106 protein-coding genes and 1 pseudogene (2 of these 107 cut by a window edge) are annotated in these 115343 nt (G+C 58.3%); 63 read left to right on the top strand and 44 right to left on the bottom strand.

From position 1 onward, the window contains the following. From AC1DNI_RS21380 to AC1DNI_RS21320, 13 genes are all read left to right on the top strand, one after another. Positions 1–7 carry the final stretch of an alpha/beta fold hydrolase gene (locus tag AC1DNI_RS21380; protein ID WP_477693349.1) on the top strand. 1568 nt of this gene lie to the left of the window's left edge, so 7 of the gene's 1575 nt are visible here — the last part of the coding sequence; its start codon lies off the left edge, out of view; the stop codon is at positions 5–7. 83 nt (positions 8–90) lie between these two features. Then, positions 91–627, top strand: a complete 537-nt coding sequence (locus AC1DNI_RS21375) for a DedA family protein (protein WP_027233128.1) — start codon at positions 91–93, stop codon at positions 625–627. Between the two features lie 53 nt (positions 628–680). After that, positions 681–935 carry a type II toxin-antitoxin system Phd/YefM family antitoxin gene (locus AC1DNI_RS21370; protein ID WP_477693348.1) on the top strand — a complete coding sequence of 85 codons (255 nt, stop codon included), beginning with the start codon at positions 681–683 and terminating at the stop codon, positions 933–935. Continuing rightward, positions 935–1369, top strand: a complete 435-nt coding sequence (locus AC1DNI_RS21365; protein WP_477693347.1) for a PIN domain-containing protein — start codon at positions 935–937, stop codon at positions 1367–1369. The genes AC1DNI_RS21370 and AC1DNI_RS21365 overlap by 1 nt, the downstream gene beginning before the upstream one ends. Positions 1370–1463: 94 nt before the next feature. Next, on the top strand, positions 1464–1730 hold the full coding sequence (locus AC1DNI_RS21360) for a DUF2277 domain-containing protein (RefSeq protein ID WP_027233125.1): 267 nt from the start codon (positions 1464–1466) through the stop codon (positions 1728–1730). Between the two features lie 39 nt (positions 1731–1769). After that, positions 1770–2234 carry a hypothetical protein gene (locus tag AC1DNI_RS21355; protein WP_477693346.1) on the top strand — a complete coding sequence of 155 codons (465 nt, stop codon included), beginning with the start codon at positions 1770–1772 and terminating at the stop codon, positions 2232–2234. A gap of 38 nt (positions 2235–2272) precedes the next feature. Next, positions 2273–2941, top strand: a complete 669-nt coding sequence (locus tag AC1DNI_RS21350; RefSeq protein ID WP_477693345.1) for a class I SAM-dependent methyltransferase — start codon at positions 2273–2275, stop codon at positions 2939–2941. A gap of 39 nt (positions 2942–2980) precedes the next feature. After that, positions 2981–3874, top strand: coding sequence for an alpha/beta hydrolase (locus AC1DNI_RS21345; protein WP_477693344.1), 894 nt, complete (start codon positions 2981–2983; stop codon positions 3872–3874). A gap of 227 nt (positions 3875–4101) precedes the next feature. After that, positions 4102–6273 (top strand): TonB-dependent siderophore receptor, encoded by a 2172-nt coding sequence (locus AC1DNI_RS21340; RefSeq protein WP_477693343.1) that lies wholly within the window; start codon positions 4102–4104, stop codon positions 6271–6273. Continuing rightward, positions 6273–7061 (top strand): ATP-binding cassette domain-containing protein, encoded by a 789-nt coding sequence (locus tag AC1DNI_RS21335; RefSeq protein ID WP_477693342.1) that lies wholly within the window; start codon positions 6273–6275, stop codon positions 7059–7061. Before AC1DNI_RS21340 ends, AC1DNI_RS21335 begins: the two co-directional genes overlap by 1 nt. Before the next feature lie 2 nt (positions 7062–7063). After that, positions 7064–7924, top strand: a complete 861-nt coding sequence (locus AC1DNI_RS21330) for an iron-siderophore ABC transporter substrate-binding protein (protein WP_477693341.1) — start codon at positions 7064–7066, stop codon at positions 7922–7924. Further along, complete coding sequence (gene fhuB, locus AC1DNI_RS21325) at positions 7921–9915, top strand: Fe(3+)-hydroxamate ABC transporter permease FhuB (protein ID WP_477693340.1); 1995 nt, start codon at positions 7921–7923, stop codon at positions 9913–9915. The genes AC1DNI_RS21330 and fhuB overlap by 4 nt, the downstream gene beginning before the upstream one ends. A 132-nt stretch (positions 9916–10047) precedes the next feature. Continuing rightward, complete coding sequence (locus AC1DNI_RS21320) at positions 10048–10530, top strand: class I SAM-dependent methyltransferase (RefSeq protein WP_228020233.1); 483 nt, start codon at positions 10048–10050, stop codon at positions 10528–10530. On the opposite strand, the gene AC1DNI_RS21315 is transcribed toward AC1DNI_RS21320, so the two are convergent. Both AC1DNI_RS21315 and AC1DNI_RS21310 read right to left on the bottom strand, forming a co-directional pair. Next, the gene (locus tag AC1DNI_RS21315) at positions 10483–11319 is read right to left on the bottom strand and encodes an FkbM family methyltransferase (RefSeq protein ID WP_477693339.1); all 837 of its coding nucleotides are present in this window, start codon (positions 11317–11319) and stop codon (positions 10483–10485) included. The two genes, AC1DNI_RS21320 and AC1DNI_RS21315, sit on opposite strands and share 48 nt — an antisense overlap. A 77-nt stretch (positions 11320–11396) precedes the next feature. Further along, a complete protein-coding gene (locus AC1DNI_RS21310; RefSeq protein ID WP_477693338.1) occupies positions 11397–13097 on the bottom strand; it encodes an adenylate/guanylate cyclase domain-containing protein in 1701 nt (566 codons plus the stop codon). A gap of 237 nt (positions 13098–13334) precedes the next feature. On the opposite strand from AC1DNI_RS21310, the gene AC1DNI_RS21305 reads away from it, so the two are divergent. Both AC1DNI_RS21305 and AC1DNI_RS21300 read left to right on the top strand, forming a co-directional pair. Beyond that, entirely contained in the window at positions 13335–14429 is a 1095-nt protein-coding gene (locus AC1DNI_RS21305) for a glycosyltransferase family 4 protein (RefSeq protein WP_477693382.1), read from the top strand. Then, on the top strand, positions 14419–15180 hold the full coding sequence (locus tag AC1DNI_RS21300; RefSeq protein WP_477693337.1) for a polysaccharide deacetylase family protein: 762 nt from the start codon (positions 14419–14421) through the stop codon (positions 15178–15180). Before AC1DNI_RS21305 ends, AC1DNI_RS21300 begins: the two co-directional genes overlap by 11 nt. A gap of 1 nt (position 15181) precedes the next feature. On the opposite strand, the gene AC1DNI_RS21295 is transcribed toward AC1DNI_RS21300, so the two are convergent. Next, positions 15182–16012 (bottom strand): MBL fold metallo-hydrolase, encoded by an 831-nt coding sequence (locus tag AC1DNI_RS21295; protein WP_477693336.1) that lies wholly within the window; start codon positions 16010–16012, stop codon positions 15182–15184. Positions 16013–16226: 214 nt separating this feature from the next. Between AC1DNI_RS21295 and AC1DNI_RS21290 the strand changes: the two genes are divergently transcribed. Continuing rightward, the gene (locus AC1DNI_RS21290; protein WP_477693335.1) at positions 16227–17999 is read left to right on the top strand and encodes a metallophosphoesterase family protein; all 1773 of its coding nucleotides are present in this window, start codon (positions 16227–16229) and stop codon (positions 17997–17999) included. Between the two features lie 15 nt (positions 18000–18014). Here the strand turns inward: AC1DNI_RS21290 and AC1DNI_RS21285 are convergent, their stop codons facing one another. From AC1DNI_RS21285 to AC1DNI_RS21245, 9 genes are all read right to left on the bottom strand, one after another. Further along, on the bottom strand, positions 18015–18479 hold the full coding sequence (locus AC1DNI_RS21285; RefSeq protein ID WP_091925037.1) for a cyclic nucleotide-binding domain-containing protein: 465 nt from the start codon (positions 18477–18479) through the stop codon (positions 18015–18017). A gap of 56 nt (positions 18480–18535) precedes the next feature. Then, positions 18536–21250, bottom strand: coding sequence for an ABC transporter transmembrane domain-containing protein (locus AC1DNI_RS21280; protein WP_477693334.1), 2715 nt, complete (start codon positions 21248–21250; stop codon positions 18536–18538). Positions 21251–21395: 145 nt separating this feature from the next. Further along, complete coding sequence (locus tag AC1DNI_RS21275) at positions 21396–22541, bottom strand: glycosyltransferase family protein (RefSeq protein WP_477693333.1); 1146 nt, start codon at positions 22539–22541, stop codon at positions 21396–21398. Continuing rightward, entirely contained in the window at positions 22538–23791 is a 1254-nt protein-coding gene (locus tag AC1DNI_RS21270) for a glycosyltransferase family 4 protein (protein ID WP_477693332.1), read from the bottom strand. The genes AC1DNI_RS21275 and AC1DNI_RS21270 overlap by 4 nt, the downstream gene beginning before the upstream one ends. A 6-nt stretch (positions 23792–23797) precedes the next feature. After that, positions 23798–25003, bottom strand: a complete 1206-nt coding sequence (locus AC1DNI_RS21265) for a glycosyltransferase family protein (RefSeq protein WP_091925044.1) — start codon at positions 25001–25003, stop codon at positions 23798–23800. A 59-nt stretch (positions 25004–25062) separates the two neighbouring features. Continuing rightward, a complete protein-coding gene (locus AC1DNI_RS21260; RefSeq protein ID WP_027233109.1) occupies positions 25063–26238 on the bottom strand; it encodes an ABC transporter permease in 1176 nt (391 codons plus the stop codon). Then, positions 26235–27233 (bottom strand): ABC transporter permease, encoded by a 999-nt coding sequence (locus AC1DNI_RS21255; protein WP_027233108.1) that lies wholly within the window; start codon positions 27231–27233, stop codon positions 26235–26237. The genes AC1DNI_RS21260 and AC1DNI_RS21255 overlap by 4 nt, the downstream gene beginning before the upstream one ends. Positions 27234–27237: 4 nt before the next feature. Continuing rightward, on the bottom strand, positions 27238–29154 hold the full coding sequence (locus tag AC1DNI_RS21250) for an ABC transporter substrate-binding protein (RefSeq protein ID WP_477693331.1): 1917 nt from the start codon (positions 29152–29154) through the stop codon (positions 27238–27240). Next, positions 29148–31037, bottom strand: a complete 1890-nt coding sequence (locus tag AC1DNI_RS21245) for an ABC transporter ATP-binding protein (RefSeq protein ID WP_091925050.1) — start codon at positions 31035–31037, stop codon at positions 29148–29150. Before AC1DNI_RS21245 ends, AC1DNI_RS21250 begins: the two co-directional genes overlap by 7 nt. 181 nt (positions 31038–31218) lie before the next feature. Here AC1DNI_RS21245 and AC1DNI_RS21240 point away from each other — a divergent pair, with 181 nt between their 5' ends. Continuing rightward, positions 31219–31500 carry an AbrB/MazE/SpoVT family DNA-binding domain-containing protein gene (locus AC1DNI_RS21240; RefSeq protein WP_477693330.1) on the top strand — a complete coding sequence of 94 codons (282 nt, stop codon included), beginning with the start codon at positions 31219–31221 and terminating at the stop codon, positions 31498–31500. A 53-nt stretch (positions 31501–31553) separates the two neighbouring features. Then, positions 31554–31679, top strand: a complete 126-nt coding sequence (locus AC1DNI_RS21235) for a hypothetical protein (RefSeq protein ID WP_477693329.1) — start codon at positions 31554–31556, stop codon at positions 31677–31679. Here AC1DNI_RS21235 and AC1DNI_RS21230 read toward each other — a convergent pair whose 3' ends face one another. Beyond that, positions 31680–32636 carry a polysaccharide lyase family 20 protein gene (locus AC1DNI_RS21230; RefSeq protein WP_477693328.1) on the bottom strand — a complete coding sequence of 319 codons (957 nt, stop codon included), beginning with the start codon at positions 32634–32636 and terminating at the stop codon, positions 31680–31682. Beyond that, positions 32633–33970 (bottom strand): adenylate/guanylate cyclase domain-containing protein, encoded by a 1338-nt coding sequence (locus tag AC1DNI_RS21225; protein WP_027233103.1) that lies wholly within the window; start codon positions 33968–33970, stop codon positions 32633–32635. Before AC1DNI_RS21225 ends, AC1DNI_RS21230 begins: the two co-directional genes overlap by 4 nt. Before the next feature lie 357 nt (positions 33971–34327). On the opposite strand from AC1DNI_RS21225, the gene AC1DNI_RS21220 reads away from it, so the two are divergent. Continuing rightward, the gene (locus tag AC1DNI_RS21220; protein WP_477693327.1) at positions 34328–35665 is read left to right on the top strand and encodes a nucleotide sugar dehydrogenase; all 1338 of its coding nucleotides are present in this window, start codon (positions 34328–34330) and stop codon (positions 35663–35665) included. Positions 35666–35668: 3 nt separating this feature from the next. On the opposite strand, the gene AC1DNI_RS21215 is transcribed toward AC1DNI_RS21220, so the two are convergent. Next, the gene (locus AC1DNI_RS21215; protein WP_477693326.1) at positions 35669–36823 is read right to left on the bottom strand and encodes a DUF3095 domain-containing protein; all 1155 of its coding nucleotides are present in this window, start codon (positions 36821–36823) and stop codon (positions 35669–35671) included. Positions 36824–37232: 409 nt separating this feature from the next. Between AC1DNI_RS21215 and AC1DNI_RS21210 the strand changes: the two genes are divergently transcribed. Further along, positions 37233–37946 carry a helix-turn-helix transcriptional regulator gene (locus AC1DNI_RS21210; protein WP_477693325.1) on the top strand — a complete coding sequence of 238 codons (714 nt, stop codon included), beginning with the start codon at positions 37233–37235 and terminating at the stop codon, positions 37944–37946. Here the strand turns inward: AC1DNI_RS21210 and AC1DNI_RS21205 are convergent. Genes AC1DNI_RS21205 through motA form a run of 7 tightly spaced genes read right to left on the bottom strand, consistent with a single transcriptional unit; the run spans position 37943 to position 43148 of the window. Continuing rightward, positions 37943–38383 (bottom strand): hypothetical protein, encoded by a 441-nt coding sequence (locus AC1DNI_RS21205; RefSeq protein ID WP_091944700.1) that lies wholly within the window; start codon positions 38381–38383, stop codon positions 37943–37945. The two genes, AC1DNI_RS21210 and AC1DNI_RS21205, sit on opposite strands and share 4 nt — an antisense overlap. 27 nt (positions 38384–38410) lie before the next feature. Continuing rightward, positions 38411–39475 carry a flagellar biosynthesis protein FlhB gene (gene flhB, locus AC1DNI_RS21200; protein ID WP_027233098.1) on the bottom strand — a complete coding sequence of 355 codons (1065 nt, stop codon included), beginning with the start codon at positions 39473–39475 and terminating at the stop codon, positions 38411–38413. Positions 39476–39489: 14 nt separating this feature from the next. Further along, a complete protein-coding gene (locus AC1DNI_RS21195) occupies positions 39490–40518 on the bottom strand; it encodes a flagellar motor switch protein FliG (protein WP_477693324.1) in 1029 nt (342 codons plus the stop codon). 5 nt (positions 40519–40523) lie between these two features. Beyond that, a complete protein-coding gene (gene fliN, locus AC1DNI_RS21190) occupies positions 40524–40874 on the bottom strand; it encodes a flagellar motor switch protein FliN (protein WP_036815168.1) in 351 nt (116 codons plus the stop codon). Positions 40875–40896: 22 nt separating this feature from the next. Further along, positions 40897–41349 carry a BAB2_0123 family type IV secretion system effector gene (locus AC1DNI_RS21185; RefSeq protein ID WP_477693323.1) on the bottom strand — a complete coding sequence of 151 codons (453 nt, stop codon included), beginning with the start codon at positions 41347–41349 and terminating at the stop codon, positions 40897–40899. Beyond that, positions 41330–42268 carry a FliM/FliN family flagellar motor switch protein gene (locus AC1DNI_RS21180; RefSeq protein ID WP_162737300.1) on the bottom strand — a complete coding sequence of 313 codons (939 nt, stop codon included), beginning with the start codon at positions 42266–42268 and terminating at the stop codon, positions 41330–41332. The genes AC1DNI_RS21185 and AC1DNI_RS21180 overlap by 20 nt, the downstream gene beginning before the upstream one ends. A gap of 7 nt (positions 42269–42275) precedes the next feature. Next, the gene (gene motA / locus AC1DNI_RS21175) at positions 42276–43148 is read right to left on the bottom strand and encodes a flagellar motor stator protein MotA (RefSeq protein WP_027233093.1); all 873 of its coding nucleotides are present in this window, start codon (positions 43146–43148) and stop codon (positions 42276–42278) included. A gap of 141 nt (positions 43149–43289) precedes the next feature. Here motA and AC1DNI_RS21170 point away from each other — a divergent pair, with 141 nt between their 5' ends. The 15 genes from AC1DNI_RS21170 to AC1DNI_RS21100 all read left to right on the top strand — a co-directional run bounded on the left by AC1DNI_RS21170 (position 43290) and on the right by AC1DNI_RS21100 (position 54026). Then, positions 43290–44072: a DUF1217 domain-containing protein gene (locus AC1DNI_RS21170; RefSeq protein WP_477693381.1), complete on the top strand. Its 783-nt coding sequence runs from the start codon at positions 43290–43292 to the stop codon at positions 44070–44072. Then, positions 44069–44794: a flagellar basal-body rod protein FlgF gene (gene flgF, locus AC1DNI_RS21165; RefSeq protein WP_477693380.1), complete on the top strand. Its 726-nt coding sequence runs from the start codon at positions 44069–44071 to the stop codon at positions 44792–44794. The genes AC1DNI_RS21170 and flgF overlap by 4 nt, the downstream gene beginning before the upstream one ends. 30 nt (positions 44795–44824) lie before the next feature. Next, positions 44825–46198, top strand: coding sequence for a flagellar protein export ATPase FliI (gene fliI / locus AC1DNI_RS21160; RefSeq protein WP_477693322.1), 1374 nt, complete (start codon positions 44825–44827; stop codon positions 46196–46198). Beyond that, positions 46195–46770: a hypothetical protein gene (locus AC1DNI_RS21155; RefSeq protein WP_477693321.1), complete on the top strand. Its 576-nt coding sequence runs from the start codon at positions 46195–46197 to the stop codon at positions 46768–46770. The genes fliI and AC1DNI_RS21155 overlap by 4 nt, the downstream gene beginning before the upstream one ends. 108 nt (positions 46771–46878) lie before the next feature. After that, positions 46879–47259, top strand: coding sequence for a flagellar basal body rod protein FlgB (gene flgB / locus AC1DNI_RS21150; protein ID WP_027233088.1), 381 nt, complete (start codon positions 46879–46881; stop codon positions 47257–47259). Between the two features lie 4 nt (positions 47260–47263). Next, positions 47264–47683 carry a flagellar basal body rod protein FlgC gene (gene flgC, locus AC1DNI_RS21145; protein WP_027233087.1) on the top strand — a complete coding sequence of 140 codons (420 nt, stop codon included), beginning with the start codon at positions 47264–47266 and terminating at the stop codon, positions 47681–47683. Beyond that, entirely contained in the window at positions 47683–48015 is a 333-nt protein-coding gene (gene fliE / locus AC1DNI_RS21140) for a flagellar hook-basal body complex protein FliE (RefSeq protein ID WP_477693320.1), read from the top strand. The genes flgC and fliE overlap by 1 nt, the downstream gene beginning before the upstream one ends. 50 nt (positions 48016–48065) lie before the next feature. Next, the gene (gene flgG, locus AC1DNI_RS21135; protein WP_027233085.1) at positions 48066–48857 is read left to right on the top strand and encodes a flagellar basal-body rod protein FlgG; all 792 of its coding nucleotides are present in this window, start codon (positions 48066–48068) and stop codon (positions 48855–48857) included. Positions 48858–48865: 8 nt separating this feature from the next. After that, positions 48866–49348: a flagellar basal body P-ring formation chaperone FlgA gene (gene flgA, locus AC1DNI_RS21130; protein ID WP_477693319.1), complete on the top strand. Its 483-nt coding sequence runs from the start codon at positions 48866–48868 to the stop codon at positions 49346–49348. Next, positions 49348–50562, top strand: coding sequence for a flagellar basal body P-ring protein FlgI (locus tag AC1DNI_RS21125; protein WP_477693318.1), 1215 nt, complete (start codon positions 49348–49350; stop codon positions 50560–50562). The genes flgA and AC1DNI_RS21125 overlap by 1 nt, the downstream gene beginning before the upstream one ends. An 11-nt stretch (positions 50563–50573) precedes the next feature. Continuing rightward, on the top strand, positions 50574–51086 hold the full coding sequence (locus AC1DNI_RS21120; RefSeq protein WP_477693317.1) for a MotE family protein: 513 nt from the start codon (positions 50574–50576) through the stop codon (positions 51084–51086). Beyond that, on the top strand, positions 51083–51796 hold the full coding sequence (gene flgH, locus AC1DNI_RS21115) for a flagellar basal body L-ring protein FlgH (protein ID WP_477693316.1): 714 nt from the start codon (positions 51083–51085) through the stop codon (positions 51794–51796). Before AC1DNI_RS21120 ends, flgH begins: the two co-directional genes overlap by 4 nt. A 12-nt stretch (positions 51797–51808) precedes the next feature. Then, positions 51809–52297 carry a flagellar basal body-associated FliL family protein gene (locus AC1DNI_RS21110; RefSeq protein WP_477693315.1) on the top strand — a complete coding sequence of 163 codons (489 nt, stop codon included), beginning with the start codon at positions 51809–51811 and terminating at the stop codon, positions 52295–52297. Beyond that, positions 52294–53031: a flagellar type III secretion system pore protein FliP gene (gene fliP, locus AC1DNI_RS21105; RefSeq protein WP_477693314.1), complete on the top strand. Its 738-nt coding sequence runs from the start codon at positions 52294–52296 to the stop codon at positions 53029–53031. The genes AC1DNI_RS21110 and fliP overlap by 4 nt, the downstream gene beginning before the upstream one ends. 212 nt (positions 53032–53243) lie before the next feature. Continuing rightward, positions 53244–54026, top strand: coding sequence for a flagellin N-terminal helical domain-containing protein (locus AC1DNI_RS21100; protein WP_477693313.1), 783 nt, complete (start codon positions 53244–53246; stop codon positions 54024–54026). Between the two features lie 71 nt (positions 54027–54097). Here AC1DNI_RS21100 and AC1DNI_RS21095 read toward each other — a convergent pair whose 3' ends face one another. Beyond that, positions 54098–54448, bottom strand: a complete 351-nt coding sequence (locus AC1DNI_RS21095) for a ribbon-helix-helix domain-containing protein (RefSeq protein WP_027233078.1) — start codon at positions 54446–54448, stop codon at positions 54098–54100. A gap of 43 nt (positions 54449–54491) precedes the next feature. Continuing rightward, positions 54492–55061: a DJ-1/PfpI family protein gene (locus AC1DNI_RS21090; RefSeq protein WP_477693312.1), complete on the bottom strand. Its 570-nt coding sequence runs from the start codon at positions 55059–55061 to the stop codon at positions 54492–54494. Between the two features lie 169 nt (positions 55062–55230). Here AC1DNI_RS21090 and fliF point away from each other — a divergent pair, with 169 nt between their 5' ends. The 14 genes from fliF (at position 55231) to AC1DNI_RS21020 (ending at position 68094) form a co-directional block, all read left to right on the top strand. Continuing rightward, entirely contained in the window at positions 55231–56877 is a 1647-nt protein-coding gene (fliF, locus tag AC1DNI_RS21085; protein WP_477693311.1) for a flagellar basal-body MS-ring/collar protein FliF, read from the top strand. Between the two features lies 1 nt (position 56878). After that, positions 56879–57535: a hypothetical protein gene (locus tag AC1DNI_RS21080; protein WP_113282241.1), complete on the top strand. Its 657-nt coding sequence runs from the start codon at positions 56879–56881 to the stop codon at positions 57533–57535. Continuing rightward, a complete protein-coding gene (locus tag AC1DNI_RS21075) occupies positions 57532–58773 on the top strand; it encodes a MotB family protein (RefSeq protein ID WP_477693310.1) in 1242 nt (413 codons plus the stop codon). The genes AC1DNI_RS21080 and AC1DNI_RS21075 overlap by 4 nt, the downstream gene beginning before the upstream one ends. After that, positions 58770–59993, top strand: a complete 1224-nt coding sequence (locus AC1DNI_RS21070) for a chemotaxis protein (protein ID WP_477693309.1) — start codon at positions 58770–58772, stop codon at positions 59991–59993. Before AC1DNI_RS21075 ends, AC1DNI_RS21070 begins: the two co-directional genes overlap by 4 nt. Continuing rightward, positions 59990–61213: a flagellar hook-length control protein FliK gene (gene fliK / locus AC1DNI_RS21065; RefSeq protein ID WP_477693308.1), complete on the top strand. Its 1224-nt coding sequence runs from the start codon at positions 59990–59992 to the stop codon at positions 61211–61213. Before AC1DNI_RS21070 ends, fliK begins: the two co-directional genes overlap by 4 nt. Then, positions 61146–61745 carry a transglycosylase SLT domain-containing protein gene (locus AC1DNI_RS21060; protein WP_477693307.1) on the top strand — a complete coding sequence of 200 codons (600 nt, stop codon included), beginning with the start codon at positions 61146–61148 and terminating at the stop codon, positions 61743–61745. Before fliK ends, AC1DNI_RS21060 begins: the two co-directional genes overlap by 68 nt. 231 nt (positions 61746–61976) lie before the next feature. Beyond that, positions 61977–62648, top strand: a complete 672-nt coding sequence (ftcR, locus tag AC1DNI_RS21055) for a flagellar transcriptional regulator FtcR (RefSeq protein WP_027233072.1) — start codon at positions 61977–61979, stop codon at positions 62646–62648. A gap of 125 nt (positions 62649–62773) precedes the next feature. Then, positions 62774–64036, top strand: coding sequence for a flagellar hook protein FlgE (locus AC1DNI_RS21050; RefSeq protein ID WP_027233071.1), 1263 nt, complete (start codon positions 62774–62776; stop codon positions 64034–64036). A gap of 31 nt (positions 64037–64067) precedes the next feature. Beyond that, positions 64068–65540: a flagellar hook-associated protein FlgK gene (flgK, locus tag AC1DNI_RS21045; RefSeq protein ID WP_477693306.1), complete on the top strand. Its 1473-nt coding sequence runs from the start codon at positions 64068–64070 to the stop codon at positions 65538–65540. 2 nt (positions 65541–65542) lie between these two features. Then, complete coding sequence (locus tag AC1DNI_RS21040; RefSeq protein ID WP_477693305.1) at positions 65543–66592, top strand: flagellar hook-associated family protein; 1050 nt, start codon at positions 65543–65545, stop codon at positions 66590–66592. A gap of 44 nt (positions 66593–66636) precedes the next feature. Continuing rightward, complete coding sequence (gene flaF / locus AC1DNI_RS21035) at positions 66637–66981, top strand: flagellar biosynthesis regulator FlaF (RefSeq protein ID WP_027233068.1); 345 nt, start codon at positions 66637–66639, stop codon at positions 66979–66981. Positions 66982–66983: 2 nt separating this feature from the next. Next, positions 66984–67424, top strand: coding sequence for a flagellar biosynthesis repressor FlbT (gene flbT, locus AC1DNI_RS21030; RefSeq protein ID WP_477693304.1), 441 nt, complete (start codon positions 66984–66986; stop codon positions 67422–67424). Next, complete coding sequence (flgD, locus tag AC1DNI_RS21025) at positions 67421–67822, top strand: flagellar hook assembly protein FlgD (RefSeq protein ID WP_113282235.1); 402 nt, start codon at positions 67421–67423, stop codon at positions 67820–67822. The genes flbT and flgD overlap by 4 nt, the downstream gene beginning before the upstream one ends. Positions 67823–67824: 2 nt before the next feature. Beyond that, positions 67825–68094 carry a flagellar biosynthetic protein FliQ gene (locus AC1DNI_RS21020; protein ID WP_027233065.1) on the top strand — a complete coding sequence of 90 codons (270 nt, stop codon included), beginning with the start codon at positions 67825–67827 and terminating at the stop codon, positions 68092–68094. Positions 68095–68122: 28 nt separating this feature from the next. Here AC1DNI_RS21020 and AC1DNI_RS21015 read toward each other — a convergent pair whose 3' ends face one another. Together AC1DNI_RS21015 and AC1DNI_RS21010 are read right to left on the bottom strand one after the other, a co-directional pair. Further along, positions 68123–69628 (bottom strand): PepSY domain-containing protein, encoded by a 1506-nt coding sequence (locus AC1DNI_RS21015; RefSeq protein ID WP_477693303.1) that lies wholly within the window; start codon positions 69626–69628, stop codon positions 68123–68125. A gap of 112 nt (positions 69629–69740) precedes the next feature. Further along, positions 69741–70805, bottom strand: coding sequence for a PDR/VanB family oxidoreductase (locus tag AC1DNI_RS21010; protein ID WP_477693302.1), 1065 nt, complete (start codon positions 70803–70805; stop codon positions 69741–69743). Here AC1DNI_RS21010 and ftrA point away from each other — a divergent pair. The 4 genes from ftrA to AC1DNI_RS20990 all read left to right on the top strand — a co-directional run bounded on the left by ftrA (position 70779) and on the right by AC1DNI_RS20990 (position 75109). Then, a complete protein-coding gene (gene ftrA, locus AC1DNI_RS21005) occupies positions 70779–71792 on the top strand; it encodes a transcriptional regulator FtrA (protein WP_477693301.1) in 1014 nt (337 codons plus the stop codon). The genes AC1DNI_RS21010 and ftrA overlap by 27 nt on opposite strands. 356 nt (positions 71793–72148) lie before the next feature. Next, on the top strand, positions 72149–73285 hold the full coding sequence (locus AC1DNI_RS21000) for an ABC transporter substrate-binding protein (protein ID WP_477693300.1): 1137 nt from the start codon (positions 72149–72151) through the stop codon (positions 73283–73285). A gap of 7 nt (positions 73286–73292) precedes the next feature. After that, positions 73293–74363: a FecCD family ABC transporter permease gene (locus AC1DNI_RS20995; RefSeq protein WP_477693299.1), complete on the top strand. Its 1071-nt coding sequence runs from the start codon at positions 73293–73295 to the stop codon at positions 74361–74363. Continuing rightward, complete coding sequence (locus AC1DNI_RS20990; protein WP_477693298.1) at positions 74357–75109, top strand: ABC transporter ATP-binding protein; 753 nt, start codon at positions 74357–74359, stop codon at positions 75107–75109. The genes AC1DNI_RS20995 and AC1DNI_RS20990 overlap by 7 nt, the downstream gene beginning before the upstream one ends. A gap of 217 nt (positions 75110–75326) precedes the next feature. Here AC1DNI_RS20990 and AC1DNI_RS20985 read toward each other — a convergent pair whose 3' ends face one another. The 9 genes and pseudogenes from AC1DNI_RS20985 to AC1DNI_RS20945 form a co-directional block, all read right to left on the bottom strand. After that, positions 75327–75710 carry a hypothetical protein gene (locus AC1DNI_RS20985; protein ID WP_477693297.1) on the bottom strand — a complete coding sequence of 128 codons (384 nt, stop codon included), beginning with the start codon at positions 75708–75710 and terminating at the stop codon, positions 75327–75329. Positions 75711–75788: 78 nt separating this feature from the next. Further along, positions 75789–76199, bottom strand: a complete 411-nt coding sequence (locus tag AC1DNI_RS20980) for a MarR family winged helix-turn-helix transcriptional regulator (protein ID WP_477693296.1) — start codon at positions 76197–76199, stop codon at positions 75789–75791. A gap of 842 nt (positions 76200–77041) precedes the next feature. Then, the gene (locus AC1DNI_RS20975; RefSeq protein WP_477693295.1) at positions 77042–77275 is read right to left on the bottom strand and encodes a hypothetical protein; all 234 of its coding nucleotides are present in this window, start codon (positions 77273–77275) and stop codon (positions 77042–77044) included. Between the two features lie 75 nt (positions 77276–77350). After that, complete coding sequence (locus AC1DNI_RS20970) at positions 77351–77968, bottom strand: flavodoxin family protein (RefSeq protein ID WP_477693294.1); 618 nt, start codon at positions 77966–77968, stop codon at positions 77351–77353. A 119-nt stretch (positions 77969–78087) separates the two neighbouring features. After that, positions 78088–78207, bottom strand: a pseudogene (locus AC1DNI_RS20965) (cysteine hydrolase); the annotation flags it as partial. 73 nt (positions 78208–78280) lie between these two features. Further along, complete coding sequence (locus AC1DNI_RS20960) at positions 78281–79339, bottom strand: response regulator (RefSeq protein ID WP_477693293.1); 1059 nt, start codon at positions 79337–79339, stop codon at positions 78281–78283. 7 nt (positions 79340–79346) lie between these two features. Further along, positions 79347–79910: a chemotaxis protein CheB gene (locus AC1DNI_RS20955; RefSeq protein ID WP_477693292.1), complete on the bottom strand. Its 564-nt coding sequence runs from the start codon at positions 79908–79910 to the stop codon at positions 79347–79349. Next, entirely contained in the window at positions 79910–80749 is an 840-nt protein-coding gene (locus AC1DNI_RS20950; RefSeq protein WP_228020308.1) for a CheR family methyltransferase, read from the bottom strand. The genes AC1DNI_RS20955 and AC1DNI_RS20950 overlap by 1 nt, the downstream gene beginning before the upstream one ends. Further along, positions 80746–84174 (bottom strand): response regulator, encoded by a 3429-nt coding sequence (locus AC1DNI_RS20945; RefSeq protein ID WP_477693291.1) that lies wholly within the window; start codon positions 84172–84174, stop codon positions 80746–80748. Before AC1DNI_RS20945 ends, AC1DNI_RS20950 begins: the two co-directional genes overlap by 4 nt. 779 nt (positions 84175–84953) lie before the next feature. Between AC1DNI_RS20945 and AC1DNI_RS20940 the strand changes: the two genes are divergently transcribed. Then, positions 84954–86258, top strand: coding sequence for a PQQ-dependent sugar dehydrogenase (locus tag AC1DNI_RS20940; RefSeq protein ID WP_477693290.1), 1305 nt, complete (start codon positions 84954–84956; stop codon positions 86256–86258). Positions 86259–86346: 88 nt separating this feature from the next. Here AC1DNI_RS20940 and AC1DNI_RS20935 read toward each other — a convergent pair whose 3' ends face one another. Both AC1DNI_RS20935 and AC1DNI_RS20930 read right to left on the bottom strand, forming a co-directional pair. Beyond that, entirely contained in the window at positions 86347–87009 is a 663-nt protein-coding gene (locus AC1DNI_RS20935) for a hypothetical protein (RefSeq protein WP_477693289.1), read from the bottom strand. 100 nt (positions 87010–87109) lie between these two features. Next, positions 87110–87460: a hypothetical protein gene (locus AC1DNI_RS20930; protein WP_162737289.1), complete on the bottom strand. Its 351-nt coding sequence runs from the start codon at positions 87458–87460 to the stop codon at positions 87110–87112. A 219-nt stretch (positions 87461–87679) separates the two neighbouring features. On the opposite strand from AC1DNI_RS20930, the gene AC1DNI_RS20925 reads away from it, so the two are divergent. Beyond that, positions 87680–88603 (top strand): LysR family transcriptional regulator, encoded by a 924-nt coding sequence (locus tag AC1DNI_RS20925; RefSeq protein ID WP_477693288.1) that lies wholly within the window; start codon positions 87680–87682, stop codon positions 88601–88603. Here the strand turns inward: AC1DNI_RS20925 and AC1DNI_RS20920 are convergent. The 5 genes from AC1DNI_RS20920 to glf all read right to left on the bottom strand — a co-directional run bounded on the left by AC1DNI_RS20920 (position 88566) and on the right by glf (position 97179). Then, positions 88566–89303, bottom strand: coding sequence for an SDR family oxidoreductase (locus tag AC1DNI_RS20920; RefSeq protein WP_477693287.1), 738 nt, complete (start codon positions 89301–89303; stop codon positions 88566–88568). The two genes, AC1DNI_RS20925 and AC1DNI_RS20920, sit on opposite strands and share 38 nt — an antisense overlap. Positions 89304–89511: 208 nt before the next feature. Beyond that, positions 89512–91761 (bottom strand): glycosyltransferase family 4 protein, encoded by a 2250-nt coding sequence (locus tag AC1DNI_RS20915; protein WP_477693286.1) that lies wholly within the window; start codon positions 91759–91761, stop codon positions 89512–89514. Then, positions 91754–92302, bottom strand: a complete 549-nt coding sequence (locus tag AC1DNI_RS20910) for a zinc-dependent alcohol dehydrogenase (protein WP_477693379.1) — start codon at positions 92300–92302, stop codon at positions 91754–91756. Before AC1DNI_RS20910 ends, AC1DNI_RS20915 begins: the two co-directional genes overlap by 8 nt. Before the next feature lie 568 nt (positions 92303–92870). Beyond that, positions 92871–94934 (bottom strand): glycosyltransferase, encoded by a 2064-nt coding sequence (locus AC1DNI_RS20905; RefSeq protein ID WP_477693285.1) that lies wholly within the window; start codon positions 94932–94934, stop codon positions 92871–92873. Continuing rightward, the gene (gene glf / locus AC1DNI_RS20900) at positions 94927–97179 is read right to left on the bottom strand and encodes a UDP-galactopyranose mutase (RefSeq protein ID WP_477693378.1); all 2253 of its coding nucleotides are present in this window, start codon (positions 97177–97179) and stop codon (positions 94927–94929) included. The genes AC1DNI_RS20905 and glf overlap by 8 nt, the downstream gene beginning before the upstream one ends. 652 nt (positions 97180–97831) lie before the next feature. On the opposite strand from glf, the gene AC1DNI_RS20895 reads away from it, so the two are divergent. From AC1DNI_RS20895 to katE, 3 genes are all read left to right on the top strand, one after another. Next, positions 97832–98449 carry a Type 1 glutamine amidotransferase-like domain-containing protein gene (locus AC1DNI_RS20895; RefSeq protein ID WP_477693284.1) on the top strand — a complete coding sequence of 206 codons (618 nt, stop codon included), beginning with the start codon at positions 97832–97834 and terminating at the stop codon, positions 98447–98449. A gap of 225 nt (positions 98450–98674) precedes the next feature. Beyond that, positions 98675–99175 carry a YciE/YciF ferroxidase family protein gene (locus AC1DNI_RS20890; protein WP_477693283.1) on the top strand — a complete coding sequence of 167 codons (501 nt, stop codon included), beginning with the start codon at positions 98675–98677 and terminating at the stop codon, positions 99173–99175. 48 nt (positions 99176–99223) lie between these two features. Continuing rightward, a complete protein-coding gene (gene katE / locus AC1DNI_RS20885; RefSeq protein ID WP_477693282.1) occupies positions 99224–101344 on the top strand; it encodes a catalase in 2121 nt (706 codons plus the stop codon). Positions 101345–101427: 83 nt separating this feature from the next. On the opposite strand, the gene AC1DNI_RS20880 is transcribed toward katE, so the two are convergent. Next, positions 101428–102252 carry a phytanoyl-CoA dioxygenase family protein gene (locus AC1DNI_RS20880; RefSeq protein WP_477693281.1) on the bottom strand — a complete coding sequence of 275 codons (825 nt, stop codon included), beginning with the start codon at positions 102250–102252 and terminating at the stop codon, positions 101428–101430. Positions 102253–102412: 160 nt separating this feature from the next. On the opposite strand from AC1DNI_RS20880, the gene AC1DNI_RS20875 reads away from it, so the two are divergent. The 4 genes from AC1DNI_RS20875 (at position 102413) to AC1DNI_RS20860 (ending at position 114673) form a co-directional block, all read left to right on the top strand. Then, positions 102413–103342: an adenylate/guanylate cyclase domain-containing protein gene (locus AC1DNI_RS20875; protein WP_477693280.1), complete on the top strand. Its 930-nt coding sequence runs from the start codon at positions 102413–102415 to the stop codon at positions 103340–103342. 383 nt (positions 103343–103725) lie between these two features. Then, positions 103726–104943 carry an MFS transporter gene (locus tag AC1DNI_RS20870; protein WP_477693279.1) on the top strand — a complete coding sequence of 406 codons (1218 nt, stop codon included), beginning with the start codon at positions 103726–103728 and terminating at the stop codon, positions 104941–104943. A 752-nt stretch (positions 104944–105695) separates the two neighbouring features. After that, on the top strand, positions 105696–110000 hold the full coding sequence (locus AC1DNI_RS20865; protein ID WP_477693278.1) for a hypothetical protein: 4305 nt from the start codon (positions 105696–105698) through the stop codon (positions 109998–110000). An 11-nt stretch (positions 110001–110011) separates the two neighbouring features. Then, on the top strand, positions 110012–114673 hold the full coding sequence (locus tag AC1DNI_RS20860; RefSeq protein WP_477693277.1) for a hypothetical protein: 4662 nt from the start codon (positions 110012–110014) through the stop codon (positions 114671–114673). A gap of 55 nt (positions 114674–114728) precedes the next feature. Here AC1DNI_RS20860 and AC1DNI_RS20855 read toward each other — a convergent pair whose 3' ends face one another. After that, complete coding sequence (locus AC1DNI_RS20855; RefSeq protein WP_477693276.1) at positions 114729–115127, bottom strand: nuclear transport factor 2 family protein; 399 nt, start codon at positions 115125–115127, stop codon at positions 114729–114731. Between the two features lie 139 nt (positions 115128–115266). On the opposite strand from AC1DNI_RS20855, the gene AC1DNI_RS20850 reads away from it, so the two are divergent. Further along, positions 115267–115343: the start of a hypothetical protein gene (locus AC1DNI_RS20850; protein ID WP_477693275.1), read on the top strand. 229 nt of this gene lie beyond the right edge of the window; the window shows 77 of its 306 coding nt (coding positions 1–77); the start codon lies at positions 115267–115269; its stop codon lies beyond the right edge, outside the window.

Genomic DNA, 115343 nt, shown 5'->3' with positions numbered 1-115343 from the left:
CAGATAACGGCATTTGCCAGCCATCTTTCCATTCGCATCCCGAATGTCTAGGCTGTTTTTTACAAACACGCTGGACAGGGACGCGGCCGCTTGCAATTTCTCACCGATGGAACAGCCTTCCTCGAACCCTACATCCGGCAATATGGCCTCTACGCCATCTTCGTCATTATTTATCTGGAATCGTTCGGCGCGCCACTTCCAGGCGAAAGTGCGCTGGTGGCTGCTGCGCTTCTCGCAACGCGCGGCGACTTTGCCATAATTGAACTCTTCCTGGCCGTCTGGGTCGCTGCCGTTATCGGCGACAGTACCGGATATGCCATTGGTCATTTCGGCGGTCGTCCCTTGCTCCGTCGCTATGGCTGGATCGTGCGTCTCACGCCAGAGCGGCAACGATCCCTGGAAGAGCTTTTTGAAAAGCGCGGTCCGATCATTGTCTTCGGCGCCCGCTTCGTCGTTATCCTGCGCCAGTTGAACGGGCTTGTGGCCGGTTCGGTCGGCATGCATTTCGGACGCTTTCTAATCGCCAATGCGCTTGGCGGCCTGCTTTGGGCGAGCGTGTGGACCTTCGGACCTTATTTTCTCGGCGATGCCTTCATGCAATGGCGCCATTGGGTCGGTTGGGCTTGAAGCGCCGGCAAAAGTAGTATATTTATAGAAAAATATACTAGATGGAGAGTGCCGTGCGAGTTACCTATATGACAAGCGCTTCCTTCAATCAGAATCCAAGCAGGGCCAAGAAGGAAGCCAATGAGAGGCCCGTGGTCATAACAGACCATGGGGAGGCGAGCTATGTGCTCCTGCGCTACAGCGAATTCGAAGCAAACTGGAGCAAGCCCAGAACCCTCTACGAAGCGCTTCGCGATCCGGATGCTCCTAAGACCAAGGAATTCGATCCGGAACGAATAGATTTCGATCGCAGGACGCCCAACTTCTGATGGCATTGCTGCTCGATACCAATGTGATTTCGGCAGCAAGGCGGCCGGACAAGCAAGACCGCGCCTTCCAGCAATTCCTGCAGGAATTCGACGTTGCAACTGCGTACCTTTCTGCGATCACGATCATGGAGATCAAATTCGGTATTGAACGGGAAAAGCGGAACGACCCGGCCTTTGCCGCCGATCTCGAGCGCTGGCTGGATGGGATCGTATTGCCAAGCTTCGCAGGCCGTATCCTCCCGTTCGACCTCGATGTCGCCATGCGCGCAGGCACGCTTGCAACTGCGGGAAAACGCCCGTCAGCCGACGCAATGATTGCTGCGACGGCCCTCGAACATGGACTGCGGATTGCCACTCGCAATATTGCGGACTTCACGCCATTCGAGGTCGCATGCTTCGATCCATGGAAGCACGAAGCATCCAAGGCACCTTGAGCGCCAATAGCGCCCTTGCTTTCCCTCTGACAGCCATTCGTGCTATTTCATTTGGTCAGGCCGACTATTTTGTTGTCAGAACAGGAAGCAAGCCATGTGCCGCAACATCAAGACACTTTTCAATTTCGATCCTCCGGCAACACAGGACGAAATCGACGCATCCGCACTGCAATTCGTGCGCAAGCTCTCCGGCTTCAACAAGCCGTCGCAGGCGAATGCCGAAGCATTTGACCGTGCAGTGGCGGAGGTATCCGCTTCTGCGCGTCGCTTGCTGGCGTCACTCCACACACACGCGCCGGCACGTGACCGGGAGGTCGAGGCTGAAAAATTGCGCGAACGTTCGCGTGCTCGATTCGCCTAGGGAAAGCCGCCGACCGCACTCAAAATGGGAGGGACCGGTATGCACAAGTGGACTCTTGTTTCAGCGGTTCTCGCCCTTGGTGCGTTCAGTGCGGGGCCGGTGTTGGCGCAAACCTGCGAGCGGGCTACGGCTACCTATGAGGCTGCAGTCGACGACTATCTGGGCGCAAAGTTCGCCCTCGACAGGGCTACCCAGCTTCTTGCTTCTGCGCGCTATGCAAGCATTGTCGGAAAGATGAAGATCAACATCGCATTGCAGGAGACCGATGTTGCGCGCGCACTGCCTGGCTACATTGCATCGCTCGGCCCGACGTACGCGGCGATCGATTCTATCGATGCGGCATGTTCCACCGACGTGCTGGCAACACAGCATCGGCTGCCCGCGCAATTCAAGCAGAGGATCGATGACGACCTCGCTTCGTTGCTGCAAGGCGGCGTCGACAAGCTTGCAAACGATCAGATGGCGGATACCAAGAGCATGTTCGATAGTACGAACAAGAAATAGGCGCTCGCCGCCACCGCCCTCTTAAGGATTCGCCGCATTTGCGCAAGATAGCTTCAGACGTCCGGGTGGACGTCAAATCGTTCATCATCGCGAACATGGAGGTGCGTCGGGCGCCGCACGTTCCGGAACTAGACCTGTACAGGGCGCATTCTGGAAGCGGACTCGGACGGCTCGTCGATTCTGAGAACGACCCGCCACCCTATTGGGCCTATCACTGGGCGGGCGGGACTGTCATTGCCCGCCATATTCTAGATCATCCGGAGGTAGTCTCGGGGTTGCGTGTCCTCGACCTCGGATCAGGCTCAGGCATTGTCGGCATCGCCGCAGCAAAGGCTGGCGCAGGGAAGGTCATCGCCGCCGACACCGATCCAAACGCGCTTGTCGCGACGCAGCTTAATGCTCTCATCAATGGCGTAAACATTGAACCGATGAATGGCGACGTCACGATTGGTGACCCGCCCGGTGTCGACCTGATCCTTGTAGGCGATCTTTTCTATGATGAAGCAACGGCAGCGCGGGTTACCGGGTTTCTGCTTCGCTGCGCCGCTGCCGGAATGCAAATTCTCATTGGCGATCCCGGCCGCTTCTATTTGCCCCGCGCGCACCTGCGCCTTATCGCTGAGTACCTTGTCAGCGACTTCGCCGACGCCGAAGGTCGTGCCGTGAAGCCAAGCTCGGTCTATGCCTTCCTAGCGGGCACAATTTAATATTGACTGTTCAACTCATGTTTACTAATCCGTCGGGGCATGACAACCCAAAATAGCAACGCTGCCCTGATCGGCGGCACCACATTCCACGATGTCTTATCGGCAGAGAACGGGGCAACGTACCGCGTTTTCATCTATCGCCCGCATGGCGATGCGCCCACGGAAGGCTGGCCGGTTATCTACATGACCGACGGCAATGCCGTGATCGGGACCGCGGTCGATGTGATACGTGCCCAGGCCGATTATCCGGGCGGCACAAATGTTGCGCCAGGGGTGATCGTGACGATCGGTTACCCGGTCGATGCCGCATATGATCCCTTGCGCCGCTCATGGGACCTCGGCGTGCCGCCCGGCAAGACCTATCCACCCTTCTATGAAAATACGCCGCCTGTTAAGACCGGAGGCGCCGAGGAGTTCATCACGTTCATCGAAGGTCAGATCAAGCCGATGGTCGAAGCGACCGTTCCGATCGATCGGAAGCGTCAGGCGTTGTTCGGGCATTCTTTTGGCGGCCTCTTTGTGCTCTACAGCCTGTACACACGTCCCTCTGCGTTCACCACCTGGATTGCGGCCAGCCCTTCGATCTATTGGGAAGACCGCGCGATCGAACAATTCTATCCGGCATTCGCGGCGGCACCCGACACCAACGCTGGCGCCGCGCTGTATCTTTCCTGCGGCGCGTACGAGACCGAGAACCTGGCGCCGTTCCAGATCGGCGCCCCCGACGAGGCGGAGCGCCTTGCACAAAAGAAGGTTACGCTCAACGATGTGTTGGCGATCGAAATGCGGGATCGCCTGAACAATTTGCCGGGCCGTCCGATCAGCGCCTCGTTCGAGCTTTACTCGGGTGAAACCCACATGTCGGTGCTGCCCGTGGCGGTCAATCGCGCCATTCAGCACGCCTTTGCCATCCGCAAGGTCCAATCCGACTAGCGCGCTGGCCGCCTCGATGCGGGCGTCGTGAAATCGAGCGAGGTCGAGCCGCCTCGTCCCGCGTGTAACATCAAAGTCACACCCTTGATTGCAACCACGAGGTGCGCACGGGAAAACCACACGCACAGCTTGACTCATATAATATGACAAATGTAGTCATGTTTGAACATGAGTACGGCACTCATGAAACTTCCAGCAATGTCAATGGATTATACATGGGGTGGGTTATGCGCGTTCACGGAACCGATAGGCGGGCTTTCAATTCGGTAGCGCCAAAGCGATTGACGTTCCTGTTGATGTCGACAGCGGTTGCCAGTCTGATGATGGCCGGCGTCGCGCGCTCCCAGGACGCAGGCAACATCCAGCTGAATACGATCGTCATCGATGGCGACAGCAACCCAGTCGGTCCTGATAAGGGCTATATCGCAAAAAACACCCTGACTGGCTCGAAAACCGACGTGCCGATCCGCGAGATTCCGCAATCGATTTCCGTCGTTACGCGCGAGCAGATGGATGACCGCATCGTCGACCGCGTCGAAGACGCCATCGCCTATACGTCGGGCGTTACGGCATCGCCCTGGGGGGTCGACGAGCGCTTCGATCAGTTTCTGATCCGCGGCTTTGACGTTGGTACCTATGCCGTATTCCGCGATGGTCTGCCGCAAAAAGCCATCGACTTTTCCGGTTTCAAATCCGAACCCTATGGAATGGAGCGGGTCGAAGTCCTCAAGGGACCGTCATCGGTTCTCTACGGAGAAAATGATGTGGCCGGCCTCGTCAACCTGGTGACTAAGCGGCCGACAACCGACCCGTTCTACAGCGCCTATGCCGGCTATGGATCATTCAACACCTATGAACTCGGGATCGACGCCGGTGGACCGCTCGATAAGGAAGGCGTCTGGACCTATCGCTTGACAGGCCTGCTGCGCGACGGCGAACTGGAGACCGATTTCTCCCAGAACGATCGCGTGTACATCGCCCCAGCAATTACCTGGTCGCCCAGCGCCGACACGTCGCTGACAGCCCTTGCCAACTACCAGTGGGACAAGCTCACTCCCAATGCCTTCCTTCCGGTTGCCAACCCGGCATTTCCCGACCTGCCGAAATTCTCGCGCAGCTTCACCACTGCACAGCCGGGCTTCAACGACTTCGACGCCAATCACGGCTCGATCGGTTATCTTTTCGAACACAGCTTCAACGACGCCTGGAAGGTTCGGCAGAACCTTCGCTATTCATCGCAGGATACCGACTATCGGCATCTTTACTATTCAAGCATGGCTGACGATACGACAATGAATCGGACACTGTTCACGGTGGACGAGACAGCGACGATCTTCAGCGTCGACAACAACGTGCAGTACGATTACGAAAATGCCCGCATCAAGAACACATTGCTGATGGGTCTCGACTATACGCGCCAGACTGTCGACGGCCACAATGGCTATGGTGAGGGTCCGACGCTGGACATCACCAACCCCGACTACCATCTCGATATCGAAGCGCCCGCAATCTATGTCGACCGCAAGCAGACGGTCGATCAAATCGGACTTTATGGACAGACCCAGACCAAGTTCGACGATCATTGGCTTCTCACGCTGGGCGGGCGCCAGTCGTGGGTGACGAACAAGAATTTCGACCGGTTGAGCGACACCTCCGATACCCAGGACGACAACGCCTTCACCGGTAAGGCCGGCCTCGGCTATCTCTTCGATAACGGCTTCACGCCCTATATCAGCTATACGGAATCGTTCAGCCCGGTCATTGGCCAGGGATCCAGCGGCCAGACCTTTGCGCCTTCGGAAGGCAAGCAGTACGAAGCCGGCGTCAAATACGAGCCCGACTATTTCCCTGGCACGGTGACAGGCTCGGTATTCGAGATCACCAAGTCCAACGTGCTGACGCCCGATCCTGTGGACCCAACGTTCCAGGTGCAGACCGGCGAGGTCCGGCATCGCGGCTTTGAACTCGAATCCGTCGTCAACCTGTTCCATGGCGTCAGCCTGATCGCGAGCTACACCTATCTCGACGCCGAAATCACGTCGAGCAACATCGACGGTGAGGTTGGCAACCGTCCGGCGCTGGTGCCCGAACACCAGGCGGGTCTCTGGGCCAAGTATACATTCGAGACCGGCGCTCTCGAGGGTCTTAACGTCGGCTCGGGTGTTCGCTATGTCGGAAGTACGTATGGCGACAACGCCAATCTGATCAAGGTAGACAGCTACACGCTTGTCGACGCGCTGATCAGCTATGAAAAGAACGGCTGGAAGGGATCGCTGAAGGCGAGCAACATCTTCGACAAGGAGTATTACTCGACCTGTTCCAGCGACGACATCGGCAATCCCATGTGCATTTATGGCGAGGGCCGGGCCATCAAGGCCACGCTTTCGGCGAAGTTCTGATGGCTGCAATGACTGGAACCTCCTTCTCGCTCGATGGCATTGGCTTCGAGGTCGATGGCAAGGCACTGTTGCATCCATTGACGTTGAGCGTTCCAACCGGGGAGGTCGTCGGCATTCTCGGGCATAATGGTTCAGGAAAGTCCACGCTACTGAAGATATTGGCCCGGTTTCAGGCCCCGACAGCGGGGCGGGCCGAATATGCCGGACAGGATCTGGTATCGTTTCGCACCAAGGACTATGCACGGCGCGTGGCTTACCTGCCGCAGCAGACGCCTGATACGGATGGCATGACGGTGCGCGAGGTCGTTGCCCTCGGACGTTATCCCTGGCACGGCGCGCTTGGCCGCTTCTCTGCGGTCGACAAGCTGAAGGTGGCGGACGCATTGAAGCTTACTTCAATGACGGCTCTGGCCGACCGCGTCGTCGATACGCTTTCGGGCGGCGAACGTCAGCGGGCCTTTGTCGCCATGCTGATCGCGCAAGATACTGAATGCCTGTTGCTGGATGAGCCGATATCGGCGCTCGATATCAGCCACCAGATCGAGGTCATGGAGCTCATTCGCATGCTAGCGCATGAGCACAAGAAAACTGTGCTAATCGTGCTCCACGATATCAACATGGCAGCGCGCTACTGCGACCGGCTCATCGCGCTTGCCGGTGGCCGTCTGGTGGCGCACGACGAAACCGCCGCCTTGATCACGGCGGAGCGTCTCGATGCAATCTACGGCGTTCGCATGGGCATTTTTCCGCACCCGCAGACGCAATCGCCAATCAGCTACGTTCTCTAGCCATGGCTACCCTCTCACGACGCGCATTTCTTCTCGGCACCATGGCGCTCGCGCCCACGCTTTCCATCGTGAGAAGCGGCGCAGCGACACTGCGTGTCGTCAGTCTCGACTATGGCCTGGCGCAAACGCTGATCGAAATCGGCGTTACCCCCATCGGCCTGATCGATACCCCAAGCTGGCCCACCTGGGCTGTCGAGCCTCCCCTCCCGCAAGGGATTGCCAACATGGGCTCAGCCCATGAGATCAACATGGAACTCCTGCAGCTCCTGAAGCCTGACCTTATCCTGTCGACGCCCTATCTCGAATGGGTCAGGCCGCAGCTCGAACTGATTGCGCCTGTGAAATCCTTTCCTATCCATGCGACAGGTACTTCGCCCTATCCCAATATCGTAGCCGCAACGCGCGAGCTTGGGAGCCTCCTCGGCAGAACGTCGGAAGCGGAAGCCCTCATCGAGCGTACCGCAAGCGAACTCGAAGCCGCCAAGGCCAAAGCGCAACATCTTGGCAAGCTCGCCGTCATGACCTTCATGGATGCTCGCAACATCCGCTTCTATGGACCGGGTGGCAATTTTCAGGATGTTCTCGACCGCCTGGGTCTCGAAAATGCCTGGAAGCGCCCAACCAATGAATGGGGTTTCAGCGATGGCGGCATCGCCGACCTCATTGAAGTCGGCGATAACTGGCTCTTCTACATGGATCCGGTGCCACCGGATGTGCTCGCCACGCTTCCCGGAAGCCCGCTTTGGCAGAGCATGCCTTTCGTCCAGAAAGACCGTGCGCGACGCATGGACAGTGTGCTCATGTTCGGCACCTTGCCCTCGATGACCCGCTTTGCGCGCCTGCTGGTGGAAGCCACCACATGAAACGTAAAGACGCCCAGCGATGGATATGGATCGGCGCCCTCTGGGCCGCCGCGCTTGCCATTACCGCTTTGAACCTTTTGCCATCGCTGGAAGGGCTCAGCCTCGGCAGTCTGTTCTCGACCCCATCACCCGACGACAGCCGTGCGGTACTCGCGCACTATAGCTTGCTTCCCCGTCTCGCGATGGCAGCCATCTGCGGCTTCGCACTTGGACTTTCGGGCATGCTGTTCCAACATGTCCTGCGCAATCCTCTCGCATCGCCGTCAACGCTCGGCATCGAGGCCGGCGCGCAACTCAGCCTTGGCATTGCCATGCTCTGGTTTCCGGCAATCCTCGGCTGGAGCCGGGATATTTCCACTGCCTTTGGCGGGTTCGCCGCTGTCGGCATCGTATTTGCCGTCGGCTGGAAATATAGATTCAATCCCGTCGTCGTCATTCTGACAGGCATGGTCACGGGGCTCTACTGCACTGCAGTCGTCACTTTGCTGACCCTCATGAAAGACCACTACCTTGCCGGCCTTTTCATCTGGGGAGGCGGTTCGCTAAATCAGAACGACTGGCGGCAGGTGGCGACCCTCACACCGAAAATTATCGGATGCGCCGTTCTGGCACTCCTGCTGGTCAAACAGCTCAGTGTTCTGACGCTCGGGGATGCCGCACAGGCGCTCGGGGTCAAGATACAAAGCATTCGCGCCGGCGCGCTCTTCGTTGCCGTGGCGTTGACTGCATTTACGGTCAGCACGGTTGGGATCATTGGTTTCCTCGGTCTGGCAGCGCCGGCCATCGCGCGGGCCATCGGGGCAAGGCGCATCACAACCCGGTTGATCGCGGCTTCGCTTGCGGGAGCGGCACTTCTCATCATCGTCGATCAGCTTGTGCAGTTTTACGGGGCGGTATCCGGAGTTAGCCTTCCGACCGGCGCAGTCACTGCAGTCATCGGGGCACCTTTCTTGTTGATTCTGATGTTGAGGCGCAACGTGCCTAACGCGATCGCGGTTCAGGGGAAAGCGCTTATCGTAGCCACTCCACGGCCTCGCTTGCTGCTGGCATTGCTTTTGTTGCTTTTGGCGGCGGCTGCGGTGGTTGCGATCTTTGTTGGCCGCGACATCAATGCAGGATGGGCAAGCCAGGCGGGCGAGGCCCTGCAGTCTTTGTTGCCATGGCGCGTGCCGCGTCTTGTTGCCGCCATTTCGGCGGGTGTTCTGCTTGCCCTCTCGGGAAGCCTTCTGCAGAGGCTGACGGGCAACGCCCTCGCAAGTCCCGAGGTGCTTGGCGTGAGCGCCGGCACGGCCCTGGGATTGCTGTGCATGCTTTTTCTTGTCGCGCAGCCGACCTATGCACACAGGCTGATCGGCGGCTTTTCCGGTGCCGGCGTGGTGCTCGTGATCCTCTTTGCCGTCAACCGGCGATCGCATGCGGGAAACCAGTTTTTGATCTTTGGCGTATCGCTTGGCGCACTTTTGACGGCGCTCGTTTCTGTCATCCTTGCTTCCGGCGATCCGCGCGCACTCTTTCTCCTTAGCTGGATGGCCGGTTCTACCTATGGCGTAACGCCCCTGCTGGCATGGACGTCCGCGGCATTTGCGATCGCCGGCCTCTTCGCCGTGATATTGCTCGCGCGGCCCCTGCAGCATTTTGCGTTGGGGGACATCTCCGCCCATGCCCATGGCGTCGACATCAAGCGCTTCCGCGCCCTGATCCTGAGCCTTTCCGCACTATTGACAGCCATCGCGACCCTGGTCGTTGGACCGTTGAGTTTCGTCGGATTGATGGCGCCTCATCTCGCGCAACGCGTCGGCTTGCCGCGCGGGACGACGCACATCCTGGGGTCGGCGCTCTTCGGGGCATTGCTGATGGCGGCAGCCGACTTTATCGGCCGAACCATTTATTTCCCGTGGCAATTGCCCACGGGTCTCGTTGCAACATTGCTTGGCGGACCGATCTTTGCGGTGCTGATCATCCGCGGCAGCCGCCAGTCCCTGCAACATTAACCTCGTCTTTCGGTTGCGAATAACACCCCTGAGGGAGACATCGATCATATCCGAAAGGCGATCCGTACAGGTCGACCCAATGGGGCGAACATGTTAAGCGGGTCGACGATATGATTGAGAACGGAGGCATTCATGAGCCGGCTTGACAGCTTCATTCACCGCTTGACCGCGCAACGCGATATACTCAACGATATTCGCGAGACGGTGAACGAAATCGAAGGGCCGGTGCTTGAACTCGGACTCGGAAACGGCCGGACATTCGATCATCTCCGCGCATTGTTTCCAGACAAACGCATCATCGCGTTCGACCGGGCAGTCGGCTCGCACAAGACGTCGACGCCCGCACCCGAAAACATCGTCCTTGGCGAAATTCGCGAAACCGCCCAGACCTTCATCGGCGTCGGCGCCGCGCTGGTCCATGTTGATATAGGCACCGGCTATGACGACAAGGATGCGATCACACTCACCTGGTTGCCGCAACTCGCCGCTGGCCTGCTTCGTCCGCAAGGGCTGGTCGTGAGCGGTCTCGAACTGCTTCACCCGCAACTTGAAGCATTGCCCATTTGCTCAAGCGTCCCGGTCGGCCGTTACTTCCTTTATCGCCGCATCGAATAACAGCAGGTCGAATTGCCGTTCATTGACAGGGATCGCGGCGACCTTCGAGGCCTCAATGCTTTCCTCACGGAAAATCAGGCAATCCTCGTAGAATTTGGCCAGATATTTGACAAAGTCAGCAGCTTGTCCCTGGCCGTAGAAGGCCGGCGAAAATTCAAGGTAGACGGGGACACGCCGCGCGAGAAGCACTTCCATTGATCGGCATGCCTGCGGTTCGTAGCCCTCTATGTCCATCCAGACCAGGCCAATTTCCTCACACCTCACCTCTGATTCCTGCAGAATCGCTTCCACAGGCTTGACGGCGACAACGATGCAACGATCCTTGCTGCTCTGCCGGATCATGCTGCTTTTGCCGTGATTGTCGCGATGCTGGAAAAAATCGATCTGACCGTCTGTGTCGCCCGCAGCGCAATTGAGGACCGTCACGCTGTCCGTCAGCCTGTTCTGCTCGATGTTGAGCCGAAGGAGTTCGAAATTGCGCGGATCGGGCTCAACGCTGACGATATGGCCAAATGCCTTGCTCAAGGCGAAATAGACCGTTTGGGTGCCGATATTGCCGCCAAGTTCCAACAGCGTGGTTTGGGGCCCCAACAAGCGTCGGTCGCGCAGAATGCCAAGCAGGTGATCGACGTGGTCGCGGTCGAAATTACCTTTGCGGAAGACTTTCCTGCCGATGTAGTCGGATGGAGAAAAGCTCATGACGTGGTCGCCGCAATCCACTGTCATGGTAAGCACGCGCGGTCCAATTCCGTGAATCAGGACTTCGCGACCGAGCCGCGTATTGAACATTCGCCGGGCTACTCGATCACGAAGCCTGCGCCAGTGCCTGCCAAATGGCTTGTTAGCGAACATGTATGCTGTCCCAATTACACAAAGCGCACGGTCAATTCCTGCGGGATGATGTAGACACGAAGCGGTTCGACGCGGCCCCGAATGGCAATCTCACGGCTTTCAAGCGTTTCGGTATCGGACCCCGCGAGACGGATGGTCGGCTCGGAGACGACAATGGTGGCATCGAGCTCCTTCGCGATCGTCTCAAGCCTGCTCGCGACATTGACGGTATCGCCGATCGCCGTAAGGTTCTTCACCGTTCCGTAGCCCATGGCACCGATAATTGCGGGCCCGGCGTGAACGCCGATGGCGACACGTATCGGCATCGACAGTTCTCCAGCAAGTTCTTCGTTCAGCCGTTCCATCTCGTGCGTGATCGTCGCCGCCGCCTTCAGCGCATTGCGGCAACCCTCCTCCGCCGAGCCGTTCAAGCCGAACAGCGCCATGGCACCGTCGCCGATAAACTTGTCCAGACGGCCACCCGACCGCTCGACGGCCTGCCCGACAATGGCGAAATAGCGATTGAGGAGGAAGACAATGTCGTATGGAAGGCGCGCTTCCGTCAGCATGGTAAAACTGCGGATATCACAGAAGAGAATTGCAATCTCCTGTTCACGTCCCGGATTGGTTTGCTGGCTGCCGACCGGCACGATGCCCTCGTTTGACGGCTGCAGGAGAGGGACGACACTGATGTTGCCGGAGGGGCGCAATTGACAGGCCAGCCGCACGCCGGGCTCTGCACCGATACGCTTTAGCGTCGCAAGTTCAGTGGATTCTGGCGGCGGAAGCTTTGATACTCCCTCAATGACCTGAACCCGGCAGGTGGAACATCGCCCCTTGCCACCGCAGACCGCATAATGCGGTATTCCGCCAAGGCGGCTTGCTTCGAGAACGCTGAATCCACGCGGAACCCGCACCGTTTCACCGCCCGGATAGCGAACCTCGATCTGGTCGATGCGCTCCCGCCAGCTTCGGCGTGTGCGCAAGCCGATAACGCTGAGCAGCGTTGCAGCGAAAGCGCCGTAGAGCGTGTATTTGACGGTCTGAACGTCTTCAAGCCTCGCTTCACGAAGGTGCCTTGCAGGCGCCGGTTCGACGGCCCGGCCATAACTTGACTGAATCGGCTCGCTTTCGAGAACGCGGCCCGTATCGGCAAATCCAAGCAGTGCAAGAACAGGAAGCAGGATGGCAACGGTCAGAAGGTACGGCGCAGCCTTGTTGTACCAGGAGCGATAACGCAGCCAGAAGTGGACGCCGATACAGCCATGGGTCCAGACAATGAGGAGAGCAATGCTTTGCCGCAGGCCATTGGCTGGCGAGTCGATCCACAATCCACGAATGACGCTTTCGTAGGTCGGCTCAATTCCCGCTAGGTCGAAACGAATACGTGTCGCCGCCACGTGTTCGATGATGAAAAGAGGGATGAGCAATCCAAGCACGATCTGCAGAGCTTCGCGCGCAGGCATTACCAGGGTGCGGTGCTGATAGAGCGAACGCATGACCAGCGCCACGTGGACGACAACCGCTCCATAGAGCAGCATCGTGCCAGGCGGGCTGCGCCAGATGGCAATGAACCACAGGCGACCCGCTTCGGCGGCACTGAGCGAAATGAGGTTGAGTGCGTGGTTGGCGAGATGGAGTGATACGAAGACAAGCATGATCAAGCCGGAGGCCAGCCTTGTCCGGCGCAAGGATCGTTCTGAAATACCGGTCGGCTTGGTCGTGGCTGCTGTCATAAACACCTGATTTTCCTCGACCAGTCTATGCGAAGCCCGGCCCTTTGGCGATACGGGCTGTATAACTCAAACGCAAGCTTGGTGGTCTACAACAATGGCTTTTTGAACATTCCAGAACGCACGAACCATCAAAATATCGTTAGCAACATCCGAAGCAATTGGCGCCGCGCTGGAAATCGTGCCATGCAGATTCCATCAGGGTGGCAGTTGCTGCCGACAGAAAGTCAATCATTGCTCATGCGCATAGCCTTCTATGCACCATTGAAATCGCCCAACCATCCGGTCCCGTCGGGTGACCGTCAGATGGCACGGCTATTGATCGCTGCTTTGGAGCTTGCCGGCCACAGCGTCGATCTGGCCTCTGAGTTACGAAGTTTTACCGCCACTCCCGAGGATAGCAGGCGCGGGGAGATAGCCGCGGCAGCGGCGCAAGAGGTGGAGCGGCTTGGCCGCCGGTGGGAGCAGAGGCCGGATGTCTGGCTTTCCTACCACCCTTACTACAAGGCGCCGGATCTCATCGGCCCTCGAGTGGCTGCCGCGTTGAACATACCCTATGTCACCGCGGAGGCCTCCTTTTCGCAGCGCCGCGCCAGGAGCGGATGGGCGGCCCTGCAGTCGCTCGTGGCCGATGCCGTACGGCAGGCGGACGTCAATCTCTGCTTCACCGAGCGGGACCGGCAGGGTCTTGCGGCGGCGATCCCCGAGGCGCGGCTCGAACGTCTGTTTCCATTCATCGATGTCGCGCCCTTCAAGATGTCAAAAGCGCAAAGAGAGCCGCGAAAGCTGGTGACAGTCGCCATGATGCGCAGCGGCGACAAGCTAGAGAGCTATAGAATATTGGCGGACGCCCTGATGGCGATCGAGGACGAGCACTGGACATTGACGATCATCGGTGACGGACCGGCGGCCTCCGAGACAAGGGCGCTTTTCTCGAAGTTCAAGCCTGAACGCATCGAATGGCTGGGGGAACAGCCTCCAGGCGCCATCCGGAGCGTCCTGCAACAGGCGTCCGTCTACGTTTGGCCGGGTGTCGGCGAAGCCTATGGGATCGCCTACATGGAAGCGCAGGCAGCAGGGGTGCCAGTCGTGGCGCAAGCCGTAGCAGGTGTTCCCGAAGTCGTAAAAGATGGTGAGACCGGCATCCTCACTCCGGCCGGTGACACCCAGGCATATGCCCGGGCCATCGCCACATCGCTTGACGATGAGGCAAGGCGCACACGTATGGGCTCGGAGGCACACCGCTTCATTGCGCAAGAGCGTTCCCTTGAAGGTGCGTCGGTGCGGCTTGATCAAATTTTGCGACAATATCTGGGACAGCATAATGGGAATTGATGCGACCTGGCAGCCTCTGCAGGCCGAATTACAGCGCTGGTTCGACGCCGGGCGCCAGGCGCAATTCTGGCTGCGCGATGACGATGCGGTCAAACCAACATCCGCATTGGAGCGGCTGCTTGAGCTCAGCAACAAGAATGACGTGCCAATGACCTTGGCGGTGGTCCCTGCTCATGCCGAGGCGACGCTTGCCGAGCGATTGACCGATGAACAGCGCATTCTTGTCGCCGTCCATGGCTGGTCGCACCAGAATCACGCCCCGATCACCGAGAAGAAGCAGGAACTCGGCTCCCATCGGCCGCGCCAAATGGTCCTCGGCGAAATCGGAGAAGGTGTCGGGCGTATTCGCGCGCTGTTCCCGCAGCGCTTCGTGCCGGTGCTGGTGCCGCCCTGGAACCGCATCGACCAAGGATTAATCGCCGAGTTGCCTCGACTTGGATTTGACGCGCTTTCCGTTTTCGGCCCGGCCAAGGCGAAGCAGACGGCATTCATTCCCGTCGTCAACACCCATGTCGATCTCATGGACTGGCATGGAACGCGCGGTGGCCGCAATCATGACGAACTTGTTGCCGCTATCGTCAAGGAGCTTCAGAGCAGATTAGACGGCCTGGGCGAGTCCATCGGAATTCTGACCCACCACCTTGTCCATGACGAAGCGGCCTGGCAGTTCCTGCATAAGCTCTTTGCGATCATCGCGGCAGCGCCGAATGCCCGCTGGGTCGCGCTCGGCGAGCTCATTCAGGGTCGATGATCTACAGATCGATCTCCTGAAAATCGCGCGCGGAAAACGCACCCGGAAAGTGCTCCCTTGCCAGATGTTCGAACTCATCGAGTTCGTCATCTGTGCGCGACGGCGCATGGTGAAACAATGCAAACCTCTTCACGTTTGCTGCCTTCGCAAGAAGGACGCCATGCTGCCAGGTTGAATGTCCATAGCCAAACCGGCGCGGCATTTCATCTTCCGTATAGGTGCAATCATAGACGACAAGATCGGCGCCCTTGATAAGCCGCATCACCTCGGGGTCAAACTTCCCGGCCTCGTGCTCGGTATCGTAGATCAATGCCAGCACTTTGCCTGCCCATTCGATGCGATAGCCGATGCAGCCGCCCGGATGATTGAGACTACCCGTCTCGATCCTTACACCCTCAAATGGCACCAGCACGTCGCCGGAACGGAAATCGCGAAAGCCCAGACATGCCTTGCAGATTTCCGGCTCGACAGGAAACCAGGGCGGACGCATGAATTGCTTGACGATCTCGCGCGTCGACATGACGCCGGCAAGATGGCCCGACCAGATGCGCACATTCATCATTGGATTGTAGAGCGGCGCAAAATAGGGCAGGCCGATGATATGATCGTAGTGGCAGTGGGTGAAGATGATATCCAGCTCATCGGCGCCTTCCCGCGTCAGAGCTTCCCCGGCCTGCCGCACGCCCGATCCGGCGTCGAAAATCAGCCTGTGCTTGCCGCACTGAACTTCAATGCACGCGGTGTTTCCACCGTACCGCTCGAACTCGGGTCCCGAAACGGCGACGCTGCCACGCGTCCCCCAGAATTTTACCCGAAACACTTCGTCGTTCATTCCGATTTTTACACCCAATCCCCCGCGCCTGTCGGGTATCGTAGCCAAACCGCTTTCCTAATGCGAGCGTTGGCTTTCGAATTAGTTGCCATGGGCGCAATAAACACCCAAAACACAACGTATATAAGCGATAGTCATACGCTTTTTAAGCTTCATGACAATTGTCGATACAAATGTATAAGTTTGCGTATCTTTCCACCGGAATGCTTCGTTCATGTCGTCTTCGCAATTCCCGCCCATTGCTATCATCGCGGATGCACATTTTCACGATCTCTACGGCGATTATGATTTCAGTGGCATCGATGTTGCCGGGCGCAACATGACCGCGCGGCGGCTGACCGACACTGTAAGGTCGACCCGTGTCTTCAACGAAAGCTATCGCGCCTTGCGCGCGGCCCTGGACACGGTGATCGAGCGCGGCATGAAGCATGTTGTGCTGCTCGGCGACTATTCGGACGACGGGCAGGCGGCGACCATACGCGCCCTGCGCGAGGTTCTTGATGGATATACGCGCGATCACGGGCTTAATTTCATCGCAACTCCTGGAAATCACGATATTTTCGGCCCCACCGGACGCCACCATGCCAAGCGCCTTCTCAATCCGGACGGCACCTATACGATTGTTGCCAGCGACGGTGACTTCGTCGACGATGATGCGGACGGCATGGTGACGACGGACAAAATGTATTGCTCCGGCTATCCGGCCGGGCTGAGCGCGCTGCCCGATCTCGGCTTCTTTCGAAAGGCATCCGACCTGCACTGGGAAACACCGTTCGGGACCGACGACCGACCCGAGAGGCGGATTTACGCGGTGCGCTCGAATGATGGCCGCAACGAATACCGCTTGATGGATGCTTCCTATCTGGTTGAGCCAGAGCCGGGCGTTTGGCTGCTGATGATCGACGCAAACGTATTTGAGCCGCGCAATGGCGAGTTCGTCGAGGGCCATGCAGGCGCGTTTGTCGACAGCACCAATGCCGGCTGGAATGCCATGCTCAAGCACAAGGCGTTCATCCTCGATTGGGCGAAAGACGTCGCTGCAAGGGCGAGGCTCAACGGCAAGACGTTGCTTGCCTTCTCGCATTATCCGGCGCTCGACATGCTCGACGGTACGATGGATGACGAGCTTGCAGTGATCGGCAGAACGAGTTCGATTGAACGCATACCCTCCCGCGCCGTTGCGGATGCGCTCATCGATGCAGGCATCCACATCCACTTCAGCGGCCACCTGCATGTCAACGATACTGCACGCGCGGATCGGGATGACACATTTCTTATCAACATCGGCGTACCATCGCTTGTCGCATTTCCCCCGGTCTTCAAGATCATCACGTTTGGCGAGGACAGCCTCAAGGTCGAAACCGTGGCGCTCGATAAAGTGCCCATCGATCCGCTCCTGATCGAGCAATACCGTGTCGAGATCGGCGTAACGGGTAAAAAGGTCGGCCAAATACTCGATGCACCCGATTACGGTACCTTCATTGCGGAACATGTCGATCAACTCGTCGTCCACCGCTACCTGCGGAGGGAATGGCCGAAGGATCTAGCTAGGGTCCTTGCGCAGATTAATCTGGGGGACCTGGCCGTACTCGGCCATCACCATCAGGCGGTCGCACTTGCCGACGCCACCGTTCTGCTTCACGCCGAACGCGGCCGCGACGAGTCCATGGAGCGGATACGAAGCGCATTGCGAGCCGCGGGGCTTACTCTCGATGAACTCGACGCCATAACGTGCCTGAAACTACTCGGGGACTGGTACAAACTGCGGCTTGGCAGCGAATTGGGGCTGGATCGCATTCCAAGCGATAAGATGAGGATGTACCGCTACCTCATGGAGCTTTTTTCCGACCAAAGTTCGGTGAAATCGGGCGAGGCACAGGACACGTTTATGCGGTTGTTTCGCATGATGGGCCGATATCTATCTGGCCATCCATCACGCAATTTCACGATCGATCTCGCAACCGGAAAAATCTGCGAAATCGAATAAGCCTAAGGCCGTGGACTACTTTGCCGTTTGCTTTTGCCTGCTGCGTGCTTCGCTAAGCTCGGTCGTCGTATGGCTGAGACGGTCGGCAAGGACGCGCATGATTTCAATGGTCATTTCCGGATAGTCGCTCAGAAGCTTGAAAAAATGATCCTTGCTGATCCGCAGCGCTTCCAGCGCCGAGTTGGCGCGCACGGTCGCAGTTCGCGATACGTCGCACAGAATGGCGATTTCACCGACGATGGAATCATGTTCGATCTCGGCGACCTTGATCTCGCCGCTCGGGGTCTCCGACAGAATATCGGCGCCGCCGGTCAGGATGACATAGGCGGCGTCGGCTGGATCCCCTTGGCGAAAAAGGGTCTGCCCTGCCTTGTAACTCACGCGGTCGGAGGTGAAGGCCAGCAGCTTGAGTTTGGCAGGGGCAACACCCGAAAACAGCGGCACCCGCCGTAGCATTTCGACTTCGTCTTTCAGCAACATGAACGTACACTGCCCCCTTTTTTGTCTTCCACTTCGCCCCTTGGTTCCGTGGTATTCTACGATACCAGCTCCTTGAATATACCGTTTTTCTCAAGAAGAGTCGCGTGCGTTCCCTCTTCGACCAGCGTGCCCTTGTCGAACACGATGACACGGTCAAAGAGGTTTGCAAGCGCCGAATTCGACAGCACCCAGACGATGGCTGGCGGGCGTCCTTCCTTGTGAAGGTCCTCCATGATCTTGTGGGTTATCTGATCCTGAACGCGCTGGTCGAGTGCCGGAAGCGGGCGATTGAAGATCACATAGTCCGCGCGCTTCAACAGGGCACGGGCGACGTTGAGCTTCTGCCGCTGCACATTTGTGATGCGTTTGCCGCCCGAACCCACATCGAAATCCATGCCGATGGAGAGCACGCTTTCGAAAAGGCTGAGCTTGTCGAACAAATCGCGAAGGATGGCGCGGATGCGGTCCGTCCCATCTGCTTGCGTAACCCCAACCCTGCCAAACAAAACGTTGTCCATGAGTGTCGCCGAGGCGATGAATTTCTCCGGATCGTAGCGCTCGATGACGGCTTTGAGATCCTCCGGCATATCGCGATGGAACCGACCGCGCGCTTCGACGATCTTGGCCATCAATTCATCATTCAAGAGACCGAAACGGTGCCGCGGCTCGATATAGGAGAAGCTCAAGCGGATAATGCTGGTGCGTTCATCCGAGGAGGCGGCATCGATGTCGCGGCCCTTCAGTTTTTGCAGGAACTGCTGATAGCCTGGAATATCGTCGGCGGTCATGAAAGTGAGCTGCTGGAAGAACGGATGGTCGGGGGGCAGATCCTGGAAGAGTTCGACTGCGTTCTCGGCAATCTCGAGACCCATTGCGTAAAGGTCATCGAGCAGGCCGGTCTCGCGCATAACCGAACGGAAATAGGGATTCGCCGCAAGCTTTCGATTGGTCATCATCGGCCGCTTCATCGACCCGAACAGGAAGTTCTCGCCGACTGTCGCCTGTGGATTGTAGGCATCGAGCTTGAACGGCACGACCAGGTCGTCGAGATCCTCTTTTTTCAGGCGCTCGCGCAGCGCTTCGCGCAACTCGACGATACGGCTCGTCAAATCGCCATGGGCGGCGGTATTGACGCGCGAATTCAGCGCCATGTCGAGGATGTCCTGCGAAATCAGCACGGCATCGAGCACCGGCCGCAAGACGTCAAAGAGATCCTGGGGCCCTGTCACTCCGGCCGAAGCATAATCGACCCAGTCGCTGTTTACGTCGAGCTCGGGATTACCGGCCTTGCGGGCCTCGATGATGTTCCATTTGTACTGATCCGCAAGCTTGCCCTCATACTCCACCGGGACCATCGGCGCATGCTTCAGGCCATAGAGAAGATTGTCGCGCAAGCTTCCCTGGAAGAAATATGTGTCGGACGAAGCATAGGCGATGCGTCGCCCGGTAATCGCTTCGGGCAGTTCCAGAATATCGCGCCCGTCAATGGTGATGCGGCCCTGATCCGGCCAGACCTGACGGCTGAATGCCTCGGCAAGTGCCTCCGCGCCGCTGCTGCTGTTGCCGACGATGGCAACGGTCTCGCCAGGCATGATTTCCAGCGAGACATGCCGCAGGAGCGGCGCGCCTGCATCGTCTGACACGGTTAGATTCACTGCATGGAGCGAATGTTCGAGGGGACTGATGGGATCGGTCGACAGGGCCTGGATCTTGGGATCGACCAGGCGCTCGACGTTGAACTGTTCGACCACTTGCGCATACTTGACCTGAACGTCCTGCCGCGCCTGATCCCAGTCGATGAGCTCCTTGAGCGGCCCCGGCAGATCCTTGTAGGCGTTGATCACCGCGACGAGCTGACCGATGTCGAGCCGTCCCTGCAGCGCCAGAAAGCCGCCGATTGAATAAAACAGGAAGGGCGTTACCTGAGCGAGGAAGTTGTTGATGAACTTCACCAGGAACTTCCATTGATAAAGGTCGTAGCGGATTGAGAAGATAAGGCCGAGACGGGCCGCAATGTCGGCACGCTCGAAATTAGACGTATCGTTGCCGTGAATTGTGCCGATGCCATCGACGATTTCGCCGACGCGCCCCGAAAGCTCGCGCGCTGTCAGCTGGCGTTGGCGGCCAAGTTCGAGCAAACGCTTGCGCATGCGCGGAATGACGACGCCCTGCACGGCGACAATGCCCGCCGCAATCATTCCCAGCCAGAAATTCTGCATGATGATGAAGACCAGCGCCGTGATGGCCTGGCCACCCAGAAGCGCGGGCTGAACGAAGGCATCGCCGGTAAAGCCGCCCATCGGCTCGACCTCGTCCTTGATCATCGTCGCGATCTCGGCCGATTTCACCCGCTTGAAAGTTGCCGGCGGGAAACGCAGCACCCGGTCGACCAGTTCGAAGCGTATGCGCCGCAACATACGTTCGCCAAGCCGGCCCTTATAGGTATTGATGTAAAGCTTGAAGAGGCCGTTGATGACGACCAGGAAGAGAAATACCAGGCTGAGGGCCATCAGCATCTGGAAGCGCGTCAGTTGCAGTCCCTCGAAGAACAGGATGTTGCCTATATAGGGAAAGTCGTACTCAATGCGCATGAAGGTTTGCGTCGAACCTGGCGTGTCAAAGCCCGTTCCCTGAATCGGACCGTTGACGATCTGTTTCGGCAGGTCGAACGACAGGAAGTACGGAATCATCGAAACCGCGACCACGAACAGAATCCACATCTGCTGGAGCCGGGTATGCGACCAGATATAACGGGTTAGGCTTTTTTCCATTGGTAACCGTACGCTGTGAATCCAGCAGGCATTTCAAGAACTGAAACGTTTGAAGTGCACATGGATGAACTCCATGGTTGAATCGTCCTAGCCTACAGCATCCGTTCCGCGAAGGCTATATGACAGGTCGCAAGCGCGCTTGTGTTTAAATCCTGCGCGCCTCGACGAGTTCCCGCAAGATCTCGGCGGTGCGTTGCGCGCCTTTCAGATCGAGCCCGCCCGAAAGCGGACGCGGCTTTGCAAGAACCACGTCCAGCGCCTTGCCGAGCGTCTCGGCATTCAGCCCCACCTCCGGCACGACGACCGCGCGATCCATGGCCGCGAGCCGCGTTGCACGCAGGCGTTGCTCGGTTTCGCCCCCGGCAGTGAAGGGAACCAGTATCGAGCGGCACCCCGCTTGAAGAATGTCGCAGACGGTGTTGTACCCTGCTTGCGAGATGGAAAGCTCTGCGCGTTTGAGCAAGGCGGGAAAATCCTTGCGAAAGCGAAAAAGGCGGACATGATCAGGCAAGTCCGCTGCAAGTCCGGCGAACTCGATCTCTGACAAATTGGGACCCGTTATAAGACACCAGGATCTGTTTGGGTTCGACCGGCGCGCTACAGCAAGGGCGGCAAGAATAAGGTCAATTCCGACCGCGCCTCCACCGGCAGAAACAACGATGTCGAACACGTCATCCGATTCCTCGGGGGCCGGTGCGGCGACGAGCCCCGTATAAATGATTTTCTCCTCGATCTCGCCCGCCAGCGGAAAGGTTTCCGGCAGGCTGACGAAGGAGCGATCGCCATGAACGAGCACGTGATCGAAATGCGCTTTAACGAGTGCCACCGTCTCTTCATCCCGTCCAGGCTTCGCGCGTTCCTGCAGGATGTCGCGGATCGACGCCACAACAATCGGACGCGGGGCCATGGCTTCAATCGCGCCGAGTAAGGGCAGGAGTTCGAACCGCATCTGGCGGCGGCCGAACGGAAAAGCCTCTGTAATCACGATATCAGGCTGCATCTCGTGGAAAGCTTCCAGCAGAAGGGCGCGGCGGCGGGCGAGAAATTCCTCACCCACCGGGTCGCCATTGATGTCGGCAAGGCCCGAAAAGCCGGCGCTGGCGGCGACAACGGCGGGAAGGGCGATAGATTTGATTCCTTCTGCGGGAAATCCTGGAACCTTGGTGCCTCCTGTGACGACCATGACGTCAAAATTGGCGGCAGCGAGCGCCGAAGCTACTCGGCTCGCCCGCGCCAGATGACCGATACCCAACAAATGCTGAACGTAAAAGAATATGCGCGGTGCAGTCATGCCTTCTGCCATTCGCTTTCGAAGAGCCGCGTCAATTGCCGGATACTCGAATCGTGGTCGAAATGTTCGCGCACGCGGGCTTCTGCTGCTTCACCGAGCCGATGCCGCAGGTCCGGATCGCGGATGGCACGCTCGAGCGCGGCCGCTAGCGCTTGCGGATCTTCCGGCGCGACGACAAGACCATTCGCGTCATCGGTCAGCAATTCCGGAACGCCCGAAATATTCGTTGAAACACAGAGGAGATTCTGGCTGGACGCCTCTACCAGAACATTGGGCAGGCCGTCGCGATCGCCGTCTGCGGCTACCCGGCAGGCGAGAGCAAAAACATCAGCGCGGCGATAGTGGTCAAGCACGTCTTCCTGAGCGAGGGCGCCTTTCCAGTCGATCCGATCTGCGATGCCCAGCCTCGTGGCAAGCGGCTGCAGGCGCGATAGTTCATTGCCCCCACCGATATGCACGAACCGCCAATGAAGCTCGCGCGGCAGAAGCGCCAAGGCCTCCAAAAGCACATCATAACCCTTCTTGGGCACAGCACGGCCGACGCTCAAGATCTGTACCGGGTTGGACGCATCCGATCCGTCGCGTCTTGACCGCTCGGCATCGAAGCGTCCGAACCGCTCCAGATCGAGCCCATGGTAGCTCAAATGCACCCGGTCCTTGGCCGGAGCAAGGTCGCGCATATGCTCGAACCCCGAGCGCGTGCAAGTCACGCTCCACCGTGCGTCAGCGAGCTTTTCAGTCAGCTCCCAATCGGGCGACGTCCAGATATCTTTGGCATGTGCCGAGCAGGACCAGGGCACGCCGGTCATGATGCTGGTATATGCCGTGACGGAGGCCGGCGTATGGATGAAATGGGCATGGAGCCATTCGCCTGCGTCCGGCCATTCATGGGCAAGGACAAGCGCTTGACCGAGGCGGCGGAAGCGGTTGCGCGAGACATCGCGGCGCAAATCTTTCCAGAATCTCTTTAGGAGTGCGCTGAAGTTCGGCTTGCGCCATCCGGCAACCAGCGCACGCAAAACGCGCAAGGGCTCATCGTGCAAATACTCAGGTAGATAGATGACCCGCGCGCGTATTTCGTCATGAATGGGATGGCGCTTCGTGTCGGTCGGCCTTCGCATCGAGATGAGCGTGAGGTCGAAGCCGGCGCGCTCCAGTCCAAGCAGCTCCTGAGCGATAAATGTCTCCGACAGGCGCGGGTAGCCTTTGAGAACGACAAGCGTCTTTCGACGTATCAGAGGCGAATGCATGTAAAACTATTCCGCGACGGCCGGAAGCGGCTGCTCGCGCTCGTCGAGCCAGTCGCCGACGATCTCGGAAATATGGACGAGCCCTTCGAGGCGCATGCCCTTGCCGGTCTGCGACGGCGGCGCACGATGCGGCAGGCGCTTCAGCACTTCTGCCAGAAGCTGCGGATTGTCCGCCTGTTCGGGGAGCAGCATTTCGACAAGGCCAAGTTCGGAGGCCCGCCGCGCACGGATGAGCTGCTCGGCGCGCGGTGCTACGCGCGGAACGATAAGCGCCGGCTTGTCGAAGGAGAGGATCTCACAATAGGTGTTGTAGCCACCCATGGCAACCACGGCCTTCGCGCCCGCGATCAGTTCTTCCATGCGGTTATCGAACTCGATGACCTGAATCTGCGGTATTTTGCTGCCCTTCTGGACCAGCTTGGCCCTTTGCTTGGCCGGCATATAGGGTCCGAGCACGATGAACGCCTTGTGCTGCAGGGTCGGGTCCTGCTGGTAGGCATGGATGACATTGTGCACGAGATCGGCGCCGTCACCGCCGCCGCCGGTCGTCACCAATATATAGTCGCCCTCGGGGACATGCGTGGGCGCACTGTCGTTCGAGAGGCTACGCTGCAGAAATCCGACAAATTTCATTTTGTCGCGCACAGACGCCGGCACATCGAGTTCGACCAGCGGGTCATAAAAGTCGGGCGGACCATAGACCCACACCGTGTCGTAGAACTGGTCGATCTTGCGCATCACATTGTTGTTCTTCCACTCGGCCTCGAGCAGATGCGGCGCATCCATGACCTCGCGCAACCCGAGGACGAGGGTGGTCCCGCGCGATTTGAGGTAAGCGAGCGTTTCTTCGACTTCGCCCTTGAGCCCCATCGGCTCCTTGTCGACGATGAAGATATCCGGCTGGAACGTCTCCGCGGTGTGCCTGATGATCGATTGGCGCATCTTCAAGGTTTCATGCAGATCGATATGCCGCGCAAGCGAGGTATATTCACCGTTGCGCAACTTGATGACGCTCGGCACCTTCACAAAATCGACGCGGGCACGATAATCGAATGCCCCCGCAATGGTCGCGCCCGAGATGATGAGGATGTTAAGTCCGCGATAATCCTCGACCAGCGAATGCGCAATGGTCCTGCAACGGCGCAAGTGGCCGAGTCCGAACGTGTCGTGACTGTACATCAGGATCCGAGCATCTTCGAAACGCCGCATCATGGTCAAAACCCTTTGTTTTGCGGGTTGACCCGCACAGTGCACTCGAACCTGTTGGGCCCTTATCTGTATGGATCGGCGGCATCGCGCAACCCATCTCCCAAGAAATTGAATGCGAGAATGACAAGAATAACCGGAATCATCGGAAACAGCAGCCAGGGATAGAATGCGATCACATTGACACTGCGCGCCTCAGTCAGCAGGACGCCCCAGCTTGTTATGGGCGGCCGCAGGCCAAGTCCGAGAAAACTCAGCGCGGTCTCGCCGAGGATCATCCCGGGAATGGAAATCGTTGCCGTTGCAATTAGATGCGACATGAAACCGGGCACCAGGTGACGCCCGATTATGCGGGCGCTGCTGGCGCCCATCAACTGTGCCGCGAGAACATAATCCTCCTCGCGCAGCGAAAGCAGCTTGGAGCGTACGGATCGCGCCAGCCCCGTCCAGTCCAGCATGCCGAGAATGAGCGTGATACCGAAATAGATCAGGATCGGACTCCAGCTTACCGGCATGATAGCCGCCAATGCCATCCAGAGCGGCAAGCTAGGCAAAGATTGCAACACTTCGATGACGCGCTGCACCAGGAGATCGAAGACCCCGCCGTGATAGCCGGCAAGCCCGCCGATCACGATGCCGAGGACGAAGCTGATCGTTATGCCGATAAGGCCGATCGTGAGCGATATGCGGGCGCCGTAGATAATGCGCGACAGGACATCGCGGCCAAGACGGTCCGTGCCGAGAAGGAACATCTGCCCGCCCACCGCCGGGCAAACAAGATGGATGTTGCTCTCGATAGCGCCCCAGAACTTATAGCTGTCACCCCGACAAAAGAAGCGGATTGGTTGGACGTCATTGCGGTTATCGGAATAGTTGCGCTTCAGCGTATCCATGTCGAGCGACATCTGGCGCCCGTAAACGAATGGCCCGACGAAATTGCCGTCGTGGAACAGGCGAACCCGCTGCGGCGGCGAATAGATGAAGTCGACATTGCGCGTATGCAGGTTGTACGGCGCCAGAAACTCGGCAATGACGATCATGCCGTAGAGCAGGAGCAGGAATATACCCGAGGCAAGCGCGAGCCTGTGACGCTTGAACTTCCACCACATGAGCTTCCGCTGCGAAGCCAGATGAAGCTTCGCCTGCTCCTCCGTCATCACCTCGATCGACATGGGATCGAACGGCGCCGTCGAAACATAGTGCTGCAGCGGCGCACCGGGAGAGGGGAGCTGTGCCGTCATTTGGTGCTCCTGCCGGCAAGCCGAATTCGCGGATCGAGAAAGGCAAGAGCGATGTCCGATATCAGGACGCCGATGACCGTCAGGAAAGCGAGGAACATCAGGAAAGAACCGGCGAGATACATGTCCTGGCTTTGCAATGCCTTGATGAGCATGGGACCGGTGGTCTCGAGCGAAAGCACGATGGCCGTGATCTCCGCACCCGAGATGATCGCCGGCAGAATGGATCCGATATCGGAAACGAAGAAGTTGAGCGCCATCCGCAAGGGATATTTGACCAATGTCTTGAACGGGTGAAGCCCCTTGGCGCGCGCCGTCATGACATATTGCTTTTGCAACTCGTCGAGCAGGTTGGCGCGCAGCCGCCGGATCATGCCTGCGGTGCCGGCCGTTCCGACGATGATGACTGGGATCCAAAGATGCGAAAGTATGGACCGGGCCTTCTCCCAGCTCATCGGCTCGTTCAGGAATTTCTGGTCCATCAAATGCCCGATGGACGTGCCGAACCAGATATTGGCGAAATACATCAGGATCAACGCCAGCATGAAATTTGGAATGGCAATGCCAAGGAGGCCAAAAAGGGTCAGTCCGTAGTCGCCCCAGCTATACTGGTGCGTCGCGGAATACATGCCGATCGGAAATGCAATCAGCCACGTAAAAATGATCGTCACGAACGAAACGAGTATCGTCAGCCACATGCGCTCGCCGACAACTTCGCTGACCGGCAATTGATACTCGAAGGAGTAGCCGAAATCGCCATGGAGCATGCCGCCGAGCCAGTGGAAATAGCGCAGTACAGGCGGCTGGTCGAAACCGTATTGATGGCGCAGTTCCTCAATATCCTGGAGGTTTACCGTTTCGCCCTGTGCCTGCATCTCCGCGATTTGACTATCGAGGAAGTTGCCGGGCGGCAATTCGATGATGGTAAACACGAGAGCGGATATGATGAGCAGGGTCGGGATCATCGCGGCGATGCGCCACAAGATGTACTTCAACAACATTCTAAACCTGCTCCTCGTTCAGCCAGAACGTATCGGGCATGTAGATTCCGAGATAGCAGGTGGGATCGAAGCCGTAGAGCGCCTGCTTCGGAACATTCTGCAAGCGCGCTGTGCGCAAAATGGGCTGCAGCGTGCCGTTCACGATCCCGATCGAGAAAACCTGGCTCGTATAGATTGACAGCATCTTGTGCCAGATTTCCGTACGCTCGGCCATGCTGGAGGAGGCGCGCCAGCTGTTCTGCAGATTGACGAGTTCCACGGCTTCCGGCAGATCGGGGGCCTTGCCGTTTTGGCCAAGCGAGAGATAGTACATTCCCCAGAGCGGCCATTGCAGCTGGTCGTCGGCAGTCGGGGCGAGCTGCTGCGGGTTCATGTCGGCGGTTGCCACGCCATTTTCGATGCCATACCAGATCGACATCATGATGTGGCCGCCTTGCGCGCGGCTACGGAAGATGTCGCGTTGGGATGTTCGCGTGAACAAGGCCAGGCCCACCTTGCGCCAATGATCGGTGATGAGTTCGAGAACGTCGGTGTCGAGCGTGCTTTCGCCCGGAGTCTCGACCGTAATCTCCGCAGGCCGGCCATCCGGCAGAAGCCGAATGCCATCGTCATTGCGATTCTGAAGACCGGCTTCATCGAGCAATGCGTTGGCCTGCTCAGGATCATGGTCGATCCACGCCTTGGCATATTCCGGCTTGAACAGGGGGCTTTCCGGCAAAACAGTGTCGGCGCTGGGCTTCCCGAGGCCGTAGAAAGCCGCCATGTTGATCTCGTGCCTGTCGATGGCGAGCGACAGCGCGCGCCGCACCCTCACATCCCGGAACAGGTTCCGCCATACATCGTCACCGCAATTCAGATTCGGCAGGATGGCGAGGCGCGACCCGCGCGTCAGTTTCCACAGATCGACCTTCACGGGATAGCGATCTTCGGCGTCTTTCAGGAACGTGTAGTCGTTGAAATCGATACCTGTCGCCTGCAGGTCACTTTCACCCGCCCCCGTCTTGGCCGGGATGATGGACGATGAACTGACATTGAGGATGAACTTGTCGACATAGGGCAATTGCTTGCCGTTCTCGTCGACGCGGTGGAAATAGGGGTTCCGCTCGAAGATGAACTGCTCTGCTGGGGGCGCGGTGGTATTCCTCCAAGGGTAGAGCGTCGGCAGTTCAGGGTTCTCGGGGCGATACTCGCGCGCCATCTTGATGTGAAGATCAGCCCATTTCTTGACGCGGTTTTCCTTCATCAGTGCGGAAAGCCGAAATTCGTCCTGATACTTCTTGTGGAACTGCTTCATATAGGCCGACGGGCCAACAATGATGAGGGGCTGCGGTCCGGCGAGGGCAGGGAGGAAATTAGGATTGGGCCGCTCCCAGGAATAGCGGACCGTCAGATCATCCACGACCTCGAAACGCGGCAGATTGCCATCGACACGCAGCTCGAGCGCACCGCCCCCCGGTGTCAGGTCCTTGTTCAAAAGGACGTCTTCCCACCAATAGCGGAAATCAGCGGTCGTGAATGGCGATCCGTCCGACCACTTGTGTCCTTCCCGCAACTTGAAGGTAAAGATCGTATCCTTGTCAGACTGGAATGCTTCGAGAACGTCCGGCTGGAAGACGAGACGCTCGTCGTACCCGACAAGCCGCGCATAGCCGTAGATCGTCATCAGCCGGATATCCTTGGCACTGCCGATGATGGTACGGATCGTCCCGCCATATTTGCCGGGCATCCGTCCCATGCTCTTCAGTGGCACGATGCGCGGTTGCTTGGGCAGCCGCTCGGAAATCGGAGGAAGACTGCGGGCAAGCAGCCGATCGGCAAGAAAATCCGGCTCGTGCTCCATCTCGCGGTCTGCCGCACGCGCGACCCCGGGCAGGACGGCGCAGCCGAGTGCGCCGAGAACTGTACGACGCGTTACCAAGGGCGAAGCTCCCGAACGTCAACGTTCTTTCGTGCAAGGACAAAATGGCCGTCGCCGAGATCGGCGGGTATCAGCGGGTCTCCCGCTTCATCGGGCCTGAATTGCGGCGCCCACTCGCCCTGTTCGGAGGCGCCGCTCGCCTGCAGCGTCGTAAAATCGAGCGGACGATCAAGGTCGGGGAAGGGCACGGCGGCGAGAAGGCCGCGCGTATAGGGGTGGACCGGGTTGCGCAGGATGACCTCCCTCGGAGCGAGTTCGACGATCCGCCCGCCCCACATGACCGCGATACGGTCCGCCATGTAATCAACGACGGCGAGGTTGTGCGAAATGAAGAGATAGGTCAAGCCGAGCTGCTTCTGCAAGTCCTTGAGGAGGTTGAGGATTTGGGCCTGCACCGACACGTCGAGCGCTGATACTGGCTCGTCGCAAATCAGAAGTTGCGGGCCAAGGGCAAGCGCCCGGGCGATCCCGATACGCTGGCGCTGACCGCCGGAAAAGCTGTGCGGGTAGCGATTGAGAAAGCGCTGGTCGAGACCTATGGCCTGCATCAGGCCGCGCACCTTTTCGAGCCTGTAGGCCCGGTCGCCACGTCCATGGATCTCAAGCGGCTCGCTCAGAATGTTCTGGACGGTCATGCGCGGTGAAAGCGATGATACCGGATCCTGAAAGACCATCTGGATATGGGTGCGCAGATCCATGAGATCGTCGCCCTGGGCCGTGAGTACATTAATCTTGCCAGAGCCGTCATCGAACGTCACCGACCCGCTGTCGGGCGTGACGGCCCGCATAAGGATCTTGCTGACTGTGGTCTTGCCGGAGCCGCTTTCACCAACGAGGCCAAGGCATTCGCCGCGCCTGATATCGAAACTGACGCCATCGACAGCGCGCACTTCCGTCGTATGCTTGCGACCAAAAAGACCGGATTTTCGGGTTTTGTACGACTTCGTCAGATCGCGGACCGAAAGCAGGATCTCAGGGGCGTTCGCAACCTCCTTTTTCTTGGCCCACAGCGTGTCCGTCTTCACCGGGACTTCGCGCAGAGCCTTCAGACGCTCGCCCGGCTTCATGTCGAAATGCGGGACCGCGGCCATGAGCCCCTTGAGATAGGCGTGCTGCGGATTGCGGAAAATCGCTTCGACGGGTCCGGCTTCCATGATCTCGCCGTGATAGATCACCACGACTTCATCGGCCATGTTGGCGACAACGCCGAGATCATGGGTGATCAGAAGCATCGCCATGTTCAGCTTGTGCTGGAGTTCCCGAAGCAACTCCAGTATCTGCGCCTGGATCGTCACATCGAGCGCCGTCGTCGGCTCGTCGGCAATCAGGAGCGCCGGACGGCAGATCAGCGCCATGGCGATCATTGCACGCTGGCGCATACCGCCCGAAAGCTCGAAAGGGTACATGTCATAGGTGCGGCTTGGGTTGGAAAATCCGACGTTATCCAGCATCTCCTCGGTTCGCGCGCGGCGCTCTTCCTTGGAAGACTCGGTGTGGATCGCCAGGACCTCGCTGATCTGGTTGCCGACGGTATGCAACGGCGACAGGGACGTCATAGGCTCTTGAAAAATCTTGGCCATGCGGCTGCCGCGCAGCGCCCTGATCTGTTCGCCGTCTGTCGGCAATTGCAGAATGTCGGTGGTCCTGCCATCGAGGGGGTCGGTAAAGAGAATCTTGCCGGTCGCCTTTGCCGTATTCGGCAGGATACCCATGACCGACTGGCTTATGACGGATTTACCGGATCCGGACTCGCCGACGAGCGCCGTGACTTTCCCCGGGAGCACGCGCAGATTGGCGCCCTTGACGACGTGCAAGCGGCCACCGAGCATCGAAAAGGAAATACCCAGGTTTTCTATACGCAGAAGATCAGACCCGGATTTCATGAGAGCCAACTGTTCCCCGCAGCACATCATTTATCGTTTATTGTGCCGAGACTATCGTACGGTCTTGGGGGAGTCTAGCGTGATAGGCTCAGGCTTGATCGTGCGCCTGCCAATTAGAGTGAAGGCCATTGCGCTGCGAGCCACGAACTTGCTATCGTCTTGCTAACGGGGTGGTTTTTCAATGACCAAGCATGAGAGGCTGACAACAGTCGTATCCACAAAGGGTCAGGTCGTCCTTCCGACGGCAGTGCGCAAGGAGCGGCACTGGCATGCCGGCACGCGCCTTCTTATCGAAGAAACGCCTGACGGCATCTTATTGAAGAACGCTCCCCTGTTTGCACCGACCAAAATCGAAGACGTGGCCGGCATGTTGAAACACGACGGCCGACCGCGATCACTGCAGGACATGGACAACGCGGTAACAGAGGCCGTCAGGGAAAAGCATGATCGCGGTCGATTCTGATATTATTGTGTCTGCTTTCTGGCCGCGAGGCGCTGACATTGGCGAGAGAAGGCATGGACTTTGCAGATGCCTTTCACCTCGCCTCAAGCGCTAATTGCGAAGCGATGATGTCGTTCGATACGGACTTCATCAAGATCGCCAAACGTGAAGCTACGCTGGAGGTGAGGCGGCCGGTCTAGCTACGGTGCCGGACAGGCATCCGCGCCAAGCACGTCCTCGCAGCGCGACGAACGGCGAAAATTGTCATAATAGAGCGTCCAATTTGTATCGTCCGCGGCGCGGTAAGGACCGAACTTGAAGTACTGGTTCTTGCCGAGGCCTTCGTCACCATGGCCAATGCGGCCCTTGACCGTGACAATCCACTTCTTGTTGGCGAAAATCTCGACGTGGCCTGAGCCATCCGGGCCGGGCTTGCTGTAAATGGCAAAGTCGATCCAGCCTGAATCCGGTGTCGGCAGTTTATTGCCACGATCGGTCACAACGATCTCGTTGGTGCACGCGCTGAACTGGCTGCCGTTCTCAGGCGTCCAAGTCGGGTCAGTGGCAACCAGTGCACGCATTTGGTTGACGTCCGGCCGATACCAAATGGGCGTCTTGGCTTCGCCGCACGACTTGACGCTGTCGGTGGTCGGGGCGCCAGGTGCCACGTAATTCGTCTCGATCGTCGCAAAGAGCTTGCCCTGATTGAGGCGCAGCGCCAGGAAAGGACTGAAATCGCCCACGGCGTCCGGTCCGATTTCACGCTTCCATTGGGCAATCAGGTAGCGGTGGTCGCCCATTGGTATCGGATCGGCGAACTTGACCGCAAAGCCATACCAGACGCCCTTATCATAGGGCACGCGACGATCGGTCTTTTCCCAGATTTCAGCCCGCTCGCTGCAGTTCTTTCGCGACGCCGGGCAGAACGGCCGTACGCTCAATTTCAGGGCCCCGGAACCTGTGAGCTTCACATCCGACTGAAATTCGGCCGTTCCCGCACGCTGCTCAAAATTCTTGCGATAGTAGAGCCCGCCGCTTGGCGCGAAGTCGGCGCCGTCAAACCCGTCATGGAGAAAGTCGCTTGCCGGATCGGCTGCCGCGGGGCTGAGGCTCAGAGTTCCGGCGAAGAAAGCCATGGCAAGCGTCTTTCCGATCATTGCATGAATTTTTCCAATAGAGGGCGACGGGTTTTGGCATCACGGTGCAGAAGCATGACTTGTTCGGCTTCCGAGAGGCCATCATAAGCAACATCGTCGTAGGCGTCATCAATCTTAATCGGATCGCCTGAAGCGTTCGGCAGCAGCACTGTCACCTTATGGCCGACACCGCGCAATTGTTCTTCGCCGAGCGTGGTCCAGTCGCCGCCGCAATAGGAGGCAAAGGCCTGACTGGCGATGACTTCATGCGAATATTTCTTGGTCAGCACCTGCAACCGTTGCACTTCATTGACGGCCGAGCCGAATGCCGAAAACGTCAGGCGATCCTTGAGCCCGACATTGCCGAACATCACGTTGCCGACGTGGAGGCCGATGCCGTAGCGAACATCGCTGAGCCCGTTGCTGCGGCGATCCTTGTTGAGTTCGGCAACACGCGCCTGCGCCTTGAAAACGGCAGCAAGCGCTGCGTCGCAGGCAATCTTCGACGGATCCTTGTGGCGGCCGCACGGATAGACCGCAAGGAAGCCGTCACCCATGAAGCTCATGATTTCACCGCCGCTGCGGTTGAATGGGGCGGCAATCGCGTCGAAGAAATGATTGAGCGTGTCGATATAGGCCTGCCGGCCCTCCTTTTCGGCAAGCATGGTCGATTCCCGCATGTCGCCCATGACGAGGGCTGCGCGAATGGTCTCGCCGTCCCCGCGTCTAATCTGGCCGTCGAGGACACGCTTGCCGGCATTGCCGCCGAGATAAGTCGTCAGCATATTGTCCGCGAGCTTGCCGAGAACTGCCATCTTGGCCGCAACGGCGAGATGGTTCTGCAGCCGCAACAGCGCAGCAATCATCGCATCGCTGAACCCCCCGGTGCTGTCAGTCGACCACGAACCCATCATGCCTTGCGTGGATTGGCCGCCGAAAGGCTGCAGGAAGGCGAGGTAATCGGTCATTCCCTCCTGGCGCAGTTCTTCGAGGACCGGGAATTCCACCGGACCGTCCCTGTCGAGCCGGCGGCGCAAATGTTCAAGATTATTGTTGAGAAGATAAAAATACGGGCTTTGCAGGAAACGCTCTGGCTTGCCGGCCGGATCGTGGCGATATCCCTCGACGCTCATGCCCGTGGCGCGCATCCATGTAAAACCCAGTGCGTCGTAGAGCGGGTGCAGCATGGAAAAGGACAGGTTGACGCGCGCGATGGGGAGGCCAGCCGCAGCTATGCGTTCGCAAAAACCCCTGACGATGGTTTCAAGATTGTCACCGGCGAGAGAGGCGTGCGTAAGCCAGTCGGCTACTTTGTCGAGGAGAATGGTGGAGACATCAGATTGGGTCGCGCTCATCGCTTGTCCTTACAAAAATACGAGCCACGTCCGTTCCCCACAATTCGGATCGGCACAACCAATCCGTGTAGATCGAAAATGAGTGAATCGGGCTTTGGAGTCAACGTCGCCCGTAGGGCGCCAGCATTAGCAAGACCAGTCCGATGCAACCGGGGATACGTCGTCGGGCAGTCCTTTATCGATCATTGTTCTATTCCCACACATGGGTGTCACGACCGGCCGAAGCAATAGGTCGCAACCTCCGGTCTTCAAAAAGCTGACATGCGCCGGAGGAGCTGCACTTGCTTGACACTCTTGTTCATTGCCGCCATCTAAAGCACCCAGATTTGCGCACGCTTTGGCACGAAAGAGATTACCTTGTCCGCTTCACCCTATCTTGCTCTTTCCGGCAAAATCGAAACACGCCAGGCGCAAGCGGGAGTGATCGGTCTCGGCTACGTCGGCCTTCCGTTGGCGATAACGCTGGCGCGGAGCGGGTTTGCCGTAACCGGTTTCGATATCGACCCGGAGAAGATCATCGCGCTCGACGCCGGCCAGTCCTATATCGAAGCCGTTTCCAGCGAAGCGCTCTCCGACGAGATGAAGACAAAGCGCTTCAAATCCACGACTGACTTTAGCCTGCTCGCAACCTGCGACGTTATCGTCATTTGCGTGCCGACCCCACTAACCAAGCACCGCGATCCCGATCTATCCTATGTCGAGGCGACGAGCCGCTCGATCGCACGTACACTGCGTCGCGGGCAGTTGATTGTGCTGGAATCGACAACGTACCCCGGCACCACCGACGATATCGTCAAATCCATCCTCGAGGAGACCGGGCTTAAATCCGGAACCGACTTCTTTCTCGGCTTTTCGCCGGAACGTGAGGATCCGGGCAACCGCAATTTCGATACCGCCACCATTCCGAAGATCGTCGCCGGCGACGGGGACGAGGCACGCGCCCTGATGCTGGCTTTCTATGGCGCCGCCGTGAAGACCGTCGTTCCGGTTTCCTCGAATGCGACAGCCGAGGCGGTCAAGCTTACCGAGAACATTTTCAGGGCGGTGAACATTGCGCTCGTCAACGAGCTCAAGACACTCTATGCGGCAATGGGGATCGACATATGGGAAGTCATCGAGGCTGCGAAGACAAAACCCTTCGGCTACATGCCTTTTTACCCCGGCCCCGGGCTTGGCGGCCACTGCATCCCAATCGATCCATTCTACCTGACCTGGAAATCGCGCGAGTATGAACTGCCGACACGGTTCATCGAACTTGCCGGCGAGATCAACGCAGCGATGCCGCGCTATGTCGTTGCCAACCTCGCGGAAGCGCTCGACAGGCGGGCCGGCAAGGCGCTCAGCCGTTCGCGTATCCTCATCGTCGGTCTTGCCTACAAGAAGAATGTTCCGGACATCCGCGAAAGCCCCTCCCTGCGCCTGATCGAGATCATTGAGGAACGCGGCGGGACGACCGACTATCACGATCCTTTCGTGGCGACGGTTCCGACCACGCGTGAACATATGAGTCTGAAAGGGCGCAAATCCATCGTACTGACTGAGGAAATCGTTCGGTCCTATGACGCCGTGCTCATTGCGACAGACCACGATGATGTCAATTATGCTGACCTCGCACGTTGGTCGCCCTTGATCATCGATACGCGCAACGTCTTTACGAAGATCGGACTTTCGGCCGAACACATCGTGAAGTCCTGACGGTTAAGAAAGCTTGGCCTTCAGATTGCTCGCTGCCATCGCATAGCCGCCTGATGCGCCGTCGATGAAATGGATGTGATCGTGCGCCATCGGGGTCGGCACGAAACACGTGATCAGCGCGGAATCCTGCTTGTGCAGGCCATAGCGCGCGATACCGGCGGCCGAAGCTTGGTCGAGCAGCGTTTCGATACGGCGCAGGCGTTCAGGCTCGATATCGATGGTCAACTTCAGCCCGTCATCGAACTTGCGAAAGTCGGAATTCTGGGCCAGCTCGCGCTTGTATATTTTCGGGTCCCATCCCCCGGCCGTCAGTCCGAATTTGTCGAGCACGTATATCAGGATGATCTGTGCAATGATGGCGAGCTTGCGGGTAAATCGCTTGCCCGGCGGCGCTGCTGCGCGCGCTTCGGCGTCGACGCCCGCCGTCGTAAACTTGACGGTTGGACCTTCCGCGGGCAGCGGGTGCGCGCCGCGTCCCTGGCCAGCGGCAACAGCAAGGACATCCGAGACGAGTTTGCGAAACTGCACGTTGGCGCCGGTCGTGCCCGGAACCGCAATGATCGAGACGATTGCGCCATTGCGCGCTTCGATCGGGTTCCACCGGCAGGACAGGCCGGTGAGGTCGGGCCGTGTCCCTGTGGGTGCGCGATCCACCGCATATTTGCCGGCCTTCATTTGCGCTTCTGCCCAACTTGTGCCACCGCCCGCAAACATGGCATAGGAAACGTCGGGGCTCACTGCAAAACGGGCTACACGGACGTCGAGCCCGATCGCCCGTATGTCGGCGATGGGCACAAGGGCGGCGCGAAGATTGAGCCCGAGTTCCTCGGCGACCCAGGACTGAACGGCGGCGAGAGCTTCGCGCGCCTTTTCCGAGAGCGATACAGGAAGCGCTACCAGCGCACCGTCACCACCAAAAACAAAGGGATAGTCCTTCTTGCCGACTGCGTTAAGGAGTGCCGAGATCACGCTTGCCCCGGCCGTATTGACCGCTTTGTAGCGGCCCTCCGCAATGGCCTCGGTCGAACTGACAATATCTGCTGTCGCAAGCACCCAGTCATCGGGTAGCGGCTGGTAGTTTGCCGTATCGACAACCCCTTCGAATTCCACGAAGACGGGGATCCTATCAAAGAAATTTTCGCTCGATTGGGTGGACATTGTTTGCCATTAGCACAATCGCGGGTAGCAGGCGATCCGGTTTGGTCTTCAAGCTGCACGGCGGCAATACAACTGGGTCTTTATTTAATACACCATAAGAGACAGTGGCAGGATGTGAAATCTTCAACTACCAATTGCACAAAACATGAATTGTTCAATTGCTGCAAAAGTGTGTAGAACCGAAAATAGAGTTGTGCGCGTCTTGTGCACTGCGTCAAGCTAGTGCAACCATCCACACGTGATTGATTCTGAACGTCAAACTACCCTTGATTTTCTAGAGTTATTTGGTGATGCCAGCATATTATGCTGAAAATAATGGTTTGCGCTGTCCATGCATTTTGATCTGGCCCATTTCCCGGATTTCCAGGAAGGCTTTTCCAGTGGCAGCCTAAAATTAGATACACTGGAAATGCTGAGGGATATTCGCCAGCAATTGGGCTGTCGCTATATCACCCATATCGGCTATTCGGATCTGACGAAGCCGCAGCGCGGCAGCGATCCTGAAATCTCTGTGTTGACGACCTTGCCGGTTCATTGGGTCGTGCGCTATTCGGCAAAGAACTATTATCGTGTCGACCCACTGGTGCAGGGCATCATGCAGGCGCGCCGGCATTTCGATGCAATCGGCACGATTCGCAATCTCGCGGAAGACAAAAGCTTGCCGCTGGAATCAAGGAAGTTCCTGCGTGACTGCCAGTTGCGCGGCCTCGGCAACCTCTTTCTCGTTGTGCCTACATCGAACTCACACGGTTTTCGCGGCGTTACCGAATTCACCTTCGACGTGCAATCGACCGAACAGATGGCCTCGATCGGCGCCATAGGCAAGCGACTGGCCGGCGTGTCGGCGAAGCTTCACAACAGCCTCCACAGCAACCGCAATCCCGCGCTGGCGGCATCCGTCGCCAGTCTCCTGACCAAACGGGAAATCGACTGCCTCTACTGGGCAGCGAACGGCAAGACAGATGGGGAAATCGGCGAGATTCTCAATATTGCGCGCTGGACGGTCGTCACCTATCTGACCAACGCCAAGAACAAGCTCGGCTGCTCCAACCGAACCTCTACCGTCGCGACGGCGCTGGCTCTCGGCGTGATCGAGATGCCTGCGATCAGCAACAAATTCTAGCCGAGGTTCTCGGACGCGGTCAGTTGTGGCAGGCGCGCATTCTCGAAGGCCGCGGCGAGAAGGGCGGTATTGTCGGCCGGGCTCCGGCCCGTCTCCGCGAACCTGACGTGGTGGAGATCAATTTCGGTTGAATCGGCGCCAAGTGTCAGCCGGAAATAGGCGTTGACGCCCATGTTCTTGAACTCGAGATCGAGCATTACCTTCGGTGCCGTATTCCAGTCGAGCGTGTACTCGCCGCCTAGACCGAATGTGAGCGTTTCGGGATAGAAAGTCAGCTCCGTCGCTGAATTGACGATGTCGGCGATATTGCCAAAGAGCTCGCAGCGGATGAAGGCGATATAGTCCGCAACGTCCACGAGCCGAAGATCATCCACGACCTCCGTCAAATGTCCGGAGATAATGTCGACACGGGTTGCGGAATACTGCGTTTTCTTCATGCATTGATCCGATGACGGTCTGGGCAATTATTTTCGACGTGCATTAACAAACTGAATGAGCTCGGCAACTGCTTTGTAAAATTCCGGAGCAATTACACTGTTGACCTGGACCTGTTTATACAACGCCCGTGCCAACTGGACATTCTCAAAGATCGGTACCCCATTTGCTTCGGCGATCTCGCGGATCTTCAGCGCAATAATGTCCTGACCCTTGGCCACGACCACCGGCGCTGAATCCTTTGCCGGAACATAGCGCAATGCAACTGAGAAGTGTGTCGGATTTGCGACGATCAGCGTTGCACCCGGGACCGACGCGATCATGCGCTGGCGCGCCCGGTCACGACCCAGCGAGCGGAGCCGGGACTTGACGAGGGGGTCACCCTCCGCCTGCTTGTGCTCGTCCTTCACTTCCTGTCGCGTCATCCGCAGTTCGCTGCGCCAATGGATACGGGTCCATGCCAGGTCGAAGGCCGCCAGAACGGTTACGGCGATGGCGACAGACGACAGCAAGCGAACAATGTGAGTCCGGATAAGTTCCGGCAGGGCATTCGGCTCGGTAATGATGGCATCGACAAAAAAATGGCTGTCTTCAAAGAAGATCATGAAGACGATCACACTGGCCGCTACGAACTTCACCGTCGATTTCAGGAACTCGACTTGTCCGGCAGTGCCGAAGACCCGCGACCAGCCCTTGGCGAGCGATATTCGCGACAATTGCGGCTCGATTCGATCGAATACGATGCGCGGCGCGTTCTGCAGGACCGACGCAAGGATGCCGGCGCCGGGCACGATGATAAGGACCGGCAGTAGCGCCAACGCTACTGCAGCACCAACAATTCCGAAGAGCTGCCGCGCATCGTCGGCGCTGGTAAGCCGCCAGTCATCCGATTTGTCGAGCAGTTCGGATAGAACCGCGGTCAGTTTCATGCCACCTGGAACCGCGACAAAAACCGTGAGGATGAGAAAGGCAACGATCGATGCAAAGATCGGCACTTCGCGTGAAAAGGGAAGATTTCCCTTTTCGACGGCATCGCTGATCTTCTTTTCAGTCGCTTCCTCGGTTTTGCTGTCTTTATCGGCGCCGTCCGACATGGGCTATCCACGTCTCACGATGCCGGCTCTTCCACGTCGAGCTTGAGGTTGCCACGCTCCGCGAGACTGATCGCGGTGCGGGCGATAACCCGGCGCGCTTCGGTGACGGCACTTGTGTTGACGTTCGATTGGTTCGAAAGCTCCGTTTCGACCATGCGGCGGCCGCGGGTCGAGAGCGACTGCAGGATGAGTTCCTGCAGATGCGGGTCGCACCCGTGCAGCGCCGTGGTAACGACATCGGTCTGGATCTCGTCGAAGAGCACAAGCCGGGCCCGCTGCGACAGCCGCGCAATATCCTCGAAGGTGAAGAGCTTCGCTTTGATCTTTGCAAGGTCGTCCGCGCCAAGGTCCGAAAGGCCGGAGAGGATTTCCTCCACATCCGACTTGTCGAGCTGATTGATGATGTTGGCGATGGCGCCGTGATGACTCTTTTCCGAGCTCGTATTCTCCTTGCCGGTTACCTCCTGCTGCAGGACACCTTCGAGCATGGTCGAGATGGCAGGCGTGACCTTCCGAATGTGCAAGGTCCGCTGAATAATGGCGCTGCGTTCTGCCGCAGCAAACCGGATGAGCAACTTTGCCGCGACGTCCGAGGGCAGGCGTGAAATGACGTAGGCGGAGACCTGCGGATGCTGCGCCATAAGATAGCTTTGAAGCACATCCGCCGGAACGCGCGGAAGCTGGTCCCAGACCGATTCCTGCGTGATGAGTTCGGGCCGCCGATTTTCAATGACCGCGCTCGCATCCTCGGCGGATAGCGTATCGCGCAAGAGACCCTCGAAGCGCATGCCGGCTTCCGAAACCGGCGCGCCGTCGGCGAATGCGTTCTCGAATTCCTTGACGAGTTCCTCAAAGTCGCCGGGCGTAATCGGCTCCAGCTTGCGGGCATGGCCGGCGAGCGACCTGAGGTCATCGGCAGTAAAATGCTTCAAAAGCCGCGATGCGGACGGCCGTCCGATCGCCACCAGCAATGCAGCAACCTTCTCCGGACCGCTGAGGTCATGGATGGCGCTTGCCGCTTCGGATGATTCCTGATCGCTCATTCGGCTCAGGCACCGCTGCCGATGACTTCGGTAAGGCTGACGCCAAAGCGGGACGAATCGTCTTCAAGGACGATGACCTCACCGCGCGCGATGACGCGGCCGTTAACGACGATGTCGACTGGATCGCCGATCTGCTTGTCGAGCGTCACCACGGCGCCGCGGCCGAGCTTCATAAGGTTTGCGACTGGCATGGAGGTGCTGCCGAGCACGACCTGTACGTCAACAGGTATACCCATGATGAGATCGATATTGGGTTTTGCGCCCGCCTGTTTGCGAGGCTGCGAGTCATCACGCTTCAATTCCTCGATCGCTTCGTTGAGCTCGTCTTCGATCGAATTCCTGTCGTGGGGGGCCATGATCTATTTATCCCGATGAAGGTTAGAGGACGACGCTTGCGACATCTGCGCTGCGAACGATGCGGTTGACAAAGACCGGAAGGGTTTTTGCCGGAGTTTCGGGCTGGGCCGAGGCGGATGCGGCCTTTGCAGGAATAAAGGAAGGCTGTACCGAGACCGCCGGAGTGCGGACGCCATCCTTCAGATCCGATTTGGCGCGCTCGACGAGATCGATGGCCCGGGTGATTTCGGAACGGACGCGATCGGAATCGCGCAGGCGCGCTTCGAGGCGCACACTTTCGTCGCGGCAGGTCTCGCGTTCCGCCTGGAGGATCGCCAGGGCCTGTTGCAGGTTGGCGGCCGAACTGGCCACCTGGTGGGCCACGACCCGGCTCATCGCGTTGAGGCGATTCGCCTTGCGCAGCGCCGCCAGGAAAACCACAAGCGAGACGGCGGTCAGCACGATCGAGACGAGATTAACCAGCGGCAAGCTCATCAAGGAGATCCTCTTCTTCATTGATGGGGTCGGTGATCCGGACCGTGAATGCGCTGCCAGCCTTGCCGAGACGGCACTTGTAAAGTGCCTGGTGGCCGCTGCGCAGCCGGACCTGGTCGATCGCGTCCTTGGGCAGTTGCAGTATCTGGCCCGGCTTCAGGAGCGCAAGTTGCTCGAGCGTCATCGACCCTTGCTGGAGATAGGCTTCCACATCGATGTGGGCGCGGCTGACCTCGAGCCGCAGCTTCTTTGCCCATGCCGGGTCGGAATGATGGGCCGGTTGCCGCAGCATGCGGGCGATTGCGTCCTGCATGGGCTTGAAGCTCGACCGCGGCAGGAGGATCAATATTTGCCCGGAGCGGCCGGCTGACTTCAACGTGACAGCGCAGCAAATCATGCGGGTTTCAGAAATTGTGTTGGGCGCGAGATGAGCCGGCTCGACCAGATCGCCAACCTGGAACAGCCCCTCGGCACCTGCGGCAAACATATGGTCGAGCGATGCCGTTACATCCGCAAAGACCTGTCGGGCGATGATGAGGTCCACCGATGTGAGCGGACGAGCGGCGCTGCCCGTTCCGGCACTCGTTCCCGAGCCGAAAAGCGCTTCGATCCCACAATCGACAAAGCTGCGGTCCGCGGCGAGGACGACGCGCGAACCCCATTTCGATACCGGCACCATCCCGACAAGACCGGATTGCGCGAGGGTGTTCGTGATCGCGTCCTTCTCCAGCGTCCTTACGCCAGCGAGCTCAGCGGTAACAGGCACCTCGGTCTGTCCGGCAAACCGCGCACCGAATGACGCCGCGAGCTCCCGGAAGACGGTCTCCAGCGATTTGAGGTCATCAACCGACATTCCGGCGGCGCGAAGAATGCTCTCGGCGAGAACGTCAGGTCGTTTGGTTTCCGCTTCGGCTTCCATGATCAACCTATGCTGCCTGCTGCATCGGCGCCGGGGACAGTGTCTCCTGCTCGACCACATCGATCGACGGACGGTCATAGGCCGAGATTGTCTTGCGTCCGTATTCGAGCGCGATCTGGGGCAGGGCGCCGTTCATGTAGGCAAGCAGCGTCTGCTTCACGATCATGTAGAGGCGGTTCTGCTTCTCCCGCGTCGTCTTGATCTTCGTCGCGATCGGACCGACGACACCGTAGGAAAGGAAAATGCCGGCAAAGGTGCCGACCAACGCGGCGCCGATCAAATGGCCGAGAATTTCCGGCGATTCATTGAGCGCGCCCATCGCCTTGATGACCCCGAGCACGGCGGCGACGATGCCGAGCGCCGGCAGGCCTTCCGATACGGCGACCATGGCGTTGTATGGCTTCAGCTTGTCGCGGGCGATGGTATGGAGTTCTTCATCCATGAGCGCTTCGATCTCATGCGACCGGGCATTGCCTATGATGATGAGGCGGCAGTAGTCGCAGATGAAGTTCGTCAGGTCGTGATTCTTTAGCACGCTCGGGAAAGCCTGAAAGATCGGCGATTCCGTTGGATTGTCGATGTGAACTTCGACTTCGTTACGCGATTTCGCGCGCAGTTCCCGCATCAATGCGTAGAGCACACCGAGGACGTCCAGATAATCGCGTTGTTTGGGAATCTTGTTGGTGAACGCTTCCATGCAGGCGCGGCCCGTATCCTTGACCGCCGAAAATGGATTGGCAACGAGGAAGGTGCCAAAGGCGGAGCCGCCGATGATGACGAATTCCCATGGCTGCATAAGAACGGCGACATGTCCGCCCATGGCGATAAATCCGCCAAGCAGACACCCCATCGTCACGACCAGTCCAATAAGAATACCCAAGTCACTCTCCCGCAGGTTTGCCAGCGAAGCCAAGATCTAGCAGTTGCGGCTTGTGTGAACCTTGCAGGTTGGACGGACGGCGCGGACAGCTTCAGGCAAGCTTGGTCTGCGACACATGCGCAAACCCTTCGGGAAAGGCGCATCATGAACACTTTGACGAGCTACACCCTGATCGCTAAGGATTTGCCGCGGTCTCTTGCCCGTGTATCCGCAGAACCCGCGGTCAAGCGCGACAGCGAGTACTACCTGAAGAACATCCAGAACGTGAAATCCGTCGACGATTTCATGAAGGACACGCGGCTCTACAATTTTGCATTGAAGTCCTTCGGCCTTGGTGACATGGCCTATGCCAAGGCGTTCATCCGCAAGGTGCTGACCGAGGGCATCGACAGCAACGAGGCTTTCGCCAACAAGCTCAATGACGGGCGCTACAAGGAGCTGGCGACCGCGTTCAACTTCGTGAAGTACGGCGACAAGGCCACGAGCCAGCCCGGAACGCTGCAGCCGATCGTCGACAAATATGTCCGCCAGACACTCGAGGTGGAGACTGGCCAACAGAATGAGGGGGTCCGCCTGGCGCTCTATTTCGCCCGCAAGGCGCCCACGATTACCAACGCCTACGAGATCCTCGGCGACAAAGCCCTGCTTGAGGTCTTCCAAACCACTTTCTCGATCCCTGCGCAGACATCCGGCATGGATATCGACCGCCAGGCCAAGATGGTCGAGGATAAGCTCAACCTGGCGGACCTCAAGGACCCTGCCAAGCTCGCCAAGCTGATCACGCGCTTTACCGCGATGTATGAGATGAAAAACCCTTCGACCTCAACCAGCATACCGTCGCTGCTCGTCGGCGGTTCAACGCAGATCGGCATCGCCGACAGCATCCTGACAACGCTGCAATCGTTCAAGCTTGGTGGCCGCTGATGGAAAATTCGATCTATGTTGGCCTGTCTTCGCAAATCTCGCTTGAACGGCGCATGGACGCGCTGGCGCACAATGTCGCGAACATGTCGACGCCAGGCTTTCGCGCCACCGGCATGAAATTCGACGTCATGGTTTCGAAGGCCGCCGAGAATTCGAGCTTCGTCAGCGCCGGCGAGAGCTTCATCAAGACCGAGGCAGGGCCGATCACGCAGACCGGCAATCCGCTCGACGTCGCTGCCAAAGGCAATGTCTGGTTTTCCCTGCAATCCCCCGCCGGACAGGTTTTCACCCGCGACGGGCGCATGCAGATGTCGACGACCGGCGAACTCCTGTCGGTCAAGGGCTACCCAATTCTCGATGCCGGCGGCCAGCCGCTGACCATTGATCCCAATGGTGGCCCGCCGCAGATTTCGCCTTCCGGAACAGTTACCCAAAACGGCCGCCAGCTTGGCGTGATCGGACTGTTCACGATCGATCCGAATGCGAAGCTCACTTACTTCGACAATTCAGCTGTCATTCCAAGCATTGCGGCGCAGCCGGCGATCGACAATCCGGATGCTGGTGTCATCCAGGGCGCCATCGAGGGGTCGAACGTCGACGCCATCAGCGAAATGACGCGCCTGATGAATGTCTCCCGCGCCTTCGAACGCGTCGATGCGCTGCTGCGCGGTAGCGAGAACACGTTCAAGGATGCCGTCAGGACCCTCGGGTCCAGCACATGAGCCATCTCCCGGCCCCCCGATAGCTAGCTCATGCACGCACTCGAAGACGCACTTCAGACCATAGCTGAGCGAAAGGGCGATCTCGACGCGCTGGCGCGCCTGATTTCAAAGGCGACAGGCGAACGCGCCGTGGCGACCGGCGGCTATGTCGAGGATGTCTCCCGCTCGGCGATCGGCGTGCGCGGCATTTCCGACTGCACGCAGCTCGGCGACATGGTGATGATCCGGACCACCGAAGGTTTGCACCCGGCGGAAGTGGTGCGCCTCGAACAAAAGCGCGTGCTGATCAAGCCATTCGATGACCGCATCGTGCCTTCGCTCGGAACGCCGGTCTTTCCGGAGGGACAACTGCGCCTGTCGCCAGCGGCAAGCTGGAAGGGCAGGGTCATCAACGCGCTTGGGGAACCGCTTGACGGCAAGGGGCTACTCGCAGCGGGAAGCGAGGCCGTGCCTGTGGATCGCGCAGCGCCGATGGCCATGGAGCGCGGCCGCGTCGAAAAGGGTCTGCGCTGCGGCGTCAACGTCGTCGACGTCTTCGTCCCGATGTGCTTCGGGCAGCGCATGGGTATCTTCGCCGGCTCCGGCGTCGGCAAATCGACATTGCTCGCCATGATGACCCGGGCCGCCGACTTCGACACAGTCGTCCTTGCCCTTACCGGCGAACGTGGCCGCGAAGTGCGCGACATGCTCGAAGACACGATGGCGGGCAAGCTCGACAAGACGATTGCGGTTGTATCGACGGGCGACGAAAGCCCGATGATGCGGCGGCTTGCGCCAAACACCGCGACAGCCATCGCCGAGTATTTCCGCGATCGCGGTGACAACGTTCTGCTTATCGTCGATTCGATTACCCGCTTCGCCCATGCCGCACGCGAGATCGCGATTGCGGCCGGCGAACCCCCGGTTTCGCGCGGTTATCCGCCGAGCGTGTTCAGCCAGTTGCCGCGCTTGCTCGAGCGGGCCGGACCGGGGCTCGATGGCGAGGGCACGATCACAGGCATTTATGCGGTCCTGGTTGACGGCGACGATCATAATGATCCTGTTGCCGATGCAATCCGCGGCACGCTCGACGGGCATATCGTGCTTGACCGCGCCATTGCCGCGCAGGGCCGGTTTCCCGCTGTCGATATCCTGAGTTCGATTTCGCGCCTCGCGCAGCACAACTGGACACCCGAACAGGCAAAGCTTGCGACCAGCCTGCGCGGTCTGATCGCGCGGTTCGAGGAAACGCGCGATCTGCGCATGATCGGTGCCTACCAGGCAGGCAACGATCCGCATATCGATCAGGCCGTCACACTGGTTCCGCTCATTTACAATGCCATGCAGCAGACTCCGGCATCGCCCCTGTCGAACGATCCCTATAGCGATCTCGCCGCCGCGCTGAGACCAAAGGAGCCATCATGAAGCCCAGCGACACGAAGCGTCCGGCGTCACGTAAGGCCGACGCTAATGAACCGCCACCAGTGCGCGTCCGTGACAAGCGATTCGACGGCTACCTGAAGGGCGCCGGCATCGTGCTCGCCACGATCTGCGCCGTCCTCCCCTTCGTCATGTATTACGACATTCTCGATGCGCGCCCAAAGCCGCTTGCTTCTGGAATAACGGTGCGCGACCCCCTCAATCGGACCAATCAGAAGGTTGTAAGGGAAACGCACGGCAATCGCGGTTCGGCACAGGCGCAAACCGGCGAAGGCGTCGATGCGATGACCACGGCCACGACGGCGGAACTCACAGGTGACAGGCTCAAGCAGATCGAGGAGGCGAGCAAGCAGCCTTTCCCCGGCAAACCGGTATTCCTGCTGCGCGAGGTTGTAGGCGGCCTGGTGATGATCGAGGACGAAAGCGGCTACTGGTTCGTCGAAAAAGGCTCGCCTTTGCCGGATGGAAGCACGCTTGTCGCCATCGAGCGCGGCACCGATCCGGGCAGTTTCTCGATCAAGACCTCCGATGGCGACGTCATCACCCGAACCAACTGACTCGAGCCAACGACAGAAGTTCCGAAGCTGGCTCGGGCCGCAAGTCTCACGCAAGTTTGGCAGCGTAGGTTAAGCAAAGATTAAGCGCTTCTGACGTGCGAGGAAGACATGCAGGGTATCCATCTGTTCGAACTGGCATCGCGTCAGGCCGAGTGGTTGTCGGTGCGGCAAGCCGCCGTTGCCGGCAACGTCGCCAACGCCAATACGCCCGGCTTCAAGGCGCGGGACGTCGAACCGTTCAAGGACGTGCTGCAGCAGACGCAGTTGACGATGGCTGCGACCAATCCCAAACATCTCGAAATCGACGCATCCGGAATTGCAGCAACCACCATGCGCAAGGATGCGGTCGCCGAGCAGAACCACTCGAAAAACACCGTCAGCCTCGAAAGCGAGATGGTGAAATCGGGTGAGGTCAACCGACAGTTTGCACTCAACACCAGCATCGTGAAGGCGTTTCACCGAATGATGCTGTCTTCGGTAAAGAGCTGAGCCGATGTCCGACCCGCTACAGGCCGCCCTCAAAGTTGCCGCTTCCGGTCTCAACGCCCAATCGACGCGGCTGCGCATCGTTTCGGAAAACCTTGCCAATGCCCAGTCGACGGCCAAGACAGCCGGCGGCGACCCTTACCGCCGCAAGACCGTATCGTTCGCTACCGAACTCGATCGCAGCACCGGCGTCGAAACCGTGCGTATTGCCGAGGTCGGCAAGGACACCTCCGAGTTCGTCGAAGAGTACGATCCCAGCCACCCGGCCGCAGATTCGCGCGGCTACGTCAAATATCCGAACGTCAGCATGGTCGTCGAAATGGCGGACATGCGCGAGGCGAACCGTTCCTATGAAGCCAATCTCCAGGTGGTCAAGCAAGCACGCGAACTCATTGCCATGACCGTCGACCTCTTGAGGAATTCCTGATGATCGATCAACTTCTCAGTGTTTCCACCCGCAACGCTCTTTCGAAACTGACCGAGACGGTGAGCCAGGGAACCGGCGGGGCGTCTCAGGTTCAGCCCGCAGCCACCACCGGCGGGCCTTCCTTCGACAACGTTCTCTCGCAGCTCACCGGATCGGTCAGCGGCAAGCTCGAAAATGCCGAGGCGATGTCAATGAAGAGCATGACCGGCGACGTGCCGACGCGTGATGTCGTCAACGCCGTCATGGATGCCGAGCAGTCGCTCCAGACGGCGATCGCCATCCGCGACAAGATCGTCCAGGCCTATCTCGAAATCAGCCGCATGCCGATCTAGGCACATCAACGGAACTTGGCCGACATGGCCGGAAGGGCATTAGAAATTCCATGAAAGCGCTCACGATCGCTGCGACCGGCATGAATGCCCAACAGCTGAACCTGGAAGTGATTGCCAACAACATAGCCAATATCAACACGACCGGTTACAAGCGCGCCAAGGCAGAGTTCTCGGACCTGCTCTATCAGGCCGAACGCAGCGCCGGCGTGCCGAATGCCTCGAACCAGAGCGTCGTTCCGGAAGGCGCCATGGTCGGCCTCGGCGTCCAGACATCTGCCGTCCGCAACCTGCATATCCAGGGCGCGCTGAACCAGACCGGCAATCCCTTCGACGTCGCCATGGTCGGCCGCGGCTGGTTTCAAATCCAGAACGCCGCTGGCGAAACGCTCTACAGCCGCGCCGGCGCTTTCAACACGAATGATACGGGACAGCTCGTGACACTCGACGGGAACCTCGTCGAACCGAATATCGTCGTTCCGACCGATGCGGTCGAGGTGAAGATCACGGATACCGGGCAGGTCTTTGCCAAGATGGCTGACCAGACGCAGCTCGTGAACCTCGGCCAGCTGCAGATCGCCAATTTCGCCAACGAAGCCGGTCTCGAACCGCTCGGGGACAATCTCTTCCGCCAGACCGATGCTTCCGGCGACGCCGTGGTTGGCGTTCCGGGCGATCCCGGCTTCGGTACGCTCAAGCAGGGCTATCTCGAGAGCTCGAATGTCGATCCGGTCAAGGAGATCACGGATCTCATTACCGCACAGCGCGCCTACGAGATGAACTCCAAGGTCATCCAGGCCGCCGATGAGATGGCATCGGTCGTCTCGAAGAATCTTGGCGGCTGAGGATAATCATGACGGCAGCAGGACGCACACTCGCAAATATCGCAGGCGGTATCGCGCTCGCGCTATGCGCCATAGTCCATGCGACCGGCGCGATGGCCGAGCGTATCGCGTTCATCGTCCCGTCGCAGATCATCTATCCCGGCCAGACCATCGGCAATGAGGGTCTGTCCGAAAAGATCTTCACCATCAAGGCCAGCGCTGCCGGCAATTACGTGCTCCACGTCAATCAGCTCGTCGGCAAGGTTGCACGACGGACGCTCCTGCCGGGGCAGCCTATCCTGGTGACCGCCGTCAACGAGCCCGACCTTATCCAGCGCGGCGTTGCAGTCCCTCTGGTCTACAACACCGGCTCTCTCGTCATCAGCGCAAAGGGCGTTGCGATGGAGCCGGGCCACGCGGGCGATTTCGTCAAGGTACGCAACGTCGACAGTGGCATCATCGTGACCGGCACGGTACTAGCCGACGGCTCGATTCAGGTCGGGATGCAATAATGCGGCTTCTCGCCTTTCTCCTTGCCTTCATTCTTACCGGGACAATCGCGGCCATTGCCGGCGAGTCCAACGAAAAAGGCTATAAAACACCTGCCGAAGCCAACGCTGCCTGGCGCCGCGCCGAGAACGAAGCCGAGCGCTGGGGCAGTGCCGCGTCGCCACTGGGCGAGGGCGGTGCGATCGCGCGCCTCAAGGACATCGCCAACATCCAGGGCGTCCGCGAGAACCAGCTCGTCGGCTATGGTCTTGTCATCGGCCTCAATGGCACTGGCGACAGCTTGCGCAATGCGCCGTTCACCGAACAGTCGATGCGCGCCATGCTAGACAATCTTGGCATCAGTCCGCCGCCCGGAGCCTCCCGCGTCAAGAATATCGCGGCCGTCATCGTCACCGCAAACCTCCCGCCCTTCGCCGGGCGCGGTTCGCGTATTGACGTCACGGTTTCGTCGCTCGGCGATGCCACTTCGCTGGCCGGGGGCACGCTTGTCATGACGGCCCTTGCCGCGGCCGACGGGCAAAACTATGCCGTTGCGCAAGGCAATCTCGTCGTTTCCGGCTTTTCCGCATCGGGCGATGCGGCGAGCCTGACACAGGGTGTTCCGACCAGCAGCCGCATTCCAAACGGCGCCCTTGTCGAAAAGGAAGTCACCGGCAATTTCGGCCAGGACGAATTGGTGGTTGAGCTGCGCGAGGCAGACTTTACGACCGCCGTGCGCATCACCGACACGATTAATGCCTTCGCCAAGCGCCGCTACAAGCAGCCTGTCGCCAAGGAGCGGGATTCGAAATCGATCCGCCTGCGCAAGCCGAAAGACATCTCGGCCACCCGCTTCGTCGCCGAGATCGAAGGTCTCCCCGTCCCGACGGACGAGGTTGCACGCGTAGTCGTCGACGAGCGCACCGGCACCGTCGTGATCGGCGAAAAGGTGCGCATCTCGCGTGTCGCCATCAGCCATGGCAGCCTCTCGGTGCGCGTTACGGAAACGCCGATGGTCGTTCAGCCGGAACCCTTCAGCGATGGCGTGACCGCAGTCGAGCCCAATACCGATATCCAAGCAACGCAAACGTCCAATATCGGCGTTCTCGGTGGAACTGATCTCGAAAGTCTCGTCAAGGGATTGAACCAGATCGGCGTGAAGCCGCAGGGCATCATCGCCATTCTGCAGGGTATTAAGACGGCAGGCGCCCTGCATGCGGAACTGGTGGTGCAATGAGTTACGCCTGGATGAATTCGGATAGAGCCTATGGAGCCCTCTTCGGGATGGTTCTAGGCGCGGCATTGAGCATTGCCGGGGTGGCAGGCGCACAGGATGCAGCGCACGAGGATGCCACGCAGGAGATCGACCGCTATTGCACCAACATCAACGACAAGGCCGCCGACGCGCGCTACGCCATGCAGACGCGCGAACTTCAGCAACTGCGCGCCGATGTCGATAGCCGTATCCAGGAACTCGAAGCCAAGCGTCAGGAATATGAGGTTTGGCTAAAGCGCCGCGACGAATTCGTCGACAAGGCGGAGGATTCGCTCGTCGGCATCATTTCGAAGATGCGCCCCGACGCCGCCGCTGCGCAAATGGCGCTGCTGGGCGATGAAGCGGCAGCGGCGCTGTTGCTCAAGCTCAATCCGCGCGTGTCGAGTGTCATACTCAACGAGATGCCGCCGGACAAGGCCTCCAAGCTCGCGCGTGTCATTGTCGGATCGCGCGTCGTTTCACAAAAAGAAAGAACCGCCCAATGAAAAAAGCGGCCTCCTTCATCCTGGTCGCCAGCCTTGTGGGCGTTGCGGGCTGCGCAAATAATTTCCGTGATCTCAACCGGGCACCAGCCATGTCGCCGGTGGGCGCAGGCGTCGGCCAGACGTTCAGCGTCACCGATCCCGCCTATTATCCGACGCAGCCGAAGCCGCAGCAATATTCCCTCTGGCAAGACCGCCAGGCTGGATTCTTCCGCGATCCGCGCGCGGCAAATCCCGGCGACGTGCTCACCGTCATCATCAGACTCGACGAGGAAGCGAAGTTCGACAACAAGTCGAATCGTTCGCGCGCCTCCTCGCAAGTCTACGGCGCAACGGCCGATATCAGCGGCAGCGGGATTTCGGGGGGCGACATCAGTGGCACCCTCGACCTGAACTCGGATACGAAATCGAAGGGCGAGGGGAAGATCGAGCGTTCTGAAAAGATCGACCTGCGCGTTGCCGCGATCGTCACCAACATCCTGCCGAACGGCAATATGGTGATCCAGGGATCGCAGGAAGTCCGCGTGAATTACGAGTTGCGTATCCTCAACGTCGCCGGCGTCGTGCGGCCGCGGGACATCTCGGGTTCCAATACGATCTCCTACGACAAGATTGCGGAGGCGCGCATCTCCTACGGAGGCCGCGGACGGCAAAGCGAAGTGCAGCAGCCGCCATGGGGACAGCAGGTCCTTGACACCGTTGCACCATTCTAAAGGTTGAAACCGATGAGCGCCGTCGCCGAAGAAACCACACCACCACCAAGGGGTCCATCATTGGTGGCCCTGATCGGCGTTGTCGTCATCCTGACCCTCATAGCTGCCGGCGGCGGATGGTTCCTTGGCGGCAAGCTTGGCCTCGCGAAAGACGAGGCGGCCGAGACGGCTACCGAAACCAGTCGCAAGCCTGCCGCGGAGGATATGCCGCTTGGAACGGTCGTGCCGCTGAAGCCTATTCTCACCAATGTGAAAATTCCGCAGAATGTCTGGTTGCGGCTTGAAGCCGGCATCGTGGCGCGGCCGGGCGAGAAAATTCCGGACGAGCTTGCCGCGACGATCACCGGCGATTTCATGGCGTTTCTGCGCACGGTCAACCTCATGCAGCTTCGTGGGCCGGCCGGGCTCGAATATCTGCGCACGGACCTTGAAGAGCGAGCGAAGATGCGCTCCGAGGGCAAGATCGAAAAAGTCTATATCTGGGCGCTGGTGATGGAATGAAAATACGTCTGCTGACGCCACTGCTGGTCCTCGCACTCGGCGGGACTGCCATGGCCCAAACGCCATCGATCCTCGAAGGGCTCCTGCCGCCCGGCAGCGCCTCGACAAGTGGCCAGATCATCCAGATGCTGGCGGTGCTCACGGTCTTGTCGATTGCGCCTGGCCTCCTGATCATGGTGACCAGCTTCACCCGCTTTGCCATTGCATTTTCCCTGCTTCGTGCGGGGCTTGGTTTGCAGACCACACCGGCAAATCTGGTGATGATCAGCCTTGCGTTGTTCATGACCTTTTACGTCATGGCTCCCGTATTCGATCGCGCGTGGCAGAACGGCGTCCAGCCGCTCGTCAAAAACCAGATCACCCAGGATGTCGCGATGAATGAAATCACGACGCCGTTTCGTGAATTCATGCTGCGGCAGGTACGCGACAAGGATCTTCGCCTGTTCGAGGACCTCGCCGACGAATCCTTTCGCACCAAGGCGGACGGTGTCGTCGACTTGCGCATTCTCATCCCGGCATTCATGATTTCCGAATTGCGTCGCGGGTTCGAAATCGGCTTTCTCATCGTTTTGCCGTTCCTTGTCATCGACCTCATCGTCGCAACTTTGACCATGTCGATGGGTATGATGATGCTGCCGCCGACAGTGCTCTCCCTGCCGTTCAAGATCCTGTTTTTCGTGCTGATAGACGGATGGAACATCCTCGTCGGGAGCCTGATCCGCTCCTATACGTGAGGCGTCAGTTAGCCGGCGAAATTTGCCTCAGTCGCCGGAATTTTCATATTAGATAAAATCCATAGGACCTTGTTATTAAAACGGTAATACATTAGACGTACTGATCACAATATGACGGGTTGCCTTCAGGGCAATAGGCATCAGGCCGCTCCGTCACACCGGTGAAAACCCGGTATGTCCCCTTCTTTGTATCTCATCAGGGACCTACTTCCATGACCAGCATTCTTACCAATGCGTCGGCAATGACCGCGCTGCAGACGCTTAACACAACGAACAAGAACCTTGCTACGACGCAGGACCGTATCGCTACGGGCCAGCGCGTTGCCCAGGCTTCCGACAATGCCGCCTATTGGTCGATCGCAACCGGCATGCGCACTCAGAACACGGCTTTGTCCGCAGTCAAGGACGGCCTCGGTCTCGGTGCTTCGATCGTCGACACGGCCTACACGTCCCTCAACAGCGCCATCGAACTCGCTCAGAAGATCCAGGCAAAGTATGTTGCCAAGGAAACCCCGGGCACCGACGGCACCGTTATTGACGCCGACATTGCCCAGTTCAAGGCTCAGATCGTCGAAATGGCCAAGGGCGCAACCTTCCAGGGCGTCAATCTGCTTGCTACCGGTGGCACCGCACAGAGCATCGTGACGGGCTATACGTCCGGTACCGGCGTCACCACGATGTCAGTTGCCGCTTTCGACCTCGAAGCTGCCCTGACTTCTGCAACGACCTCGTCGGCCGTTGAAACTGCAATCGGCACGATGAAGGACGCGGCTGCCGCTTTGGGTTCCGCCAAGACCCGCATCGACACGCAGCAGGCTTTCACTGACAACCTGATGGACGCCATCGATCGCGGCGTCGGCCAGCTCGTCGATGCCGACATGAACAAGGAATCGGCTCGTCTGTCGGCTCTGCAGGTTCAGCAGCAGCTCGGCGTACAGGCTCTCTCGATTGCAAACTCGAGCAACCAGAGCATCCTGTCGCTCTTCCGCGGCTAATCGGATAAATAATATCGTTACAAGAAATTTGCCCCGGACTTCAAATCCGGGGCTTTTTCGTTTTGCTAACCTCAGTGATATTTTTCGCGTTCACGGCCAAGAATCGCTCGGGCATTGAGACCCGCAATCGGCTGGGCCAGATCTCTCGGTATATCCCCCGAGAGCTGCAGATCGAGATAGCGCGCGCAGCAGACGCGAAGGAACGACGTGAAGTTGCCGAGATCATGACCGGCGTCGATCGACTCATGATGCAGCCGCGTAATGAGTTGCACGACGTTCATTCCGTCACGCCGTGCAATTTCCTCCAGTTTAGACCAGAAGAAATTCTCGAGCCGCACGCTGGTGACCATGCCGTCGATGCGCAGCGAGCGCGTGGTGCTTTCCCATAGACGCGCATCCGCCTTGATGAATAATTCACACATGCTGCCTCCCAAACCCGCAAACGCCCATTGAGCTTAGCAGCGCTTACGCGTTGAGCACAGCCATGAACTGCTGCAGCCAGGCGGGGTGGGCCGGCCAAGCAGGCGCCGTGACGAGCTTGCCATCGGTAACGGCATCGTTGATGGCGATCTCCACAAACTTTCCGCCCGCAAGTTCGACTTCGGGACGGCATGCGGGATAGGCCGAGCATTTGCGCCCCTCGATTACCCCGGCTGCGGCAAGAAGCTGGGCGCCATGGCAGATCGCGGCAACCGGCTTGTCGGCGTCGAAGAAGTGGCGGACGGCCTTGATCACGTTCGGATCGAGCCGAAGATATTCCGGCGCCCGTCCGCCGGGAATGACAAGCGCATCGTAATCCTCGGCGCGGATATCGGCGAAGGTCGCATTGAGCGCAAAGTTATGCCCGCGTTTTTCGGAGTAGGTCTGGTCGCCTTCGAAATCGTGAATGGCCGTTGCGACCGTATCGCCGGCCTTTTTCCCCGGACAGACCGCGTGGACCGTGTGGCCGCAGGCAAGCAGTGTCTGGAACGGCACCATAGTCTCGTAGTCTTCGGTATAGTCGCCGGTAATCATAAGGATCTTAGCGCTTGGCATGTTTTTCCTCCCAAGGTTTCAACGAAGGAAAGCCTAGCAAATGCCGATCGCCTATCGGTACTAGCCGGATACTACGGGAGAATTTTCATCGGTACATGGTCTCGCGCGGCTCTAACTTCGCGCAAGCTTCGGCCTCTATGGTTCCGTTACGGGATCGTGGTGAGAATCGATGGAAAAGAATATCAGGCACACATTTGAGCAGCTGTTTGCAGCGCTGAAGAAGCTCGGGGCGCGGCGGCTCATTGCCCTTAGCATCGTTGGCGTGACGCTGTTCAGCGTAATTCTGGTGTCGAGTTTCTACCTTAATCGTCCCCAATACGAGACGCTGTATGTCGGCCTCAGCCGCGATGATGTGAACCGAATGGGCATGGCGCTCGGCGAGGCCGGCATCCCCTTCGACGTGAAATCCGACGGCACCTCGATTCTCGTTCCCTTCGGCAAGGCCGACCAGGCCCGCATGTACCTGGCGGAAAAAGGTCTGCCCACCAGCAACAATGCCGGCTATGAGCTCTTCGACAATATGGGCTCGCTGGGTCTTACGTCGTTCATGCAGGAAATCACGCGCGTACGGGCGCTTGAAGGTGAGATCTCCCGCACGATCCAGGCTATCCGCGGCATCAAGGCGGCGCGCGTTCATATCGTTCTTCCCGAGAAAGGAAGTTTCCGCCGCGGTGACCAGGCGCCATCCGCCTCGGTCGTCATCCGTACCGAGGGCGACTTTGCGATCGAATCCGCCCAATCGATCCGCCAGCTTGTGGCCGCCGCGGTGCCGCAGCTGACCGCCGCCGAAGTGACCATTCTCGATACCAATGGCCGCCTCCTTGCTTCCAAGGACGATGGAACGAGCGCCGGTGCGGTCATGTCGGCGACCCTTGAACAGAATGTTTCCACCTCCGTCGATGAAAACATTCGCAAGGCGCTCGCACCTTATCTCGGCGTCGGACACTTCCAGACGAGCGTCCAGGTGGCGCTCGATACAGACAAGCGACAGACCAATGAGACGGTATTTGATCCGGAGTCCCGGGTTGAACGCTCGGTTCGGGTCGTCCGTGAGAGCGGCGATTCGCAGAACTCGACCAGCGATAATGCCACGGGTGTCGAACAGAACATCCCGCAAGAACAGATCGCCAGCAAGAACGGAGACAGTTCGTCTGAAAAGACCGACAAGCGCGAGGAATTGACGAATTACGAGCTGAACTCGAAAACCGTATCGACCACCAGCGACAGCTACCAGATCAAGCGGCTGTCGATCGCCGTCGTCATCGATCAGGCGCGCCTTCTGCAAACGGCTGGCGCGACGCCGCCGCCGGCCAATTTCGTCGACCAGCAGATCGCCAAGATCACCGAGCTTGTAGCGACAGCGGCGGGCCTCGATCAGAAGCGCGGCGACGTCATCAACGTCACCGCCGTCAACTTCATGGAAACGACCGATGAGCAATTGCAGCCGACCTCGACGCCTATATCGGAAATGGTCTTCCGCCAGGCTGGCAGCTTCGTCAACGCGGCTGCGCTGATCGCCGCCGTTGCCCTCATTCTATGGCTTGGCGTCCGGCCCTTGATGCGCGAAATGGGCAAGGCGGCGGAGGTCCCGCAAATTGCCGGCGTGTCAGAGCTTGCTGTCCCGAATGTTGCAATGGCAGCAAATCTTCCTGCCGTCGCGCCCGCTCGCTCCGAGCAAAGCATGCCCTACGACGATCTCAGCGAACTCAGGCGCCGGATGCGCGTTCCTGCCCAGAATCGTCTCGAACAGATGATCGACATGGACGAAGAGCGGGTCGCGGCGATCCTGAAGCAATGGGTCCACGAGGCCGCCTGAGATGAGCGCACGATCCCTCGCCAGCGTTCTTACCGATTTTACCCCGAAACGGGTGCCGCCAGATCGCGTGACGGTTTTCACCAGCGTTCGCGAGCGAGCAGCTACGCTTGACGAGGTCATCGAGCCGGCCGAGGAAATCGTCGACATCATCGACTACGAACTCAAGGTGAAAGAAGCCTTCGCAGCCGGGCGGGAGTCAGGTCAGGCGGAAGCGGCGGTACTTTTCGAAGCCGAGAAAGTCCGGCTGGAGCGCGAGTTCCAGGAACAACTTGCTGCTGCGGATGCCGCCTTTCTTGCCGATACGGGCGCGCGCCTTGCCGCGCAACTTGCCGATGGCTTGTCAGGTATTGCTGCAGATCTTTCCGGTTCCCTTGCAGCTGCGCTCACTCCTCTCGTCGAGGCGAGCCTGCGTGAACGGGCGATAAGTGGTTTTGTCGGTGAACTCGAGCGCCTTACAAAAGGGCTCGAAGGCATTCTTATCGACGTAACCGGGCCTCGCTACCTGCTTGACGCGCTGCGAACGCGACCGGAGATCGATGCGATCCGATTTACGTTCCGCGAGGCAAACCAATCCGAGCTTACGATGAAACTCGATGATGTCGTTATCGAAACACGCCTCGGCCACCTGATCGACGCGTTGAAGGACCAAACCCGATGAACATCGACCCTGAAACGCATCGCGAAATCGTCATCGTCCGGCGCGGTCGCGGCGATGGTGAGGAAGGCCACCATGGCGGCGTCTGGAAGATCGCCTATGCCGACTTCATGACGGCGATGATGGCGTTCTTCCTCGTCATGTGGCTGATCAATGCCGCCAATGAGGAGACGAAGGCCGCCGTTGCCAGTTACTTCAATCCTGTAAAGCTGATGGACCGGCAGGCGCAGCCGAAGGGCATCGAGGAGATCGACAACGAAGAGGGCAAGGTTCGCTACGAGCGGCCCGAATCCGTCGATCCCATTACCAAGAGCGCCCGCAACGAAAAACAGGTCGAGCCCGTCCCAGAACGGGAGGAGCGGCAGATCTTCAAGGACCCCTATGCGGTTCTCGCCGAGATCGCCACCGACTCCGGTGTTCTCCAGAACCGCTCGGCCAAGGGCGAAGGCGGCTCCAGCCAGGCCGGCCCTTCGACGGGTGCCAAGGGTGGCGATGCCTACCGCGATCCGTTCAATCCGAATTACTGGTCGACCCATGTCGAGGACGACATTTTTCCGCTGACCGATAGCCCCGCCGTCCCGCCGCCTTCACAGGAGCAAGCGATATCGGTGTCGAATGCCAAGGCTGAAGCCGATGCCCAGCAGGCGGCGCTCGAGAAACGCATCACCGCGGGCGAGGTCAAATCGGCGTCCGATCAGCCAGAGGCCAAGCCTCCCGTCACCGCCGAAACACCGGCTGCTCCTTCAAAGGATGAAAAAGCACCGGATGCCGCACAGGTTGAATCGGCGCGGGAGCTTGCCACCGAAATCGCCAAGAAAACCGGTGCAGCCAGCGATGCCAAGGCGCCAGACATCACCGTCGTCGCCAGAAATGACGGCTTGCTGATCCAACTGACCGACAAGGTCGATTACGGCATGTTCGCCATCGGATCGGCCAAGCCCGACAAACGCGTCATCCAGGTAATCGACGAAATCGCCAAGATCATCGGGAAACGCGACGGCGAGGTCGTCATCAGCGGACATACGGACAGCTGGCCATTCAAGAGCGATACCTACGACAACTGGCGGCTCTCATCCGCCCGGGCGCAGATGGCCTATTACATGCTGACCCGCAAGGGCCTCGACGCCAAGCGCGTTCTACGCGTCGAGGGTTACGCTGACCGCGATCCGAAGATCGCGTCCGACCCATATGCGGCTCAGAACCGGCGTATCGACATCTTCCTGAAGACGGGGTCCAGATGAGGGCAGGGCGCGCGATCCATTGGCTGGTGTTCGGCTTTTTCAGCCTGCCGCTTGCCGGCGCGGCCGCGCAGGTCAATCTGCCGACGCCCGAACCCTATCTCCTCGTGCGCTCCATGCGGATGCTGCAGGATCAGGTCGCGTCCGGCAAACCGGAAGCCTTGCCGATGCTCAATCGGGTGCTCGGCCATATCGCCGAACAGCTGCGGGCGGCAAAGCCCGAAGTCTGGCAGAAGCCGGCAAATGCCTATGCGATCTTCGTTTACCTCTTGAACGGCGGTAACCCGGAGGTGGTGCGCGCGATCCTGGCATCGGCGAAGCTTGACCAGGTTGATCCCAAGCTGGTCGCGGCCTCACTGGCCTATGCTGACGGCGACACGCTGCACTTCGTTGAGAACTTCCAGGAAATTCCGCCAAATGTTCCAAGCGAACTCGTCGCCTCGATCTATCTCGTGACCGCCACCCAGCTCGCCGCCATCGATGCTGGAACAGCGCTGAACCGTCTTGATTATATCCGGCTCAATGCCCCGGGCACACTCCTTGAGGAAGCGGCGCTACGGCGCGGACTGACAATCGCCGCTCGCCTCGGCGACAAGGACAAGGTCAGGCTTCTCGCCCGCAACTACCTGCAGCGCTTTTCCTATTCGCCCTATTCGGAAGATTTCTTCCGCCAGCTCGTCGACGCGTTGATGGAGTTGAAAGATCGCGTCAGCAACGACGAAATCGAAGAGATCGCAGCGCTCGCTTGGCCGCGTGCGCGGCTGTCCCTCTACCTGCGGATAGCGCGCGGGGCACTGGTCGCAGGCGATCTTGCACGCGCGCGTTTTGTTTCGGAGCGAGCCGATAAATTGGCGGCCGAACTCAAGACCGACGATACACAGGCCAAGCTCTATCTTGCAGTCAGCAATGTCGGCTCCGACAAGACCGGCGATGCGAAGTTCATGCTGTCGAAGCTGCCGCGCGACCGCCTGCACGAACGCGATGCCAAGCTTCTGGACGCAGCGCTTGCCATGTCGAGCCGGATCCTGGCGCAACCGATTCCTGAATTGGCAGCACCCCCAAAGCCGGCAGCGCGCAACGCCCCCGTACAAGCCAGTGCGCAGTCCAGCGCGCCTGCGGCGGCCAGCGCAGCGCCGACCACGGATGAGCCAGACCCACTCGTCCTCGAGACACGAAAGAAGCTAGACGCTATCGACGCGCTCCTCGGGAGGACAGGCAAATGACGATTGGAGCCGACATGCCGTTGAAATCGCTGATCGGAGCCCGCATCAAAGACAGCGGCAAAGGCGAATCCCCCATCGATCTAATGTTGCCGGTGGACGGCAAGGCGGCTCTCGACTTCGAGGCCATGGTGAAGGCGACGGCGCCGAAACTTCATCGCGGGAAGAGCAGCGAGGTGAAGGACGGCGTGCGCGATACGCCGGACAAAGACGCCGAAGCCAAAAACGGCGAAGCGACTGGCCCCGCCGCCGGGCAAGGGATGTTCGGCCAGACCATGCTGGCACTCGAGCAATTGCTCCAAACAGAGCAGCAGGCGCAAGAACAGTCCCTCGCTGCAGCCGACCCGCGTTTTGCGGCCAGCATCGTCGATGACGCAGCAGCGCTGATTGACGACACGACTTCGGTGAAACCCGTCGGCAAGCCCGCTTCCGAAGCTGCATTGCCTGACAAAGCGTCTGAGACAAGCGCGGTAGCATCGCCGATGAAGACCGAGGCCGCGCAGCCTCGCAACGGAGAGGCTACGCCTGCGGACACACCGCCTTCCGCGCGTCCGCAAGCGAGCGAATCGAACGCGCAGCCGCCTTCGACGGAACGAAGCGTTCCCCGCCTGGCGGAGCCTTCTCCTGCGCCATCGACAAACGCTGCAATGGCGAACGCGAGCGCTGGAGGCCAGTCTGATCTCCGGATCGCAACGCCGTTAACGCCAGCCGCTGCCGCGCCCGTCGCCGGGCGTCCAGGTATCAGCGATGTCCAGGTCATTTCCGATCGCAGCACCAGCGCCACCCGGACTCTCGTGATCCAGCTGCAACCCATAGAACTTGGCACAGTGACAGCACGGCTGCGGCTGACGTCCGAAGGCATGCACATTCAGCTGAACGCCGAGAACAATGTGGCGGCCGAGCATCTCGCCCGCGATCATGAGGCCCTCGGCAAGGCACTTAAACTGGCTGGTGTTGGTGACGACAGCTCGTCGATTACGATCGCCGTGATCGACCGGTCGAGCCCGTCTTCGAATGCGCAGGGTGGCCAGCTCAATTCCGGCGGGCAGGACGCACAAGCGGATGCGCGGGCCTATGGGCAGGGACAGGCTGCATCCGGAGGCGCCAAGCAGGGCGGATCGGCGGGCCAGCAATATCCGGGAGACACGAGAGCAGATGAGCGCGAGGAAAAAGCCGGTAAGCCTGGTATTGAAAACCACGTTTCACGCGGTCTGGTTGTCTAGCCTTCTTGCGATCGCAAATCCTGCATCGTCCGAAAACCTCTGCGAGCGCGAAATGCACCGGGCGTCGGGGAAGTATGGCATTCCGCTCGGCATTCTCTATGCCGTCGGCCTCACTGAAACCGGGCATAAGGAGTCGCTGCAGCCTTACGCCATGAATATCGACGGCACGCCATACTTCATGCCGTCTGCCGCCGCTGCAGCGGCCAAATTCGCCCAAGCACAGATGCAGGGCGCCAAGCTCATCGACCTCGGCTGCATGCAGATCAACCAGCATTATCATGCGGACGCATTTCCCTCCGTTGCCGCAATGCTCGATCCCAAGGCCAATGTCGACTATGCAGCGCGGTTTCTAAAGGGGCTCCGTTCGCGCGAGGGAAGCTGGACCATGGCGGTCGCCCGCTATCACGCCGGGCCCAACAATGATCCCGCCCAGCAATATTATGTCTGCCGCGTGATCGAAAACATGGTGGCCACTGGTTTCGGTAACTGGACCGCGAAAGCACGCCAATTCTGCGGCAAGAATCAACCCTGACCCGTAACACTTGGTAAGAAAACGTGAATTCCCTTCAAGGGATTCTTGCGAACCTTGTTCCGACCCAAAAGCGAATCAGAAAACAGGACACAGTCAAGGAAAAATCGTACGCTCGCGACAGTCAGCCCTTCCCTATAAATTGGGGTCTATTTGTTGGGAATTGTCCACGAGTCACCACCACCGCTAGTTGTGTGTTGCTTGGGGCAACTTATTGATTCGAAAGGTGGGGTTGTGATCGTAGTCGTCGACGAACGAAGTTTGGTGACGAGTGGGTATTCTGCGTGGTTCGCCCGCGAGGGCATTACGACAACCGGCTTTGCTCCTGACGATTTTGGCGACTGGGTCGCCACTGTTCAGGAGAACGACATTATGGCGGTCGAAGCATTTCTGCTAGGGGAATGCGCCGATCGGAACAAGTTTCCACACAAAATTCGTGAACGCTGTGCGGCACCGGTTATCGCCGTCAACGAGACACAGTCTCTCGAGCATACACTGGAGCTTTTTCAGGCAGGTGTCGACGACGTCGTCCGCAAGCCGATGCACGTGCGGGAAATCCTGGCGCGCATCAACGCGATCCGCCGCCGTTACGGCAACGGTGATGCCGGCACGCAGATCGGTCCGATCCGGGTCTTTTCGGACGGGCGCGATCCGCAGGTCAATGGCATCGATTTCTCCTTGCCGCGACGCGAGCGCCGTATCCTTGAATACCTGATCGCCAACCGTGGCCGCCGGCTCAACAAGGCGCAGATATTCAGCGCCATCTACGGCATTTTCGACAGCGACGTCGAAGAGAGCGTGGTCGAGAGCCATATCAGCAAATTGCGCAAGAAATTGCGCGAGCAGCTCGGCTACGACCCGATCGATTCGAAACGCTTCCTCGGATACAGCATCAATCTCGACTAGGCGCTGTATCCGCCAGTGGCGGAAGCGCCGAACCCCTTAATCCCAAAGGACTACAAGGCGTCAGCTTCGCGCAAGAATCGCAGGATAACGATCTTGTACGCAAGGTGTGACGCAAGGAGACGGATATGAGCCTCTATGGAATGATGCGAACCGGCATTTCGGGCATGAACGGCCAGGCCAACCGCCTGTCGGCCGTCTCGGACAACATCGCCAATTCCAGTACGACCGGCTACAAGCGGGCAAGCACCGAGTTTTCCTCGCTCGTGCTGCCAAGCTCGGGCGGCGAGTATAATTCGGGTGGCATCGAAACCACGGTCCGCCACCACATTTCCGAAGATGGGTCGCTGCGTTACACGACCTCTTCGACCGACCTCGCCCTGCAGGGGAAGGGTTTTCTCATCGTCAGCAATTCGAGCGGCACGCCGTACCTAACGCGTGCAGGTTCATTCGTCCCGGACCCGCAGGGCAACCTGGTGAATACGGCGGGCTATTACCTGATGGGCTATCCAATCACCAACGGCAACGTGAATCCTGTCGCCAACGGCTACCAGGGTCTCGAAAAAATCAGCATTGCCCAGAACGACCTCATCGCGGATCCAAGTCGGACCGGTATCTTCACCGCCAATCTTCCGGCAGGCGCGGACATCGTAGCAGCTGCCGACCGTCCGCCGGCGAACGCCACCGCCTCGGCCAAGTACACGGCGAAAACGTCGATCCAGACATTCGATAATCTCGGCAATGTCGTGGTCGTCGACCTCTATTTCACCAAGACCGCAGATAATGCCTGGGAAGTCGCGGCCTATGACCATGCCAATGCGGCGGCCTCGGGCGGCTTCCCCTATACGCCGGCAACGCCGCTGACGACCGAGAACTATACGTTCGACGCGGTGACCGGAAAGCTGAACTCCACCGACCAGTCCATCTCGATCAACGTTCCAAATGGCCAGGCGCTCGAGATCGATTTCTCCGCGACGAAGCAGCTTGCAGGCGATTATACGCCCATCCAGGTCAAGGTTGACGGCAACTCTCCGAGCCCGATCGACAATGTGGACATCGGTGCTGACGGCACGGTCATGGCGATCTACAAGAACGGCGCCAAGCGGGCGATCTACAAGATCGCGCTTGCCGATGTCCCAAGTCCCGACAATCTGCTCGTCATGTCCGGCAACGTATTCTCGCCGAGTGCTGACTCGGGAGACATCCAGGTTGGATTCCCCGGCACGGGCAGCTTCGGCAATCTGAATTCGGGTGCGCTCGAACAGTCGACGGCCGATATCGCGCAGGATCTGACCGACATGATCGAGGCCCAGCGCAACTATACGGCGAATTCCAAGGTCTTCCAGACGGGTGCGGACCTGATGGACGTGCTGGTCAATCTAAAAAGGTAGTTGAACAACTCATGGCGATTGGACAAAGGGTATGTCACTAACTTCGGCGCTCAACACCGCTCAAGGTGCGATAACGACCGTTTCGAAGCAGACTGCTTTGGTGTCGCGCAATATTGCCGGCGCCAACGATCCCAATTTCACCCGGCGCATCGGCTCGGTGGTCAGCGGTCCAGGCGGCTTGACATATCTCTCGGTCACCCGTTCCGCCGATGATGCGCTCCTGTCCAAGTATATCGAGAGCAACAGCCAGCTCGGCGCCTCGGACACGCTTCAGGGCGGCCTCGACCGCCTGTCCGGCATCTACTCCGCCAATGACGCATCGGGGTCGCCAAGTGCCCTGCTTGGCGATCTGCGGGATGCCCTGCAGCTCTATGCGAACAAGCCAAGCGATACGACGGTAGGACAGGCCGCGGTCACGAAAGCCGCCGACCTTGCCAATGCCCTGAACCGGGGCAACGACGAAATCCAGAAACTACGGCAGGACGCCGACACCGACATCGCGGACTCCGTCAAGAACCTGAATACGCTGCTTGCTAAGTTCGAAACGGTAAACACCAAGGTGATCAACGGCACGCGTTCCGGCGCTGACGTGTCGGACGCGCTCGACGAACGCGACGGCCTGCTCAAGCAGATTTCCGGCGAAATCGGCATTACGACGCTCGTTCGCGGCGACAACGATATGGTAATCTTTGCCCAGAACGGCGTCTCACTGTTCGAAGGCAAGCCGCGCGACGTCAGCTTCACGCCAACCAGCGCCTTCAGCGCCGGCACGTCGGGCAACCAGGTCTATATCGATGGCGTGCCGCTGACGCACGACACGTTCCAGCAGCCCTATGGCACGGGACGCCTTTCCGGATTGCTGCAGCTACGCGACCAGGTCGCGCCCGATTATCAGAAGCAACTCGACGAGATTGCGCGCAGCCTCGTCAGCATGTTCGCCGAATCCGATCAGAAGACGCCGCCGACGCTGCCGACAGTGCCGGGCCTGTTCACCTATCCCGGAGCACCGGCAATGCCAGCGGATGGCACGATCCTTCCGGGTCTCGCCGGCACCATCAAGGTTTCATCGGCCTATGTCCTGAGCGAAGGCGGCAATCCCGCGCTTCTGCGCGACGGCGGTACGGTGCCGGCCAATCCGGACTACGTCCAGAACCCCGATGGCTCCGCCGGGTTCTCGGTACGTCTCCAGAATTTGATCGGCGCGATCACCTCACCGCGCATTTACGATCCAGCCGCAAACGCCGGCAACAACAAGAGCCTGCTCGACTTCTCCTCTGCCTCCATAAGTTCGCTTGAGGCAAAGCGGCAGTCTGCAACGCAGACCAACGAATACAATGGCATTCTGGCTTCCAGGGCAAGCGATGCCATCTCCAATGCGACCGGCGTCAACATCGACACCGAAATGCAGTCGCTCCTGGATCTCGAGCATTCCTATAGTGCGTCGGCGCGGATCATCTCCACGATCGACTCCATGTTGAAAGAACTCCTTCAGGCGGCGTCATAGATATGAAAACCCAATCCGTTTCCTCCTATATGCTGGCAAATGCGACCCGCAACATTCTGGCAAAAGCCCAATCCGAGCTGATCAAGGCACAGCAGGAGGGAACGACCGGCTTCGTTTTCGACAAGGGGCTGACCCTTGGCAGCCGCACCGGCCAGTCCATCTCACTGCGCAAGGAATATGACCGCCTGTCCGTCCTGACCGACACGAATGGCGTCATCAAGGAGCGAATGACCACATCGCAGAATGCGCTCACCAGCATCATCAAAGGAACGCAAGACCTTCTGAGCACGGTGACGGCAATGTCAGGTGGTGCGGCGGGCAGGGCAGTCGCCGTGGACAAGGCCAAAAACCTGATGCAATCGACGACGGAGCTGCTCAATTCGAGCTTCAATGGCGAGTATATTTTTGCGGGTGTCAACACCGACGTGAAGCCGCTTGCCGATTATGACGCTGCGGGAGGTCCGGCTCGCGCCGCTGTCCTGCAGTCCTTCCAGGACTATTTCGGCTTTCCGACCACGGATCCGCAGACCGCCAATATTACGCCCACCGCCATGAAGGATTATCTCGACACTGCCTTTGCCGGCGAATTCGACGCCGCCTCATGGTCGGCAAACTGGTCGTCGGCCTCCGATACGCTCGTCAAGAGCCGCATTGCACCCACCGAAATCGCCGAAACTTCGGTCAGCGCCAACAGCGCCGGCTTTCGGCAGATGGCGATGGCAATGACCATGGTTGCGGAGCTCGGCAATATCGGTCTCAGCCAGTCCGCCCTTGATGAAGTCGTCGGCAAGGCATCGAAGACGACAACGGACGCCATTACCGCACTCGCCGACACGCAGGCGTTCCTCGGCAATGCGCAGGCCCGCACCAAGGACGCGACTGACCGTCTGGCCGTGCAGCTCAATGTCCTCAACAGCTCCGTACTCGATCTTGAAGCCGTCGATCCGAATGAGGCCGCCACCCGCGTGAATGCGCTTACAACACAGATCCAGGCGTCTTATGCACTGACCGTCAAGATTCAAAGCCTGAGCTTGCTCAACTATCTGAAATAGTGACCAGCGCAATCACTGCGCCAAGCTGGTGAACGGAAACAAACATGTACCAGGCCCGATACGATGACATCATGAGCGACGGCGCCGACAACGCCAGGGAAACCGAGCGTTCGCTGTTTGATCAGTCGATCATGATGCTGGAGGAGGCGCGCGACGAGGGCGGGTACTCGTTCAAGGGCATCGAGGCCGTCCAGTTCACCTCGCGACTGTGGATGCTCGTTCTCGAAGATCTCGGCAGCCCCGCCAACGGATTGCCGCCAGAGCTGCGTGCCTCGCTTATCTCGATCGGCATCTTCATCCTCAAGGAACTCGAGGCGATCCGCCAGGAAACGTCGACCGACTACGACAGCATCATCGAAATCACCCGAACGATACGGGACGGACTCTGATCATGAAGATCTCGCTTCGTGCCGGTGAAAAGATCTATGTCAACGGCGCCGTGCTGCGCGCCGACCGCAAGGTCTCGCTCGAATTCATGAACGACGTGAGTTTCCTGCTTGAAACGCACGTCATGCAGGCCGATGAGACCACGACGCCGCTGCGCCAGCTCTATTTTGCGGCGCAGATCATGCTAATCAACCCGGCAATCAAGGATGAGGCTCATCGCACGTTCAAGCGCATGCTGGCTTCCTTGCTGACGACCTTCGAAAATCAGCGGATGCTCAAGGAGCTCAAGCTCATCGACGAGCTTGTCTTCAACGACCGTGTCTTCGAGGCGCTGAAATCGATCCGGCTGCTATACACCCTGGAAGCACAAATTCTCGCAGGCGAAGTCCCGCCCGTCATTCCATCCCAAACGGACCAGGCCTTGAGGCCGGAGGCACACGCATGACCACTGTTCCGCCCGTCGGCACACAACAGACGAATACGAACAACGACACCGGCAAGACGAACGGTCCGGGTGTCGACTACCAGACATTCCTGAAGCTGCTGGTCGCGCAGATGAAGAACCAGGATCCGACCCAGCCGATGGATGCAACCCAGCAGGTCACGCAGCTCGCCCAGTTCTCCAGTGTCGAACAGGCGGTGCAGACCAACACCAAACTCGACCAGCTTCTGGCCAGTTCCTCGCTGCAGCAGGCCGACGGCATTATCGGCCGGACTGTCACCAGCGCCGATGGCAAGATTAGCGGTGTCGTCGAATCCGTGCGCATCTACAATGACGGCATGATCGCAACACTGAAGGGCGGCGCGACGCTGCCGATCACCGCCGGCATCGTGGTCAGCTGACGATGAACGAAGCCGACGCCCTCGATATCGTCAATCAGGCCATCTGGACCGTGATTGTCGCCTCCGGTCCGGCCGTCGGCGCCGCGATGTTTGCTGGCGTGTGCATCGCGCTGTTTCAGGCGCTGACGCAGATCCAGGAGATCACGCTGACTTTCGTGCCGAAGATCCTGGCGATTCTCGCCGTGCTCGCGCTGACGGCGCCCTTCGTCGGCTCGCAGATCAACACGCTCACTCTGCTCGTCTACTCGCGCATCGAGCACGGATTCTCCTGAAGGGCGCACGCCGTGCTTGGAGGTCTTTCTATCTGGCAAATTTGCGACGCAACCGTCTCCATCCGATCAGAACGCCTGTCACGCTAAAAGCGAACCCGCCAGCGAGAAGCGTCAGCATTAGCGGTTTCCAAATCGCGTTGTTGGAGAGGAACGGAAAATCCAGGGTGTGCAGCCCGTAGAATAGCCAGCGATAGGTTCGTCGGCTGGCGTCAATGACCTCAATGACGCGGCCGGTCACCGGATTGACATAGACGGCTGTGTTGGCGGCGTCGTTTAGAACGATGCGCAGACCGTCTCCACCCACGCCATCGCTCGACCGAAGGTTCGCGTAGACATCGTCGGCTGGGATCGGGGTTGGTCGCTCCGCTGTTTGTCCAGGGTACGCCATGGAAGCGGCCTGCCAGATGACATCATCGGGAAAGGCGTTGGATTGGGCAGCCACCTTACCATCACGAATTGCCGCGATCTTGGGAGCGGCCTCAGGCCCACGGGCAAGCAGGTATGGCTTACCCGCCACAGCAGACACTTCCACCTCGCTGGCCGGAAGAATGGCTCTGATTGTGTCAGGCGATACAGATTCTGCCGCTTGGGTTACCGTCAACCCAACATACGCTTCAGCTTGAGCGTCGGTCATTTCGCCGGTCGAGAAGAGCCTTCCGTGATCCATTGAGAGCCAGCCGCTCAGTATCCACGTGAAGACAAAGGTGGCCATGACCAGCCCCCCGACGTGGTGCCACTTCATCCAACCTCTGTAGGGAGAAATTGCCCCTTGGTTGAATTTGGCGCTTTTGTACGAGCGAACGATACCCAGCCAGATGCCCGCGATTGTCAGGCTGATGCCAACAAGTGACATCCACCAAACGGTTCGGTCCCATGCAACCCAGTTTTGGCGCAGGACCGTTGGGTAAATCCAATGAAGCACAGATCCCAGATAGTTCCAGGATCGCTCGAAGGTTGTCGTACGCTGCATTACCTCACCAGAGCGTTGAGATACGTAGAGGTCTGTCCCCGCCTCATCGGCAAGCGAGACTTTGTAGAATGGGCGATACCTGTCGTACTGATGGTGAACCATCCACTGATCATAGTTCAGCGGGTTCGACACCGTTTTGACCGCCATTCCGGAAAAAGACTGGACAATCGACTTGGCAGCTTCGCTGGAAATGCCTGCCACGACCTCACCAGTTTTAGCCGAAACGATCACTTGTGGACCTTTCGGTGGCTGGATGACGTACATCGCCTGACCATTTACTTCCAATATGCGGAGGCGGGCAGGCGACGTGATGCCAGATGCAGTGATTGCAGATGAAGGAGACAACTCGACTTGGCTGCCGTCGATCATGGAGCCCTTGTTGATACGTGCGCCGTCTCCAAGGAATGGATAGGGAACGTACATCATAACGACGCCGGAGAAAAACCACATCGCAAAGAGCAGACAGAACGCAATTCCAAGCCATCGGTGGAATATGACAATTGGTTTAAGAATATTTATTCTGGGCTTTCTATTAATTTCAGCGCCTTTTTGGTAAGTCGCCATATCTATGTTACCTCTTTATGTTGAATTTGTAGTATTAACTTTTGTTTAATAATTTGGTTTGCTTATATTTTATTGAGTTACGCTATGTAGCGCTCAATATAGAGTGGATGATTTATAAATCCAGTACGAGCATCGGAGTCTTCGACCGCGAGCAACAAGGCAGGAACCGATCGTTTTTTGTCCGTTCTCTCTTCGTTAAATATGTATCTCGATGGTCCGGCTCCCCATCGAGTACGGTTGTCAGGCACGTTCCACACGTGCCCTCCAGGCACGAGAATGGAACATGGACCCCTGCGGCTGTTAGTGCGTCGATCACCTTCTGTCCAGAAGCAACGCGAAGAATCCGATTTGAGCGGGCGAGTTTGACGTCAAAGGAATCTTTCGGCGCTGGCGAATTTGCCGCGACTGCAAAAGACTCTCGATGCTGGTTTGCATCATTCCATCCTGCAGCAGTGGCTGCCGACAGGCATGCCTCGATAAATCCGCTTGGGCCGCATACATAGACATGTTTTTTTGGGTCGGGATCCTGCAGAATTTTTGACAGATCCAACTGGCCAAATGAGGGCTCGGAATCACAATAGACATTCGCGTGCGCAGAAAGTTCAGAATTGGAAAGACGGTCGACAAAGGCGGCGCGTGAACGAGCGCGGATGCAATAGTGCAATTCGAACGAAATACCACTGCGCGCCATAAAACTCGCCATTGAGAGAATTGGCGTCACGCCGATGCCTCCCGCCAGAAGTATTGAATGCTGTGCGCTACAATCCAGCGGAAAATTATTCTTTGGCTCACTTACCTCGAGCTCATCGCCCTCTGAGAGGGCGTGCATAGCCTTTGCTCCTCCGCGTGAGGAAGGCTCCTTAAGCACACCAAGCACATACCGATCTCTTTCGATTGGGTCGTTGCACAGTGAGTAGTGCCGAACCAGGCTGCCAAGATGCACATCGATATGCGAGCCAGGAGCAAAGGTAGGTAGTAGTTGATTACCCGGAAGTGTCAGGTGGAACTCGCAAATGTCCGCTGCGATCTCCAGTTTTCGAGCAACCCTTACCTTCACCGACTCCACTCCGATGGCGATGCCGGGACGGTCCCGGCATTTCAAAGCCTTGAGGGCTGTAGGTAAAATGTGTAAGTGTCCCGCGCTAGTGGCATGAATGCCTATTTGCATCCGGATCATGACAAAATGAAATCGCGACTGACGGAGAGTGCAGGGCTGGTTGCGGTCGTGGTCTATGATGGCCTGAGCCTTTTTGAATATGGCTGTGCAGTCGAGGTTTTTGGCCTTCCGCGACCAGAGATGGGCGATAGCTGGTACCGTTTTGCCACCTGTGCGGGAGAGCCCGGCAGTATTCGCGGTCCTGCGGGCATCCACGTTTCCGCCGACGGCGGAATGGAGCTACTCGCGAACGCCCGAACGATTATTGTCCCCGGCTGGCGCGGGGTTGATGATCCCGTGCCCTCAGATTTGTGCACGGCGTTGAAAAATGCCAGCGAGCGAGGCGCACGCATACTGTCAATCTGCACAGGCGCTTTTGTCTTGGCGGCCGCCGGATTGCTCGACGGCAAGCGCGCCACGACCCATTGGCGGCATGCTGAAACTTTGGCTGCCAGATATCCTCAAATTAAGGTTGAGGCGCAAGTCCTGTACATTGATGCGGGTAATGTATTGACATCCGCGGGTAGCGCGGCAGGGATCGACTTGTGCCTCCATCTGATCCGACGAGATTTTGGACCCCGTGCGGCAAACGATGTTGCGCGTCGGCTGGTGATGCCTCCTCATCGAGAAGGCGGCCAAGCTCAATATATCGAAGACCCGGTTTCGAAGCGACCAAGCTCGACCTTAGCACCACTGATAGACGCAATCAGGGGCGCATTGGATGCAGACTGGACCATAGAAAATATGGCTGCGCAAGTGGCGATGAGTAGCCGCACTTTTCAACGTCACTTTGTTGGCGTGATGGGGGCGCCAGCGGGAGAATGGCTTCTCCTGGAACGGATACGGCGGGCCAAGCAACTACTGGAAGAAACCGACTTATACGTAGATGAAGTGGCATTCATGGTGGGTTTCGGCGCAGCGGCCACTCTACGCAATCATTTCAAAGCAAAGCTTGGCATCAGCCCAGCTGATTACAGGCGGCTATTTCAAGCTGTGCGCACAGAATGAAAAACAGTCGCGTGGGCGGCCGCAGCTTGCGGCGGTTGCCCGCAGACCCTTTGTCTTCGCATTGGCTACCAGCACGTGGGTCAGAATCGTGACACCATCCCGGCATTTGGGACAAGCGCGCCAATGGCCAACTCGATAGTTCTAGCTCCGCCCGCGCGGAAAGTGCCACTCACAATTGTCATGAGAAGCTCCGCAACCTCTTACACTCAAAATGATATATTGAGGCAGAGCGCGCTTGGCTTAGTATAACTAAAGTATAATCCGTGTTCACATCTATAATTTAACATAGTAAACTTGATTATTAGAGTCAACTTCAATATGGCTGAAAATGTTTTTTGACGTACGGGAGTTTCAGAATGAATTTTTTAAGAATGGCCGCGGCGGCGGCGGCCTTGCTGGCAAGTTTTCTGCCGCTTTCCGCCCAAGCCCAATCCTTCAGCGTCATCGACGTTGCGGGCCGCGAAGTCAGTTTCGACAGGCCGGTTGAGCGCGTCGTCCTCGGGCAGGGCCTGATGATCCATGCCATCGCACCGATCGCAAAAGAAGATCCTTTCGCCAAGATCGTGGCCTGGCGCAACGATTTGTGGAAGACAGACAAGAACAGCTTCGATGCCTACGCTCAGAGATTCCCGAAGATGAGGGAGCTGCCTTTCGTCGGCAATGTGGACAATGGAACGTTGCAAACCGAAACCATCGTCAAGTTGAACCCGGATGTTGTTCTCCTTCCGATCGAATCGAAGCCCCCGGCTGACGAAGCCAAACTTGAGCAGACACTTGCCGGAGTGGGGGCGAAGATCGTCTATCTCGACTTCCGCGCCGACATGATCAAGAATACGGAGCCGAGCCTGAAAATCCTCGGAAAGCTTTATGGCCGTGAGGATCGCGCCGAAGCCGTCGCCGCTTACTGGAAGCAACAGATGGCACGCGTTACCGACAGGCTGAAGGCGGCGAGCCCGGCGAGGCCGAATGTGCTGGTGTATCGCATCGCCGGCCTTACTGGGTGTTGCGCTACCTTCGGCCCGCTCAATTTCGGTCTGATGGTGGAACAGGCAGGCGGGCACAATATCGGCTCAGACTTCGTGCCGGGTCTTTATGGGGAACTCAACCCTGAACAAGTCATCGCCTCCAATCCCGACATCGTGGTGGTGACCGGCACGAACTGGAGTGAGACGGAGGGGGCCAAGGGTTACGTCAATGTCGGTCCCAACGCTGCGCCGACGATCGAGGAGAGCCGCAAGGCGCTCAATGCACTGATGACCGATCCGGCCTTCACCGGCTCCAAGGCTGTCGGCAACGGCGACGTCCACGCGATCTGGCACATGTTCTATACGAGCCCCTACCAGTTCGTCGCCGTGCAGCAGCTGGCCAAGTGGTTCCACCCGGACCTCTTCGCAGATCTCGATCCGGACGCCACTTTCAAGGAGTTCCACGACAAGTTCCTGCCAATCCCTTATCAGCCGGGCTATTGGGTGGATGCCAGGGCGGCACACTAACCCGCATATGGCCAGGATCGCTGCAACCTCGATCGATGCCGAAGCCGGAAGGGCGCGCTATCGCGCCCTCGTTCGGCGAAAGCTCGTCATCCTTTTTGCCATGACGGCAGCGCTGTGCCTGTCATTCGCCGTCGATCTTGCCTGGGGACCGGCGCGCTACAGCCTCGGCGATGTTGTTTCGACACTTTTCAATCCCGATTCCATTTCCCCCCAGTTGCGTGCCGTCGTCTGGAACATACGCATGCCTGTCGCCGCAATGGCGATCATCGCCGGCGCCGCGCTTTCCGTTGCCGGCGCGCAGATGCAAACCATTCTGGCAAACCCGCTCGCCGACCCCTTCACACTCGGCATCTCCGCCGCCGCAAGCTTCGGCGCGGCACTTGCCATCGTCACCGGCGCTTCTATCCTGCCGATCGCAGCCGGCGTTCTGGTGCCGGTCAATGCCTCCATCATGGCGTTGATCGCTACGCTCTTCATCCATTTCATCTCACAGATGCGTGGCGTGACCGTGCAGACCGTGGTGCTGATCGGCATCGCGCTCGTCTTCACCTTCAACGCCTTGCTCGCCTTCCTGCAATATCTCGCCTCGGAACAGGCATTGTCGGCTGTCGTCTTCTGGACGATGGGTAGCCTCACCAAGGCGACGTGGCCGAAGATCTGGACCACGCTTGCCGTGCTCACGATCGCCCTGCCGATGTTCGCGCGCAACGCCTGGGCACTGACTGCGATCAGGCTCGGCGAGGACAAGGCGGCGAGCTTCGGCGTCAACGTCCGCCGTATCCGGCTGGAGACGATGCTGGTCGTCTCACTGCTAGCCTCGGTTCCCGTCAGTTTCGTCGGCACCATCGGCTTTGTCGGCCTTGTGGGGCCGCATATAGCCCGGATCATCCTCGGCGAGGACCAGAGGTTCTTCCTGCCGGGCTCGATCCTCGCCGGTGCGCTGCTCCTGTCACTGTCCTCGATCGTTTCGAAGTCGATCGCACCGGGTGTCGTTTTCCCGATCGGCATCATCACAGCGCTGGTGGGCGTGCCGTTCTTCTTCTCGCTCATCCTGTCGAGCAGGGGCCGTTCATGGTAGCGCTTCGATTGCAAGCGGTCGGCGCCTACCACGGCCGCAGGCTCTTTGTCCAAGACATCACCACCCCGACGTTGAACTCAGGGGAGGTGATAGCGGTGATCGGGCCGAACGCCGCCGGCAAGTCGACGCTCCTCAAGCGGATTCCCGGAATATTGAAGGGGCCGGGAAACGTTATCATCGAGGGCGCGAAGACCGCGAACGCCATCAGCTATATGCCGCAGGATACATCGGCCAATGCGGTGCTGACCGTCTACGAATCCATCTTGCTCGCCCGCAAACAGGGTCAATCATGGGCTGTGGCCGACGAGGACTTGCGCCTCATCGACGAGATCATGAAAGCGCTGAACATTGCACCGATCGCCTTCCACGACCTCGGCGCACTTTCCGGAGGGCAACGCCAACTGGTGTCGATCGCGCAGGCACTCGTTCGCGAACCGGAAATCATCCTTATGGACGAGCCCACCAGCGCGCTCGACCTTCACCGCCAGATCGAAGTGCTCGATTTGATGCGGCGCCAGGCGCGTAGCAAGGGCATGATCATTCTGATTGCCATCCATGACCTCAACCAGGCCCTGCGCTTTGCGGACACGGTAATGGTGATCGAGAATGGTCGGATGCGCGCCTGTGGCAAACCGGACGAGGTGGTTTCGGTCGCCATGCTGCGCGAGGTCTACAAGGTCCATGCCCGGATTGAGAAGTGTTCGATGAACTACGATCACGTTATCGTGGATGGGGCGGCGCACTAGGTCAAATATCGGTTGGACCTGCGCGCAATCAGCGACGACACCACCGTCGCCGAGCCAATCGTGCAGTGTGGTTGAAGGACATTTTAACTTTGCCGCTACACACAATTGCGGCATAAGACCAATTATGGAACTACGCTATTGGGGCGGCCATGGGATACGCAAACAGCATGGCCCCCCACTTCGTCCTCTCGCATGGCTCCGAGCTAACTGCCACGTCCTAATTTACCAGGTCCGAGTTGGTCTCTACTTCAATGCGATCGGCAACGCGCCGGATAAGCAGCGTAGACTGCGGCTTACCTAATTCTGCGGGGACTGAGATGGATTGGGACTGACCGGGCAACAGCACTGCGGAGAACCGGGCGACAGCGCGACTTTCCGTATGAGTGTTGTCCGCACCGTTCGTGCCGACCGTCGTCACCACATGCCAACCGTCTGGCTGCTTAACCCAATAGGTGACTGCGGATGCATCTGCGCCGAGCACCGTGGAAATCCCCTGCCCTTCAGTTGCGATCTTTGGTTCGGCGGCCTGAGCCAACGAGCCGGCGACTGTAATGCCGTACAGAAGGCCGACGGCAGTGGCGATTCTAAAATACCTAGTCATTTTCGTTTTCCTCATAAGTTGTCTTTTTGTGTGCATATACACACTTTTTGACACGCAAACTTGTTATTGTGTCTGATCCTAAGTGTTGCGTGTCAACTCTAGAAAATCATGCCGCCATTGCGCGGCTTTTTCGGGCCCTACCTGCGCCTCGAATTCCTGCTGGGCTTTTTGCCATAGTGGCAAAGCTGCCTGCACCTTGTTGTGTCCGGCCTCGGTCAGCGACAGCACTAACTTTCGGGTCTCCTGTGCGGCCCGTTCCGTTTTCAACCATCCATCCCTTTCCATCGGCTTGATGGCGCGTACCAGCGAGGTTCGTTCCATCACCATCGCAAGCGCAAGTTCGCTCATCGTCATGCCCGGCGCTTCCGAGAGCAGCACCAGTATTCCGAACTGCGTGTTGGTCACTTGGGCAGCCGAAAGGTGGCGGTCGTAAAGCCGGGTTATGTACCTGGAAGCCTGCCGGGTTGCGAAGCTGTTGCAGGCAGCCATTGATGATCTTGCACTCATACACGAGCCATATATGTGTATATGCACTTTGTCAATATTTTTTTATGCGAAGAGCTTTTTTGCAGAAGGATCAATACTATTCTTTCGGCAGGAGCGACCCTGATCACAACCTGTTTTTGACGCTTCAGCGACTGCGTGGGCACAGATTGCCCGATCGTGGTGCATGAATTCAGAGCTTTCTACGCTACCCCAACCTGGCAGAAATGTCTCGTTGATGGGACTAGTTGGGATTTCGTCCAGCCGATCACTGACTGAGGCCAAGCAGGCGAAACCCGCCGAAGTTTCAACGACGGGCGTCGTTCAATAAGTTCGCCTATTAGGGCAATCTTTTGGTGGCTGGCCGGTTGTGGATTGCGTTCCTGACGCAGTCCCGGAGGAGTCCGGGCAGTCGAGGGCGCCACTGCCGGCAGGCTTGTCACTCGCCGAGCCGGAGCCTGTGTTCGGGCTTGCAGTGCCAGATGAGTCGGGTGTTCCTGTGTTGCCTGAAGCCCCACCTGATTTATTGGAGTTGGAGTTGGAGCCCCCAGAACTGTCCGACGATCCGGTGTTGCCGGATGCACCACCCGAAGTATTACCACTGCCCGAATTTTGAGCGACAGCGGCGCTGGCCAAGGCCAGGCTGAAGAATGCAACTAAGATAGATTTGGTCATGTCTCGGTCTCCTTTTCGCAGATTGATACTCGGAGCTAACAAACGGTCTGAGGTAAGGTTCCGAGTCTTATTTTCTCATGCGAAAGTATGGGGCCGACAAGTGGTCATTGTTGTAAGTGCTGTCGAAGCTCTAGGTACAATAACTTGCGGAGAGCCGCAGCGGCCTCGCGCAACTATTTGCTGGCGCGCACATAGACGAATGGAATCTCGTTCTGTTCGGCCCAAGCCAGTGACGCGGTGACGGCTTCATCGAGCGTATCAAATGGTTCCGGCTGGAAGTAGGCGGGCCCGTCGATCGCGGATAACGATCCATCCGCAACGAACTTCCCGTCAACCTTCTCGATCAGGACCCAATCTTCCTTCTCGGGCGGTTTCGACGCGCCATCGATATCCTTGATCTGGGTCATGGCTTCCTCCGTCGATTGCTCAATTCAAATTTCAGAATTCCACTCCGGTATGCATGGATTCTGCCGGGCGATGTATTACGCCTCCTCGCCGGGATACTGAGACCGTTTCAGCACTCCGGCGAGATGAGCGGTGTTTCGGGCGAGCATTGAGATCATTGTCTCGACTTCTTCCGGGATTTCTTCGAGGTCAATGAAATTCGTTGAGCCCATCGCTTCCCCGACCCAATATGCCACTGCATTGGCAGGAATTGTGAAGCCGACATCGTTGAGGGCCTGAAATACCTCGGCCGAGACATGATGAGCGCCATCTTCGTTGCCAACAATGGCGACAGCCGCCACTTTTCCATACGACACCATCCTCCCCCGATCATCGGTCTCCTCTAAAAAAGCATCCATCCGTTCGAGGGCCCGCTTGCAGATGCTCGAGGGCTGTCCCAGCCAGATCGGTGTGCCGATCAGCAGGATATCGGCCTCAAGAACCATCTCCCTGATTTTCGGCCATGCATCACCCTCGCCTTCATCCGATGCCACGCCCGGCTTGATGTCATGATCCGCCAGCCGGATCATCTCCATTTCAACCCCGTGTTTTTTGAACTCCTCCGCGATGAGTTGCAGCAGTCTGCCTGTCGAGGACGGCTCCGAAGCAGCGGAAGACTTCAGTGTACTGTTAAAAGCCAAAGCTTTCAGGGTCATGAATATTCCTTTCAATTGACTGTTCACAGAACGCTGCATTGGAAAAGTCGGTCCGAGAGGCCTCGTAGGCAGCCGAGAATTCTCCCGGATAAGGTCTGAAAGGCCCACGAGTTCCTCGACGACAAAAATTCTTCGGTCTTTATCAGAGCGCGCTGAACCGAGCAGTGATCGCCCAGCAATTTGACTGGAGCATCGTGGGTATCGTCGGCGCCGCTGCAGAGAGCGTGGCTTAGCACGATTGGCGGCTCCAAAAATCGGCGCGAAGTCCCGCCGCTCGTTCTTTAGCCGCCTTGTTCGGCGATCGACTCGGCTTCAGACAACCAGACTTGCCAGCGGCACGCTCAGCGACAAAGTGAGCCCGTCGGCCCGCCAGTCGCGCGTAATTGTGCCGCCGAGACCGCGTAGCGCCGCGGTTTCGAGCGTCGTGCCGAAGCCAGCCCTATCGGGAGCCGGAGAAAGGACGCTGCCACCGCGCTCATGCCACGTCAGATGAAGCTGTTCGTCGGCCGCGAAAACATCGACCGTCAGTTTCCCTGCCGGGGAAGATAGAGCGCCGTATTTCGCGGCATTCGTCGTCAGCTCATGCAGGAGCAGCGCAAAGGACGTCAGTGCCTGCCCCGTCAAGGGAGCGTCCGCGCCGGTGATTGTAATGCGTGAATCGGCGTCATGATCGTGCGGCGCGACAATGGCCTTGAGCAACGCCGTTACGGTGGTGGCGGTCTGTGCACCGTCACTGTTGCGCGAGAAGTCGGGCAAGGTCAGTTCATGCGCCCGCGCCAATGCGTGCATGCGCGACCTGAGGTCCGTCTCGAGTTCGGCAACGCTTTTGGCGGGACGGGCGCTCAAGGAGATCAGCCCGGCCGCAAGGGTGAACAGATTTTTGATCCGGTGGTTGATCTCCTGCAGCAGGATGTCCTTGTGGCGCGCTGCCTCCTTGAGCGCATCAGCTTGCATCGCCAGCTCGTCCCGCTGCGCTGCCAAATGCTGCCGCTGCCGATAGAGCTCAAAAAAAACGTCGACCTTGCTGCGCAGGATGTCGGGCTCGATCGGCTTCTGAATGAAATCGACCGCCCCCGCCTCATAGCCGCGGAACCGGCGCTGATTATCCCCCGTGCCGGCCGTCACGAAAATGATCGGAATGCGACGCGTACGCTCGTTGCCACGCATCAGCTCCGCGAGCTCGAAACCGTTCAGCCCAGGCATCTGAACATCGACCAGCGCCAGCGCGACGTCATGCTCCAGCAGAAGCTCGAGAGCCTCGTCGCCCGACCGGGCCTTCAACAGGAGAATGTCTTCCCGCCGGAGCAGCGCCTCCAGCGACAGCAGGTTTTCCTCAAGGTCGTCGACCAGCAGAAAAGGGACAGGTTCCATGCTTGCGTCAAACCTCTTTCAGATATTGGGCGATTGCCTCAAGCGACATAACCCGGGCGCTTGGGCACATTTGAATGGCGGCTTCGGGCATCGCAGCGGCAAAGGCGGTTTCGGGATCCTGAACGAGACCCCTACCGCCTGCGTCGATGACGGCCCGCAGTCCGGCAGCGCCGTCGTGATTGGCGCCGGTCAGTACGATGGCGATCATCGTGGGGCCATAGGCATCGGCAGCACTCTCGAACAGCACGTCGATCGATGGGCGAGAAAACAGAACCGGCTCATCGCTCGAAAGCGAGAGACACCTGTCGACTTCAATGAGGAGATGATAGTCCGGCGCCGCAAAATAGATCGTGCCGCCGACGATCGGCTGCTTGTCCTCGGCCTCATGTACCGGCAGCATGCATTTGGCCTGGAACAGTTCGGCCATGACGCTGCGCCTGTCTGGCGGTACGTGGACGACCACGATGACAGGCAAACGAAAGCTGGCGGGGAGCGCTGTCAGCACGACCGAAAGGGCTTCCACTGCCCCCGCCGACGCACCGATGACGATGGCTTCGGGTTGAACGGACATTATTCGGCCCGCCTCTGGTAGATTTTCTCCTCCCGCACGAAGTCGGCGAAAGCGTTCGCGTGGCGAGAAAACCGCAGGTTCTCCTTGGAGCCAAGCCCCAGGAAACCTTTTCGAACAAGCGAATCCTTGAACAGGCCAAGTGCATGGTCCTGCAGGCCGCTATCGAAGTAGATCATCACATTGCGGCATGAGATGAGATGCATTTCGGCGAAAACGGCGTCCGTGACCAGGCTATGGTCGGAAAACACGACGTTCCGGCGCAGCGATTTGTCGAAGGACACGCGGCCATAGGCCGCCTGATAGTAGTCGGACAGCGACGATTTTCCGCCCGATTTCCGATGGTTCTCGGTAAAGAGCGCCACCCGGTCGAGGGCGAAAATGCCCGCCTCGGCAGCCTGCAGCGCCTCGTGATTGATGTCCGTAGCGTAAAAGATCGTGCGGTCTTCGAGCCCTTCTTCACGGAACAGGATAACGAGCGAGTAGAGTTCCTCGCCGGTGCTGCAGCCGGCGATCCAGACCTTGAGTGAAGGATAGGTCCGCAGGTGCGGCACCACCTTCTCACGCATTGCCTTGAAATAGCTGGGATCGCGAAACATCTCGCTGACCTGCACGGTCAGGTAGCGCAGGAGCCGCGGCAACAGCGCAGGATCGTGCAACAGGCTCTCCTGCAGGGCGGAAAAGGTCGCAAAGCCCAGTTGCTGGCGCGCTTGTTTAAGCCTGCGCTTGATCGACGCCATCGCATAGTTGCGGAAGTCGTAGTGGTACTTGAGGAACAGGGCCTCAAGGAGGAGCCGGATCTCGATGTCTTCGATCTTCTCTGGCACGGTGACTTCGGTCATTTGGGCATCCAGACGCGGACCAGCGACAGCAGCTTCTCCACATCAAGTGGCTTGGCCATGTAATCGTTGGCGCCGGCCTCTATGCAGCGCTGTTGATCGTCCGGCATGGCCTTGGCGGTGAGCGTGATGATCGGCAGTTTCTTCCAGGCCGGGTTCTTACGGATCTCGCGGGTAGCCGCGAGCCCGTCCATTACCGGCATCATGACGTCCATCAGCACCAGCTCGATCGGTGCACCGGATTCTTTCTGCAGCACTTCGATGGCCTCACGGCCGTTTCGGGCGATATCGACGATGGCGCCACGTGGTTCGAGGATATTGGTGAGCGCGTAGACATTGCGCACGTCGTCTTCGACCACGAGTATCCGGCGCCCTTCGAGGAGGGCATCTCGGTTACGGGCCCTGCGGATCATTTTCTGCTGCTCCGCCGGTAGCTCGGCAATGACCTGATGGAGGAACAGGCTTACCTCATCAAGCAGGCGTTCGGGGGACTTGGCGCCCTTGATGATGATAGATTTGGAGTAGCGCCGCAGCCTCTGCTCGTCGTCCGCCGATAGTTCCCGGCCCGTGTAGACGATGACCGGCGGGAAGGCATAGGCGCTCTCCTGGCTGAGCGTCTCAAGCAGCGAGTAGCCCGAAGCATCTGGCAGGGACAGGTCCAGCACCATGCAATCGAATGTCTGATCCTTCAAAAGGTCGAGGCATTCGGCGGCCGTGCCGGCAGTTTGTGTTTCGACGTCTCCCGCCTTCAGAAGCTTAGCCACGGCCTCGCGCTGGACCGGATCGTCCTCGACGATCAAGACGCGATGCACGCGTTGTGACAGCTTGGTTTCGAGCTTTTGCAGAACCTGTGTCAATTGTTCGCGTGTCACGGGCTTGGTTGCGAAGCCGACTGCGCCCAGGGAATAGGCGGTTTCGACCTGATCGGTCGCCGACACCATATGAATGGGGATATGACGCGTTTTGACGTCATGCTTGAGCCGGTCGAGGACCGCGAGCCCGGACTGGTCCGGCAGGCCGACATCCAGCACGATAGCGCTGGGCAAGTATTGCTTGGCGAGGCGCAATGCCTCTTCGGCCGTTCCGGCCACGATGGACTGGAAGCCCATGTCGCGCGACACGTCGCGCACGATCGCGGCAAAGGTGTCGTCGTCCTCAATGACCAGCAAAATGCGCTTGGCCTCCGTCAGCGCATCGCGATCATCGTCGACCTTGCGCGACGGACTTGATGGCGCTGCGGGCCGAGGGGCCTCCGGCTGCTGACGGCTCAAGGCTACCGGAACGCCCGCCAGCGGCTCCCGCGGCGCGACATTTGCGGGACTGTAGCTTTCGGGAATTGTAATAGTGAATGTGCTGCCGCGCCCCGGCTCGCTCTCCAACCCGATCGTACCACCGAGGAGACGCACCAGCTGTCGAGAGATCGATAGGCCAAGTCCGGTGCCACCATACCTGCGGCTGATGGTACTGTCGGCCTGGTGGAAGGCTTCGAAGACACTGCGCTGCTGCTCTTTGGCGATGCCGATGCCGGTGTCAGACACGGCAAACGCTACATTGCTGTCGCCGGCGGTATGAATCGAGAGCCGGACTTGTCCAGCTTCGGTGAACTTGATCGCATTGGAGAGCAGGTTCTTGAGCACCTGTTCGAGCCGCTGCGCATCCGTCTCGATCGTCGCAGGGGCATCCGCCGCAATGTCGATGGCAAAGTCGAGCTTTTTGTCCATGGCGAGAGGCTGGAAAACCTGCCGGAGATTATTGGCCAGGCGCTCAACCGAGAGCGTCTCGGGGCGCATCTCCTCGTGGCCAGCCTCGATTTTCGACAGATCGAGGATGTCGTTGATGAGGTTCAAAAGATCATTGCCGGACGACTGAATTGTCTTGGCGAATTTGACCTGCTCTTCTGTGAGGTTGTCGTCCGGATTGTCAGCAAGCAGCTTGGCGAGAATCAGGGAGGAGTTGAGCGGCGTGCGCAACTCGTGTGACATGTTGGCGAGGAAGTCCGACTTGTACTGGCTCGCCTGTTCCACCTCGCGCGCCTTGGTTTGTACTTCCGCGTTGGCGCGTTCGAGATCGTCCCGCTGTCCCTCCAGCTGCTGGGCCTGTTCCTCGAGCTGGGCATTGGTCTGTTCGAGCTCGACTTGCTGCTGCTCGAGGCGAGCCTGCGATTCTTTCAGGGCGCGGCTCTGCTCCTCCAGCTCCTCGTTCGAGACCCGGAGTTCCTCCGACTGGGTCTGCAACTCCTCGGACTGTCGTTGGGTCTCTTCGAGGAGGTTTTGCAGTTCGCCCCTATAGGTGGCCGACCGCACCGCGATGGCGACCGCTTCCGAGGCGCGGTCGAGAAGCGCGATGACACGCTCGTCTACCGGCTGCAGGAAGCCGAGCTCGATAACCGAATTAACGATGCCATCGACGCTGCCTGGAAAAATAACCAGATGCTTCGGCTTGTCCTTGCCGAGCGCGGAGCCGAAAGCAAGGTATCCATCCGGCACCTCTCCGACCACCATGAATCTGGCTTCCGCTACTGCCTGACCTAGCAGCCCTTCGCGCGGCTTGAAGGCGCTCGGCACGCTTGCCTCCTCGGGAACGCCGTAGACAGAGGCGCGCTGAAATTGACCGCCACCGCCGGTGAAGACGGCGCCGGCAACGGCACCTACATAGAGCGCCAGATAGTCGAGAATGCTGTTGCCGAGTTGCTCAACAGGTTGGTCTCCCATCATGGCCGAGGTCAATCCGACCTGACCCGATTGCAGCCATTCGTCGCGCCGGCGGGCCAAAGTCGCCCTGCGGATCAAAAAGCCGATCGTGGCGGTCAAGGCAATACCAAGAATCCCTGAGAATAATGTGCTGAGGAAGGCCGTCTTCTGAGCGCTCGCCATCTCGGCAAGCCGCTGGCGACGGACTTCGCCCTCCCCCGCCGATATGGCCGCGATCTGCGAGCGGATCCCATCCATTTCGATTTTGCCGCGATCGGAATTAACAATAGCAAGTGCCGCGTCCAGACCTTGGGTGCGCCGAAGCTCGTTGGTTTCGGCGAGTTCTGCGAGCTTGGCTTCGACATGTTGTCGAAGCGTGACCAGCCTTTGGCCCTGACCCGAATTGCCGGCGGTCCGCTGGCCGATCTCATCGAGTTTCTTCGGTATGGCCTGAAGCGCCGTGTTGTACGGCGCCAGATATGTCTCCTTGTTGGTGAGCAGGAAACCACGCTGGCCAGTCTCGGCGTCTTGAACAAGCGACAACAGCTCATCCAGAGTGACAATGGCGACGTGCGTTTGCACAACGCGTTCATTGCCTTCGCGCAAGGCCTGAAGATTGAAATAAGCCACAAGCCCGCTAAGAATGAAAAAGACGATCGCGACTGCGAGGCCAAATGCAACGCCGGGATCGAGGCCCAGGGCGCGCCCGGAAATTTGCGGCATTCGGCTCTGGTTCATAGCAGCTCTCGTCAGCGTTAGAGCCCCCGGAGGGGAGAATAATGGAGTCGTCGGACCACTTTCTCCCGGAGGAGCGGGTCAGCCAACGAGCGAAGTTGGATAGCCAAACCGATGTCTTCGCTCACTTCCGTTTGGGAACGGTCGCGCCCGCAAAAACGCCGACAGCTATTTGGTGTCAACAGGCAATATCAGACACAGCTCTGACGTGTATAGTATTTTATAGGTGACGCGAGCAGAAACACCTTTCGACCGTAAGGAGGTAGTAGCGGCATCTTCGAACTGTCCAATGGTCAAATCACTCGGATAGAATAGATCGGTTTTGCGATACTAGTCGCGAGGGGGTTTAGCCGCTCGGGCTGCACGCTCTTCGCTTTCTTCGAGTCGCTCGAGCAGCTCTTTGAACCTGCCATTTGTTGGAAGAGGCGGGGCACTCGCACTGCGCACAACATCCTGGAAACCACGCTGTAAGACCTGGTCTCTTATGTTTTTGCGGCGCTTTTCCTTATCGTCGGTCAATGATCTCGTCCCTCTAAGCGCATAAGAGATACGGCGAATACAGGTTCCATAGCGAGTAGGGAATTTGATTGATTCGAATTTTGATGGTTCCAGTCCTATATTTCTGGCCATGTATGAAGATCGGTCTGATCTCGGCGCCTTCGCCGATTCCTTCCGTAACCTCTTCCCTCACCTTGATATTTTTTCCGCCCCCTCTAGTGCTGGGCGCGTAAAGGCTTTAGCGTCCGGGCTCCCCTTATCTCCCTCATAACAAGAGACGATCCATGGCCGAGTCTTCCCCGTTCGCCCAGTTTATTGCCTTTGTCAGCAGAGGCGTTGCTGCCATTCGACATTCTGGGGATGGCGATCGAGCGCCCGTCTATGGCACAGCGCCGGCCATTCCGGAGGCCAAGCCGCAAGGGAGGATACCGACGTTGAAGATGCCGACGGCGAAGGGCTGGGAAGGCGAGCATAAGCCGACGGCCGCGGCGGGGCTAAAGGTCAATGCCTTTGCGCGCGGGCTGGTGCATCCCCGCAATATATATGTGCTGCCCAATGGCGATGTGCTTGTGGCTGAATCCATGGGCGAGACAGGAAATCCACGCACCTTCTTCGACCATGCCATGTCGGCCACGATGCAGAGGGCGCGCGCTTCCGGCGACAGCCCCAACCGTGTCACCCTGCTGCGCGATGCCGACGGCGACGGGGTGGCCGAGGAAAGTCACGCCTATATCGAGAACGTGCGGCAGCCCTTTGGCATCGCGCTCGTTGGGGAGACGCTTTATGTCGGTGCCAGCGACGCGCTTCTGGCCTATCCCTACGAGGCGGGCGCGACCAGAATCTCCAAACCATCCAGAAAGCTAATGGACCTGGTGCCCGGCGGGCATTGGACGCGCAATCTGATTGCCAGCAAGGATGGCACCAAGCTTTACGTTGCCGTGGGGTCTTTGAGCAATATCGCCGACGCGGGCATGGCTGCCGAAGAAAACCGCGCCTGCATTCACGAATATGACCTCATATCGGGGCGGTCCCGTATTTTTGCGGGTGGACTGCGCAATCCCGTGGGCATGGCCTGGGAGCCCGAGGAAGGGATGCTTTGGACAGTCGTCAATGAGCGCGACGGCCTCGGCGATGAGACACCGCCAGACTATCTGACATCGGTAAGCGGCGGCGGGTTTTACGGCTGGCCCTATTGCTATTGGAACCGGGTGGTGGACGATCGGGTGCCGCAGGATCCCGCCAAAGTGGCCTCGGCGCTGCAGCCCGATTATGCGCTGGGCGGGCATACGGCCTCGCTGGGTCTTTGCTGGCTGCCCGAGGGCACACTGCCGGGCTTTCCGTCGGGCATGGCCATCGGGCAGCACGGATCGTGGAACCGCTCGAAACTCTCGGGCTACAAGCTGGCATTCGTGGCCTTCGAGAAGGGCAAGCCCGTGGGAATGCCACGTGATATTCTCACCGATTTCCTGTCGCCGGATGAGAAATATTCCTATGGCCGCCCGGTCGGAGTGGCGCTGGCTGCCGACGGCGCTGTGTTGATGGCAGACGATGTGGGCGACGTCATTTGGCGCGTTACAGGCGCGGAGTGACAAGGAAAACCTTCCCGCGTGTTTGAACGCATTCGCCTGATATCAGATCATCGGCATTCGGCCTCAGGTGGCACGCATAGAGAATCCCTCAATCTGGCAGCATGTAATCAGCCACGCTGTAACAATGACTCGCCTGATAAGCGTTCCGCCCTCGGTTCATATGCGTCAGATTGAACGTGCGAATGGCGCTCACCACGCGGCGGCTGGCAAGGAACTCTCGGATCGCGACCGAGCCGTGCACATTGATGCCGAAGATGTCCGCACCACGTGGGAAGAAATAACTGACGTGCTCCGGCATCGCTACACTTTGCTCGAGAAAGCGTTCGTCCACTCGGCTCGGCGAGGCCGAACGATCTGTAGTGAAATCCGAAAGATGCACGATGAATCGGGCGCGGATGTCTTGGCCGTGGGCATAGAGCGTGAAAAGCTCCATCCAGCTTGCATTGACGCGTACGAGCGGCTGGTCCGAGGTCGACGGCAGACAGGAAACCGACCAGTAGTAGCGCTCGGTCCTGCGCGGTATCGGAATGCAGTTTGGACCGTATAGTCCAAGAAGCGCCAGTACTTCCCCTACTTGCGGGCGACCAAGGAGCTTCTCAAAGCGGGCGACATATTTGAAGCGCTGTTCCAGGGACTCCGAGCGGTCGCTCGTGTCTGGCAAGTCAATCTTGCCCGCTATCCAGTCGCGCTGCTGTTCAAGGTCAAGGAATTGCCGCACGCCAACGGTTCTCGGGCTTGAGGTCGCGCCCATATCAGACGTCCTGCGAAATTCGTCTGCGCGTCATCGTGTTCCTGCTAAGGCGTTTGCGAGAGTAAGCATCGCGCCATCACGTATGCGACCAGGGCGAAGGCTAGGACGCGGGTTCGGTGACGAAGGGCATGATATCCACACCGTCTCCTGGAAAGACGGTGAAATGCGGGTGGTTCTCAAAGAGACGGGCGGCGGCCTCGATAGTCTCGGCCTCAACGACGATATAGCCGCAGAAGGGATTAACCGCGCCGGCGATGCCGTCCTTTGTCACACGCGTCGTCTTGCCGACCATGCCGCCACGATCGGGGAACGAGGCGGCGTTTCTCGCCTCCCAGTCCGTCCACTGCTTAAACCCGACGGTATCGATCGCGTCCTGCTCCTGTTTGGGCAGGCTGCGAAAGCGGGCGACATCTTCGGGCTTCATGGTGTAGACGGCGAGAAAGCGGGGCATGCGGCGCGCTCTTCGTGATGGCGAATGGTATCCGAGCCTAGCCTCTCTGCTGCTCGAAGTCACGCCCGTATTCGCAACGTGAAGACGCCCGCTCACTAGATCAGATCACGATGTCCGCTTGCGCAAAAATAGAACGTCCTTCATCACGTCAGACGGTCGCCTGCGAACAACCGCTCGTATAGGCTCATTGTCCAATTTTCCCGATAAGCGGAGCTGATAATGAACCCACGCCAACTGAAAACTTTCCTAACGGTCGCACGGCTTGGCAACCTCACCCGCGCTGCCAAGGAATCGAACCTCGCGCAATCAAGCCTCAGCGACCAGATGCAGGCACTCGAGGCAGAATTGGGCGTTCAACTTTTCGAGCGCTCTCGGTTGGGCGTGATCCTGACATCCTCGGGCGACGTACTAAGGGCCTATGCCGAGGAAATCATGGCGTTGAACGACGAGGCGAAGGCCGCAACCCGTGCCGCGGCGCAACTCCAGAAATCCGCGCTTAGGATCGGCACGCTCGAGACGATTGCGGCCGAAAAGCTCGCTGTCTTCCTCTCGCGCTTTCGGCACGTGAACCCGAATATCGACCTGACACTGAAAATCGGGGGCAGCGGCGAATTGCAGCGCCAACTGGAAGAAGGCTCGATCGACATGGCAATCACATTCGATCGAGGCCTTCGCGACGAACGTTTCGTCGGGCGCCTGCTTTCGCGCGAACCACTGGCGTTGATAGCGGGCGGTAATTCTAAGGCCGTAGCGCCCGAGAAGCTTGAGGATCTGATCCACCTGCCCTTCATCGCTACCGAAACGGGCTGTGTCTACCGCCATCTCTTCGATCAGGCATTTGCCGACGCCGGCATCGCCGCGCCGCGCATATCCACACAGGCCGACAGTATCGCGACAATCATGCGGCTCGTTGCATCCGGCGCCGGCTATGGCGTCGTGCCCCGCCTCGCGCTCGGCACGGATGCGAAGCAAGGCACTATCAGGATCCTGCCTTGGCCAGGTGCTACCCCCACCACCTCGCTGATCATGGCTTGGCGGCGTCGGCGCATCCAGCCGGCGGCGCTATCCCTGATACTTGCTGCGGCGAGCCAGGATCTGGGTTCGCTCAGATCAGTCGATGCCCGCCCTCGACATGCAGTATAGCACCAGTGGTAAAGCCGTTGCCGATGAGGAAACGGATCGCATCGGCAATATCCTCTGGCTGACCGACACGGCCCGCCGGCAGACGTTTTGCCATCGCCTCCAATGTTGCCTGCTTGGCCTCACCCGCAACGAAACTCCAGATAGGCGTATCGACCCATCCGGGCGACACGGCATTGATGCGCAATGGCGCAAGCTCCACCGCGAGCGCCCGCACCAAGCCTTCCAGGGCCGCATTGACGGCTGCAACGACCGAACCGCGCGCTGCCGGCCGATATGCCGCCACACCGGATGTGTAGGTGATCGAACCCGAAGGTGGCAGGCTTGGCGCACCGTATTTCGCCAGCAACAAAGGCCCGTAAAGCTTGCTCTCTACCACCCGTTGCGCCGCCGATATCTGCAAGTCCGGCAGAAGCTGGTAGGCGCCCTCGATATCCGCCGCGGTGCTGACGATGTGGTCAACTGGACCGCGATCCAGGAAGAAGGCGGCTACTTCCTCTTCGCACGATATATCAAGGATCGCGGTCGACAGCCCGGAATGATTACCGAGTTCCCGCTGCGCCGCCGTCAGTTTTTCTCCACTTCGGCCGGCAATCGTCACACACGCTCCTTCTGCAAGCAACCGCCGCGCCACCGCCAGCCCCATGCCCGAGCTGCCACCAACAACGATAATTTCTGCGTCTTCGATTTTGATATGAGTCATCTGTCGTCTCCTTGCTCGCTGCAAGAGATGCACAGGACGGTGCGCAAAGAAAAACGGAAGAAACAGATGGGGTCACCGCTTTTTCCGATGACAGAGACGGGACAAAGTTTGTACCTGCGCGATGGCAAGTTGTTCAGAGTTTATCACCACATCAACATACACTTGGCCGCTAGATTGAATCACGGCATTCGCGTGACTTGCGCATTAATCAATTCTCAAACCGAAGGCTCTGCCTTGAAAGTTCCTCGGCGAGCGGTAAATGCACCGTTCGCGTGTGATCCCAAGAAAGCAGGCCATTCTCGCACGGCCTGTCGTCATCCCAGCCAAGATGATTGATGATCGGATAAAGGCAGATGCCCTCAATAGGAACGCCAGCCCGCATAGCCTCATTTACCTCGTCGCCCATATAGGCAAGCCACGACGCGCGCCGGTCGCCTTCTATTCCAGTCTCCGCAACAAATATGGGGCGTCCATAGCGCGCATAGGTCTCGGTGAGAAAATATCGAAACGGCTTATACCGGGAATGGCCCGTGTCGATCGTTTCGCCCCCATACAACCATTGGTTGTTTGAGTAATAATTCACGCCGATAATGTCGAGATATCTGTTATCCCCGCCAAGCTGCGGCCAGGCGCGCCCGCACAACATGTCCCATGCCTGGAACTGCGCTTGACGATGGCCTTCGGCAATAGATCGTTCATGGGGACGCGATGGATCGTGAGGGATATTGATCACGGGGTCACAGTGAACGAAACGCGCGCGTGCATCGACCTCCAGAATGGCATCCATCGCAGCAATTGCAGCGCGAGCGAGTTGAACCTTGAGTTCGAAGCCGCGCCTGCTCCCAAATGGATTGAGATAGCCGGCGTCTCCCCCGGCCCATGCAAGGAATGAAATCTCGTTGATTGGAGAATAAAACGGGGTTTCGTCGCTCTCACCACGAATGAGACCGGCGGCAGCTTTTGCAAATCGCGCAAACTTGCCGACGAACTCCGGGCGCCACGGATCGATGTGATCTGGCCAGCCATAGTGAAGCAGATCCCATATTACCTGGGTGCCGGAGTTCGCTGATGCCCGAACCAGCGGAAGTGCGCTGGACCAATCGTATTGTCCCGGCGAATTTTCGACGAGATGCCAGCGAAAGCCGTCCCTGACCGTTCGGATATTGTAACGGGAAACGAGATTATAATCTTGTTCTGCCATGACGTCGTGGCCCGTCGATGCGATCAGGTCAAGACGTTTGCCCGGGATCCCGGTTTCGCGAGCGCGCAAGCGGTGTGTAGAACACTCGAAGCCTGCCTGCATGAATGAAGCGAATATACCCGAACATATGCCGCGCGGTCGCTCGGCGAGGACTTCTCGAAACAGCCGGAGCCACATGGGTACCACTGCTTCGACACTGTATTTGCTTTCTACTCGCCGGCGCAGCGCTGCGCCTGTCTTTACCCGCGCTTCCGGCGAATTTGACAGCATGAGAATTCTTGCCGCGGCGGCCGCCGGATCGTCATGCGGCACAAAATAGCCCGACGTTCCGTCCGTGATTTGTTGAATGCTCCCATTATCCGCAGTGGCCACGACCGGCAACGACGCCGCCCCCGCTTCAGCGATCACATGCGGCATGCCCTCGCCCGTCGAAAGCCACGCGAAGATATCCATCGCGGCCATCAGGTCGGGAACGTCGTCGCGATCCCCAAGAAATGTCAAAACCGTGTCGAGGCCGCGTTGTCGCGCCAGGTCTTTGAGCTCGACTTCGTAATCCGGCATGAAAGCGTCCGGACCACCCACAACGATGAAGCGTGTTTTCGGATTACTGGAATGCACAATCGTGGCGGCCTCGATGAAGTTCTCCACCTTCTTTTTCCGGTCCAGACGACCCACCCACCCTATCAGGACATCGTCTTCGCCAAGTTTTAACATCGCGCGGACGGATGGCCTTACGCTTGGCCGAAATGCCGTGAGGTCAACCATTGAAGGTATCTCGAGAGCGTGATGCGGCCGCCCTGGCATCTTTGACGCAGCAGCATCGCGAATGGTCCGGCAGACACCTACATACCGCGCCGTGAAGTGTTTGGGTCCGGCCAAAGCCTCGGACACCAACCCGCCGTGCTCGATCAGCGGTGGACGCAGATGCAAGCGCTCATACGCTGGATAGATGTCGGCGACATTTTGGCAGGAAATGACAATGTCATAGTTCGGGATTTTCGACGCGAGATAATCAATGGTGTCTTCGAAAGACAGCTCGTAAGGTGTTGTGTCGACGTCGATCCCCGCCGCAATTAGCTGGTCGCGCGTCTGCTCCGTCATTCCGGGTCGATGAAAGCAGGCAACGACATCTACAATATAACGCTTTGGATCAAGGTGACGCGCAAGAAGGCGCACTTCTGTTTCCTCACCCCCGACGACGAGCCAGGCAAACACGAACAGGAGACGGACCGGGGAAGGTGCGTTCGCGTCAGACATCAGCTTTGAATACCACCTGGATGAAGTCGCGGCGCCGGCTCGAAAGATCGTTCAAAAACTTTGCCCCGTCATCGAATGGGATGACGTCGGTGATCATGTGTTCCAAAATCAGCGGTCCCTCACGCTGCAGCATCACGATGGTTTCGCGGGCAAGCCGGCGGCGATCCCACCGATGCGACAAGCCGCGGGGGACGCGGTTGATCTGCGCACATCGTATATTGAGGCCGTTGTGGTGAAATTCTTCTCCGAGGCGCAAGGCTTTCGCGCCATCCTGGTAAAATGCAAGGTCTATAACAGTTCCCTGCGGGCGGAGGGCTTTCAATGCAATATCGAGGCTTTTTGAATGGGCGCGCGTTTGAAAGACGAAGTCGGCGCCCCTGTCGCTGCCGCCATGGTGCCACGATCGTTTGGCGTGTTCAGATAGCTGTTCTTCGCTCATTGCCTTAAATCCCATCGCCTCAGCCTTTGCCCTGCGAAACGGTGACGGATCGGCAACGATGATATCGGCCGCGTCGCAATGGCGGGCGAAGAGCGCAGTCATCAAGCCGACCGTGCCGGCTCCCATTACGATGACAGGACGCCCTTCGATGCCTTGTCCCAGTCGGGCGATATCTTGCCCTGCGGTCTCGGCATCGGCGTGCAGGATGCCGTTGGCGGCGATTGGCCCCATTTGGGCAACGAAGATTCCAAGTATCGGCTCGAGACTATCCGGAAGCTTCACCAATAATTCCGAATCCGGATTGGCGATATGTCCGGATTTGTGGCCGTACGTTGTGGCGACAATGTCACCTTCCTTAAAATCCGGCACTTGCGAACGGGAAATGCGAGCGACCTCCATGTATCCGAGGAAGGGAACTGGATAGCGCAAAGCGGGCTCGCCGCAGATAAAGGCGCCCCGTTCGGCATCAAAGCGGCTATGGAAGAATGGGTTGGTGTTTTTCAGAAACGTGAGTTCGGTTCCCGCTGAAAGGCCACTGAAAAGCGTATCAAGCTGAAGCTGTTCGCCATTTGGTGGTTCTTCCTCATATTCGAAGTAGTAGGCGCGTTCCGGGGCTTCAATACCCAAAGAGCGAATGGACCGACCGTAGGACATTGCGTTCGTTCTCCGGCTAAATCGTTACGGTTTGGCAGGTGCGCATCGAATCGCTTATTGCAAGCGCCACACGATGGGTTTGAAGTGCATCCCGGTATCGGCAGCGAATATTGTTGGGTCTTCCTTTCACTGCGTCGATGAAGTGGCGATCCTGCAGCAGTACCGGGTCTCCCCCAGCGGTTCGGGAGGGGCGTCCGGCGCCAACGTCAACCATGATGTCGCGCTCGGACAATTCGATTGCCAGTCCGTCTGCGAAGAGGTGCAGCCCGATGCGGTGGCCCCAACGCAACAGGCATGTCGAACTTATCGTGCCAACGGCCCCGGTTGCGAACCTGAGACTTGAGACCGAGGCAGTCGCCACATCGAGACCAGGGAAGTCGGCCCTTTCGAGGTGATTGGATAACCCTGAAACCTCGGTGATATCACCCACGAGATAGCGGGCAAGATCGATGATATGGGTGGCTTGTTCGACAATCTGTCCGCCCGCTGCAGCTTCCTTCCACCACCAGCGCGGCGGAGGCGTCTGATCTAGCCAATAGCCTGCCACCAGTTGCGGCGGTTTACTAATCAGCAGGTTGCGTGCTTCTTCCACTGTATCGAGATATCTCCAGTGATAGCCGACCGCGGTGACAAGGTCTTCGGCAAGGCAAGCGACTTCTTCAGCGGTCTCGATGTCGAGTGACAGTGGCTTTTCGACGAAAAATGGAATTCTGCGCTCTGCGAGCTCCCGCTCGATATCGCCATGCGCAAAGGGCGGAACACAGACAAATGCGGCGTCGATCTCGCATTCCGCCAGCATCGACAGCGCGTCAGGAAAGCCACGCATACCAAAGACGCTAGCGGCGCTGTTGGCCCGTTCCAGATCGGGGTCCGCGAGTCCTACCAATTGCACATCATCGAAACCGGAGATGATATCAAGGTGGCGTCGGGCAATTCCGCCCGCGCCTATGAACCCGATTCGAACAGTTTCCATAGTTGTCTTTCTCCGGATTGGGGACCCTTGGGGCAGATGCCGCAAGTAGATGCTTGCTGTTTCGGCAGCCATGCGCTCTGCGCTGAACTGCGCGCGGTACCGGCGTCGTGCTGCCTTGGCGGTCGTTTCACCAAGGTCCGGACGGGACAGGGCAAAACACACCATCTCGCCAAGCCCAACCGCGTCGGTCGGGCAAAAATAGAAAGGATGGTCTTCTCCAAGAGCGTCGCAATTCCCGCCCACTTTCGAGGCAACGACCGGAACCCCGGCCGCCATCGCCTCAAGCACAACGAGGGGCAGCCCTTCGAAAAGCGAAGGCAAAACAAAAAACTCAGCAATGCTCATCAGATTGCCGATGTCGCTGCGCTGGCCAAGGAACCGCACGTGCTTGCCCACACCCAGATTGTCAGCGAGCGAACGTATCGTGTCGAGCTGCGGCCCCTCGCCCGCCGCGAGAAGCAGGACATCAGGATGGTTGCAAACGATTGCCGGAAGCGCCTCTATCAAAATTGCATGATTTTTCTGCTGCGTGAACCTTGCCGTTGTCAGCAGCACCCGCGCCCCTTCAAGTTCGAGATCTTCAATTATGCTTTTAGGCGGTCTCGTCGTCTCAAGCGGATAAACGCCGTTGAAGACCGTCGTCAGTTCAAGGCCCGTTATTCCGTTTTCGCGGTAGCTTTGCTCCGACGCTTTTGAAACGACGACGATTTGGTCGATATTGGCTATTCCCTCAAAGTAGCGTTCCTTTTGTTCGTCATCCGTCAGGACATACGGCAGGTGTTCCGTACGGATCACTGGCAATCCAATGGCAAGGGCCGCGCGGGCAAGATCGTGTCCCTCCCAACCGATGCCGGCGTGAACATGAAGCAGGTCGACGCGAGCCCACGACAGCCAGGTGGAAAAGTCGCGATCAAGGACTTTTACCGCCATGCCGTATTGCTTTGCACGGGCCATCATCGGCCTGCCGCGGGATAAGCCCGGCAGCGCCAGCGTCATTTCGAAACGATCCGACAGCGCGCGACCCAATGCCAGCATGTGCTCGCCCATGCCCGACGGATCAAGACTATCTGTCGCGAGGACGATGTGGGCTTTCGCACAATCAAGCATTCGATGCCTGATCGGCGCTTCGCATCGGGTCTACATGTCCGGCCTGCTGCATCAAGCGTTTGAAAGTGGCCAACGCCTGACCAACGACCTGATCCATATTGTAGTATTTGTACGTTCCGAGCCTGCCGACAAAGCTTACATCGGATTGTTGCTTCGCTAACGCTTCATATTGCTTGTAGATCGCTTGGTTTTCAGGACGTGGGATCGGATAATAGGGATCACCATCTGCGCAAGGCGTTTCGTAACAGATACTGGTCTTCGGATGTGACTGGCCGGTGAGATACTTGTATTCGGTTATCCGCGTATGGGGGATGTCTTCGGACGGAAAGTTGATCACGGCCGCATCTTGAAACCGTTCTCTATCTATTGTCTGGTGCAGGAAATTCAGGCTGCGGTATGGAAGTTTTCCCAAACGAAAGTTGAAGTATTCGTCGATCGGCCCCGTAAATATCGTATGGCTTGCCAGGCGCAGATCCCTCAACTGTTCAAAATCGGTGGCGAGCTCGATCGTAATTCCTGGACGGTCGAGCATATTTTCGAACATTCGTGTGTATCCGTGGAGAGGCATCACCTGAAATGTATCGAGAAAATAACGATCGTCGTCGTTGGTGCGCGTCGGAATGCGGGCTGTGACCGATTTATCAAGTTCCGACGGGTCGAAGCCCCATTGTTTGCGGGTATAGCCCTCAAAAAACAGTTCATAGAGTTCGTCGCCGACTTGGGCCCGCACAACGTCTTTGGCCGTTTGGATCGTCTCTATTGCTTGCGCTTTGCTCAGGAGAAAGGCTGCGGTTTCCGCGTCGGACGAAAGGCGCAAATCATAAAGCCGATTGAGCGTGGTGCGGTTGATAGGAACCGGCAATAATTGGCCGTTCACACTGGAAAGCACACGGTGTTCATACGCTCGCCATTGTGTGAACCGCGAAAGATAGTGGAATATTTCTTCGCTGTTTGTGTGAAATATATGAGGCCCGTATTTGTGAACGAGAAGGCCGTCTTCATTGTAGTAGTCGTAGGCGTTTCCGCCCACGTGAGACCGGCGATCCGAAATGAGCACTTGGTGGCCGGCTGACGCGAGCCTTTCCGCCAACACTGAGCCGGCAAACCCTGCACCCACTATCAGATAGTCAAAAGGGGGCTTGCCAGGGTTTGCTATCGAGAAGACCCGATTGTCGCGGCGTTTCTCTCTGCCAAGCGGGTGTCCTTTCTGCTCAATTACCTCCTCTACGATGGCCTGCATGCGTTGCTGGATACTGTCCCATGACATCTCGCCCAGACGTGCATCGATCGCGGCAATCCGCCTCGCGTCGCCTTTCGGCAACTTGAGAGCCTTGCGGCAGGCGGCTACGAATTCGCTCGGTGTCGCGGCGGTAAGGACGCCGTCGACATCGCCGTAATGACGAACTACGTCGGTGATTTTCGTGCTGACGACCGGCCGGCCGGAGGCAAGATATTCGGGCGTCTTGGTGGGGCTGATGAACCGCGTCGATTCATTGAGAGCAAATGGCATAAGGGCCACATCCCACCCCGCCAGGTAAGCGGGCAGCTCAGCATAATCCTTCTGCCCGAGATAATGGATGTTCGGCGCAACGGGCAGTTCGGCCTTGTCGATCTTGGCGACGGGTCCGACAAAAATAAAGGAGCATTCGGGAAGCTCGCGCGCTGCAAAGGCAATCAGTTCAAGATCAAGCCGCTCGTCGATGACCCCGTAAAATCCAAGTCGGGGGCCTCCAATAACCGCCTGGTCAACGGGAGTAAAGAGAGGATTTCGTGCCGCCTTGAAGTGATCTGTTTCAACCCCCGACGGAAAGGGATGAATGTTTTCATGGAGAAGTCGTTTTGACTCGTAAAGGCTAAATCCACCGGTGAAAACGACATCAGCGTGGCCTATAAGAAAACGCTCCATATGCTTGAGTTCAGAAGGGGCAAACTTGAAGCTCGCCAACTCATCCATGCAATCATAAACGATTGCCGCACCGTCAACGTGCCGGGCGAATGCAAACATCATCGGCGTATAGAACCAAAGGATGGGTTTGGCCGAACACAGAAGCAGGATTATCTCGTCGAGTATTTTCGCCAACGCCGCTTCGCGCCGGGCATTGTCCCAATCTCCGGGTATGCGGGGCCGGATCGACTTTATCGGAGAGTCGTTAAAACTATGGATCTCGAAATATGCCAGGTGGTGATCGGTAGGTATGTATTCTTCGAAGAAAAACACCTGCCGTTGGTTGGCGAACCGCTCCATCAAATGCTGGGGGCGCTGTCGAACCGAGTCCCATCGCAAGTGTGAAAAGCAGATAATCGGGCCTTCCAGAACCGGCAACATGTCGGCGGAAAATTGACGGTTCACATTGGACCAAAGCATATTCGCTCCTGTTGGTTGTCTAGGCCTAACGACCGCTTGCTTTCAATGTTCCTGTCGGAGTGAAACTTTCTGTGAGAAGCGATTAGCCCTCGCAACCGTTCGACCGTGTGTTGCCAAGTCCAGTTATTCTGCACCTCGCTCCTCGGTGAAAATTGTTCGCTGCGGCCGAGGATTTCCGTTATGGCCAGATGGAAGCTGATAACGATCATGGATGTCATTCAACCTCTCCCATTGCGCGCTTTCAGCCACGAGGAAAGCAAACTGGAAGACTCTCGAGATGTTCCGGCCCCTTACGTTTTGTCCGAAACCGTACGGCATGATCGTTTGACCGACTTGGGTCGGGCGGTGCCACTATCGCCGCCCTCCAATTTTAGTCTCCGGCGGCGATTGACGGAATTCGGTCACAGGAAAGCAAAACGTTCCGCGACAAGAAGGACGGCTGCATCAAAGTTGTGCTCAATCCCTGATCGGAGAAGCTGATCTCGAGCGAAACGGGTTGCTCCTCCAAGAACAATCAGTTTTGTTAGACTTTATGAAAGCACAGGAATTACTGCTGGCCTCTGAACTCACGTCGGGTTTTCCGAAGATCCGGACGATCCTTGCAGACAGATTTGCGGGCACAAAAATCATGATCGTTCCGACGGCGGCCTATGGCGAAGGATGGAAGCCGGACTATGAGAGCCACTATCGCCCCTTTGAACAAATGGGCTTCGAGGTGATTGAATACGACCTCGTCGGCAAGACCCCGGACGAGGTGAAGGCAGCGCTGAATACGGTCGGCGCAGTCTACATGAGCGGAGGCAACACATTCTATCTTCTGCATCATATGCGCAAAAGCGGCTTCTTTGACCATGTGCGGGTGCGGATTAGCGAAGGACTGGTCTATATCGGCTCCAGCGCCGGCTCGATCGTTGCGACACCGGACATCGGTTATGCCGACGCGCTGGATGACCGCTCAAAGGCCGAGGAAACCAACGATATCGGCCTCAATCTGGTGAATTTTTCGATCCTGCCGCATATGGATCATGCCAGCTTCAGCGCTCTGGTTCAGAAGACCTACGCAGCCTTCGAAGGCAACGGCACAATGTGCCTCGGTCTCAACGACGATCAGGTTATTCACGTTGTGGGCGACTCATTCAAGATTATCTGAGACAAATCGCACCTATCCAGCGCCGCGCTTAAGCGAGCCTTGCAGGCTGGGGTTGGACTCGGACGGTCGGTTCCACAAGGTGCGCCGACCGCCGCTACCGCAGTGCAGGTGGCAACCTGGCGCTGCGCTCGAATGTCCCTCGGAAAATTAAGTCAGATCTAAACTTGTCTGCTGCGGAACAAGAGCCCGACCCACCTGTTAAGTAACTACAACAGGAGAGGTGAAATGATGCAATCCAAGATGCTGGAAGATCTTTATTACGACGGATTAAAAGAAATTTACTACGCTGAGCGGAAAATCCTCCAAGCGCTGCCAACAATGTCAGCTGCTGCAAAATCCCAGGAACTTAGCGCGGCGTTTCAAAAGCACTACGATCAAACGCAGGTTCACGTTGATCGTTTGGATCAAGTTTTTGAATTATCCGGCAAACCCGCAAAAGGTAAAACTTGCCCTGCGATTGACGCGCTTATCGAGGAAGGCAATCAGATTATCGCCGATTACAAGGACAGTTCTGCACTGGACCTAGGGCTCGCTGCCGGAGCTCAAGCAGTCGAGCATCATGAAATGGCCCGATACGGCGCTTTGAAAAAGCTCGCGATGCTGCTGGGTCTAACCGATGCGGCCGATTTACTCGAGGCCACGTTGCAGGAGGAAATCCAGACGGACGCCGATCTGGATGCTCTCTCCGACACCTTGGGATCGGCAAAAAAGAAATCATCAAAGTAAAATCCTAAAAATACTTTGCCGATCAAGCAGGCAATTCAAGGAACACACATGTCCAAGACCAACAAATCCGATCCCAAAAACGAAGCCACGATCCACGATCAAAAGTTACGGCGGGGCGCCGGCGGCGAACTCCATCAGGAAGCCGCCGGTGATACACCCATACTGACCACAGCCCAGGGGGGACCCATCTTAGACGATCAAAACTCGTTGAAGATCGGGGATCGCGGGCCCACCTTGCTGGAAGACTTCCACTTCCGCGAAAAGATCTTTCACTTCGATCACGAACGCATCCCCGAACGTGTCGTGCACGCTCGCGGATATGGGGCCCACGGGTATTTCGAGACATACGACACTTTGTCTTTGGCGGAATATTCCCGAGCCGACATCTTTCAACGTCCGGGAGAAAAAACACCGGCGTTTGTTCGCTTTTCAACAGTCGCGGGCAACAAGGGTTCATTCGACCTTGCACGCGATGTGCGCGGGTTCGCAGTTAAACTTTATACGCAAGAGGGCAACTGGGATTTGGTCGGAAACAATATTCCGGTGTTTTTCATTCAGGATGCAATCCGGTTTCCCGACATGGTTCATGCGGTCAAGCAAGAACCGGACAGGGGTTTTCCGCAGGCCCAGTCAGCCCACGACAACTTTTGGGATTTCATCAGCCTGACGCCGGAAAGCATGCACATGATCATGTGGGTGATGTCGGATCGGGCGATCCCGCGTTCCTTCCGTTTCATGGAAGGCTTCGGTGTTCATACCTTCCGCCTGGTCAACGCCAATGATGAATCGACATTCGTAAAGTTCCACTGGAAGCCAAAGCTTGGCTTGCAGTCGGTGGCATGGAATGAGGCGGTCAAGATCAATGGTGCCGATCCCGATTTCCATCGGCGCGATTTGTGGGACGCCATACAGTCCGGCGCCTTTCCGGAATGGGAACTTCAGGTCCAGCTTTTTGACCAGGATTTTGCCGATGCTTTCGACTTCGACATTTTGGATGCGACCAAGATCATACCTGAAGAAATTCTGCCGCCGATACCCGTTGGCCGTCTCGTGCTCGATAGAATGCCTGACAACTTCTTTGCCGAGACCGAACAAGTGGCGTTCATGACGCAGAACGTTCCCCCAGGGATCGATTTTTCCAATGATCCGTTGCTGCAGGGTCGGAATTTCTCCTATCTCGATACGCAGATAAAGCGTCTTGGCGGACCAAATTTCACACATATTCCAATCAATGCACCCAAATGCCCGTTCAATAATTTCCAGCAGGACGGCCACATGGCCATGCGCAATCCGACGGGCCGCGTCAATTACCAACCGAACTCCTGGGGAGTAGGTCCGCGCCAGTCGCCCGAGCGAGGCTTCCGGTCATTTGCCGATGGAGAATCCGGTCAGAAGATCAGGCTGAGGGCCGAGTCCTTTGCAGATCACTATAGCCAGGCGCGACAGTTTTTCATCAGCCAGACCCTGCCCGAGCAGAAACATATCGCCGCCGCGCTGACGTTTGAACTCAGCAAGGTCAAAACCCCGGTAATTCGCGAACGTGTTGTCTCACATCTTCTCAATATCGACGATTCGTTGGCAAGCAAAGTTGCCCAAGGACTTGGACTTGAAACCATGCCACAGGCCGCGGACGCCGCTATGCCCACCAGGCAGGATCTCGACCCCTCCCCAGCGCTAAGCATCGTGAACCGAGGTCCGAGGCGGTTCGAGGGACGAAAGCTCGGCATTCTGTTGACGGACGGGTTCGATGCGGCAATCGTCAAGGAACTGCAAGAGGCCATTGTCGCCGAAAAAGCGGTGTTTGAAATTATCACCCCCGTCGTTGGGGGAGTTCGCGGCAGCGATGGTACACTGATAAAAGGTGACCAGATGATCGATGGTGGGCCATCGGTGTTATATGACGCAGTGGCCATATTGCCTTCCCTTGAAGGTGCGGCCGCTCTTGTCAAAGAATCCACGGCCAGGGATTTCGTCGCCGATGCTTTCGCACACTGCAAATACATCGGTCACAACGACGCCGCCCTGCCTTTATTCGATAAGGCCGGTATTGCCGGCGACCTTGATGAAGGGGTGATCCTCTTATCGGATGGCAAGGATGTCGCGACCTTTATTGCGACACTGGGCAAGCTACGCCTGTGGTCACGCGAGCCAAATGTTAAAATGAAATGATAGGCCCTGACCGCGGCGCAGTTGAAGCGCCGCGGTCAGTTGGGGATGCAAATCGTCCTTAGCTGGCATTGCAATCGTGTGGTTCAGACCGGATCGGCTCCCATCACCAATCCTTCGATGTCGTGCTTCTGCGTCACCGGCACCAACTCATCGACGACCCGGCAGACCAAATGCCTTTTCACCGAGTCCGGCAAGCTTTCAAAATAGCCCTTGGTCACCATGAGATCGTGCAGTTCTGCGTGGCCCGCTCCCGGGGCGTCCACGCCAAGGACCATGACTGGCCGCGCTATTGGAGAGGCGTGTTCCGTGCCACGGTGCACCGTTAGCGCCGAACGACAGGAGACGTCGCCAAGCTGCGGGAACTTGCGCACTGCTTTTGTCTGAAACTCCGGCCATACGGTCTTTGCTGGAAACATCTCGTGTTTCCACTCGCGACCGTCGATATATTGTGTTCCGGGCGCAATTTCGAACGGGCCCATATCCTCGGTAACATCAACGCCTGTCAAATTAAACGCAAGCGATGTTATGCGCCGCTCGACATAGGTGTCGACAGGCGAGGGAAAGTCCCGATGCCATGGCTGGAATTTCGCGCCTTGAAATGGGACATCAAACCCGATCTCAACGATCTGATAATCCTGGCCAAGTACATTTTCGCACATCGCAGTGACCCAAGGATGCGTGACCAGATCAACGAACCCGCCGAACTCCTCGGGATGAATTTCGACATACCACCGCCGCGGACCACGTCCGACAGCTCCACCCGGCCGCTGTATTGCAGACCAAAAGGCGGTCATCATGTCTTCGCGCATCTGTTCAGCCCACGCGCGGGGAAAGGCTGATTTCTTGCCGACGATTCCATCGGTCTTCAAGGTCGACACATCGTGTTGAATGTTACCGGAACTGTCCATTGCCCCTCCAGGCGCGCCAAAACATGCGTATGCTCGTTTTGATTTATATCAATGAGCATCCCATAGGCCTGGCGGAACCACAACCTTTCACAATCGTTTCAGGGAGCACGCCAACCATCCCAAAACCAGCCTGGCCGTGCAGACGGAGCGCGTTGAGATCATGGCCATGGAAGCACCTCCGCTCGATCGCAAGTTGATTGCCATCCTTGCTGCCGATGTCGAGGGCTATTCACGGCTCATGCACGAAGACGAGGAAGGCACCCTTGCGACGTTGTCATCGCACCGGGCTATCATCGATGAGATTATTGCGGCGGGACGCGGCGGGATATCCGGTACGGCTGGCGATAGCGTACTCGCGGAGTTCGGCAGTATCGTCGACGCCGTTAACTGTGCAATTTCCATTCAACGGTCCCTGACTGCAGCCAATAAATCCCTTCCCCAACAGGCGCAAATGCTCTGGCGGATCGGGATCAATGTCGGCGACGTCATGGTCAAGGATGGCGGCATCTTTGGTGACGGTGTCAACGTCGCATGCCGCCTTGAGGCACAGGCGGAACCCGGCGGTATTTGCGTCACGCGCGGTGTGCGCGATCACCTGCGTGACAGGGTGGACTACCAGTTCGAGGATCTTGGTGAACACGCCGTAAAGAATATCGCGCGCCCCGTTCGGATTTTTCGTGTCTGCTTCGATCCCGAGGCAAGCCCTGATCTTCTCGATGTTCGCGCCATGCCCTCAAGGGGAAGCATTGAACTATCCGACGACAGCAACACGATCAAGGGCACGTCTAACCAAGTGGAACTTACGTTCTGGCAGTCGATAAAGGATACTAAGGATCCGTCGGAATACGAGGCTTACCTTGAGCAGTTTCCCGAAGGTGAATTTGTGGCGCTGGCTCGCGCCCGCCTGGCAAAAGCTGAGGAACCAGAGGCTGTCCCCGCTGAGGACCGGGCCGTGGAACTCGAGTTCTGGAACTCGATAAAAGAGAGCAACTCCCCGGCCGCGTTCGAAGCCTACCTTCAAAAATATCCGGAAGGTGAGTTCAAAAGTCTGGCTGCAATTCGCCTGAGGGAAATTTCGGAGATTGATTGATTACTGTGGGAATGGCCGACGCGCCGGGTGGACAGTTGTGTCGTTTGATTGCATCTCCCATCGAAGCCGGGATCGCGCCGAGGATTCGGGCCAGAGGCCACCGGGATGACGAAGGGTGCAAAGCTGCAGGGCGAAAACCGAGCTGGTTGTGATCCAGGCCGCCAACCCCTCGACACAAAAAAGATCGACGCAGCTATCAAACTCATCGAAGCTAAAACATCTCCGTCAGAAGCCGCAAAACAGCTCGGCCTCGGTCGATCTGTCTGTCGGGAACTACCCCGTCTGGGCATTCTGCGAACTGCGTGATACTTGCATTGCATTCAGCTCGGACATTCCGTGCACACTTAATTATTGTTCAAAAATCCAACCATCAGCAGGTCACGATGGAACAGCAAAATTCATACCGAGCCCTCACTACAATTCCCGGTCTGACGCCTCTCATTGTCGCTGCTACCCTCTCGCGTCTGGCCGGACGCATGTTCATTCTCACGCTGGTGCTGTTCGTGCTGGCGCGGTTCTCGTCACCGGCGTTGGCCGGCTGGCTGACCTTCGCGGCAATCGTGCCTGGCCTGCTGGTTAGTCCGATCGCAGGCGTTTTGCTTGATCGCGTCGGACCGACAATAGCCGTCAAGATCGACATGATTGCCAGCGCCATATTCATTGCCGCAATCAGTATCGTGAGCTGGCTCGACTCGACGACGCCACCGGTCCTGTTCTTTCTGGTGATATTGTTTTCCCTCGCCGGTCCGCTCGGCGCGGCTGGCACCCGCACTCTGTTGCCTCGATTGGTTCCGTCTCACGCACTCGATCGAGCAAATGCGCTGGATACGGCAGTCTATGCCGTCGTTGATGTCGTCGGGCCAGCAATGGCTGGCATTATTGTCGCGTGGCTTGGTCCTGAAAGTGCGATGTCTATGATCGCCCTCTTCTATGCAAGCGCGGCAATATGTATGTCCCTCGTGCCGTTCCTTCCAGGTCTGGCGTCAAGGCAGGCTTCGTTTCTGCAACAGACGTGGGAAGGTATCCAGATCGTCGCCAGACAATCAACGCTGCGCGGCCTTGCCATCTCCTATTCGATGTACCAGATCACATGGGGCGTTCTCTATGTCGTCGTTCCGGTTTTTGTCGCCAACCATTACGACACCTCCATTGGGAGTTCGGTGACAGGTTTCCTATGGGCTGCGATGGGCATTGCCGGCGGGATTGGTGCGCTGTTAGCCGGGCACCTGCGAACAACCGGTCGCGAGCGTTACATTATGGCTATCGGAATGGTAATTACGGCCTTGGCGGCATGGCCCGTGGCAGCTGAGTTTGGGTTTGGCGGGCTGGCGATCGGCCTTATGCTTGCCGGCATCATGTCCGGTCCGATCGATGTTGCTCTGCTGACGCTTCGCCAGCGTCGAACCGATCCGCAACAACTCGGTCGCGTCATGTCGATTTCGATGAGCCTGAATCTGGCCGGTTTCCCTCTCGGTTCGGCCTTGGCCGGCATGGTGATCACGTCATCGCTGTCGACGACATTCGTTCTGGCGGGCATCGCCTCGGTCGTCGCGGCCATTGCGACGATATCGATCCCTTCGGACACCGAGGCTATAGCCTAGTCAAGCGTTGTTCAGCGGGAAACCAACGCGATACCTCTGATGTTCTCAGCGACGGCACAGAGGAAGAGCCGTCGAGACAAACTGGCGAGCGACGCACTTGCTGAACGGCAGGAACGTTCGTTGCCGAGCAGGGCAGTGAGATGCAATCGCTGCTCATCGTTCGAAGCGGTGTGTTGGTGGTCACACGTGAAGAGGGTCGTCGGGCAGGCGGGCGCAATCGGAGAAGCATTTGTTCGAAAACAGCACCGAGATTGCTGGCATCCACGCCATGCCTGGTCTCGTCAAAAAAATCAGGCTCCTGTTTGAGCTCTCTCATCTCGAGAGGAATTGACCATCCGGCCCAGCTGGTAGAATTGCAGTCATCGACGTCACGCATACTCCCTATGGGCTAATGTTCAAACGGCACTTGTGCGGTTAGTGTGACTTCGGCCCAATGCCCTAGATCGAATTGTTGATTTCGCATGAACCGAAGCGTCGGACCACACCGGTCCAACATCGATGCCGCATTCGCAAACAATCACAAGACAAGCACTGTCCTGTTATCCGGCCATGCCGTGCACGCTGCAAGACTCTTGAGAAGCATGCCATTCGCAGCGGCACATGACATTTGATGAAGACGAGTTGGCTACCCAGATCCGGGTGGTGAGCCATTATCCTGGGAAACGCGGCGTGGTTCGAACGAGCCCGGCGTATCTTTTCAATGGATAGCTTTGTTGAATGGATGGTCGGACTTTCGTGAAGGAAAGTTCGCCATGCCTCCAAAGAAGCCGATTTCAACGACGGTGAGTTCCACTCCGTCAAAGTTGGTGCGTGGAACACAAGCAGCGCCGCCCGTGCAAGCCTCCGATCTTGTTACGGGAGCCATCGGCCCCATCGTCGACCGAATTCCTGATCATCCCATCTTCATTCCGGATCCCAACGAGAATTTCTTCGACACCAATCGCCGGGGTGATGCGGTGGTGCGGCCGCGCGACATGCTGGTATTGCGGCTCGAGTTCATCAACCTGACCGTATCAGGCGGGGCAAAGCCGCGGCTGAAGAAGTCAGCCGCCGGCTCTGCGAGCCTGATCGTACATTTCCCGCCGCAGACCATTACCGAGGAGACCTTCTTCGAAACGCCTCCCACTGCCACGCACAACCCGGACCCTCCCCGCCCCGGCACTCCGCCAAAACCCGAGCCTGGCGGGGCGGAAGCACTCACGGGACCACCGGTCCGTGCGCGAATTGCCGGCGAATCGAGGCTCGCGTTCAAAGTTCCGGACGGCTTCGACATTCCCTATACGCTGGAGGATGTCCTTGCCGCCTGCGAAACGCTCGAACTTTCCGTTCCCGCCAATGCACGGCCGCCTGCAGCGCCCCGCCCTCCGATTGTCTTTACCGATATATTCGCCTCCAATCTCGGCAAGTTGAGTGCACGTCAACGAGCATCCCTGACAAGTTTTGCGGCGCGAAGCCTGCGCATCGCCGCTGTCCAGGGCAATGCAAGCGCGTTTGAACTGCGCCAGGCCACGGGTGGTCCCGGATTGAAGGCGCTGAAACCCGGCAGGCTCGGCGCATCCGATCTTGTCCAGATCGGACCTGTCATCGACGCCGGCACTTTCCCGACGTTACGGGGTCCGCGCCCGGCACTGCCAGGCCTGAACCAGACTGCAATCGAAATGCCATGGCGGCTGATCCTCAGTCCGCACGGCGCGGAGCGCTGGCGCCATGCGGCGCTTCCGATTTATTCGGAGCAGACCGGGCGGACCGAACTGTGGCATTCGCGCCTCGTCGCACCATCCCAAACCGGACCGACGATCGAGCCGCCAAATGCTGACTCGCAACGGACCGTGAGAGCCGTGTGGGCGCTCACCGGCGAGGGATCACCCAAGCCGATGCAATCGGACTATCCCGCGGGCAACTTGCCCAATCCTAACAACAGCCCGTTCCGCATGCCCATGGACGATTTCGATCGCTTTCAGATCGTCCACCTCTCGTCGAATTTCTCGAAATCGAACTACGCACCTTTGCCGGTCAATGCCAACCTCATGATGCTTTCTGCCCTTGGTGGCTGGCTGGATTCAAGGGGCGGCTGGGATCCCGTTGGCCTGTCCGTGGAGGAATGGGCTCATCGCGCCACCATGGGGCGGGATCACTATGTGCGTGTCGTCTATAAGGGTTTCCTCTTCCCATTCGGTCATCGAGTCTCCCTCATCAAGGTTAGCGAGCGCAAATTCCACAATGGCAAGGGATCGGACCAGGCCATGCCGGGCAATACGGCATACCTGCGCCAGCGGCTTTTCATCATAGTGCGTGAGCGCGAACGCACATTCGTGGATCCGGACCTTACCAACAAGGACGAGACCATCGCGCTGCACCGGCAATTGCCGTTTTCGAGTGTCCGAATTCTGACCGCCGTCACGCCAAGCCTCGACAGGCCGGATCAGGGGCCGGGCTCGATCGTCGGCAACCAGACCATGTTCTGGCCTTGCGTCGGCGGGCAACCCTTCAAGTTCCAGATGTCGGCCACCGACATCGACGGCCGCACGGTACAATTCGAACTCCCGATGATCTTTATCGATTTTTCTTTGACAAGCCCGGTGAAGGACGGCTCAGCCCCGGTTCTGAAGCCCAATTTCGATCTTGCCGAAACCAATGCCGATAAGGCCCGCAGCGCCTGGAACGATCCTTCTCATTCGGGTTGGAAGACTGCCCCGCTCAAGCGCCAACGCGTAGCGCTCGCACCAAGCGTCAAAGCCGGTGACACTTCGGTCGAGGCGGAATCGATAACGTTTGACGGTTTTGTCGAGAAACAGAACCTCAAGCTCCGCGCCTACAGCGAGAACCTTTCCAAACCCATCTTTTACCCCATGGTCCAACAGGCCGGCGTTCGCATTGCCGCCCTTGCGCAGTTGACCGGCAGTTCCGCATCGAACACGGTCAAATGGAACGCACGCTATCTGAGCGCCGGCTTTGCCAACAACCAGGGCGAAGTCTTTGTCGACGTCGTCAGCGAGCCCGGCATGGCTCAGCTTAATTTTTCAACCCAGGGGGACAGGTCGGGAGGATTTGTCCAGCCGAACCTCACGCCGAGCGCGCTCTCGCGTCTGACCGGCCCGGTAACCGGCAACGTTTCCGACTTCATGGATGGGAAGATGACCGGCAGCAATGCGTTTCCGGCCACGCTGTCCGATCTTCCCCTGCCGTTGCTGTTTGGCTGCATTCCGCTCGGCGATGTCATCCAGGCTGTCACCAACCTTGGCGACAAGCCCGAACAGGTCCCGAAATTTGCCAGCGAAGCCAGCACCAAGGTCGAAAGCTTCATCAACGGGCTCGTGCGTCTCTTCGAATTTGTCACGCACCTGGCTGACAGTCCGGGTAGCATCACCGATGCGGCCCTCGAGGTTGTCCGCGGAACTTTGGACGACCTCATTGAGCAGGCCGAAGCCTATCAAGCAGCGCTCGTCGCCAATGCCAAGGCGCGTGTAAATGATTTGAAGAATGCGGTCCTTGCGGTGAAATCGGAAATCGCTCCGCTGCTGGCGGTAACGAGCGTCGACCTCGCCCTGCCGCTGGGCGGACTTGCCGGCGCTCTCACCAATGTCAACAACGCCGCTGACCAGTTGCTGGCGGCCGCCGATGCGCAGGTCGGGGGCGTATCGCTTCCAGCAGGCTTCCGGCAGTCGTTGAAGCAGATCGCCAACCAGACCAAAGCACTCGCGAACGACGTGGCGACGATCACCACCCTTATCTCGCAAGGGAAAGAGCTTTATCTGGCGCTCGAGGCGATTGTCGGCCACCCGGAAAACCTGCCGCAATTGCTGGGCGATCCCGCCACGCTCGGCGGTCTGCTGACGACGGTTCAGGCTAAGATCACCCCCTTGCACGATACCATCAAAGCGTCGCGACTGCTCGACGGCGCGCCAAAACAGGCAATTCTTTCGGCCATCGAACTCGTCGTCGAGATCCTCAACGCGGCAGGCGACCTTTTAAAACTCCTCGAAATGCTGACCGGCGATGAGCTGACGATCCGCTTCGACTGGAACCCGCCGATCGACAACTGGGCCCTCCCGGGTGTCGACAAAGCGAAAAACCCGATGTTCCGCGCCAATGACAAACGCGGCTTCCTCGTCGCCGTGGAAGCCAAGGTCAAGAAGAACGGCAGCAGCGCGCCGAAGATCAACGTCGTCTGCAGCCTTAAGCATTTCGACCTGGTCTTGATCGCACCGGCAAGTTTCATCGAACTGAATTTCGAGAAGATCGAGTTCCGCGTCGACAGTGCCGCGAAGATGGACGTCGACGTCCTGCTCAACGACATCAAATTTGTCGGGCCGCTGAGTTTCGTCGAGACCTTGCGCGATCTCATACCGCTCGATGGCTTCTCCGATCCGCCCTATCTCGACATTACACCTCAGGGCATCGATGCCGGCTTTTCGCTTACACTGCCGACAATTGCCATCGGTCTGTTCAACCTCAGCAATCTGAGCCTTGGCGCCGGCTTTACCGTGCCGTTCATCGGACAGCCGCTGTCCGTCCGCTTTAATTTCTGCACCCGCGAACAGCCATTCAACCTGACTGTTTCGCTTTTCGGTGGCGGCGGATTTTTTGGCATTACGCTGGACCCGCACGGCATACAGATCCTTGAGGCGTCTTTTGAATTCGGTGCGAGCATCTCCATCGATCTCGGCGTCGCCTCTGGCGGCGTCCATGTCATGGCGGGCATCTACTTCCGCATGGAGAAAGATGCTTGTTCGTTGACCGGCTATTTCCGCCTCGGCGGTTATGTGAGCGTACTTGGGCTGATTTCCTGTTCGCTCGAACTCTATCTCGAACTTCGCTACGAATTCGAGAGCGGAAAATGCGTCGGCAAGGCGCAGCTGACAATCGAAATTGAAATATTCATGTTCTCGACAAGCGTCACCGTAACCTGCGAACGAAAATTTGCCGGAGCAAACGGCGATCCGACATTCCGCGATCTCATGGGTGTCAACGCGGCGCTGCCGATCGCCGAGGAGCTCGAACTGATCGACACCGATACCGATTACGCATGGCGTGAATATGTAGAGGCGTTCGCCTAAGGGAGGGGAGCATGGCAAGACAAACCATTCTTTGGACGGTACTGCCCAATGGGCGCGTGGAAGACGGCGAATTTGCCGGCCAATTGCGCGTGTCCCTGGTCGCGTCTCCCCGGCTGACGCCCGAGGCGTCTGACGAGCAGGTGTTGAAGGCGTTTCCGGAATGGCGCAACTGGCCAAAAACGCTCGATAACGTGAAGTTTTCCTTGCAGGTTGGCCCTGACGAGCTTGAGCTTAGACGTATAAGCGACCCCGATGCCGATCTCTGGGCCAAGCTGTTCTCAGCCCAAACCCCTGTCAGCGGATACGTTTTCAAGGACATGAGCAAGGTCAATCTCCGCTCGTTCCCCATGCGCAACGTTCTTGGAACGTTGCGCAAGCACTATAAGAACCTCGCGATCCAATCGACAGGGACGCCGCCAACCCTCCTGCCCTGGTCGCAAGCCCATCCAGGCCTGAAGGACCTGCTTGGCGAACTCGGCACCCGCACGGAAAAAATCAACCTCGGCGACCGGCAAATCGAATACCTCGTGCCGGGCTTCAACCGCTTTTTCGACGATGAAGGTCGCGAGGGCACTGAGAACCGTTTGCGCAATACCGTCTTCGGCACAAAGAGTATTTACCGCGGACAGGTCGTTGGTGTGGATGTCGATGAGCAGGGAAACCCCAGGTCCAGCGGGCAGTTTCCAGTCCGCGCCTTGCCTCCGGACTGGCACGATCCTGCCGGGGGCGGCGCCGATTCAAGCATTATGGGGCAATTCTCCTCCGCGGCAGAATATGCTTTCTACCAGGCGAATCGCTTCTACCGCCGCGAGCCTCTGACACAAGCAAAGCTCGACAAGCTTGACGCGCAAAAGCAATTGCGCCGCCCCAAGCTTGTCGACGTCCCTGCCCCGCCGAAAGCGCCCGATTTCGATTTCCATCGTATCGTCGCTTCCTACAGCGATTATCCGCGGCTCCTGCGACGCCTTGGCCTGGTGATCGATTGCGTGGTCCAGCCGAATTCGCCCATTGATCTCGCGCTCAATGCTGCCCCGCAGGTGCAAGGGCGAATGTCACTCAACCTTTCATGGGGGAGCGCCCACGATCCGGCGGATGATTCCTGCCCGCAGACCGCATGGATAGCTGACAAGTACCGGTTTGTGACGCGTCCAAGGACGCAGGATCACGAGCGGGGCTTACTGAAACTGCAGTATGCCGACGATAAATGGAACAATGACAAGCGCACCCTGTTCGACGTCTATCAGGTCGACCCGGATGGTGCAGCCCTGAAGACGGTGGATTTTGTCATTACCGCACAGAACCTTGTGGGAAAGAGCCTGGCAATCGGCGCCGACGGTGCAGTCACCTATACGACGGGCGACAAGCAGGCGGTCGCTGCCCTTCGCACGGGCGGACTTGGCATATCCCGCCATGGCAAGGCGCTCACGATTGCCCAGAGTGCTGCATCTGCGGCGCTGAAGGACGCAGCGGTAAAGTCCGGCGCAGGAAAGAAGGTTGTTCTGTTCACTGAAGATCTATTGCGGGGGTATAGAGTCGACGTTCAGCCCGTAATTGGCGGCTCGCCTGAGAAGTGGCATACCCTTTGCGGCCGCCATGGCACTTACAAGCTCATTGCCACGAACGAAGACCTGCCCCTTGAAGACGATGAAGGCTATGTGAAGGGGGCGTCGACGACAAGTTCGGCCAGTGAGGATGCCGACCCGGATGATCATTATCTGCACGAATCGATGTTTCGCTGGACGGGATGGAGCCTGGTAACGCAGCGCCCCGGAAAAACGCTGCGCGCGAGCAGCGATCCCACCTCCGGCGTTCAAAGTGAAACCCCAGAGACGGTTGCAGATGAGGCGACAAGCGGCGGCAATGGGGTATCGGCAACGTTCGTCGCGGCCAAAGGCAGCTTGCCGCGCCTGAGATTCGGCACACAATACCGCTTCCGGGCACGGTTGGTGGATCTGGCCGGTAACAGCCTCGGCGTGGACGACAGGTCGCTTGAAGACGACAAGCAGGTCAGCGAACCCGTGGGCTATTTGCGCTTCGAACCTGTTGACCCTCCCGTACTTGTTCATCGCGCACGCGTGAGTGAGGGCGAGTCGCTCGAGCGGATGGTGATAAGAAGCAACTTCGACGTCGACCCCGAAGGCTATCTGAAGAAGAAGCCGTTCAAGGATGCGATCAAGCTGCCGGCTTCGCAGGATTTCGATTACACGGCCAGCAACGAGCGGCATGTGGTGCCGCCGAAATCCTCGCAACTGCAATGCGAGCAGCACGGACTGTTCGACGTCTACTTTGCTGATCCCGCCTCGATCAAGACATCCTACGCGATTGCAAGCCGCGAGGCTGGAACCTTGAACGATCCGACGGCAACATCGACGCCCGAACTCATCACGCCTGCGGCGATAGCAGGAACTGCCACACGGACCGTATTGCCGCTGCGATTGCCCTCGCCGGACAACCCCACCGGCGATCGCCTCGCCGCCGGCCAATACGTGATTCATCGCGACGCTCAGGTTTCCACGCCCTATCTTCCGGATGGAGCATCTGGAGGCTTCGCATTGCGGGCCATGCAAGGCCATTCGATTCCCGGCGTGACCGTGCCCGTCGTCCTCGGGCCGAGCGCTGCGGTGGTGCGTGCCCCGAACCAGGAACTCGTTCTGGTTGTCGCCCATGGCAAGGAATGGCCGGACTCAACCGGGTTCAGGATCGTCCTTCAGGAGCGTGGTGCATCGCTCCTTGATCCACCTTGTGACGAAACATTCAACGACGATGGGACGCCTTCCTGGGATGAGGACAAACGTGTCCTGACACTATTTATCGCCAAGGGCCGTATCGCACGCCTTCGCTATGCCAGCTTCGCACATAAGAAATTCATGGACTCCTTTGGTTTGCCGGGATGGATTGACACCGCCGGCGAGCGGGACTTTCTGCGCGGCATGGCCGAACTCGGCTGCGCGTGGATGATGACGCCCTATCGCGAACTCACCCTCGTCCACGCCACCCAGCAACCGGTATGCGCGCCCGAAATGATCAAGCTCGTCGCCGGCCGCAGCATGAACGACCAGTTTGCCATCTTGCGAGCGCAGGTGCGGCTGCACGGACCCAGCACCGGAAAATTCGAAGTCGAAGCGCATTGGAAGGAGTGGATCGACGATCTGGAAAAGCCGGGACCGGAACTTGTCGATTCCCATGGGGCGCTCGGCGAAGTCCTGCTTGCCGAGAACCACGAAAACACATTCGATCTTAACGGCGCGGTGAACGCGCAGCAATATGACGCCGCGCGCCCGCGCGCCCGGGGCGACCGGCACGAATTCGGCGACACAAAATTCCGGCTGATCGAGTACAAGGTGTGTGCTACGACGCGATTCCGCGAGTATCTTCCGCCATCAATCTATGAACAGAAAGATCAGGTTACACGCCTTGGGCCTATTGCCGAGGGCCAGCAATTCCAGCTTGGCGCGGATGATGACCCGGGCGCTCCATTCCTTGTCCAGCCTGGCGCGGCCCCGCTCACCATCGTCAAATCGAGCGCGGCACCCGACGAGCCGCGCATCGTCTACGTCATGCCCACTTTCCGCTGGGAAGAAACCGCGGACAATTCATCTCTCGATACAGTACGGCTTGGCAACGGCCTGCGCGTATGGCTTGAGCGGCCCTGGTTCTCCTCGGGGAACGGCGAATTGCTCGGCGTCGTGATCCTGCAGGACAATGCCCGCTTTACCGATATTCCGGTGCCTGTCGTTCCGCTGGTAACGCAGTGGGGCCTCGATCCGTTGTGGGATACGTCGCTGCCGAAAAACGCGATCCGCATCACTGATTTTCCCTCGCGGGTTATCAATGAGGCCGTACCATTGCTTGAGCCGCAAGCGGCAGGGCAGCAGGTGCAGATCATCGGCCACCGCGTTCATTGGGATCAGGCGCGCTCGCTCTGGTATTGCGACATCGAGCTTAATCCAGGCAGCAGCTATATGCCGTTCGTGCGGCTCGCGCTGGTCCGCTATCAGCCCAACGCGCTTGCAGGCGCAAAGATTTCGAAGGTCGTGCTTGCTGATTTCTCGCAAGTCCTGCCGCGCCGCCGCTCATCGTTCCAACGCGACGGCGCCGCGGTCGCGGTCAAGCTACGGGGCACGGTACCAAGTCATGGTCCAATGAAATTCCCGACCGACTCGGAATACCAGGACATTTCCTTCATCCCCCTCCCCGGCCAAGCGGTCGAAACCGGAAGAAACAAGGTCGAGCTCGTACTGCAGACCCGCGACCCGGCGATCGATTCCGACCTCGCCTGGATCGATCAGAAGGTGCTGACCTCGGCCATATTGGCGCCTGTCGCTGGAATAGGGCCGATCGTTACGACGACCTTATTCGATCAGCCGGCCGTAAGGGTAGAAGCACCTCCGGCCGTTGCCGACCGCTTGGGGCAGCGGATCAGCCTCGACCTGACGCACATCGCGAGCCCGATCGACGTCGTCCAGATCCCGCCCGATTTGTTCGACCCCGTTATATGGAGCGCCAATGTGACCTTGCCAGATACCGCTGGCAAACCGGCTCGCCTCGCCATACGTGAATACGAACGCTATTACACGGACAGGACCATCGCCGAACAACGTGGCGGTGCGACGAGACGGCGCAAAGTGGTCGAGGAAAGACTGGTCTACACGGTGTTCTTTGATCTCCAGTAGACGTCGAGCGTCGGGCCATACGCGGAGGAAGTCGCCCGGTTCCCCTTATTTTCGGCTAGGTGGTCTCTGTCCGCTCGCTGGCTTGTTCAACCAGATGCGCGCGCGAGGGCGCAGGTTCAAATCCATCGGCGAAATATTGCGTTTCGTTGACCACAAGTCCTTCGCTGAATTCCATGATGCTCACCGCATAGGTTGGTATACCGTCATAGGTGAGCACGAATTCAGAGACCCAGAGATCACCGCTGCCGATAATTCGCTGGACCGTGAAGCGCTTCTTGTTCGGCTGAACTGTTCGGCTCTCTTGAATATTGTGCCGGCCACGAATCCGCTCATTCGATTGCGGATAGTAGAGCACAGCGTCATCACGATAGATCTCATGCTCGACCTCGAAGTCGCTCGCGTCCGATGCTTCCCAATGACGTTGAAGCGCCATCCGCACGGTTTGATCGTTCATCCCAACCTCCGAACTCCGTTTCCGGGCATCAAATCCCACCTACAAAGCAGAATTCGGGCGATAGCCTATGAAAAGTTTAGTTGACCGCTTTCGATAGCGGGGAGAAACTTGCAACCCACCGAGGCAAGTGGAAAAGACAATGGACGAGCCAGACCGTTGGCGCCACATGGCAAGCGCACCGAAAGACGGCAGTCGAATCCTTGTAACGATCCGCCC

Source organism: Phyllobacterium sp. 01N428 (genome assembly GCF_056399405.1).
Note: the sequence above shows the minus strand (reverse complement) of the source record. Positions and strands in the feature narration are given on the sequence as shown.

Excerpts from the sequence above, each read along its gene's own strand:
- AC1DNI_RS20960 (WP_477693293.1), bottom strand. The coding sequence starts at position 79,339 with ATGGAACCTGTCCCTTTTCTGCTGGTCGACGACCTTGAGGAAAACCTG.
- AC1DNI_RS20975 (WP_477693295.1), bottom strand. The coding sequence starts at position 77,275 with ATGACCCAGATCAAGGATATCGATGGCGCGTCGAAACCGCCCGAGAAG.
- AC1DNI_RS20940 (WP_477693290.1), top strand. The coding sequence starts at position 84,954 with ATGGCCGAGTCTTCCCCGTTCGCCCAGTTTATTGCCTTTGTCAGCAGA.
- AC1DNI_RS20995 (WP_477693299.1), top strand. The coding sequence starts at position 73,293 with ATGGCCAGGATCGCTGCAACCTCGATCGATGCCGAAGCCGGAAGGGCG.
- AC1DNI_RS21235 (WP_477693329.1), top strand. The coding sequence starts at position 31,554 with ATGGACTTTGCAGATGCCTTTCACCTCGCCTCAAGCGCTAATTGCGAA.
- glf (WP_477693378.1), bottom strand. The coding sequence starts at position 97,179 with ATGGAGCGGTTCGCCAACCAACGGCAGGTGTTTTTCTTCGAAGAATAC.
- AC1DNI_RS21290 (WP_477693335.1), top strand. The coding sequence starts at position 16,227 with ATGTCGTCTTCGCAATTCCCGCCCATTGCTATCATCGCGGATGCACAT.
- fhuB (WP_477693340.1), top strand. The coding sequence starts at position 7,921 with ATGAAACGTAAAGACGCCCAGCGATGGATATGGATCGGCGCCCTCTGG.
- AC1DNI_RS21120 (WP_477693317.1), top strand. The coding sequence starts at position 50,574 with ATGAATTCGGATAGAGCCTATGGAGCCCTCTTCGGGATGGTTCTAGGC.
- AC1DNI_RS20880 (WP_477693281.1), bottom strand. The coding sequence starts at position 102,252 with ATGGACAGTTCCGGTAACATTCAACACGATGTGTCGACCTTGAAGACC.
- AC1DNI_RS20945 (WP_477693291.1), bottom strand. The coding sequence starts at position 84,174 with ATGAACCAGAGCCGAATGCCGCAAATTTCCGGGCGCGCCCTGGGCCTC.
- AC1DNI_RS20895 (WP_477693284.1), top strand. The coding sequence starts at position 97,832 with ATGAAAGCACAGGAATTACTGCTGGCCTCTGAACTCACGTCGGGTTTT.
- fliI (WP_477693322.1), top strand. The coding sequence starts at position 44,825 with ATGCACGCACTCGAAGACGCACTTCAGACCATAGCTGAGCGAAAGGGC.
- AC1DNI_RS21315 (WP_477693339.1), bottom strand. The coding sequence starts at position 11,319 with ATGTTCAATACGCGGCTCGGTCGCGAAGTCCTGATTCACGGAATTGGA.
- flhB (WP_027233098.1), bottom strand. The coding sequence starts at position 39,475 with ATGTCGGACGGCGCCGATAAAGACAGCAAAACCGAGGAAGCGACTGAA.
- flgK (WP_477693306.1), top strand. The coding sequence starts at position 64,068 with ATGTCACTAACTTCGGCGCTCAACACCGCTCAAGGTGCGATAACGACC.
- fliK (WP_477693308.1), top strand. The coding sequence starts at position 59,990 with ATGACGATTGGAGCCGACATGCCGTTGAAATCGCTGATCGGAGCCCGC.
- AC1DNI_RS21180 (WP_162737300.1), bottom strand. The coding sequence starts at position 42,268 with ATGGAAGCCGAAGCGGAAACCAAACGACCTGACGTTCTCGCCGAGAGC.
- AC1DNI_RS21110 (WP_477693315.1), top strand. The coding sequence starts at position 51,809 with ATGAGCGCCGTCGCCGAAGAAACCACACCACCACCAAGGGGTCCATCA.
- katE (WP_477693282.1), top strand. The coding sequence starts at position 99,224 with ATGTCCAAGACCAACAAATCCGATCCCAAAAACGAAGCCACGATCCAC.
- fliE (WP_477693320.1), top strand. The coding sequence starts at position 47,683 with ATGATCGATCAACTTCTCAGTGTTTCCACCCGCAACGCTCTTTCGAAA.
- AC1DNI_RS21240 (WP_477693330.1), top strand. The coding sequence starts at position 31,219 with ATGACCAAGCATGAGAGGCTGACAACAGTCGTATCCACAAAGGGTCAG.
- AC1DNI_RS21205 (WP_091944700.1), bottom strand. The coding sequence starts at position 38,383 with ATGAAGAAAACGCAGTATTCCGCAACCCGTGTCGACATTATCTCCGGA.
- AC1DNI_RS21270 (WP_477693332.1), bottom strand. The coding sequence starts at position 23,791 with ATGCATTCGCCTCTGATACGTCGAAAGACGCTTGTCGTTCTCAAAGGC.
- AC1DNI_RS21215 (WP_477693326.1), bottom strand. The coding sequence starts at position 36,823 with ATGTCCACCCAATCGAGCGAAAATTTCTTTGATAGGATCCCCGTCTTC.
- AC1DNI_RS20955 (WP_477693292.1), bottom strand. The coding sequence starts at position 79,910 with ATGTCCGTTCAACCCGAAGCCATCGTCATCGGTGCGTCGGCGGGGGCA.
- AC1DNI_RS20920 (WP_477693287.1), bottom strand. The coding sequence starts at position 89,303 with ATGACTCATATCAAAATCGAAGACGCAGAAATTATCGTTGTTGGTGGC.
- AC1DNI_RS21125 (WP_477693318.1), top strand. The coding sequence starts at position 49,348 with ATGCGGCTTCTCGCCTTTCTCCTTGCCTTCATTCTTACCGGGACAATC.
- AC1DNI_RS20890 (WP_477693283.1), top strand. The coding sequence starts at position 98,675 with ATGATGCAATCCAAGATGCTGGAAGATCTTTATTACGACGGATTAAAA.
- AC1DNI_RS20950 (WP_228020308.1), bottom strand. The coding sequence starts at position 80,749 with ATGACCGAAGTCACCGTGCCAGAGAAGATCGAAGACATCGAGATCCGG.
- AC1DNI_RS20855 (WP_477693276.1), bottom strand. The coding sequence starts at position 115,127 with ATGAACGATCAAACCGTGCGGATGGCGCTTCAACGTCATTGGGAAGCA.
- AC1DNI_RS21330 (WP_477693341.1), top strand. The coding sequence starts at position 7,064 with ATGGCTACCCTCTCACGACGCGCATTTCTTCTCGGCACCATGGCGCTC.
- AC1DNI_RS21310 (WP_477693338.1), bottom strand. The coding sequence starts at position 13,097 with ATGACAGCAGCCACGACCAAGCCGACCGGTATTTCAGAACGATCCTTG.
- AC1DNI_RS21090 (WP_477693312.1), bottom strand. The coding sequence starts at position 55,061 with ATGCCAAGCGCTAAGATCCTTATGATTACCGGCGACTATACCGAAGAC.
- AC1DNI_RS21075 (WP_477693310.1), top strand. The coding sequence starts at position 57,532 with ATGAACATCGACCCTGAAACGCATCGCGAAATCGTCATCGTCCGGCGC.
- flgA (WP_477693319.1), top strand. The coding sequence starts at position 48,866 with ATGACGGCAGCAGGACGCACACTCGCAAATATCGCAGGCGGTATCGCG.
- AC1DNI_RS20980 (WP_477693296.1), bottom strand. The coding sequence starts at position 76,199 with ATGGCTGCCTGCAACAGCTTCGCAACCCGGCAGGCTTCCAGGTACATA.
- AC1DNI_RS21320 (WP_228020233.1), top strand. The coding sequence starts at position 10,048 with ATGAGCCGGCTTGACAGCTTCATTCACCGCTTGACCGCGCAACGCGAT.
- AC1DNI_RS20910 (WP_477693379.1), bottom strand. The coding sequence starts at position 92,302 with ATGACTGCGCTCTTCGCCCGCCATTGCGACGCGGCCGATATCATCGTT.
- AC1DNI_RS21260 (WP_027233109.1), bottom strand. The coding sequence starts at position 26,238 with ATGACGGCACAGCTCCCCTCTCCCGGTGCGCCGCTGCAGCACTATGTT.
- fliN (WP_036815168.1), bottom strand. The coding sequence starts at position 40,874 with ATGGCCCCCCACGACAGGAATTCGATCGAAGACGAGCTCAACGAAGCG.
- flgC (WP_027233087.1), top strand. The coding sequence starts at position 47,264 with ATGTCCGACCCGCTACAGGCCGCCCTCAAAGTTGCCGCTTCCGGTCTC.
- AC1DNI_RS21185 (WP_477693323.1), bottom strand. The coding sequence starts at position 41,349 with ATGAGCTTGCCGCTGGTTAATCTCGTCTCGATCGTGCTGACCGCCGTC.
- AC1DNI_RS21245 (WP_091925050.1), bottom strand. The coding sequence starts at position 31,037 with ATGAAATCCGGGTCTGATCTTCTGCGTATAGAAAACCTGGGTATTTCC.
- AC1DNI_RS21295 (WP_477693336.1), bottom strand. The coding sequence starts at position 16,012 with ATGAACGACGAAGTGTTTCGGGTAAAATTCTGGGGGACGCGTGGCAGC.
- AC1DNI_RS21100 (WP_477693313.1), top strand. The coding sequence starts at position 53,244 with ATGACCAGCATTCTTACCAATGCGTCGGCAATGACCGCGCTGCAGACG.
- AC1DNI_RS21280 (WP_477693334.1), bottom strand. The coding sequence starts at position 21,250 with ATGGAAAAAAGCCTAACCCGTTATATCTGGTCGCATACCCGGCTCCAG.
- AC1DNI_RS21265 (WP_091925044.1), bottom strand. The coding sequence starts at position 25,003 with ATGATGCGGCGTTTCGAAGATGCTCGGATCCTGATGTACAGTCACGAC.
- AC1DNI_RS21210 (WP_477693325.1), top strand. The coding sequence starts at position 37,233 with ATGCTGAGGGATATTCGCCAGCAATTGGGCTGTCGCTATATCACCCAT.
- AC1DNI_RS21275 (WP_477693333.1), bottom strand. The coding sequence starts at position 22,541 with ATGACTGCACCGCGCATATTCTTTTACGTTCAGCATTTGTTGGGTATC.
- fliF (WP_477693311.1), top strand. The coding sequence starts at position 55,231 with ATGGAAAAGAATATCAGGCACACATTTGAGCAGCTGTTTGCAGCGCTG.
- flaF (WP_027233068.1), top strand. The coding sequence starts at position 66,637 with ATGTACCAGGCCCGATACGATGACATCATGAGCGACGGCGCCGACAAC.
- AC1DNI_RS21050 (WP_027233071.1), top strand. The coding sequence starts at position 62,774 with ATGAGCCTCTATGGAATGATGCGAACCGGCATTTCGGGCATGAACGGC.
- AC1DNI_RS21070 (WP_477693309.1), top strand. The coding sequence starts at position 58,770 with ATGAGGGCAGGGCGCGCGATCCATTGGCTGGTGTTCGGCTTTTTCAGC.
- flgG (WP_027233085.1), top strand. The coding sequence starts at position 48,066 with ATGAAAGCGCTCACGATCGCTGCGACCGGCATGAATGCCCAACAGCTG.
- AC1DNI_RS21020 (WP_027233065.1), top strand. The coding sequence starts at position 67,825 with ATGAACGAAGCCGACGCCCTCGATATCGTCAATCAGGCCATCTGGACC.
- AC1DNI_RS20990 (WP_477693298.1), top strand. The coding sequence starts at position 74,357 with ATGGTAGCGCTTCGATTGCAAGCGGTCGGCGCCTACCACGGCCGCAGG.
- AC1DNI_RS21195 (WP_477693324.1), bottom strand. The coding sequence starts at position 40,518 with ATGAGCGATCAGGAATCATCCGAAGCGGCAAGCGCCATCCATGACCTC.
- AC1DNI_RS20875 (WP_477693280.1), top strand. The coding sequence starts at position 102,413 with ATGGCCATGGAAGCACCTCCGCTCGATCGCAAGTTGATTGCCATCCTT.
- AC1DNI_RS20935 (WP_477693289.1), bottom strand. The coding sequence starts at position 87,009 with ATGGGCGCGACCTCAAGCCCGAGAACCGTTGGCGTGCGGCAATTCCTT.
- AC1DNI_RS21355 (WP_477693346.1), top strand. The coding sequence starts at position 1,770 with ATGCACAAGTGGACTCTTGTTTCAGCGGTTCTCGCCCTTGGTGCGTTC.
- AC1DNI_RS20930 (WP_162737289.1), bottom strand. The coding sequence starts at position 87,460 with ATGCCCCGCTTTCTCGCCGTCTACACCATGAAGCCCGAAGATGTCGCC.
- AC1DNI_RS20915 (WP_477693286.1), bottom strand. The coding sequence starts at position 91,761 with ATGTCTGACGCGAACGCACCTTCCCCGGTCCGTCTCCTGTTCGTGTTT.
- AC1DNI_RS21345 (WP_477693344.1), top strand. The coding sequence starts at position 2,981 with ATGACAACCCAAAATAGCAACGCTGCCCTGATCGGCGGCACCACATTC.
- AC1DNI_RS21300 (WP_477693337.1), top strand. The coding sequence starts at position 14,419 with ATGGGAATTGATGCGACCTGGCAGCCTCTGCAGGCCGAATTACAGCGC.
- fliP (WP_477693314.1), top strand. The coding sequence starts at position 52,294 with ATGAAAATACGTCTGCTGACGCCACTGCTGGTCCTCGCACTCGGCGGG.
- ftrA (WP_477693301.1), top strand. The coding sequence starts at position 70,779 with ATGAATGCCTATTTGCATCCGGATCATGACAAAATGAAATCGCGACTG.
- AC1DNI_RS21015 (WP_477693303.1), bottom strand. The coding sequence starts at position 69,628 with ATGGCGACTTACCAAAAAGGCGCTGAAATTAATAGAAAGCCCAGAATA.
- AC1DNI_RS21285 (WP_091925037.1), bottom strand. The coding sequence starts at position 18,479 with ATGTTGCTGAAAGACGAAGTCGAAATGCTACGGCGGGTGCCGCTGTTT.
- AC1DNI_RS21305 (WP_477693382.1), top strand. The coding sequence starts at position 13,335 with ATGCGCATAGCCTTCTATGCACCATTGAAATCGCCCAACCATCCGGTC.
- AC1DNI_RS20865 (WP_477693278.1), top strand. The coding sequence starts at position 105,696 with ATGCCTCCAAAGAAGCCGATTTCAACGACGGTGAGTTCCACTCCGTCA.
- AC1DNI_RS21010 (WP_477693302.1), bottom strand. The coding sequence starts at position 70,805 with ATGATCCGGATGCAAATAGGCATTCATGCCACTAGCGCGGGACACTTA.
- flgB (WP_027233088.1), top strand. The coding sequence starts at position 46,879 with ATGCAGGGTATCCATCTGTTCGAACTGGCATCGCGTCAGGCCGAGTGG.
- AC1DNI_RS20870 (WP_477693279.1), top strand. The coding sequence starts at position 103,726 with ATGGAACAGCAAAATTCATACCGAGCCCTCACTACAATTCCCGGTCTG.
- flbT (WP_477693304.1), top strand. The coding sequence starts at position 66,984 with ATGAAGATCTCGCTTCGTGCCGGTGAAAAGATCTATGTCAACGGCGCC.
- AC1DNI_RS20860 (WP_477693277.1), top strand. The coding sequence starts at position 110,012 with ATGGCAAGACAAACCATTCTTTGGACGGTACTGCCCAATGGGCGCGTG.
- AC1DNI_RS20905 (WP_477693285.1), bottom strand. The coding sequence starts at position 94,934 with ATGCTTGATTGTGCGAAAGCCCACATCGTCCTCGCGACAGATAGTCTT.
- AC1DNI_RS21360 (WP_027233125.1), top strand. The coding sequence starts at position 1,464 with ATGTGCCGCAACATCAAGACACTTTTCAATTTCGATCCTCCGGCAACA.
- AC1DNI_RS20970 (WP_477693294.1), bottom strand. The coding sequence starts at position 77,968 with ATGACCCTGAAAGCTTTGGCTTTTAACAGTACACTGAAGTCTTCCGCT.
- AC1DNI_RS21080 (WP_113282241.1), top strand. The coding sequence starts at position 56,879 with ATGAGCGCACGATCCCTCGCCAGCGTTCTTACCGATTTTACCCCGAAA.
- AC1DNI_RS21155 (WP_477693321.1), top strand. The coding sequence starts at position 46,195 with ATGAAGCCCAGCGACACGAAGCGTCCGGCGTCACGTAAGGCCGACGCT.
- flgD (WP_113282235.1), top strand. The coding sequence starts at position 67,421 with ATGACCACTGTTCCGCCCGTCGGCACACAACAGACGAATACGAACAAC.
- AC1DNI_RS21340 (WP_477693343.1), top strand. The coding sequence starts at position 4,102 with ATGCGCGTTCACGGAACCGATAGGCGGGCTTTCAATTCGGTAGCGCCA.
- AC1DNI_RS21230 (WP_477693328.1), bottom strand. The coding sequence starts at position 32,636 with ATGATCGGAAAGACGCTTGCCATGGCTTTCTTCGCCGGAACTCTGAGC.
- AC1DNI_RS20985 (WP_477693297.1), bottom strand. The coding sequence starts at position 75,710 with ATGACTAGGTATTTTAGAATCGCCACTGCCGTCGGCCTTCTGTACGGC.
- AC1DNI_RS21335 (WP_477693342.1), top strand. The coding sequence starts at position 6,273 with ATGGCTGCAATGACTGGAACCTCCTTCTCGCTCGATGGCATTGGCTTC.
- AC1DNI_RS21095 (WP_027233078.1), bottom strand. The coding sequence starts at position 54,448 with ATGTGTGAATTATTCATCAAGGCGGATGCGCGTCTATGGGAAAGCACC.
- AC1DNI_RS21060 (WP_477693307.1), top strand. The coding sequence starts at position 61,146 with ATGAGCGCGAGGAAAAAGCCGGTAAGCCTGGTATTGAAAACCACGTTT.
- AC1DNI_RS21040 (WP_477693305.1), top strand. The coding sequence starts at position 65,543 with ATGAAAACCCAATCCGTTTCCTCCTATATGCTGGCAAATGCGACCCGC.
- AC1DNI_RS21000 (WP_477693300.1), top strand. The coding sequence starts at position 72,149 with ATGAATTTTTTAAGAATGGCCGCGGCGGCGGCGGCCTTGCTGGCAAGT.
- flgH (WP_477693316.1), top strand. The coding sequence starts at position 51,083 with ATGAAAAAAGCGGCCTCCTTCATCCTGGTCGCCAGCCTTGTGGGCGTT.
- AC1DNI_RS21225 (WP_027233103.1), bottom strand. The coding sequence starts at position 33,970 with ATGAGCGCGACCCAATCTGATGTCTCCACCATTCTCCTCGACAAAGTA.
- AC1DNI_RS20925 (WP_477693288.1), top strand. The coding sequence starts at position 87,680 with ATGAACCCACGCCAACTGAAAACTTTCCTAACGGTCGCACGGCTTGGC.
- AC1DNI_RS21365 (WP_477693347.1), top strand. The coding sequence starts at position 935 with ATGGCATTGCTGCTCGATACCAATGTGATTTCGGCAGCAAGGCGGCCG.